This window comes from Streptomyces sp. NPDC002574 (genome assembly GCF_042889545.1).
Taxonomy (GTDB): domain Bacteria; phylum Actinomycetota; class Actinomycetes; order Streptomycetales; family Streptomycetaceae; genus Actinacidiphila.
In genome coordinates, this window is record NZ_JBIARB010000002.1 from 57672 (window position 1) to 158417 (window position 100746).

General features: G+C 72.1%; 89 protein-coding genes and 2 pseudogenes (1 of these 91 cut by a window edge). 47 read left to right on the forward strand and 44 right to left on the reverse strand.

Annotated features, from left to right (window positions below):
- The 3 genes in view from ACFYXS_RS04145 to ACFYXS_RS04155 are tightly spaced (each overlapping or abutting the next) and all read right to left on the reverse strand, a layout consistent with a single transcriptional unit that may run on beyond the window.
- Positions 1-788, reverse strand: the 5' portion of a protein-coding gene (locus ACFYXS_RS04145; RefSeq protein WP_389243639.1) for a ferritin-like domain-containing protein. It extends 448 nt beyond the left edge of the window; 788 of the gene's 1236 nt are visible here — the first part of the coding sequence; the start codon lies at positions 786-788; its stop codon lies beyond the left edge, outside the window.
- On the reverse strand, positions 785-1639 hold the full coding sequence (locus tag ACFYXS_RS04150) for a phosphate/phosphite/phosphonate ABC transporter substrate-binding protein (protein ID WP_389243641.1): 855 nt from the start codon (positions 1637-1639) through the stop codon (positions 785-787). The genes ACFYXS_RS04145 and ACFYXS_RS04150 overlap by 4 nt, the downstream gene beginning before the upstream one ends.
- Positions 1636-2796: an acyl-CoA dehydrogenase family protein gene (locus tag ACFYXS_RS04155; protein ID WP_389243643.1), complete on the reverse strand. Its 1161-nt coding sequence runs from the start codon at positions 2794-2796 to the stop codon at positions 1636-1638. Before ACFYXS_RS04155 ends, ACFYXS_RS04150 begins: the two co-directional genes overlap by 4 nt.
- A gap of 559 nt (positions 2797-3355) precedes the next feature.
- Here ACFYXS_RS04155 and ACFYXS_RS04160 point away from each other — a divergent pair.
- Positions 3356-4432, forward strand: coding sequence for an adenosine deaminase (locus ACFYXS_RS04160; protein WP_389243645.1), 1077 nt, complete (start codon positions 3356-3358; stop codon positions 4430-4432).
- 162 nt (positions 4433-4594) lie between these two features.
- Positions 4595-5089 carry a hypothetical protein gene (locus ACFYXS_RS04165; RefSeq protein WP_389243647.1) on the forward strand — a complete coding sequence of 165 codons (495 nt, stop codon included), beginning with the start codon at positions 4595-4597 and terminating at the stop codon, positions 5087-5089.
- A 53-nt stretch (positions 5090-5142) separates the two neighbouring features.
- Here ACFYXS_RS04165 and ACFYXS_RS04170 read toward each other — a convergent pair whose 3' ends face one another.
- The 3 genes from ACFYXS_RS04170 to ACFYXS_RS04180 all read right to left on the reverse strand — a co-directional run bounded on the left by ACFYXS_RS04170 (position 5143) and on the right by ACFYXS_RS04180 (position 9398).
- Positions 5143-6300, reverse strand: a complete 1158-nt coding sequence (locus ACFYXS_RS04170) for a methyltransferase (RefSeq protein ID WP_389243649.1) — start codon at positions 6298-6300, stop codon at positions 5143-5145.
- 31 nt (positions 6301-6331) lie between these two features.
- Positions 6332-8659 (reverse strand): SpoIIE family protein phosphatase, encoded by a 2328-nt coding sequence (locus ACFYXS_RS04175; RefSeq protein ID WP_389243651.1) that lies wholly within the window; start codon positions 8657-8659, stop codon positions 6332-6334.
- 166 nt (positions 8660-8825) lie between these two features.
- Complete coding sequence (locus ACFYXS_RS04180; protein ID WP_389243653.1) at positions 8826-9398, reverse strand: NADPH-dependent FMN reductase; 573 nt, start codon at positions 9396-9398, stop codon at positions 8826-8828.
- A 454-nt stretch (positions 9399-9852) separates the two neighbouring features.
- Here ACFYXS_RS04180 and ACFYXS_RS04185 point away from each other — a divergent pair, with 454 nt between their 5' ends.
- The 4 genes from ACFYXS_RS04185 (at position 9853) to ACFYXS_RS04200 (ending at position 12999) form a co-directional block, all read left to right on the forward strand.
- A complete protein-coding gene (locus ACFYXS_RS04185) occupies positions 9853-10575 on the forward strand; it encodes an FAD binding domain-containing protein (RefSeq protein WP_389243655.1) in 723 nt (240 codons plus the stop codon).
- Positions 10576-10601: 26 nt separating this feature from the next.
- Entirely contained in the window at positions 10602-11036 is a 435-nt protein-coding gene (locus ACFYXS_RS04190; protein WP_389243657.1) for a protein phosphatase, read from the forward strand.
- Positions 11037-11088: 52 nt separating this feature from the next.
- Entirely contained in the window at positions 11089-11460 is a 372-nt protein-coding gene (locus ACFYXS_RS04195) for a YciI family protein (RefSeq protein WP_389243659.1), read from the forward strand.
- A gap of 324 nt (positions 11461-11784) precedes the next feature.
- Positions 11785-12999, forward strand: coding sequence for a copper resistance D family protein (locus ACFYXS_RS04200; protein WP_389243661.1), 1215 nt, complete (start codon positions 11785-11787; stop codon positions 12997-12999).
- Between the two features lie 164 nt (positions 13000-13163).
- Here the strand turns inward: ACFYXS_RS04200 and ACFYXS_RS04205 are convergent, their stop codons facing one another.
- Together ACFYXS_RS04205 and ACFYXS_RS04210 are read right to left on the reverse strand one after the other, a co-directional pair.
- The gene (locus ACFYXS_RS04205; RefSeq protein WP_389243663.1) at positions 13164-14360 is read right to left on the reverse strand and encodes an alpha/beta hydrolase family protein; all 1197 of its coding nucleotides are present in this window, start codon (positions 14358-14360) and stop codon (positions 13164-13166) included.
- A 282-nt stretch (positions 14361-14642) separates the two neighbouring features.
- The gene (locus ACFYXS_RS04210; RefSeq protein ID WP_389243665.1) at positions 14643-15947 is read right to left on the reverse strand and encodes a M14 family zinc carboxypeptidase; all 1305 of its coding nucleotides are present in this window, start codon (positions 15945-15947) and stop codon (positions 14643-14645) included.
- Positions 15948-16186: 239 nt separating this feature from the next.
- Here ACFYXS_RS04210 and ACFYXS_RS04215 point away from each other — a divergent pair, with 239 nt between their 5' ends.
- On the forward strand, positions 16187-16792 hold the full coding sequence (locus ACFYXS_RS04215) for a hypothetical protein (protein WP_389243667.1): 606 nt from the start codon (positions 16187-16189) through the stop codon (positions 16790-16792).
- Positions 16793-17464: 672 nt separating this feature from the next.
- Here ACFYXS_RS04215 and ACFYXS_RS04220 read toward each other — a convergent pair.
- From ACFYXS_RS04220 to ACFYXS_RS04250, 7 genes are all read right to left on the reverse strand, one after another.
- Positions 17465-18730: an MFS transporter gene (locus ACFYXS_RS04220; protein ID WP_389243669.1), complete on the reverse strand. Its 1266-nt coding sequence runs from the start codon at positions 18728-18730 to the stop codon at positions 17465-17467.
- Between the two features lie 105 nt (positions 18731-18835).
- On the reverse strand, positions 18836-21841 hold the full coding sequence (locus ACFYXS_RS04225; protein ID WP_389243671.1) for a glycoside hydrolase family 2 TIM barrel-domain containing protein: 3006 nt from the start codon (positions 21839-21841) through the stop codon (positions 18836-18838).
- 116 nt (positions 21842-21957) lie between these two features.
- Positions 21958-24696 (reverse strand): alpha-mannosidase, encoded by a 2739-nt coding sequence (locus ACFYXS_RS04230; protein ID WP_389243673.1) that lies wholly within the window; start codon positions 24694-24696, stop codon positions 21958-21960.
- A gap of 67 nt (positions 24697-24763) precedes the next feature.
- Complete coding sequence (locus tag ACFYXS_RS04235; protein ID WP_389243675.1) at positions 24764-25621, reverse strand: carbohydrate ABC transporter permease; 858 nt, start codon at positions 25619-25621, stop codon at positions 24764-24766.
- Positions 25618-26565 (reverse strand): carbohydrate ABC transporter permease, encoded by a 948-nt coding sequence (locus ACFYXS_RS04240; protein ID WP_389243677.1) that lies wholly within the window; start codon positions 26563-26565, stop codon positions 25618-25620. The genes ACFYXS_RS04235 and ACFYXS_RS04240 overlap by 4 nt, the downstream gene beginning before the upstream one ends.
- Positions 26566-26572: 7 nt before the next feature.
- The gene (locus ACFYXS_RS04245; protein WP_389243679.1) at positions 26573-27919 is read right to left on the reverse strand and encodes an ABC transporter substrate-binding protein; all 1347 of its coding nucleotides are present in this window, start codon (positions 27917-27919) and stop codon (positions 26573-26575) included.
- A 275-nt stretch (positions 27920-28194) separates the two neighbouring features.
- Positions 28195-29199: a LacI family DNA-binding transcriptional regulator gene (locus ACFYXS_RS04250; RefSeq protein WP_389243681.1), complete on the reverse strand. Its 1005-nt coding sequence runs from the start codon at positions 29197-29199 to the stop codon at positions 28195-28197.
- 268 nt (positions 29200-29467) lie between these two features.
- Here ACFYXS_RS04250 and ACFYXS_RS04255 point away from each other — a divergent pair, with 268 nt between their 5' ends.
- The gene (locus ACFYXS_RS04255; RefSeq protein WP_389243683.1) at positions 29468-30742 is read left to right on the forward strand and encodes an MFS transporter; all 1275 of its coding nucleotides are present in this window, start codon (positions 29468-29470) and stop codon (positions 30740-30742) included.
- A 57-nt stretch (positions 30743-30799) separates the two neighbouring features.
- Here ACFYXS_RS04255 and ACFYXS_RS04260 read toward each other — a convergent pair whose 3' ends face one another.
- Complete coding sequence (locus tag ACFYXS_RS04260; RefSeq protein WP_389243685.1) at positions 30800-31276, reverse strand: MarR family winged helix-turn-helix transcriptional regulator; 477 nt, start codon at positions 31274-31276, stop codon at positions 30800-30802.
- A gap of 73 nt (positions 31277-31349) precedes the next feature.
- Between ACFYXS_RS04260 and ACFYXS_RS04265 the strand changes: the two genes are divergently transcribed.
- From ACFYXS_RS04265 to ACFYXS_RS04275, 3 genes are all read left to right on the forward strand, one after another.
- Entirely contained in the window at positions 31350-32426 is a 1077-nt protein-coding gene (locus ACFYXS_RS04265; protein ID WP_389243687.1) for a CE1758 family FMN-dependent luciferase-like monooxygenase, read from the forward strand.
- Positions 32423-33037: an FMN reductase gene (locus ACFYXS_RS04270; protein ID WP_389243689.1), complete on the forward strand. Its 615-nt coding sequence runs from the start codon at positions 32423-32425 to the stop codon at positions 33035-33037. The genes ACFYXS_RS04265 and ACFYXS_RS04270 overlap by 4 nt, the downstream gene beginning before the upstream one ends.
- A 63-nt stretch (positions 33038-33100) precedes the next feature.
- Positions 33101-33634, forward strand: a complete 534-nt coding sequence (locus tag ACFYXS_RS04275; protein WP_389244680.1) for an AAA family ATPase — start codon at positions 33101-33103, stop codon at positions 33632-33634.
- 63 nt (positions 33635-33697) lie between these two features.
- Here the strand turns inward: ACFYXS_RS04275 and ACFYXS_RS04280 are convergent, their stop codons facing one another.
- A complete protein-coding gene (locus ACFYXS_RS04280; protein WP_389243691.1) occupies positions 33698-34705 on the reverse strand; it encodes an aldo/keto reductase in 1008 nt (335 codons plus the stop codon).
- A 136-nt stretch (positions 34706-34841) separates the two neighbouring features.
- Between ACFYXS_RS04280 and ACFYXS_RS04285 the strand changes: the two genes are divergently transcribed.
- On the forward strand, positions 34842-35444 hold the full coding sequence (locus tag ACFYXS_RS04285) for a TetR/AcrR family transcriptional regulator (RefSeq protein ID WP_389243693.1): 603 nt from the start codon (positions 34842-34844) through the stop codon (positions 35442-35444).
- Between the two features lie 56 nt (positions 35445-35500).
- Here ACFYXS_RS04285 and ACFYXS_RS04290 read toward each other — a convergent pair whose 3' ends face one another.
- From ACFYXS_RS04290 to ACFYXS_RS04305, 4 genes are all read right to left on the reverse strand, one after another.
- On the reverse strand, positions 35501-36454 hold the full coding sequence (locus ACFYXS_RS04290) for a fatty acid desaturase family protein (protein WP_389243695.1): 954 nt from the start codon (positions 36452-36454) through the stop codon (positions 35501-35503).
- Positions 36444-37367 (reverse strand): pyridoxal-phosphate dependent enzyme, encoded by a 924-nt coding sequence (locus ACFYXS_RS04295; RefSeq protein ID WP_389243698.1) that lies wholly within the window; start codon positions 37365-37367, stop codon positions 36444-36446. The genes ACFYXS_RS04290 and ACFYXS_RS04295 overlap by 11 nt, the downstream gene beginning before the upstream one ends.
- A 79-nt stretch (positions 37368-37446) precedes the next feature.
- On the reverse strand, positions 37447-44673 hold the full coding sequence (locus tag ACFYXS_RS04300; RefSeq protein WP_389243700.1) for an amino acid adenylation domain-containing protein: 7227 nt from the start codon (positions 44671-44673) through the stop codon (positions 37447-37449).
- 456 nt (positions 44674-45129) lie between these two features.
- Positions 45130-45957: an enoyl-CoA hydratase/isomerase family protein gene (locus tag ACFYXS_RS04305; protein ID WP_389243702.1), complete on the reverse strand. Its 828-nt coding sequence runs from the start codon at positions 45955-45957 to the stop codon at positions 45130-45132.
- 167 nt (positions 45958-46124) lie between these two features.
- Between ACFYXS_RS04305 and ACFYXS_RS04310 the strand changes: the two genes are divergently transcribed.
- Positions 46125-47030 carry an alpha/beta hydrolase gene (locus ACFYXS_RS04310; protein WP_389243704.1) on the forward strand — a complete coding sequence of 302 codons (906 nt, stop codon included), beginning with the start codon at positions 46125-46127 and terminating at the stop codon, positions 47028-47030.
- Between the two features lie 119 nt (positions 47031-47149).
- Entirely contained in the window at positions 47150-47674 is a 525-nt protein-coding gene (locus ACFYXS_RS04315) for a winged helix-turn-helix transcriptional regulator (RefSeq protein WP_389243706.1), read from the forward strand.
- Between the two features lie 46 nt (positions 47675-47720).
- Here ACFYXS_RS04315 and ACFYXS_RS04320 read toward each other — a convergent pair whose 3' ends face one another.
- Positions 47721-48641, reverse strand: coding sequence for a LysR family transcriptional regulator (locus tag ACFYXS_RS04320; protein WP_389243708.1), 921 nt, complete (start codon positions 48639-48641; stop codon positions 47721-47723).
- Between the two features lie 309 nt (positions 48642-48950).
- Between ACFYXS_RS04320 and ACFYXS_RS04325 the strand changes: the two genes are divergently transcribed.
- From ACFYXS_RS04325 to ACFYXS_RS04340, 4 genes are all read left to right on the forward strand, one after another.
- Positions 48951-49739 (forward strand): SDR family NAD(P)-dependent oxidoreductase, encoded by a 789-nt coding sequence (locus ACFYXS_RS04325; RefSeq protein ID WP_389243710.1) that lies wholly within the window; start codon positions 48951-48953, stop codon positions 49737-49739.
- 53 nt (positions 49740-49792) lie between these two features.
- Positions 49793-50140 carry a carboxymuconolactone decarboxylase family protein gene (locus ACFYXS_RS04330; RefSeq protein ID WP_389243712.1) on the forward strand — a complete coding sequence of 116 codons (348 nt, stop codon included), beginning with the start codon at positions 49793-49795 and terminating at the stop codon, positions 50138-50140.
- Between the two features lie 81 nt (positions 50141-50221).
- A complete protein-coding gene (locus tag ACFYXS_RS04335; RefSeq protein ID WP_389243714.1) occupies positions 50222-50773 on the forward strand; it encodes an OsmC family protein in 552 nt (183 codons plus the stop codon).
- 65 nt (positions 50774-50838) lie between these two features.
- On the forward strand, positions 50839-51795 hold the full coding sequence (locus ACFYXS_RS04340; protein WP_389243716.1) for a LysR family transcriptional regulator: 957 nt from the start codon (positions 50839-50841) through the stop codon (positions 51793-51795).
- Between the two features lie 5 nt (positions 51796-51800).
- On the opposite strand, the pseudogene ACFYXS_RS04345 reads toward ACFYXS_RS04340, so the two are convergent.
- Positions 51801-52697: pseudogene (locus ACFYXS_RS04345) on the reverse strand (endonuclease/exonuclease/phosphatase family protein); the annotation flags it as partial.
- Positions 52698-53130: 433 nt separating this feature from the next.
- Between ACFYXS_RS04345 and ACFYXS_RS04350 the strand changes: the two are divergent.
- Positions 53131-56202, forward strand: a complete 3072-nt coding sequence (locus ACFYXS_RS04350; RefSeq protein WP_389243718.1) for a helix-turn-helix transcriptional regulator — start codon at positions 53131-53133, stop codon at positions 56200-56202.
- 36 nt (positions 56203-56238) lie between these two features.
- Here the strand turns inward: ACFYXS_RS04350 and ACFYXS_RS04355 are convergent, their stop codons facing one another.
- Positions 56239-57867 (reverse strand): hypothetical protein, encoded by a 1629-nt coding sequence (locus tag ACFYXS_RS04355; RefSeq protein ID WP_389243720.1) that lies wholly within the window; start codon positions 57865-57867, stop codon positions 56239-56241.
- A gap of 133 nt (positions 57868-58000) precedes the next feature.
- Here ACFYXS_RS04355 and ACFYXS_RS04360 point away from each other — a divergent pair, with 133 nt between their 5' ends.
- Together ACFYXS_RS04360 and ACFYXS_RS04365 are read left to right on the forward strand one after the other, a co-directional pair.
- Positions 58001-58795, forward strand: coding sequence for an inositol monophosphatase family protein (locus ACFYXS_RS04360; RefSeq protein ID WP_389243722.1), 795 nt, complete (start codon positions 58001-58003; stop codon positions 58793-58795).
- Positions 58681-59193, forward strand: a complete 513-nt coding sequence (locus ACFYXS_RS04365) for an aldehyde dehydrogenase family protein (RefSeq protein WP_389244682.1) — start codon at positions 58681-58683, stop codon at positions 59191-59193. The genes ACFYXS_RS04360 and ACFYXS_RS04365 overlap by 115 nt, the downstream gene beginning before the upstream one ends.
- On the opposite strand, the gene ACFYXS_RS04370 is transcribed toward ACFYXS_RS04365, so the two are convergent.
- Positions 59177-60025 carry a hypothetical protein gene (locus ACFYXS_RS04370; RefSeq protein WP_389243724.1) on the reverse strand — a complete coding sequence of 283 codons (849 nt, stop codon included), beginning with the start codon at positions 60023-60025 and terminating at the stop codon, positions 59177-59179. The two genes, ACFYXS_RS04365 and ACFYXS_RS04370, sit on opposite strands and share 17 nt — an antisense overlap.
- A 154-nt stretch (positions 60026-60179) precedes the next feature.
- Between ACFYXS_RS04370 and ACFYXS_RS04375 the strand changes: the two genes are divergently transcribed.
- Entirely contained in the window at positions 60180-60896 is a 717-nt protein-coding gene (locus ACFYXS_RS04375; protein ID WP_389243726.1) for a tetratricopeptide repeat protein, read from the forward strand.
- A gap of 52 nt (positions 60897-60948) precedes the next feature.
- On the opposite strand, the gene ACFYXS_RS04380 is transcribed toward ACFYXS_RS04375, so the two are convergent.
- Both ACFYXS_RS04380 and ACFYXS_RS04385 read right to left on the reverse strand, forming a co-directional pair.
- Positions 60949-62985 carry an alpha/beta fold hydrolase gene (locus ACFYXS_RS04380; RefSeq protein WP_389243728.1) on the reverse strand — a complete coding sequence of 679 codons (2037 nt, stop codon included), beginning with the start codon at positions 62983-62985 and terminating at the stop codon, positions 60949-60951.
- Between the two features lie 137 nt (positions 62986-63122).
- On the reverse strand, positions 63123-63689 hold the full coding sequence (locus ACFYXS_RS04385) for a TetR/AcrR family transcriptional regulator (protein WP_389243730.1): 567 nt from the start codon (positions 63687-63689) through the stop codon (positions 63123-63125).
- A gap of 86 nt (positions 63690-63775) precedes the next feature.
- Here ACFYXS_RS04385 and ACFYXS_RS04390 point away from each other — a divergent pair, with 86 nt between their 5' ends.
- Complete coding sequence (locus tag ACFYXS_RS04390) at positions 63776-64699, forward strand: SDR family oxidoreductase (RefSeq protein ID WP_389243732.1); 924 nt, start codon at positions 63776-63778, stop codon at positions 64697-64699.
- A gap of 79 nt (positions 64700-64778) precedes the next feature.
- Here the strand turns inward: ACFYXS_RS04390 and ACFYXS_RS04395 are convergent, their stop codons facing one another.
- From ACFYXS_RS04395 to ACFYXS_RS04405, 3 genes are all read right to left on the reverse strand, one after another.
- Positions 64779-65582 carry a hypothetical protein gene (locus tag ACFYXS_RS04395; RefSeq protein ID WP_389243734.1) on the reverse strand — a complete coding sequence of 268 codons (804 nt, stop codon included), beginning with the start codon at positions 65580-65582 and terminating at the stop codon, positions 64779-64781.
- Between the two features lie 436 nt (positions 65583-66018).
- On the reverse strand, positions 66019-66555 hold the full coding sequence (locus ACFYXS_RS04400) for a phosphotransferase (protein WP_389243736.1): 537 nt from the start codon (positions 66553-66555) through the stop codon (positions 66019-66021).
- On the reverse strand, positions 66512-67009 hold the full coding sequence (locus tag ACFYXS_RS04405) for a phosphotransferase (RefSeq protein WP_389243738.1): 498 nt from the start codon (positions 67007-67009) through the stop codon (positions 66512-66514). The genes ACFYXS_RS04400 and ACFYXS_RS04405 overlap by 44 nt, the downstream gene beginning before the upstream one ends.
- Here ACFYXS_RS04405 and ACFYXS_RS04410 point away from each other — a divergent pair.
- Positions 67008-67598 (forward strand): flavodoxin family protein, encoded by a 591-nt coding sequence (locus ACFYXS_RS04410; RefSeq protein WP_389243740.1) that lies wholly within the window; start codon positions 67008-67010, stop codon positions 67596-67598. The genes ACFYXS_RS04405 and ACFYXS_RS04410 overlap by 2 nt on opposite strands.
- 431 nt (positions 67599-68029) lie before the next feature.
- Here the strand turns inward: ACFYXS_RS04410 and ACFYXS_RS04415 are convergent, their stop codons facing one another.
- Complete coding sequence (locus ACFYXS_RS04415; protein ID WP_389243742.1) at positions 68030-68659, reverse strand: TetR/AcrR family transcriptional regulator; 630 nt, start codon at positions 68657-68659, stop codon at positions 68030-68032.
- Between the two features lie 129 nt (positions 68660-68788).
- Here ACFYXS_RS04415 and ACFYXS_RS04420 point away from each other — a divergent pair, with 129 nt between their 5' ends.
- From ACFYXS_RS04420 to ACFYXS_RS04440, 5 genes are all read left to right on the forward strand, one after another.
- Positions 68789-69778, forward strand: a complete 990-nt coding sequence (locus tag ACFYXS_RS04420; RefSeq protein ID WP_389243744.1) for a zinc-binding alcohol dehydrogenase family protein — start codon at positions 68789-68791, stop codon at positions 69776-69778.
- Between the two features lie 37 nt (positions 69779-69815).
- On the forward strand, positions 69816-70667 hold the full coding sequence (locus ACFYXS_RS04425; RefSeq protein WP_389243746.1) for an MBL fold metallo-hydrolase: 852 nt from the start codon (positions 69816-69818) through the stop codon (positions 70665-70667).
- 251 nt (positions 70668-70918) lie between these two features.
- Positions 70919-72130 carry an alpha/beta fold hydrolase gene (locus ACFYXS_RS04430; RefSeq protein WP_389243748.1) on the forward strand — a complete coding sequence of 404 codons (1212 nt, stop codon included), beginning with the start codon at positions 70919-70921 and terminating at the stop codon, positions 72128-72130.
- Between the two features lie 65 nt (positions 72131-72195).
- Positions 72196-72984 carry an enoyl-CoA hydratase/isomerase family protein gene (locus tag ACFYXS_RS04435; RefSeq protein WP_389243750.1) on the forward strand — a complete coding sequence of 263 codons (789 nt, stop codon included), beginning with the start codon at positions 72196-72198 and terminating at the stop codon, positions 72982-72984.
- 84 nt (positions 72985-73068) lie between these two features.
- Positions 73069-73695, forward strand: a complete 627-nt coding sequence (locus ACFYXS_RS04440; RefSeq protein ID WP_389243752.1) for a CGNR zinc finger domain-containing protein — start codon at positions 73069-73071, stop codon at positions 73693-73695.
- A gap of 48 nt (positions 73696-73743) precedes the next feature.
- On the opposite strand, the gene ACFYXS_RS04445 is transcribed toward ACFYXS_RS04440, so the two are convergent.
- Positions 73744-74598, reverse strand: a complete 855-nt coding sequence (locus ACFYXS_RS04445; protein WP_389243754.1) for an MBL fold metallo-hydrolase — start codon at positions 74596-74598, stop codon at positions 73744-73746.
- A 215-nt stretch (positions 74599-74813) separates the two neighbouring features.
- Between ACFYXS_RS04445 and ACFYXS_RS04450 the strand changes: the two genes are divergently transcribed.
- Both ACFYXS_RS04450 and ACFYXS_RS04455 read left to right on the forward strand, forming a co-directional pair.
- Complete coding sequence (locus ACFYXS_RS04450) at positions 74814-75239, forward strand: organic hydroperoxide resistance protein (protein WP_389243756.1); 426 nt, start codon at positions 74814-74816, stop codon at positions 75237-75239.
- A 71-nt stretch (positions 75240-75310) separates the two neighbouring features.
- Positions 75311-75730 carry a hypothetical protein gene (locus ACFYXS_RS04455; RefSeq protein WP_389243758.1) on the forward strand — a complete coding sequence of 140 codons (420 nt, stop codon included), beginning with the start codon at positions 75311-75313 and terminating at the stop codon, positions 75728-75730.
- On the opposite strand, the gene ACFYXS_RS04460 is transcribed toward ACFYXS_RS04455, so the two are convergent.
- Positions 75731-76120, reverse strand: coding sequence for a hypothetical protein (locus tag ACFYXS_RS04460; RefSeq protein ID WP_389243760.1), 390 nt, complete (start codon positions 76118-76120; stop codon positions 75731-75733).
- A gap of 122 nt (positions 76121-76242) precedes the next feature.
- On the opposite strand from ACFYXS_RS04460, the gene ACFYXS_RS04465 reads away from it, so the two are divergent.
- Positions 76243-76602 carry an ArsR/SmtB family transcription factor gene (locus ACFYXS_RS04465; protein WP_389243762.1) on the forward strand — a complete coding sequence of 120 codons (360 nt, stop codon included), beginning with the start codon at positions 76243-76245 and terminating at the stop codon, positions 76600-76602.
- 32 nt (positions 76603-76634) lie between these two features.
- Here ACFYXS_RS04465 and ACFYXS_RS04470 read toward each other — a convergent pair whose 3' ends face one another.
- Positions 76635-77939, reverse strand: a complete 1305-nt coding sequence (locus tag ACFYXS_RS04470; RefSeq protein ID WP_389243764.1) for an MFS transporter — start codon at positions 77937-77939, stop codon at positions 76635-76637.
- 87 nt (positions 77940-78026) lie between these two features.
- Complete coding sequence (locus ACFYXS_RS04475; RefSeq protein WP_389243766.1) at positions 78027-78485, reverse strand: MarR family winged helix-turn-helix transcriptional regulator; 459 nt, start codon at positions 78483-78485, stop codon at positions 78027-78029.
- A gap of 178 nt (positions 78486-78663) precedes the next feature.
- Here ACFYXS_RS04475 and ACFYXS_RS04480 point away from each other — a divergent pair, with 178 nt between their 5' ends.
- Entirely contained in the window at positions 78664-79677 is a 1014-nt protein-coding gene (locus ACFYXS_RS04480) for an alcohol dehydrogenase (protein WP_389243768.1), read from the forward strand.
- A 33-nt stretch (positions 79678-79710) separates the two neighbouring features.
- On the opposite strand, the gene ACFYXS_RS04485 is transcribed toward ACFYXS_RS04480, so the two are convergent.
- Entirely contained in the window at positions 79711-80049 is a 339-nt protein-coding gene (locus ACFYXS_RS04485) for a hypothetical protein (RefSeq protein WP_389243770.1), read from the reverse strand.
- Positions 80050-80127: 78 nt separating this feature from the next.
- Between ACFYXS_RS04485 and ACFYXS_RS04490 the strand changes: the two are divergent.
- The 3 genes and pseudogenes from ACFYXS_RS04490 to ACFYXS_RS04500 form a co-directional block, all read left to right on the forward strand.
- Positions 80128-80673 (forward strand): annotated as a pseudogene (locus ACFYXS_RS04490) (enoyl-CoA hydratase/isomerase family protein); the annotation flags it as partial.
- A gap of 26 nt (positions 80674-80699) precedes the next feature.
- Positions 80700-80969, forward strand: coding sequence for a hypothetical protein (locus tag ACFYXS_RS04495; protein WP_389244723.1), 270 nt, complete (start codon positions 80700-80702; stop codon positions 80967-80969).
- A 195-nt stretch (positions 80970-81164) separates the two neighbouring features.
- Positions 81165-83135 (forward strand): DUF1996 domain-containing protein, encoded by a 1971-nt coding sequence (locus ACFYXS_RS04500; protein ID WP_389244684.1) that lies wholly within the window; start codon positions 81165-81167, stop codon positions 83133-83135.
- Between the two features lie 113 nt (positions 83136-83248).
- On the opposite strand, the gene ACFYXS_RS04505 is transcribed toward ACFYXS_RS04500, so the two are convergent.
- Together ACFYXS_RS04505 and ACFYXS_RS04510 are read right to left on the reverse strand one after the other, a co-directional pair.
- Positions 83249-83896, reverse strand: coding sequence for an isochorismatase family cysteine hydrolase (locus tag ACFYXS_RS04505; protein ID WP_389243772.1), 648 nt, complete (start codon positions 83894-83896; stop codon positions 83249-83251).
- 99 nt (positions 83897-83995) lie between these two features.
- Positions 83996-84829 carry a class I SAM-dependent methyltransferase gene (locus ACFYXS_RS04510; protein ID WP_389243775.1) on the reverse strand — a complete coding sequence of 278 codons (834 nt, stop codon included), beginning with the start codon at positions 84827-84829 and terminating at the stop codon, positions 83996-83998.
- Positions 84830-84889: 60 nt separating this feature from the next.
- On the opposite strand from ACFYXS_RS04510, the gene ACFYXS_RS04515 reads away from it, so the two are divergent.
- Positions 84890-85168, forward strand: coding sequence for a hypothetical protein (locus ACFYXS_RS04515; RefSeq protein WP_389243777.1), 279 nt, complete (start codon positions 84890-84892; stop codon positions 85166-85168).
- A gap of 150 nt (positions 85169-85318) precedes the next feature.
- Here the strand turns inward: ACFYXS_RS04515 and ACFYXS_RS04520 are convergent, their stop codons facing one another.
- Positions 85319-86962, reverse strand: a complete 1644-nt coding sequence (locus ACFYXS_RS04520; RefSeq protein ID WP_389243779.1) for a PQQ-binding-like beta-propeller repeat protein — start codon at positions 86960-86962, stop codon at positions 85319-85321.
- A gap of 108 nt (positions 86963-87070) precedes the next feature.
- Complete coding sequence (locus ACFYXS_RS04525) at positions 87071-88069, reverse strand: glycoside hydrolase family 26 protein (RefSeq protein ID WP_389243781.1); 999 nt, start codon at positions 88067-88069, stop codon at positions 87071-87073.
- 219 nt (positions 88070-88288) lie between these two features.
- On the opposite strand from ACFYXS_RS04525, the gene ACFYXS_RS04530 reads away from it, so the two are divergent.
- From ACFYXS_RS04530 to ACFYXS_RS04540, 3 genes are read left to right on the forward strand one after another with little or no spacing between them, the layout of a single operon-like run.
- Complete coding sequence (locus tag ACFYXS_RS04530; protein WP_389243783.1) at positions 88289-88612, forward strand: hypothetical protein; 324 nt, start codon at positions 88289-88291, stop codon at positions 88610-88612.
- Between the two features lie 45 nt (positions 88613-88657).
- Positions 88658-90826, forward strand: a complete 2169-nt coding sequence (locus tag ACFYXS_RS04535) for a bifunctional polysaccharide deacetylase/glycosyltransferase family 2 protein (RefSeq protein WP_389243785.1) — start codon at positions 88658-88660, stop codon at positions 90824-90826.
- Positions 90823-92058, forward strand: coding sequence for an acyltransferase (locus tag ACFYXS_RS04540; RefSeq protein WP_389243787.1), 1236 nt, complete (start codon positions 90823-90825; stop codon positions 92056-92058). Before ACFYXS_RS04535 ends, ACFYXS_RS04540 begins: the two co-directional genes overlap by 4 nt.
- A gap of 70 nt (positions 92059-92128) precedes the next feature.
- On the opposite strand, the gene ACFYXS_RS04545 is transcribed toward ACFYXS_RS04540, so the two are convergent.
- Positions 92129-92695, reverse strand: coding sequence for a TetR/AcrR family transcriptional regulator (locus ACFYXS_RS04545; RefSeq protein WP_389243789.1), 567 nt, complete (start codon positions 92693-92695; stop codon positions 92129-92131).
- A 351-nt stretch (positions 92696-93046) separates the two neighbouring features.
- Between ACFYXS_RS04545 and ACFYXS_RS04550 the strand changes: the two genes are divergently transcribed.
- Positions 93047-93511, forward strand: a complete 465-nt coding sequence (locus tag ACFYXS_RS04550; protein WP_389243791.1) for a nitroreductase/quinone reductase family protein — start codon at positions 93047-93049, stop codon at positions 93509-93511.
- A 7-nt stretch (positions 93512-93518) separates the two neighbouring features.
- Here the strand turns inward: ACFYXS_RS04550 and ACFYXS_RS04555 are convergent, their stop codons facing one another.
- The 3 genes from ACFYXS_RS04555 to ACFYXS_RS04565 form a co-directional block, all read right to left on the reverse strand.
- Positions 93519-94079: a TetR/AcrR family transcriptional regulator gene (locus ACFYXS_RS04555; RefSeq protein WP_389243793.1), complete on the reverse strand. Its 561-nt coding sequence runs from the start codon at positions 94077-94079 to the stop codon at positions 93519-93521.
- A gap of 151 nt (positions 94080-94230) precedes the next feature.
- Positions 94231-95241: an SDR family NAD(P)-dependent oxidoreductase gene (locus ACFYXS_RS04560; protein WP_389243795.1), complete on the reverse strand. Its 1011-nt coding sequence runs from the start codon at positions 95239-95241 to the stop codon at positions 94231-94233.
- A gap of 220 nt (positions 95242-95461) precedes the next feature.
- The gene (locus tag ACFYXS_RS04565; protein WP_389243797.1) at positions 95462-95902 is read right to left on the reverse strand and encodes a MarR family winged helix-turn-helix transcriptional regulator; all 441 of its coding nucleotides are present in this window, start codon (positions 95900-95902) and stop codon (positions 95462-95464) included.
- Between the two features lie 169 nt (positions 95903-96071).
- Here ACFYXS_RS04565 and ACFYXS_RS04570 point away from each other — a divergent pair, with 169 nt between their 5' ends.
- The 6 genes from ACFYXS_RS04570 (at position 96072) to ACFYXS_RS04595 (ending at position 100639) form a co-directional block, all read left to right on the forward strand.
- Positions 96072-97526: an MFS transporter gene (locus tag ACFYXS_RS04570; protein WP_389243799.1), complete on the forward strand. Its 1455-nt coding sequence runs from the start codon at positions 96072-96074 to the stop codon at positions 97524-97526.
- A 167-nt stretch (positions 97527-97693) separates the two neighbouring features.
- Positions 97694-97867 (forward strand): hypothetical protein, encoded by a 174-nt coding sequence (locus tag ACFYXS_RS04575; RefSeq protein WP_389243801.1) that lies wholly within the window; start codon positions 97694-97696, stop codon positions 97865-97867.
- A gap of 44 nt (positions 97868-97911) precedes the next feature.
- Positions 97912-98043 (forward strand): hypothetical protein, encoded by a 132-nt coding sequence (locus ACFYXS_RS04580; RefSeq protein WP_389243803.1) that lies wholly within the window; start codon positions 97912-97914, stop codon positions 98041-98043.
- A 154-nt stretch (positions 98044-98197) separates the two neighbouring features.
- Positions 98198-98884, forward strand: coding sequence for a hypothetical protein (locus ACFYXS_RS04585; RefSeq protein WP_389243805.1), 687 nt, complete (start codon positions 98198-98200; stop codon positions 98882-98884).
- Between the two features lie 23 nt (positions 98885-98907).
- A complete protein-coding gene (locus ACFYXS_RS04590) occupies positions 98908-99468 on the forward strand; it encodes a hypothetical protein (RefSeq protein ID WP_389243807.1) in 561 nt (186 codons plus the stop codon).
- Positions 99469-99874: 406 nt separating this feature from the next.
- A complete protein-coding gene (locus tag ACFYXS_RS04595; RefSeq protein WP_389243809.1) occupies positions 99875-100639 on the forward strand; it encodes an alpha/beta hydrolase in 765 nt (254 codons plus the stop codon).
- Positions 100640-100746: the final 107 nt, after the last annotated feature.

Below are 100746 nucleotides of genomic sequence, written 5' to 3' on the forward strand. Positions count from 1 at the left end.
GAGAAGTCCGGCTCGGTGAGCAGTGTGGTCAGCGACGCCCGGCCGCCGACCGTGGACGTTCCCATGGTGCCGCCCTTGAGCAGCGCCCGCCGGGTGAACACCTCGATGTGCCGGGCCTCGTCCGCGGCCTGCACGGCCAGGAGTTGGAGCACTTCACGGAAGTGCGGGTGCACCTGCACGAGCAGGCGGGCGGGCACGATCAGCGCGGCCTGCTCGTTCTCCACCAGGTACGTCATGACCTGTACGACGGCCGCCTCGACCTCGTCCGGCAGGGCGAACGCGGTGTCCCACGGGACGGCGGTCAGCGGGTCCCACTGCGCGGCCGCCGCCTGCCGGTACAGCCGCGGCGCGAGATCCGTCCAGGCGATGTCCTGATCGGTGACCGCGAAGGGCACCTCCGGCCCGCCGGCCTCCACCAGGGCGCCGCGTGCGGCCAGGCCCCAGTGCAGCGGCGGCCGCCTCGCCACCTCCCGCGCGTCCGGGCCCCCGGCCCGCTCGGCGCCCTCCCACCGGGCGACGGCGGCGTCCCCCCGGCGCACATGGGCACGCACCGGGGCCTCGTCCGGCGCCGCGAGGGACACGGTGTGGCCTTCGCGGCGGCACCAGGCGGTGAGGGGGGCGAGGAGCGCTGGGCCCATGCCGGTGAGTGCGACCCGGCCGCCGGTCGCGACCTGGCTCAACGAGCGGCGCAGCAGGAGATGAGCACCCTCGTCGAAGCCCGTCCCGGCCAGGTCCAGCACGAGGTCGGACGGCTCCTCGACCGCCTCGCCCGCCTCGCCCGCGGTCACGGCCGGTAGCCGGCGATCGTGACGGTGCCCTCCGCGTCGTAGAACCCCGTCTCGTCCACGGCGGTCGCCAGGTCGCCGAAGCCGCTGTCGCGTCCCGGGAGCCACTGCCGGAGCCCTTCCAGGTCGAGCAGATGGCGCACGTCGGGGTCGGCGTAGGACATCGACCGCAGCAGCGCCGACAGCCGCTCACCGCGCTCCGTGCCGAGCGAGGGCCCGCTGGCGAGCACGCAGTGGTCGAAGGGGGCGGTGCGCGCCAGCAGACGCGTGGTCCCGGCGGGGAGGGACCCTTCCAGACCGAAGATGAGGTGCGAGGCGTCGCCCATGCAGGCCGCCGCGACCTCTCCGGCCAGGACCGCCCGGGCCGCCTCGCGCTCGCCCCCGATGTGGTCGCCGTGCAGCCCCACGCCGGTGTCGTGGCGCCGGACGCGGAAGTCGGCCCCCGGCACCAGGCCCGCCTCCCTGAGATGGCGCAGGGGCAGGAGCGTCGCCTGAGGTGAGTCGATCGCGCCGACGGCGACGGTCTCGCCCTTGAGGTCGGCGACCGTGACGACCGGCCCGTTCGACCGGACCACGATCACCGAGGTGAGGTCGCGGTCGGTGTCGCGCATGACGAGCGGCCTGACCTCCGCGCCCGCGGCCTCCGCCATGCGGCGGGTGCGCAGCCATGCCAGGGGGGACTGCCACGCCGCGTCGATGCGGCCGCGGACGAGGTCCTCGGTCTGCCGCTCGTAGTGGGCGTAGAGGACGAAGTCCATGTCGAGGCCGTGCTCGCGAAGCCAGGCGCGGAAACCGGACCAGATCGTGACGACCTTCGGGTCGTACGCGACGGCGCCCAGGACGATGTCGGTCATCCGGCCTCCTCGAACAGCGGCAGGCCCAGACCGGCGCGGCCGCAGAAGTCGTACAGCGCCTCGGTGGTCGGCGCCATCACGCGTGCCGCCAGGGCGTCCCGGAAACGACGCTCCACACCCAGGTCCCTGCGGAAGGCCGACCCTCCGCACAGGCGCATGGCACCGTCGGCCACCTCGGCGGCGGCCTCGCCCGCCAGCGCCTTCACCTGCAGCGCCCGCACCGTCGCCTCCGGGCTCCCCGCCGCCATCGCGTCCAGGGTGTCGTCGAGGAAGGCGCGGACGGAGTCCGTGCGCAGGCGCAGTTGTGCGTACTGCCGGCGGGAGACGGGCTGCTGCGCCAGTGTCTCGCCCAGGTGCTCCAGGCGGGCGGTGCGCAGGTGCCGGGCGGTCAGCTCCATGAGCGTCTCCATCACCCCCAGGGAGAAGGCGGCGCTCAGCACGAGAAAGCAGGGCAGCGCCAGTTCCAGTGCCGTCGCCAGGCCCTGTCCGTCGGTCCCGAGCACGGCCCGCTCGGGCAGGGACACGCCTTCTGCGGTGATCGGGCAGGAGGCGTTGCCGCGCAGCCCGAACCCGTCGTAGTCGCCCTGCACGGACAGCCCGGGGAGGTCGCCCGGGACGAGCCACAGCGTCATGGGGCCGTCGGCCCGCAGCGGCCGGCTCGACCAGACATAGCTGTCGGCCTCGCCCGCCGCGGTGACCCAGGACTTCACCGCGTCCAGCCGCACGCCGCCCGCGCCGGCCGGAACGGCGGTGCCCGCGGGTGCCCAGAAGTGGCTGCGCGACCCGCGCTCGGAGAACGCGAGCGTGCTCAGGTGGCGGCCCTCGGCGATCGCCCGCCGTACGTCCTCCGGCCCGTGGCGCTCGATGACGGACACGGCGGAGTAGTGCATGAGCAGGACCATCGCCGTGGAGCCGCAGGCCCCGGCCACCTGCTCGATGACCGCGGCGGCCCGCCGCAGGTCCGCGCCGCCCCCGCCGTGCGCCGGGGAGCTGAGCAGGCCGAGGGCGCCCGCGTCGGCGAGTGCCCGCACGCTCTCGCGGGGGAAGCGGCCGGCGCGGTCGACCCCGTCGGCGAGCGGCCGGACGCGGTCGCGGAGAACGGCGCCGACATCCGGCCGCGCGGTGTCGGGAGGCGTCGCCTCGGTGGTGTGCAGCATGTGTTCCCCATGGAGATGTGGACGGAGACGGTGTGACCGGTCCACACCCAAGCAGTCCGCTCCTGGCACCGGTGGGAGCGCGCGCCGCCCCCTCCGGAAGAGTGATCATCGGGTTGGTCGGGGCCCGGTGCCCGCCGTGCCCGAGGAACACGGTTCTCCATGGCGGGTCCGCACCGTGTTCCGGCATCACCCAGGGTTCGCCTTGCGGAAATGCCGGACGGCATTCGGTGAGGAGAAATGGTGAATTCCACGGCAATGACCGCCCAGGGTCGGCGGGTGCATTGTCGCGACCACGGAGGACAGGGCCCCGCCGTGGTTCCGCTGCCCGGATTTCCCAAGGGATCTCGGCATGTTCCAGCCGCGGACCGAAGTGCTTCAGGAAACGTTTCTGTCCATCAGCGTCGATCTGCGGGTCCACGGGCGCGCGCCCGGCCGCGCGACCGCGACGGAGCACACGGCCGTGTGGCGGGACCGGCCGTCCCGGAATCGTTTCGCCGCCTTATCCTTCGGGCAAGGCCGACGGCCGTGGGGGCAGCGTCGATTCTCCGGGCGGCAGCAAGTGGACGGTACCGAGAAGCGCGATCCCCTCACGGGCGATGCGGGGCCCGGCCGTGACCTGGGCGCGTTCATCGCCGGACTGCCGAAGGCCGAACTGCACGTGCACCACGTCGGCTCCGCCTCCGCCCGCATCGTGTCGGAACTGGCGGCCCGCCATCCCGACGCCGGAGTGCCGGCCGACCCCGAGGCCCTGGCCGGATACTTCACCTTCAGGGACTTCGCCCACTTCATCGACGTGTACGTCGCCGTGGCCGGTCTGGTCCGCACGCCGGAGGACGTCCGCCTCCTGACGTACGAGGCCGCCAGGGACATGGGCCGGCAGAACGTGCGCTATGCGGAGCTGACCGTCACCCCGTACACCTCCATCCGCCGCGGCATCGACGAACGGGCCTTCATGAACGCGATCGAGGACGCCCGTTCGGCCGCGGAGAAGGAGTTCGGGGTGATCCTGCGCTGGTGCTTCGACATTCCGGGCAGGCCCGGGGTGTACGCCGAGGAGACCACGCGGCTGGCCACCGACGACCGCGTCCGCCCCGAGGGCCTGGTCTCCTTCGGGCTCGGCGGACCCGAGACCGGCGTGTCGCGACGCCAGTTCAAGCCCTACTTCGACCGCGCTGTCGCCGCCGGCCTGCGGTCGGTACCGCACGCCGGCGAGACGAGCGGACCGGAGGCGGTCTGGGAGGCGCTGCGCGACCTCGGCGCGGAACGGATCGGCCACGGCACCCACGCCGCCCGCGACCCGGAACTCCTCGCCCACCTCGCCGAGCACCGGATCCCCCTGGAGGTCTGCCCGACGTCCAATCTCGCCACCCGGGCGGTCCGCTCGCTGGACGACCACCCCATCGGGGAGTTCGTCAGGGCCGGGGTCCAGGTCACCGTCAACTCCGACGATCCGCCGATGTTCGGCACCGATCTGAACAACGAGTACGCGGTCGCCGCCCGGCTGCTCGGCCTCGACGAGCCGGGACTCGCCGAACTCGCCAGGAACGCGGTGCGGGCCTCGTTCCTCGACGATGCCGGCAAGCAGCGCATCGTGGAGGAGATCGATGCCTACACGGCGGCGTGGCGCCGGTCCTGACGCCCCGCCCCGACCACCCGAACGTGCGCAATGGCTGGGCCGTCCGGGGCTCCGCCGGCCACCGGTCCAGCCGCGCTACGCTGGCCAACACGCCCCGGACCCCGGCCAGTCACGCTGTCCCCTCGTTGTCGTGGCCGGGCAAGGATTTGGTTGGATGCAGCCATGAGCGCAGATGATCACCAGGATTCAGGTCTTTCGAAGAGTGTGTGGAGCGACGCCGACTTCGACGACATGGGGTGGCACTACGCCACCGTGCACGGCCTCCACGTGCAGCAGACCGACGCCGGCCCGCCACGCCTCCTGCTCGACCTCGACTACATCGTCCGCTGGGTCCAGCCCCTCCCGCCGGAGAAGCACTTCACCTTCTGGGTGTCCCCGGCGACGCTGGTCTTCGACGACGTCCAGGACCTCGAAGGGGGTCTCGGCTTCAAGGGCCGCTCGCCCGACCTGGAGATCGACGCCCTGCACCGGCTGACTCCGGAGGACGACCGGAAGGACCTGCCGCACTGGCATGTCGAGGGCCACGCCTTCGACCTGGCGTTCCGGGCGTCCGGCTACCGGCAGTACTTCCGCCGCACGCCCCTGCTGACGTCCCGTTACGCCCTCCCGCCCGCGGACCGCGGCGGCTGCTCGTTCGACGAGGCCGCCTTCGCGTGAGCGGGCGGCGCCCGGCCACCGCCGATCCACCGGGGAACGAGTGGCTGGGGTGCTCAGCTCTTGACGGCCCGCAGGATCACGAACTTCGGGTCGGACGCGACGACTTCGCTGTTGCCGAACAGCCGCCGCAGCCGCACGTGGTAGCCCAGGTGCCGGTTGCCGATGACCAGCAACTCGCCGCCGGGGCGCAGCGCGTCCTTGGCGGTGTGGAACATACGGCGTGCGGTGGTGTCGGTGACCGATTGATGGGAGTGGAACGGAGGGTTGTTGAGCACCAGGTCGGCGCCGCCGGGCGGGACCGCCGTCAGGACGTCCGCGGCGTCACCGACGAGGAACCGGGCCTTGGCCCCGGGCTCCGCGTTGTCGTGGAAGGTGGCCTCGGCGGACGCCACGGCCTGGTGCGACTCGTCGACGAACAGCACGTCGGCGCCGGGGTTGGCGAGCGCCACCGCGGTACCGACCACGCCGTTGCCGCAGCCCAGGTCGATCACGCTGTCGGGTCCGTTCCGGTCCGGCAGGTGCCGGAGCAGGAACCGGGTGCCGATGTCGAGGTGGTCGGCGCAGAAGACCCCCGCGTGGTTGGTGACGGTGCGGCCCGACAGCACGCCGATGTCCTCGGGCAGCGGGTAGCGCAGCGGCCACGGGTTCGCGCCGCGCCGGGCCGCGGGGTCGGGCGTGCTGAAGATCAGCCGGGCCTTGCGGACGGCCAGTGAGGTGCGGGTCGGTCCGACGATCCGTTCGAAGAGCTTCAGCGTCGAGGTGTGGATCTCGGTGACCATGCCCGTGCCCACCACGACGGTCCCGGCGTGCAGCGCGGGGGCGAGCCGGTACAGCTGGTCCTCCAGCAGGGCCAGGCTCTTCGGCACCCTGATCAGCAGGACGTCGATGCGCGCGGGCGGGTCGTCGCGCGTGGTCAGCATCCGCACCCCGTCCTGTGCCTGCGGCGCGTTGCGCCGCAGGTTGGCCCGGGTGGCCTGCTGCCCGAGGTGGGAGTCCGTGATCTGCGTCGGGCGGTGTGCGGCCAGCGCCGTGACCAGCGCACCCCAGCGGTCCCCGAGCACGGTGACCTCGCCCGTCAGGTCCGTTCCGGTCTCGGCCAGGTGCCGCAGCAGGTAGTCGTCCGCGGCGTCCCACGCCCGCAGGGACTCCCGCGGGTCCGCCGGGAAGCGTGTCAGTTCGAGTGCGCCCGACGGCGTGCTGAAGAGGTTCATCGCCTCCTCAGCGTACGGGCCGCGGGTACCGTCACCCGCCCGTGGGCCCCGCGGCCGGCGTGGACCGCCCGGTCGGCTGCTCCGCCCAGACGGTCTTTCCCCGCGCGTGGTGGCGGGTGCCCCACTGGTCGGCGAGGCTCGCGACGATGAACAGCCCGCGGCCCGTCTCGTCGATGGTGCGGGCGTGCTTCACCCGGGGCGAGCTGGGCGCGCCGTCGCTGACCTCGCAGGTCAGCATCCGGTCCAGGATCAGGCGCAGACGCAGCGGCGGAGCGCCGTGGCGGACCGCGTTGCCCACGAACTCGCTCACGATGAGCTCGGTGGTGAACGCCGTCTCCTCGTCCAGGCCCCACAGCTCCATCTGCCGCTGCGTCGCCGCGCGGGCGACCGGCGCGGCCTCGGCGTCCGCGGGCAGCGGGAGGGTCAGCACCCGTTCCGCGGGCAGCGCCTTCGTACGGGCGAGCAGCATCAGCGTCTCGCCGGGGAGGTGGCCGTCCGCGGCCGCCGACGCGATGGTGTCGCGCAGGTCGGACAGCGGCCGTGCGGGGGCGCGGTCCAGGAGCGGGCGCAGTCGGCCGGCCGGTGCCAGGACCTGGTCCACGAGCCCGCCCGTCGCCATGGCCAGGGTGCTGCCCTGGGGGAGGCTGACGGTGGTCGCCGGGAACGGGGCCCTGCCGGATCCGGTGAGCATCGGGCCCGGAGGGACGGACAGGCCGGCCGAGGTGCCGTCGGGCAGGACCGCGAGGAGTTCCGGCAGGCCGGCGCGGGCGACGGTGCAGGTGAGGTCCACCGGGTCGTAGATCGCGATGACGCAGCCGGCGGTGACGGGGCCGTGGTGCATGGGGTCCATGGGAGGCAGCGCGGCGTCGGCGGCGGAGAGCCGGGACGCGGTGTCGCTCAGGCGGGCCAGCAACTCGTCGGGCTGGAGGTCCAGGGCGGCGAGTGTGTGAACCGCCGTGCGCAGCAGCCCCATCATGATGGGCGTCGTGATGCCCTGCCCGGTCACGTCGCCGACGATCAGCGCGGTCCGGGCGCCGGGCAGCGGGATCGCGTCGAACCACGCGCCGGCGTCCTCCGGATCGGGAAGGTGCAGCGGGGAGATCTCCAGCGTGGCCGGTGCGACGGGTTGCCGGGGAAGGAGCCTGTGCTGGACGGTCGAGGCGATGATCCACTCGCGCATGTACTGGCGGGCGTTGTCGATGCACAGCGCGGCGTGCGCGCACACGGCGGACGCCACCGTGATGTCGTCCTCCTCGAAGGGGTCTTCGTGCCCTTGGCGGTAGAAGCTGACCACGCCGAGAGCCTGGCCGTGCAACTCCAGCGGCGCCACGATGAGTGAGTGGGCGAGGGACCGCCGGATGGCATCGCCCCGGTCCGCGTCGGCGTCCAGCCAGGAGCTGTCCTCGTCGATCGGGACGAGGCGCGGGCGCATGTCCGACAGGACGTGGGAGAACGGCGTGCCGGCCGGCAGGGAGCGCACGTCCCCGACCGGGTGAGCCGAGATGAGACCCTTGAAGGCCGCCCGGCGCAGGGGAATGTCCTCGCGGACGGGGATCGGGGGCGGTTCCTCTCCGCGGACGACGTCGTCGATCACCTCGATGACCGCGATGCCCGCGAAGGCGGGCACCAGGGCCTCGACCACCTCCCAGCAGACGGCGGGCACGCTCAGGCGGTGCCCGACCCGGGTGCGGAACGTCTCCAGGAAGGCGAGGCGATTCTGCGCGTTCTCCCGCTCCGTGACGTCGACCGCCGATGCCACCAGGCCCAGCACCTCGCCGTCGGCGCCCTCCAGCCGGAAGTAGGAGACGGAGTGGATGGGCCGCCGGGAGCCGCGCGACGGTCTGGCGCCGCGCACGAGCCGGTCCACCACGGGCTCCCCGCCGTCCAGCACTCCTTGCGCCACGACGGTCTCGTCACCGGGGGCCTCGAAGGAGCACACGTCGGTGAAATGCCTGCCCACCACGAGCTCCTCGGGCACGGGACGCGGTCCGCGACCGGCGGCGCTCGCGCGCACCACGCACAGCCGGACGTCGAGGACGTGCAGCGCCACCGGTGCGTGCGTGAACAGGGCCTTCAGGACCGCCGCGTCCTGCGCCGGGCCGGCGTCGCCCGCCGAGAACACCTGCCAGGCGACGGACGTGCCGCGCAGCACCGGCTTGACCAGCACCCCGGGCGTGTTCGCGAGCCCTTCGTGCCGCGGCCCTTCGGCGCCGCGCCCGGGGACCGCGTCCACGAGCGCCGTCACGGACCGCCCGACGGCCTCCTCGGCGGACCGTCCGAACCGTTCCTCTGCTGCGGGCCCCCACTCGACCACCCGGCCACCCTCGTCGACGAGGGCGAGCACGTCACCGCTGGGCATCCGAAAGCACCTCCGCCCCCATGCCTGCCCCGCCCCTCCCGGCGGCAGGCCCGCCCGCCCGACAGCTACACCGATCGGCTCAGCCCCGCTCCCACCAGGGCGAAGCGCGGCGGCAGGGGACCACGGGGCGCTGCCCGTGGTCCCCTGCCGGTTCCGCGCGGTGGTGTCAGCGGTCGTGCCGGCCGGCGCGCAGCGGGGCGAGGGCGTTGGCCCACCTGACGACCTGGTCGAAGGTGGTGGCCAGGGTGTCACGCTGCCCGTCGGCGGGCTTGAAGGTGCTGAAGTTCTCGAAGTCGGTGAAGAGCGAGAGGGCGACCTGCGAGCGCACGTCGGCCATCTGCAGCTCACCGGCGATCAGGCGCAGGTGCTCCACGGCACGGGTGCCGCCGGTCGAGCCGTAGCTGACAAAGCCGACGGCCTTGTCGACCCACTCGGCGTGCAGGAAGTCGATGGCGTTCTTGAGCGCGCCGGGCACGGAGTGGTTGTACTCGGGAGTGACGATGACGAAGCCGTCGAAGGACGCGATCTTCTGCGCCCAGGCGTGGGTGTGCGGCTGGGAGTACTGGCCCATCGCCGCCGGGTACGCCTCGTCGAGCAGCGGCAGCTTGTAGTCCACCAGGTCCACGAGCTCGAACTCGGCGTCGGTGCGCCGGGACGCGATCTCGTAGGCCCAGCGGGCCACGGCCTCGCCGTTGCGGCCGGGGCGGGTGCTGCCGAGGATGATGCCGATCCTGGTCATGGGCGTCCCTGTTTCCTTCGTCTTGAACAGCTTGAACATGTACTTGCCTCGTCAAAGATATGCTTGCGAAAGGAAAGTACGGCCATTTTGCTTGACACGTCAAGCATGAGCGTGGCTCGGACAGTGAGACGCCGGTCACGGCGGGTCTCCGGGGTTCCCGGGGGTGATCACTGGGGTGCACGGCGCGGTGCACCAGGTCCATCGCGCGGCCCTCTGTGGTGACTGCGCCGAGCCCCTTACGGCCCGGTCCCGTCGTCGGGCTGGCCGACCACCAACGGCGCCCCCGCGCAGAGGAGTTATGACCGGACTCCCATCGCGGGCCTGCACCGGGCGGCTCAACTCCCGTGCCCTGTACGTGCTCCGGCATGTCGGGGGAGAATGCGCACCGAGGCGATCGGACGGGCGAGACGATCTCCTTGCACCGCCGGCTCTCCAGGAAAGCAGGTCGACTGCCGTGCTCTTGCATCTGCCCACCTCTGTGTCCGAGGCCCAGGAGTGCATGGCCCGGGAGGCGGTGCCCATCGGCGGGGCGACGCTCGTGTGGGCCGGCTGGCAGCGGGACGGCTTCCCCGAACACGCCATGTCACTAAGGGAGTTGCCCGAGGCCAACACCATCGGGCGGGAGGCACTGGGCGCGGCGGTGGTGCTGCACCGGATCGACGACCGCGTGCCGGAGGCACTGCGACGGGCGGCCGCGAGCGTCGGCACGGGAGCGGTTCGCCGCACCGCCACTGTCGGCGGCAATCTCATCGGCAGCGCCCTGCGCTGCCTCCTGCCCGCCGCACTCGTCCTCGATGCCCGCGCCGTCACCCTGGAACCGGACGGGACCTACGAGACCGACCTGTCCGACGCCGTCGCCAAGCGCCACCTGCTGCTCGGCATCCGCTGGCGCGAACCGATCGCCAGCGGTTACCACAAGCAGCCCGCCGAAGCGGGCGGGCCGCCACCCCTCGTCGTGGCCACCGCGGCGCACGCCGACGCCGCCGGGCGAACCCACCTCCGTATCGCCGTCCGCGACGGCTACGACGTCCTCACCGCGACCACCCCGTGCGACACAGACGCCGAACGGGCCCTCCGCGCACTGGAACCCACCGAGGTCGGCTCACTGCCCCCGGCGGCCCGGGACGCCGTCCGCCGACAGGTCTCCGACATCGTCACCCGGCTCGCCGACGGCTGAGGTCGCGACGCCGCTACCGTGCGCACGTGACGGAGAACTGGAGCCCGACCTGCGGCGGGGTCATGAGGTTTCCCTCCGGCGTGCTGGTGCGGGGCCGGGGGCTGCGTCGTCCGTTGCCGTCCGGGCCGGCGCCGGAGTTCGCCGTCCACCTGCTCGGCAGGCGGCCTCCGCCGACCGAATGGGACGCGCGGTGGGTGCGCTGGCCCGACTTCTGGCTGCCCCGGGACCCGGGGGAAGCGCGGGAGGTCCTGCGGGAGGCCCTGACCAGGGCGGCATACGAACGCGTCGAGATCGCCTGCGGCGGTGGGTACGGCCGGACGGGGACCGCCCTGGCGTGCATGGCGGTGCTCGACGGAGTGCCGGCCGGTCGGGCCGTGGCGTACGTCCGTCGGCACTACGACCGCCGCGCGGTGGAGACACCCTGGCAACGCCGGTTCGTACGGCGGTTCCAGGACCTGTGACGGGCCGTCCCCCGTCTGGTGCGACGACTGCGTGCGGTGTCAGGGTGATGGCATGAAGTACATGGTGCTGATGTACGCCGATCCCGCGGCGACCGAAGCGATGTCGGCGGCGCAGCGTGCCGAGGTCTTCCGCCGGCACGAGGCGCTCCACCAGGACCTGGCGGGCTCCGGCGAGATGCTGAACGGAGCCGGGCTGGCCTACCCGAAGGACACCACGACCATCCGGTGGCGAGGGGACGGCTCGGTGTCGGCCACGACGGACGGGCCGTTCGCGGAAGCGGCAGAACAGCTGACCGCCTACTACGTGATCGAGTGCGCGAGCCCGGAGCGGGCGCGGGAGATCGCCGAGCGGGTCGTGGACTTCCATGTGGTGGCCGTCGAAGTACGTGCTGTCCATGACTCGTTCGGCATGGACGCGGGCTGAACCAATCTGGCGTGATCATCGAGAACGCTTTACTCGCGCTTGGTGATGTCCGGAAAGGGTCACCCGGCCCGACTGGCCCTGGTCCGGCTTTCCCGGGGTGATCGCGGCGATATTGCCCTCGGTCGCTTCACGAAAGGTGGAGGCGGTCAACGCCTGTCCGCCCGGCGGTGGTTCGCGCCCGGGGGCGTCCGCGGCTCACGCCGGCAAGCCTGAGCCGCATTGACGGAGTAGTTAGGTGTGCCTAACCTAAGCTCCTCTGGATTTCTCCTTCCCCATGCCCGAGGGTGATCAGTCATGCCGCCGTCCCATCACATGCCTTTCCCCATGCTGTTTTCCGCGGCCCCCGCGCCATCGACCCCGCTCGGCCCGTTCGCCGACAGCGCTGTCGCGTGGTCGGCCTGGGTGACCCTGATGGGATTCGTCGGCGTGACGGCCCTGGCCCTGGTGGCCGCGGGGCCCGCGGCCGGGCGGATCAGTGCCGAGGCGCTTTCCGCGGTGACCGTCCGGCTCGCCCGTGCGGCGGTCGTGCTGGGAGTTCTGGCCGTGCCCGCGGTGCTCACCGGCCTCGCCCACTCCGGGGACGACGGCGGATACGACTACGGCGCGGCGTGGAACTCGCTCTACGACGGCAGCAACGCCGGCCGCCTGTCAGGGCTTGAGGTGACCCTCGTCCTGGTCGGCGCCGTCCTGGTCGCGCCGCTGGCCTTCCGCAAGGGCGTGTCCGGCTCCGCACGGCGCCTGCTGCTCGCGGCCGGGCTCGGCGCGGGGGCCGTCGCGCTCGGCACCACCAAGTTCCCGGACGAGGTCCCCGACGACTGGGGCCGCACCATATTCGAGACCGTCATGTGGATGCTCCACCTGTTCGGCGGGTCCGTCTGGTTGGGCGGCGTGGCCGGTCTGGCACTGCTCGCCCTCCCGGGCGCGGTCGCACCCGCCGACCGCGGCGCCTTCTGGTCCCCGGCGATCCGCCGGTTCTCGTCCGCCGCCATGCTCTGCGTCGCCGCGATCACCCTGTCCGGGCTGTTCCTGTACTGGGAGCACGTCGACGGTCCGTCGCAGCTGTTCAGCACGATGTACGGGCGCGTGCTGGGCGTGAAGATCCTCATCTTCGGCACGCTGCTGCTGCTCGGCGTCTTCAACCAGTTCTGGCTGCACCCGCGGATCGACGCCCTGCGGGCCGCCGGTGACGAGCGCCCGCTGCGCACGCTCCTGGTACGGGAGTTCCCCGTCGTGATCACCCTCGAGACGCTGCTCGCGATGGCACTGCTCTTCGTGGCGCCCTTCCTCCACGGCTCCGCCCGCAACCAGGCCTTCCAGGCCGACGCGGCCGCGCACTCCGCGGTCCCCCTGGCCATGGACGACCTGCCCAAGCTCCCGCCCAAGGAGGCCACCGCGTCCACCTGGGTGCTGGGCGCCACCGAGACCGTCGCGGTCGTCGCCCTCATGATCGCCGGCTACTGGTTCTCGGGGATGCTCGCCCGCCGTCGTGCCGTTGCCGCCTCCGGCGCCGTGCCGGCCGGCGAACTCGTCGAGGCGTGACGCCGCGCTGAACGACACGGAAGCACCTGCCCGATGGAGAACTGAGGATTGCGAACTCGCAGGTTTCCGAGCCGGGCAGGTGCTCCGCGGTCGATACGTCCGCTGTATGCGTTTCGTCGGCGCGTCCCGCCGGTGCGTCCGGTGGTGACGTCCGGCCGCAACGGCTAGCGGAGTGTCCTGGCCAGGTAGTTGAAGACCGTCTGGTGGAGCAGGAACATCGCCCCTTCGTGGCAGTGCTGACCCGCGCCGTCCGCGTCGCGCATCACGACGTGCTCGTGCGGGGCGCGCAACTCCGCGGCGACCTTGTCCGCCTGACCGGCGAAGACTTTGTCGTCCTCGCCCTCGAGGATCAGGACGGGTGTCCGGATCTCGTGGATGTCGTCCGTGCTCAGCGTGTAATCGGCGGTGCTGCGGACGTACTCGGCGAAGTTCTCGACCCCGTTCACCCAGACACCGTTCTGCAGGCCCCAGCGGGCGTTGGTGTCGTCCTTGATCATCGCCTCGAGCCGCGGGATCGCCTCGGCGTCCTTCCCCTCCTCGATGAGCTTCAAGGTGGCCTCGGGGATCGGGGGGTACGACGCGTAGAAGGTCGTCATGCCGTCGTTGCACACGATCGCCGCCGACCGGTGGTCCTTGGCCGCGTACCGCGCCACGAGGTAGCCGCCGAGGCTGTAGCCGAAGTGCACGATCCTGTCGTCGTCGATCTCGGGCACGGTCAGGGCGTAGTCGACCACCGGGCCGAGCACATGCTCCCAGTCCGGCCGGTACGGCACGTTCTTCTCGCGGATCATCCAGCCCTGGCCCGGGCCGTCGTAGGCAAGGAAGTTGTAGCCGCGGCGCAGCGCCGCCGCGCCGATGACGAAGTAGCCCTCCTCGCGGGTGGAGTCGAAGCCGTTGGTGTAGACGACGGTCGGCCGGGGCTCCCCGCTGTCGTCGACCAGGAACAGGTAGCCGGGCATCTCGGTGTCCTGGTACGGGATGGCCACTTCGTGGAAGGGCCCGTCCAGCAGGGCGCCCGCCTTGACGAGGTAGTCCTTGGACAGCCGCGACAGTTCCAGGACCTGGGGATCGTGCAGGGGATCCTTGCGCCGGTAGAACTCGGCCGAGCGGTAGTAGCTCGACGCGCGCAGGAACGCCTCGCGCGCGCTGACCGGGTCGCCCACGTCCAGTGAGATCTCGCCGCGCTCGGCGGTGCGTTCGGCGGTGGCCCTCCAGGCCGCCGTCCAGGCGTCCTCGTCACCCTCGGGAATCTGGGCCGTGGTGACGAGGACCTCACCGATGTCGGCTCCGGCGTCCCCGGCGAACCCGGCGGCACGCAGCGTCTCGAACATGAAGGCTTCGTCCTTGAAAATGAACGCCATGCTCCCGTTCCTCCCTCGGGCGGGCATTGAAGGCCGATCGGCGTCGTCAGCGCTCGCGACGCGGTCGTGACCATCGAGGGAGGCGCCGCGGCGGCGCGCCCCCGGAAAATTCGACTCAATTTGGAGTGAATTCGACTGAAATCGACCTCGCCGTCAAAACCCTATCCCGCACGTATGGCGCCCGCACCCGGGCAACGGGCGAGCACAGTGCGTCAATTTCCCTTCGGTCTCATGGTCCCCTCCCGTACCAGTGGCCCCAGGGGTGTCGGGCGTGCCCGCAGGTCAGGGGCCGACAGCGGCCGCTGTGAGGGCGGCGGCGGTCTGCAGGCCGACGACGGCGTGCAGTGGGTACGGGGCGGGTGCGGTGGCCTGCAGATCCTTGATCCAGTCCTCGAACACCTCGGCCGGCACGGTGCGTTCGACTCCCGGGCGAGAGCTCGCGGGCAGGCTCGCGGTGGCGCGCAGCAGCATGCCGGCGGCACGCAGGGGGAAGCATGCCGCGCCGTCCGCCGCGGCCGCGTACTGGTCGCGGGTGACCGGCCCCGCGGCCATGGTGTGCCACAGTGCCGCGCACGAGGCGGCGGACCTCAGGGTGTCGGCGGCGGCGTCGGTGAACACCTCGGCGTCGCCGGGCAGGTGGGGGAGCACGCGGTCCAGGAACTCCTGGAGGAGTCGGCAGCGCTCGTGCAGCAAGGCGGCGGTCTGCCGCATCAGCTCCGGGTGGCCGGTGGCGCACGGGCCGCTGGACGGGGCGGTCAGGGCGCGGGCCGGCCACAGCGGTACCTCGGGCATGACACCGATCGCACCCGGCGGGAGGTGGTGCAGACTGCTCGCACCATGGGAGGGCCCGTCGGCGCCGGGCCGTGTGACGACGAGCTCGCCGACCGGCGGCATGACATGCACGCCGGGGCCGTCCTTCGCCCAGCCGAGGGTGTCGATCCCTTCGCGGCCCAGCGGGATCCGGTGCCGGGCGGCGGCGTCGCGCAACGCCCCGGACAGGGTCGGGTGCGGGCGGTTCACCACGAAGAACGCGCCGCCGAAGTCCGCGTTGTGCAGGTCGACGTAGACCTCGGGCCGTACCGCGGTCAGCAGTTCGTGCAGGATCGTCGTCTCCGGCAGGGGACGGGAGAAGCCGGGCGCGGGGAACGTCCACTCCGGCTGCGCCGCCAGCGGCGGCCGGTAGAAGTGCCGGTGGTAGGCGCCGAGGTCCAACGGCATTCCGGTCCACGGGTTCAGGGCGGCACCGTCCGGGTCGATGCAGCTCACCAGGTGCCAGGTGCAGCCGATGTCGCCGGTCCACGCGCTGGTGCGGGTGAGGAGGCGGGCCAGCACCAGGACGGTCAGGTGGCCGGCGGGCTCGTTGGGGTGCGGGCCACCGACGACCACCACGTGCCGGGGGCCGCCGGGGACGGTCAGCGTCGTCACGGGTCGGCCGCCGCGCGAGACGCCGAGCCGCTCCAGCCGGCACCGGGGATGGGCGTCGGCGATGCGGGCGAACTCGCGGTCGACGTCCCCCGGCGACGGGAACGTGTGCCGCGCGGCCCACGGCGCGAGCTCGATCTCCTCCGGTCCCGGCAGCGCTCCCATGCGGTCGCTCCTCCTCCAGTGGTATGTCGGGGCCGATATTCGGCCGGGCGAAATTCCTGTGCGAGAAGAATAGGGAGCGGATCATTTCCGCCGCGCATGAAACCGACCGCAGAGTCCTGCGGTCCGGGGCCCGGGTCCGCTGTCGCCGTGGGCTCGCGTCGATCCGGTCGGTAAGCTCCGCCGTGGGGCGCGGCCGTCGGCCGTGCCCGCTCACTCCCAGCGCAGCACAAAAGAGAGCCGTGAAGAAGGTCGTACGTTTCGTTCTGCTCCACTCGACGGTGTATGCCGCCGTTCATGCCCTGCTCATCACGGTGCTCATCATCTGCTTCACCGCCGCGACCGAGGGCTCCATGGGACGGTCCCCGGGGGACGACCTGATGGCGGCGGGCCTGGCCTTCGGCATCATCTTCGCCGGATTGCTCCTGCTCCACGTGGGCGCCGGATTCCTCGTCCAGGTCCGGCGGGTGCGCGATCTCGGTTACGCGGTGACGCCGGGGAACGTCTCACCGCGCCAGGTGCGGACCGTGTCGGTCCGGGGCGGGAGCGCCGGCACGATCGGAGCCGCACACAAGATCATCGAAGGGCTCGGAGGTGTGCGCTTCCTCGCGGAGTTCCCCGAATCGGGGCGGGTCTCAGCAGTGCGCAAGGCACCCGATGGAGAGGGCTATGCGCAGGTGATAAGGGTCACCGTCCGTTCGGCCGGCCCATTGTCGACGGTCGAAGTGCGAAGCCGTCCCCGCTTTCATGGCGCGCCCGTGGATCGCGCGCAGAACCTCGCCAATGTCGAGGAAATCACGAAGCTTCTCGAACAACCGAACAGCCGTGAGGCCTCGCGCCGAGGGTGACCACGACCGGTGGGTGACGATCGTGAATCTGGACGCGGCTCTTTCGGGACGGCGGCCGGTGCGACCCGGCGCTCGGCGTGGGCGGGGCTTCAGCCAGTGAGACCCCGCCGGGACCAGGACTTGACCGGCCGAAGGCTCGCACAGCAGAGTGACCACGGAAACGACCACTCCGAAAGAAGAGCCATGCCCCGCAAGACGGCGGCTGCTCTGCGTCTGGACGCCATCTGCCAGTCCCGCCTTCGGGACCACCGGCGTCGGCCATCACAGTTCTCACCGCACACGCGCCGCGAGGCCGTCCGTTGTGAAGCCGAACGGGGCCTTCATGGCCGGGACCTCGAAGCCGCCATCGAGCGCTGGCAAACCTTCGCGCGCCGTCCGCGCCGGCCAGCATGCGGCCCAGCACCACTTGTGCGGGCGTGAACCCCTCCAGCCCGACCTTGATGACCAGGAAGCTCGCACCCCAGGTCAGCGCCAGCAGAAGGAACCGGCCGAGGACCGCGTGGGAGCCTCCTGCCTTGGGCCGGGTCATCCATCCTCCTGTGTCGCAGGGCGCGTTCGTCCTCCCGGCAGGCCGCGGCGCGCCGACGTCACAGCCTCACAGGCCGGTCAGCGCACTGCCGGCGGCATTCCGACATCACGTTCGGGGCGCCGACGGTCAGGCACCGACGCGGCCTACGGGACAGGGCTCAGGCCGTCTCGGGCAGCGCTCGTGAGGCGGGTGCGCTGCGCCCAAGCGGCCACCGCGGGCCCCGCCGCCCCCAGGGCGGCGAAGAACACGCCGAGCAGCAGCCAGCCCGCGTGCCCGAGTCCGAGGACCGCCGTCGTCAGGACGACCGGGGCCAGGGCCTGTCCCGCGTCGAAGCCGATGCCGAAGAGGCCCTGGTACTGGCCCTGGGCGTGGTCGGGGGCGAGACCGAAGCCGAGCGCGTATCCGGCGGAGGACTCCCACACCTCTCCGAGACTGTGCACGCAGACGGCGAGGACGGCCAGTCCTGGCGCGATCCGGACCGGGACGTCCGCGGTCAGGGCCATCAAGGGGCAACTGACCAGGAAGAGCAGCCCGGCGAGGCGGAACGCCCGGCCTCCCTGGCGCGGTGACTCCACCCGGGAGCCGATCCTGCTCTGGAGCAGCGCGCACACCCCGCTGTTGACCGCGTAGACCGCCGCCACGGTCCAGCGGGGCGCGTCGGTGTGGGCGGAGAGCCAGATCGGCAGCAGCAGGGAGACCGTCTGGTACTGCAGGCCCATCGCGCCGTAGAGCGCGACGAAGGACACGAACGGCCGGTCGGACAGGACGGCCCAGCGATGGTGCTCCTCGGGCCGGGGCAGGGGGCGGTAGTTCGGGACGCCGGCCAGGGCGATCAGGGCGGCGCAGGCGAAGCTGGCGGCGTTGGCGAGGATGAGCGCGGTGTAGGCGGTGCGGGTGTCGGCCGAGACGGCGAAGGCGGCGCCGAGGGTGCCCAGGACCACGCCGAGGTTGACGAAGGTGCGGAGTCTCGCCCTGAACGCGGCCGGGCGTTCCCCGCCGGTCCGGGCGATGAGCGCACCGCCCGCGGCACCGCTCCCCGTCGCCGCCAGCCGGTCCAGGGTGGCGACGAGCGTGAACGTGACCCAGCTGTGGATGAGGACGAAGGCGGCCATCGTGGCGGCCTGCATCGTGAGGGTGGTCAGCCAGACCGTACGCGGTCCGTAGCGGTCGGCCAGGTTTCCCGCCGGGATCCCGGCCAGCAGCCCGGTCAGCCCGGCGATCGTGAGGCCGGCCCCGACCTGTGCGGCGGGCAGGCGCACGACCAGCGTGAAGTAGAGCACCGCGGCGGTGTTGAACAGTCCGTTGCCCACCCGGCTGACGAAGCTCGCGACGATGAGCGCGCGTTGCGGACCGGGACCGTTCGGCACCAGCAAGCCGGATATCCGCAGCTTGGTGTGGACGCCGATCATGCGGACCAGGCTAACAGCGCCCCCACCCGCGTCTTTTGGGGGGCGCGTCGTGGAACGACACGGGGCGCCCGCTTCGCGCGGGCGCCCCGTGTCGTCCAGGCTCGGTCACGCACCTGCCGCGATGCGCAACCTGATCGTGCGGGATTCGGGCCGGAGCGCGAACTCCGGCCATACGTCCGGTCCGCAGGCCCGTGAACCCAGGCCGTGCTGTGCGGCGTCGACGAAGAGGTGACTGGTCGTCGAATCCGGCAGCTCGAAGGGGTGCGCGGCCCGTGCGATCTGCTGCGGGGTGTGCCGGCTGAGCGTGAAGCCGGGCCGGCGGCCGCGCGCGTCCGGGACCGCGGTGATACGCAGTACCCCGGTGCCGCCGCTCGACAGCGTCAGCTCCCGCACCTGGGAACGGTGTCCCGTCTCCTGGGGCCGCGCGTAGTCGACCGCCAGGTCGCGGACGGTGGAGGAGAAGCGTCCGGTGCGTGCCGCGCGCATGCTGTCGGGGTAGGACTCCAGGGGACCGAGACCGAACCAGTCGGCCCCGTCGACGGGAGCCGTGCCGTCGGGCAGGTCGAGACGGATCCCGATCCGCGGCCACACCGTCGACCAGCCGCGGGAGGGCTCGATCTCCACGCGCAGGTCGAGCTCGCCGTCCTCGACCGTCCAGACGGACTCCACCGTCACCGACAGGGCGGAGTCCGCCGCGGAGACCGCGGCGACGGTGCGCAGCGCCCCGTCGGCGTGCTCCACGGACACCAGCCGCGAGGTCAGCCGGTCGAGACCGTCGCGACGCCACAGCGCGGCGTGCGAGATCTCGGCGACACCGCTGTCGCTCTCCTCGTTCTCCCCTGAGGTGCCCTCGTCGTTGTCGGTGGGGGCACGGAACAGCTCCAGCCGCGGGCCCGCCACCGCGCGGCCCGCGAGGCGTACCAGGGACCCGCGCTCGAACTCCGCGATGCCCAGCGTCAGCGTGCCGTCACCCGGCCGCCAGTCGGCCCGCGGCCGGACGGCGGGCGCGGGACGCGGTGCCGAACGGTCCAGCTGGGCGGTCGCGATGACGTGCCCCTCGGGCGCCCAGTCGGTCTTGGCCGCCAGTTCCGCGTCGAGGGTGAGCCAGGTCTCCGCGTCCCGCGCCACCGCGATGGCCGGCAGCGGCACACGCGCCGACTCGCCCGCCGCGACGACCGGCACGTCCAACTCCCCGGAGTCCACGAGCGTCCCGTCGTGCTCGACGCGCCAGCGGAATCGCAGGTCGGAGGTGTCGGCGGAGTGCCGCAGATTGGTGATCGCGACGTGGTCGCTGCCGAGCAGGTCGAAGCTCTCCAGCCCGCCGAAGGTGAAGCGCACCGGCTGCACGACGGCCTTGAACTCGTGGAGGCCGGGCGTCGGGACGTCGTCGCTGAGCAGCATGCCGTCCATGACGAAGTTGCCGTCGTGCACGACCTCGCCGAAGTCGCCGCCGTACGCGTAGTAGGGCGTACCGTCCGGGGTCCTCGTCAGGACGCCGTGGTCGCGCCACTCCCAGACGAAGCCGCCGTGCAGCCGCGGGTGCCGGTGCACCAGCTCCTCGTACTGGTCGAGCGCGCCCGGCCCGTTGCCCATCGCGTGGGCGTACTCGCAGAGCAGGAACGGCTTGGTGCGCTGCCGGGCGCCCTGCGCGGGCGTGCAGTTGAGGAGGGGGGTGTGGGAACCGTCGGTGCCGATCTGTTCGGCCTCGGGCACCGAGGCGTACATGCGCGAGTAGACGTCGGTGTACTCGCCGGCGTGGTCGCCCTCGTAGTGCACGGGCCGCTCGGGGTCGCGGGCGTGGACCCACGCGGACATCGCGGCGAGGTTGGAGCCGGTCCCCGCCTCGTTGCCGAGCGACCACATGACGATGCTGGGGTGGTTCTTGTCCCGTTCGACGGTGCGCTCGATGCGGTCGAGGTAGGCGGCACGCCACTCCGGGTCGTCACTGGGGTTGCCCACCCAGCCGAGCTTGTCGAAGCCGTGGGTCTCCAGGTCGCACTCGAGGACGACCCAGAAGCCGAGTTCGTCGGCGAGGTCGAGCAGCCGCGGGTGCGGCGGGTAGTGGCTGGTGCGGATCGCGTTCACGTTGAACCGCTTCATGCGCGCCAGGTCCTCGCGGGCGTGGGCCTCGTCGAAGACGCGGCCGCGCTCGGGGTGGGTCTCGTGGCGGTTCATCCCGTGGAAGACGACGCGGCGGCCGTTGACCAGGAACCGGTCGCCGCGGATCTCGACGGTGCGGAAGCCCACGCGCAGGGCGATGCTCTCCGCGGCCGTCGACACGGTCACGTCGTACAGGCGCGGCTGCTCGGCCGTCCAGGGCTCCACGTCGTCGATGCCGAACGGGGCGACGTCGGCCGCCGAGGCCCAGACCTTCTCGATGCCGAGTTCGGGGACGCGCAGGGTGACCGGGAACGCCGCCGCCCCGGCGGTGATCTCGGCCTCGACCCGTCCACGTCCGCCGTCGAACCCGGTGCGCAGCCACACGTCCTCGATGCCGCCGGCCGGGCGGGCGAGGACCGTGACGTCACGGAAGATGCCGGGCAGCCACCACTGGTCCTGGTCCTCGACGTAGCTGGCGGCCGACCACTGGTGCACGCGCACGGCGACGACGTTGTCGCCCGGGCGCACGGACGAGGTCACGTCGAATTCGTGGGCCAGGCGGCTGCCGCTCGCGCCACCGATCTCGTGGCCGTTCACCCACACCTTGAAGAGCGACTCGACACCGTCGAAACGCAGGACGACGCGCTCGGCCCGCGACCAGTCGGCGGGCACGTCGAAGTGGCGGCGGTAGTCGCCGGTGGGGTTCTCGTCCGGGACGTGCGGCGGGTCGATCGGGAAGGGGTACTGCACGTTGGTGTAGATCGGCCGGCCGTGGGCGCCGTCGTCCTGGAGCACCCAGTGCGAGGGCACCGGGATGTCGTCCCAGGCGCCGTCGTCGAAGCCTTCGGCCGCGAAGTCCTCTGCCGCCGGCGCCGTCGGCGACAGGTGGAAACGCCAGTTCCCGTTCAGCGAGAGAGAGGGGGCGTCGGAATGCAGCCACGAGCGCGCCGGGCGCAGCGGTCCACGCCCTGGTGCGGTGTCCGTGACGTACGCGGAAATGGGGGAGGGCACGAGGTCACAACTCTTTCTTGCTCACGGAACGATCCGGACGCCGGACGGGGGTGCGCCGACCCCGGGTGGCCGGGGCCCGGTGGCCCCGGTGACCCGGCGTCGTGCGGAGGTGGCCGCTACCGGACCACGACCGTCCGGATCTCCCAGGGGCCGAGGGGGAGTTCGAGCTCGCCCCCGGCCCGCGTCGTGGACAGCGGACGGCCGAGCAGGTCGACCGTGGTGGCTTCGGTGAACGTGCCGGTCACGCGCGCGGTCGCCGCCGAGTCGCTCATGGCCACCAGGCGCACCTCGGTGCCGGTACCGCGCTCGTCGCCGGTGACGCGGCGAATGCTGGAGACGAGGATGTCCGTCCCCTCGACCCGCAGGCCCGTGGCGTCGGGGGGCAGCTGGCCCCCGGCGGGCGCGGTGCCCCGGGTCACCAGCACGTCGTTGCGGAACTCCTCGGCGAGCGCGACCGCGTGGGCGCCCTGCCAGCCGGTCGCCGAGGGCACGACGGCGAAGCGGTTCTCGATGCGCACACCGAGGTCCTGCGCGCCGGGCACCGGGATCTCGCTCGCCGCGGGCTCGTCGCGCAGCGGGTGGATGTTGACGCTGATCGAGCCGATCGCGCGCAGCAGGGTGATGGCGAGTTCGGAGCCGTCGCCGACGAGCTCGTACTCACTGGAGTGGTCGAGCAGGACGTTGGCGGCCCCTGCCGACACGAAGGCGGTCGCGGGGAAGGTCGGGATCGGGTACTCGCCCCAGCCGCCCTCGGAGGTGAGCCCGCGCTCGGTGACGGCGAACTGCCCCGCGGAGGCGGAGGTGGTGGCCGGCCGCGGCAGCGGCACGTGGAAGCGGAGCCGGTGGTCGGCGGACTGGTTCAGGAAGGACGTCGAGACACGCACGAACGGCTCGCCCGCGCGCACCTCCACCAGGGTCTCCACCGGGGTCGGCACGGTCCGCGCGCTGCGGATGTCGCGCTCGGCGGAGAGCTCGGCGGGCCACTCGTAGACGCGGGTGACGCGCATCCTCGAACGCAGCGGGCCGTCCTCGAGGAGTTCGACGGTGATCTCCGCCGGCTCGGAGACGAGCACGTCCTGGGCCGGGGGAGCGTAGTTGTAGCTGTCGCCGCGGTCACCGCCGTCGACGAGGCGGCCGACGCCGTGCAGCACGGTGCCGTCGGCCCCGGTGACGTCCAGGGTGCCGTCGGCGGCGATCGCCACCTCGACGAGGCCGTTCGACAGGGTGCGGTCCGTCGCGGTCGCGGGGGCGTACGCCGTCGACTGCGGCGCGGTGTGCTCGCTCGGTGCGACGCGGAAGCCGGCGAGCCCGGAGGCGGGGACCCGCACCGGCACGAGTGCCGTCGCGCGGGCCTCCTCCAGCGTGAGCACCCGCCACTCACCGGGGTGCGCGGCGGCCGCGGCGGCGACCTCCCGGCGCAGGATCAGCAGATCGAACGGCCCGCTGGTCGGGACCTCGGCGAGGTGGAAGACGAGCGAACCCGCGGTGAGTTCGTAGTGGTCGATCAGCCGGCCGAAGAGCTCGCGGCGGTGGATGCGGCGCAGTACGCGCTCGAGCTGCGAGGCGTCCATGCGCTCGTCGCTGAGCACGGTCGGTGCCTGGGAGATCAGCTGCACGGGGTGCGCCGAGCCGTCGGCGGCGGTCGCGACCAGGTGGGTGCCCTCGGGCGGGGCCACGACATCCACCTCGGCCAGGGCCGTGCGCGGGAACGGCAGCGGGTTGGCCACCAGGTAGCCGTCGCTCGGCATCAGGGCGGCGGGCTCGGCCAGGGCCGCGTCCCGTACCGCGCGCGCGGCCTGCGCGGCCTCGGCCAGCCGGGCCTCGACCTGGTCGGAGGTCTCGTCGGTGCCGGAGCCGACGACCGAGTCGTGCGCGGAGGACTCGATGATCTTGTGCCAGGCGAGCGACAGGAACGGCGAGTCGTCCCGCTGGGACCACAGGGCGTTCACCCGCTCGGCGTGGTCCACGGTGCGCTCGGCGACGGCCATCCGCTGCTTGAGCGCGAGCCGCACGGAGAGCACGCCCGGCAGGATGTTGCCCCGCACGTGGCTGCGCAGCTCACCGGTGACGACGGCGGAGACCTCGTCGCGCACGTGCTCGCGGATGTACTCGTCGAGCGTCGCGATGGTGATGGCGCGCTCGTCGCTGGAGGCGCGTCGCAGCCAGGCCGCCAGCTGCGGGTCGGGCGCGTTGTGGTCGGTGCCGGCCATCGCGAGCACCGGGTCGTTGCCCCAGCGCCCGGCCGTCATCTCCGCGTACTCGCCGAGCGCGCGCCTGATCTGGTCGGGCACCAGCAGGACGTCCAGGCCGTTGTCGTAGCCGTCGAAGAGGAACTCGGTACGCACCTCGGAGCCGTCGGGCGCGCGCCAGCGGAAGGCGTGGCCGTCGACGGAGCCGGGGACACCGCGCCACAGCGCCGCGTGCTCGATTCCGGCGCGCGCCAGGATCTGCGGCATCTGCGCGACGTGGCCGAACATGTCCGGCAGGTAGCCGATCGGCATGGAGCCGCCGAGCTCCGCCGCCGCCGCCCAGCCCATCTGCAGGTTGCGCACGATGGTCTCGCCGGAGCAGAGGAACTCGTCGAGCAGGATCAGCCACGGCCCGATGGCGAGCCGGCCGTCGGCGACCAGGGCCTTGACCCGGTCGCGGTTCTCCGGCCGCATCTCCAGGTAGTCCTCGATCGCGGCCATCTGACCGTCGACGGTGAACCGGAAGTCCGGGTTCGACTCGGCCGTTTCCAGCACGGTGTCGAGAGCGGCGACCAGCCGGTGACGGAACACCTGGAAAGGCTCATACCATTCCCGGTCCCAGTGGAAATGGGGTACGAAAACGGCAGAGTCGGCGGAGTTCTGCATAGCGCGGGGGACCTTCTGTTGCAGGGTGACAGGAAAGGCGGGAACGGCAGCATTCGGTGCTGCGGGACTACTTCAGCGAGCCCGACGCGAGCCCGGTGCGCCAGAACCGCTGGAGCAGGATGAAGACGATGATCACGGGCACGATCGAGACCAGCGAGCCGGTGATCACGGACTCCTGCAGCAGAGGGGCGCGGGCGGTCTGACCGTTCCACTCGTAGAGGCCGAGGGTGATCGGGAAGAGCGACTCCTTCTGCAGCATCACCATCGGCAGGAAGAAGTTGTTCCAGATGGCCACGAACTGGAACAGGAAGATGGTCACCAGCGACGGCGCCATCAGCTTGATCGCCACCGAGAAGAACGTGCGGAACTCTCCCGCGCCGTCCAGGCGCGCCGACTCGAGGATCTCCTCGGGCACGGCGGCGGCGGTGAAGATCCGGGCCAGGTATACGCCGAACGGGCTGACGATGCTGGGCAGGAAGACCGCGAGGTAGGTGTTGACGATCCCGGTCGCCGAGAACAGCAGGAACAGCGGGAGCGCGAGCGCCGTGGTGGGAACGAGGACTCCGCCCAGAATGACGGAGAACAGGAATTCGCGGCCCCGGAACCTGAACTTGGCGAGCGCGTAGCCGCACAGCGCGGAGATCAGGGTGCCGACGGCCGCGCCCAGCACCGCGTAGATCACGCTGTTCAGGGCCCAGCGCCCGAAGATGCCGTCGCTGCGCGTGAACAGGATGTGCAGGTTGCTGAACAGGTCGAAGTGCGAGAACGCCAGTCCGTTGGTGGAGGCGAGGTCGCCCTGCGGCTTGGTCGCCGCGACGATCAGGAAGTAGATCGGCAGCAGGAAGTAGATCGCCAGGAGGAACATCAGCGCCATGACGGCCGTGCGGCTGACGCGGCTCTCGCGGATCAGGGTCTGGTTGCTCACAGTCCCGCCTTCTTCGAGGTGAGTCGCATGAACCCGAAGCTCAAAACGAAGGTGATGACGGCGATGACCACGGAGATCGCCGCAGCCTGCTGGTAGTTGTTCCCGGAGGCCACCGCGTAGGCGAGCATGTTCGGCGTGTACGTGCTGGAGATGTTGGACGAGATCTGGCGCAGTACCGCCGGCTCCGCGTACAGCTGCAGGGTGCCGATGATCGAGAAGACCGTGGTGAGGATGATCGACGGGGCGATGATCGGGACCTTGATCTTCCACGCGATCGCCCAGTTGCTCGCACCGTCGAGCTTGGCGGCCTCGTAGAGCTCCTGCGGGATCGACTGCAGTGCCGAGTACATGATCAGCATGTTGTAGCCGGTCCACAGCCAGGTGGAGACGTTCGCCGCCGACCAGAGCACCGCGCCCGGGCCGAGGAAGTCGGGCTGCAGGCCGATGCCCTTCAGCGCGTCCACGAGCGGGCTGAGCTGCGGGGAGTACAGGTACGACCACATGATCGCGGCGATCACGCCGGGCACCGCGTACGGCATGAACGCCGTGATGCGGAAGAACGACTTGAGCTTCAGCAGCGGGGTGTCGAGCAGCAGCGCCATGATCAGGGCGACGAACAGCATGACCGGCACCTGTACGACGCCGAAGAGCCCGATGCGCCCGATGCTGTTCCAGAACTCCGTGTTCTGGAAGACCTGCACGTACTGCTCGAAACCGCCGAAGGTCGTGTACGACGTGCCGTACTGGCCCCCGGTGCGGCGCACGACCAGGAAGCTCTGCCAGACCGCGTAGCCGACCGGCACCAGGTAGAACAGCACGAAGGGGAGGAAGAACGGGGTGAGGAACGCGATGATGGTGCCTGCCCGGGGGCCGCCGCCGTTGAGACGACGGCGGCCCCCTCTGGCCGCCACCACGCGCGTCGCGCGGGTTGCGATATCAGTCATGCCGCGGTCACTTGCCCGCGACAGCCGGGATCGCCTGATCCTTCATCGACTTCAGCGCGGCCGCCTGGGCTGCCGCGAGCGCGTCGTCGAGCTTGCCGTCACCGGCCGCCGCCTTGGCGAGCGTGTCCTGGAGCGCCAGGTTCACGGTCTTCTGGGTCGGGCCCCACGAGAAGTTGGTGTCGATGTTCTTGGACGACTCGGCGAAGACGTCGAAGATCTTCTCGTTGTTGTAGTACGGCACACCCTCGGAGAGCGCGGGCAGCGACGCGCCGGCGGTGGCCGCCGGGTACAGGCCGCCCAGCTTGTTCTCCAGCGCGAGCGCCTCGGGGTCGGAGTTCAGCCAGTCGTTGAACTTGACCGACTCGTACAGGTGCGTGTTGCCCTTCATGAACGCGACGGTGGAGCCGCCCCAGTCGCCGGAGGCGGCGTTGGTGCCCCAGGTCGGCATCGGGACGATCGACCACTTGCCTGACTGCTTGGGCAGGTTGTCGCGGAACATGCTGTAGCCCCAGGCGGCGCCCACGTAGGTGGCGATCTGGTTCTTCTGGTACGCGGCGTACATCTGCGTCGAGCCGTGCGCGAGGTCGGTGCGGACGACCTTCTCGTCGATCAGCTTCTGCCAGTAGTCGGCGACCTGCTTGCTCTGGTCGGACGCGACGGTGACGTGCCACTTGTCGCCGGCGTACGAGTACATCTCGGCGTTGTTCTGCCAGAGGAGCCCGTTGAACCACTCGGCGTTGTTCGGGTCGAAGAACGTCATGCTGAGGTCGGGGTCCGCCTTGTGCAGCTTCTCCGCGTCCGCGGCGTACTCGTCCCAGGTCTTCGGTATCGCGATGTTGTGCTGCTTGAAGATGTCGCTGCGCACGTAGAGGGCCATCGGACCGGTGTCCTGCGGGAAGGCGAACACGCCGGTGTCACCGAAGCTGGTCTGCGACCAGGTCCACGGCACGAACTTCGACTTCGCGGCCGTGGCGTCCTTGCAGGCCGAGGCGTCCACGAAGGCGTTCTGGGTGCGCAGGAAGGGCAGTTCGTCATAGCCGACCTGGGCCAGCTCCGGCGCCTTGCCCGCCTTGAGGGCGTTGCCGATGGTGCCGTACTGGTCGTTGGAGATGTTCTTCATCTGAACCTGGATGTCCGGGTTCTTCTTGTTCCAGAGGGCGACGACCTGGTCCATGCCCGGAACGGTGTTCCAGTACTGGAGGGTCACCTTGCCCTTCGCCGGCTCACAGGAGCCCGCGGCCGCATCGGCCTTGGTGTCGGGCGACGAAGAACACCCGGCGAGTACGGCGACGCTGGCGGTCGCGGCGACGGCGGCGACGGCCGCGAGGCGGATGCGCGTGACTGTGTTGCTCATTATTTCCTTACCAGAGAACGACTAGCTACGACGCTAGACGGGTCGACGTTGACACCTCAGGCGGGATGCCTTCTGGTCGGAATGGACAGGTCGCAACGGTGCCGGTTCAACTGCCGAGCGCCGTGGCGGAAATCAGCAAGCCAAGCATTCTGTTCTCGTGAGCGCTCCCGTGAGCGTTCACGTGAACGCTCACGGGAGCGTTCTGAATTGTTCGAGAGTGTGCGCTCCGGCGCGGGCGAGTGTCAAGACATTCGGTCACACATGTGTCCGAGAGGTTACGCGGACCCGCCCAGCCGCAGTTCGGCCCGGACCACCAGGGCGTCCGCGTCCAGCGGTTCGACGCCGGTCAGCAGTCGTGCGGCCTGGTCGATGGCGAGCGCGCCGAGCCTGCGTGTGTCGAGCGCGACACTCGACAGCGGGGGCTCCACGAGCGCGCCGAGCTGAAGGCCGTCGAAGCCGATCACGGCGAAGTCGCCCGGCACGCTCCTGCCCAGCCGGCGCGCCTCGCGCAGGGCGCCGATCGCGATGATGTCGTTGAAGGTGAAGACCGCGGTGACGTCCGGATGCGCGGCGAGCAGGGTCCGCAGGGCCGCCCCGCCGCCGTCGGCCGACTGGTCGGCGCCGACCACCGTGCCGGCGTCGACCCCGTACGCCGCCGCGGCCGCGGTGAACCAGTCGCGGCGGATGCTCGGCTCGGCCCGGCCGCCGTGGTCGAGCATGCCGATCCGGGTGTGCCCCTTGGCGACCAGGTGCGCGACCGCGGCGTGGACGCCCTGCTCGCCGTCGATCCGGATCGAGGTGTACCGGGCCGAGTGGTGCGGCCGGCCGATCAGCACCACCGGGACGCCTCGGGTGAACCGCTCCAGGGTGTCCTCGGCGCAGCTGAAGTAGCCGACCACCGCGTCCACCTGCGAGCCGATCACCTGCAGTGTGCCGAGCTCCTCCTCGGGGCGGTCGGCGGTGTCGTAGACCACGACGTGCCAGCCGCGGGCGCGTGCCGCCTCCAGTGCGGCGGCGGCGACCTCGGTGAAGAACGGGTTGAGCAGGTCCGGGATCACCAGGCCGATGGTCGTGGTGTCCTGCCGCACCAGCCCCCGTGCGAACCGGCTCGGCCGGTAGCCGAGCTCACGGGCGGCGTCGAGCACGCGCTGTTTGGTGGAGCCCTCGATCTCGTTCTTGTCGTTCAGCGCCCGCGACACGGTCTGCCGCGACACCCCGGCGGACCGGGCGACGTCATGGATCGTGACCCTCCGCGGCTCCGTCCCCGACGACGACACCATCGCGCACCTCCCGCTGACAGCGGGTGCCGATGCTCCCGCAGGGCCCGAGTATGCCTGTCCCGCGCGCGGCGAGGCGATCCGCGCTCGGGGGCGTGACCTGGGTCTCAGCGCGATTGGGGCACGCGTCCGCCGCGCGCGGCGAATTCGATTGCGCCCGTGCTCGTACCCCCGGTACGGTCCGCGCATGGTCATGCCGCCCCGTGTCTCCTAGCTCGGACACCAGCTTCGACGCCACCCTTGTGTCCTAGAGCTGTTACGGAGCGTAGTAATGATCAACACCCTTCGTGGTCCCGGCCTGCTTCGGAACCGGGACTTCTCACTGCTGCTGAGCGGCCAGCTGATATCCGCCGTCGGCGACCAGGCCCACTTCATGGCGCTGCCGCTGATCGTGCTGGCCCTCACCGGGTCGGCCGCCCAGGCCGGCTTCGTCCTCGGCCTCGGCACCCTCTCCTTCCTGGCGTTCGGGCTGGTCGCGGGCGCCCTCGCCGACCGGTGGGACCGCAGGCTCACGATGATCGTGTGCGAGATCGGCCGGACCGTGCTCACGGCGGGTGTCGCCGTCGCGCTGTGGCTGGACCGGCTGACGATGCCCCAGTTGTACGCGACGGCCCTGCTCACCGGGGTCCTGAGCACGCTGTTCCAGGTCGCGAGCACCGCGGCCCTGCCCAACGTGGTCGATCCCCGGCGGCTGTCCGCGGCACTCGGCCTGCAGCAGTCCGCGGTCGGCGCGGTCGGTGTCTTCGGGGCCCCGCTCGCCGGCGTCCTGTACGCGGCTGGACGGACCGTGCCGTTCGCGGTCAACGCGGTGTCCTTCGCGGTGTCCGCCGCGTCGCTGCGTCTGATGCGGGTCCGCTTCCAGACGGACCGGCAGGACGCGCGGCCGGCGGCCCGGCTCACCTCGGAGATCGGGGAGGGGCTCGGCTGGCTCTGGCACCGGCCGGTCATCCGGTTCCTCACCTTGGTGTCGGCCGCCGACAAGGTGCGGTACGGCGCCGGATACCTGCTGATCATCACCCTGGCCCGGCAGTTGGGCTCCTCGCCGCTGTGGATCGGCGTCGTCTTCGGCGGCGCGGCCGTCGGCGCGATGGCGGGGGCGCTGGTGGCGGACCGGGTGACGCGGCGCTTCCCGCTCGGCCGGATCGCCATCGTGATGCTGTGGCTGGAGGCGCTGATGTTCCCGCTGTACGCGCTGGCCCCGCATCCGATGCTGCTGGCGCTGGTCGCGGCCGCCGAGTCGCTGGTGGCCCCGGTGTACACGGTGGCCATGACGACCCATCAGCTGGCCATCACCCCCGACGAGTTGCGGGGCCGGACGGCCAGTGCGGTCGCGACGCTGAGTACGGGGGCGCTGTCGGTCGGCACGCTCGCGGGCGGCGTGCTGATCGCCGCGCTGGGGGCCAAGCCCCTGGTCTGGCTCTGCGGGGTGTGGCTGCTCGCCCTGGCCGTCCTCACCACGGCCAACCGGGCCGTGCGCCAGGCGCCTCGGGCGGGGTCGATCGCACGGCCCGGACCGGGTGCCGCGGCCGCGGCCGCGACCGGCTGAGGGCGGGGCGCGGGCCGGTGACGGGAGGGGTGCGGACGCGGATCGCACCCCTCCCGCTCACGTGGCGACGTTCTCCAGGGCCGCGGCGAGCACCTTGATGTCCAGACCGTCCAGGTGGTCGAGGAAGTGCCGGCGCACCGAGGCCAGGTTGGTCGGCCAGGCCTCCGTCAGGCGCGTGAAGCCGGAGTCGGTGAGGACCGCGTTCCAGCCGCGGGCGTCCTGCTCGGACCTGATCCGCTGCACGATCCCCTGCTTCTCCAGCCGCTGCACGACGCGTGTCATACCGCTGAGCGACAGCTCGCAGACGGCGGCGAGATCGCTCATCCGCAGCTGCCGGCCGGGAGCCTCGGACAGGTGCATCAAGGTCAGGTACTCGATGAGGGGCATCCGCTGCTCGCGGACCAGGTCCGTGTCCAGGGCGCGCGGCAGGGCGTAGATGACCCGGGCGAGGGACCGTACGAGGGCCTCTTCGTCCGGGGTGAGCGGTTGCTGCCCGTGAGGGGGCGCTGCCGAGGGAGGTGTGACCTGTGACATCACACCATTTTACTTGCCCGGCAAAGGATGCTCTATGCTTGCTTCGCGAAGCAAATAAAATGAGGTGTGAGAGATGCAGTTCGGGATCTTCGGCGTGGGGGACGTGGCCCGCGACCCCGTGTCCGGGCGGACGCCCTCGGAACACGACCGGATCAAGGCCGTGGTCGAGTACGCGAAACTCGCGGAGGACGTGGGGCTGGACGTCTTCGCGATGGGCGAGCACCACAACCCGCCGTTCATCCCGTCCTCGCCCACCACGCTGCTCGGATACGTCGCGGCGCGGACGGAACGCATCGTGCTGTCCACGTCGACCACGCTGATCACCACGAACGACCCGGTGAAGATCGCCGAGGACTACGCGATGCTCCAGCACCTCGCGGACGGCCGGCTCGACCTGATGATGGGCCGCGGCAACACCGGGCCCGTCTACCCCTGGTTCGGGCAGGACATCCGCGACGGCATCGCACTGGCTGTGGAGAACTACGCGCTGCTGCGCCGGCTCTGGCGCGAGGACGTCGTCGACTGGGAGGGCAAGTACCGCACCCCCCTGCAGTCGTTCACCTCGACGCCCCGCCCGCTGGACGGCACCCCGCCGTTCGTCTGGCACGCCTCGATCCGCAGCCCGGAGATCGCCGAGCAGGCCGCGTACTACGGCGACGGCTTCTTCCACAACAACCTCTTCTGGCCCAAGGAGCACGTCCAGCGGCTGGTCGGCCTCTACCGGCGCCGCTTCGAGCACTACGGGCACGGCACGGCCGACCAGGCGGTCGTCGGCCTCGCCGCACACCTGTTCGTGCGGAAGAACTCGCAGGACGCGATCCGCGAGTTCCGGCCCTACTTCGACAACTCGCAGGCGTACGGGCACGGTCCGTCGCTGGAGGACACGACGGCCCAGACCGCCGTCCTCGTCGGGAGCCCGCAGGAGGTGATCGAGCGCGTGCTGGCCTTCCGGGACGTCGCCGTGGGCGACTACCAGCGCCAGCTGTTCGTGGTGGACGGCATCGGCGTCCCCCACAGGACCGTGCTCCAGCAGATCGAGATGCTGGGCGAGATCGTGCCGGTGCTGCGCAAGGAGTTCGCCGTCGGCCGCCCCGCCCGTGTTCCCGACGCCCCGACCCACGCGACCCTCAGCGCCAAGGGGGCACGATGAGACGCAGCCTCGCCGTCGTGTCCGCCGGACTGCGGCTGCCCTCCTCGACCCGGCTGCTGGCCGACCGGCTGGCGGAGGCCGCCCGGCGCGAGCTGGAACGGCTCGGCGCCGAGACCGACATCACCGTCATCGAGGTGCGCGACCACGCGCACGACCTGGTCAACCACCTGCTGGCCGGCTACCCGGCGCCGGAACTGGAGGCGGTGCTCGGCACCGTGGCGCGGGCCGATGGGGTGATCGCCGTGACGCCGACCTTCACCGCCTCGTACAACGGGCTGTTCAAGATGTTCTTCGACTGCCTCGACGACACGGCGCTGAGCGACAAACCGGTCCTGGTCGCCGCCACCGGCGGCACCGGACGGCACTCGCTGGTCCTGGAGCACGCACTGCGCCCGATGTTCGCGTACCTGCACGCGGTGGTCGTGCCCACCGGCGTCTTCGCCGCGCCGGAGGACTGGGGCGGCGGGGACGCCGGGCAGGCGTCGCTGGCGGACCGGATCGCGCGAGCGGCCGGGGAGCTCGCCCGCGAGGTGGACCGGCGGGACGGCCCGGCCGTCACCGACCCGTACGACGACCCGACGCCGTTCGACCGGATGCTCCAGGGAGGGTGAACTCGCCCGGACCGGCGCGCGCTTGCGGTGCGGGCCGGTCCGGCCGGTAGCGTGACCGCCGTGATGGTGGGCACCGACGAGACCCGGCTCGTGATCCTGCGCGGCAACAGCGCCTCGGGGAAGTCGAGCGTCGCGGCCGGCATCCGTGAGAGGTTCGGCCGTGGCGTGGCCCTGGTCGGGCAGGACAATCTGCGCCGGGTCGTGCTGCGCGAACGCGACCGGCCCGGCGCGGCGAACATCGGGCTGATCGATCTGACGGCTCGTTATGCACTGGACGCCGGATACCACGTCGTCCTCGAAGGCATCCTCTACGCCGACCACTACGGCCCGATGCTCGCCCGGCTCCGCGACGACCATCGTGGCCCGACCCACGGCTACTACTTCGACGTGCCCTTCGAGGAGACGCTCGCCCGGCACGCCACCAAGCCGATCGCCGCCGACGTGCCACAGGACATGCTGCGGTCCTGGTACCGGCCGCTCGACCTGCTGCCCGGTGACGTCGAGTCCGTCGTCGACGCCGGCAGCGCGCTCGAAGCCACCGTCGAGCGCATCATGCGCGACAGCGGCCTGGCCGGCCTTCCCGCGCTCGAGCCCTGACGGGCGCGTCCCGGTCCCGGCCGCCGCGCGACGGCCGGGACCCCGGGAGGCGGGGGAGTGGCGTCAGCTCCGGGGAGGGGTGACGCCGTCGAACCAGTTGTGGCCCATCTCGGCCTCGCGGTCGCCGGTGACCGGGAGCGCGTCGAGGCGCGCGATCTCATCCCCGGTGAGGGCGAGTCCGGCGGCGGCGGTGTTCTCCTCCAGCCGGGAGACGTGCAGGGTGCCGGGGATCGGGACCACTCCGGGGGCCTTGGCGAGGAGCCACGCCAGGGCGACCTGGCCGGGGGCGGCGTCGTGGGCCCCGGCGATCTCCCGCACGGTCCCGACGGCCGCGAGATTCGCGTCGAAGGCCTCCTGGGAGAAGCGGGGCATCGTGCGGCGGTAGTCGCCGGCGGGCAGGTCCTCGCGCGAGGTGATCCGTCCGGTGAGCATGCCGCGGCCGAGCGGGCTGTAGGGGACGACGCCGATGCCCAGCTCGCGGCAGAGCGGGAAGACCTCGCGCTCGATGTCGCGCGACCACAGCGACCACTCGGTCTGGACCGCGCTGATCGGGTGCACGGCATGGGCGCGGCGGATCGTGTCGGGGGCGGCCTCGCTCAGTCCGAGGTGGCGGACCTTGCCCTCCGCCACGAGCTCGGCCATGGCGCCGACGGTCTCCTCGATGGGGACGTGCGGGTCGACGCGGTGCTGGTAGTACAGGTCGACGTGGTCGGTGCCGAGCCTGGTCAGGGACCGTTCGATGCGCTCGCGGACGTACTCGGGCCGGCCGCTCACGACCGGCGGCCCCTCGGCGGTCACCGGCCGTACGATGCCGAACTTCGTCGCCAGGGCCACCTGGTCGCGGCGCCCGGCGATCGCCTTGCCGATGATCTCCTCGCTGCCGGCGTAGATGTCGGCGGTGTCGATGAGGGTGACGCCGAGCTCGACGGCCCGGCCGATCAGGGCGTCGGCGATGCCGCCGGTGGCCTGCTCCTCGCTCTGCCCGTAGGGGCGGCCGAAGCTCATCGCTCCGTAGCCGACGGCGCCGACGGTCAGGCCGCCGGAGCCGAGGGGGCGCTGGGGAATGGACATGCGCAACCTTCGCCGTTCGTGTCGGGGTGCGCCGCGGACAGGTATGTCCACGACCGTGGACATCATAAGTCCACAGGTGCGGACATGTGAAGCGTCGGTCCCGCGCGATCCGGGGCGACCTCGTAATCTGGTCACCATGACCTTGGACGACCAGCCCCCCGCCGCCGTCCGCCGCAGGGACGCCACCGCGACCCGGGCGGCGATCCTGCGCGCCGCCCGCGAGGTGTTCACCGAGCGCGGCTACGACGGCGCGGGCGTGCGCGAGATCGCCCGCGAGGCCGATGTCGACACCCGGTTGATCAGCCGCTACTTCGGCTCGAAGGAGGGACTGTTCGCCGAGGTCGTCGACCTGGCCTACGAGAAGTCCCTGATGATGACCCCGGAGCACAACGCGGACGCGGCCCGCGAGCTGCTGACGGGCAGGGACAAGGCCGCGTCCGACGGCCTGCTGCTCACCCTGCGGTCCGCCTCCAACGCCCGGGCGTCGGCCATCATGCGGGAGAGCATCGAGCGCAACTACCAGCGCCGGCTGGCCGCGGCGCTGCCCGGTGACGACGACGCCGTCGGTCGCGCCTCGGTCCTGATCGCCATCTGCTCAGGCGTCCTGCTCAGCCGGCTCGTCCTCGGCCACTCCGCGCTCAACAGCCCTGACGTGGAACGGCTGATCCCCTATCTGCACGCCGCGCTCGACGCGGTGGCGAACGCGCCGGGCCCGGGCGCCGGAGATCCTCCGGCGTAGCCGGCTCGGCGCACCCCGCGGCCGGACCCGGGGACCGGCCGCGGGGTGCGCGCGGTCTACGGGCGGGTGCCCTGGCCGCGCAGGGAACGCCACAGCAGGCGGTAGAAGTCCGCGTAGCCGCGCTCGACGTGGACGGCGAAGGCCTGGGCCTCGGGGTGCCGTTCGCCGAGGCGGTTGATCGGCACGGTCATCGCCGCGTGGTGCTCGATGTGCAGGTTGTTGCCGTTGGTGAACCACGTGCTGAGCCGACTGCCGCGGATCGAACGGGTGTTGCGCAGTACGTCGGTCGTCTCGGTGTCGCAGAGCAGGTGTTCCGGCAGCTCGACCAGGAAGTGCAGGGGGACCGCGAGGATCAGGGGGAGCACCCACAGACGGAGGACGTACGCCCCTTCCCCGGCGGCCACCAGGGCGGCCGCGCCGACCAGGACGCATCCCAGGAGCACGTGCTCGACCACGATCCGCCGCCGCATCGCCGGCGCGACGTGCCCGAACTCGTACCTCCAGCGCCCCGTGGCCGCGCGCACGACGTCGCCCGCGACCGTGCCGAGCCGCGGGTAGTCGAGCAGTCCTCGCAGCAGCGCCCGGAGGGTGAGGGGCCCCCGGGTGTCGAAGCCGAAGAACTCCGTGTCCTGCGGGGTGCCGAGGAAGCGGTGGTGCTGGAGGTGACGCACCCGGTAGTGGCTGTAGACGACAAAGAGCGGTAGGCCCAGCGGGACCCCGATCAGCCGGTGGGGCAGCGCGCGCCGGAACGCGGAGTGGTGCAGGCACTGGTGCTGCAGCTCCACGGCGTGCGTGAACATCGCCGCCAGCACGACGACGCCGAGGGCGGCCGCCCCGTGGTTCTCCTGCAGGGCCAGGATCACCCCGCCAGCGGTGAGGACCGCCAGCAGGGCCAGTTTGGCGACGAAGACCAGCTCGTCGGCGGGCGTGACCTTGAGGCGGGTGAAGAGCGTGGCCGGGCCGGCGGGCGAGGCACGGTCCGGTATCGGGAGGAGCCGCTCAACGGCCACTGAGCACCACCACGTGCAGACCGGGGACCAGGCCCTCGGAGCGGGCGGTCCGGAGCAGGCCGGCCATGGCCACGGCGCCGGCGGCGGTGGGGAACGCGCCGTGCGCGGCGAGCGCGTCGCGCGCGTCGCAGAGCTCCTGGTCGTCCACACCGAGCACGGTGCCGCCGGTGGCCGCGATCGCGGCCATCGCCTCGTCACCCTGCAGCGCGTGCCAGTTGACCAGCGGCTGGTTGTGGTCGGTGGTGGTGACGGACTCCGGGGGCAGGGTGCGGTACGGGCCCGGCCAGCTGGTCAGCACGGGGTTGTTGCCGGCCGATCCGACCGCGTTGATGGCGGTGTCCCAGCCGTACAGGTCGAGCCGGCGGCGTACGGCGATGGCGGTGGTGCCGTTGCCGACGGGCAGCCAGAGCACCGCGGGGGGCTCGTCCAGTTCGGCCCGCAGGGCGGACACGACCACGCCGTGTCCTTCGAACACGGCCTCGGCGTAGGGACCGTCCACGTTGCCGTCGACGCGGTCCCCGGTGGCGGCGAGGCGGCGGGACTCGTCCACGGCGTCCTCGTAGGACCCGTCCACGAGGTGGACCCGGGCCCCGGCGGCGACCATGGCCGCGCCGCCGTCGCTCCAGCCGGTGGGGAGCACCACGGTGCACTCCACCCCGGCGACCTGACAGGCCGTGGCCATGGCGCGGCCGTAGTTGCCGCAGGTCGCGATGGTGACATGCCGGTGGCCGTCGGCGACGGCGCGCGCCACGACGGCGCGGGCGGCGGGCTCCTTGTGGCTTCCCGAGGCGTAGCGCGTCTCGTCCTTGACCAGCACCCGGGCGCCGGGAACGAGGGCGGAGACGTCGATGAGGGGCGTGCCGAAGGCATCCGACGGCACGTGCGCGGACAACGGGGGAGCGGGGGTGGGCATGACGATTCCTTTGGGGGAGGCGGGTGTCGGGCGGCTGCCCGGCATGGCGGTGCCGGGCAGCGGTACAGGAGGCGGACGGTCAGGCGCGGTTCGTCACGAGCAGGGCGTCGGCGTGGCCCTGGAGGTCGTCGAGGTCGCCGATCTCGGCCGGGGGGACGGCGTCGGGGAGACCGTCCTCCAGCAGGCGCAGGCGGGTGTTGGTCCAGCCGCGGGCCGCCCAGCCCAGTTGCAGCAGTCCGCTGACGACCACCAGCAGGGCCAGTCCGCGTCCGGGACCCGTGCCGAGCAGTACGCCGACGGTGCCGGCGAGCGCTCCGTCGGCCTCCAGCAGCGGCTGCACGTAGTGCTCGGCGAGCGGTCCGACGACCAGGTAGCCCAGGGGCATCGTGAGCATCATCAGCGTCATGAAGATGGCCAGCACCCGGCCCTGGAGCTCCAGCCCCACCTTGGCCTGGACGAGGGCGATCCAGTGTCCGTCGGCCAGGGACTCGCCGAAGGCCAGCAGGAACATCCCGGTCACGACGAACGGCGCGCTCGCGACACCGACCATCGCCATCGCGAGGCTGGCCACCGCCATGGATGCGATCATCCCGGTCGCCCTGCGGGTCGTGCCGCCCCACAGACCCATCACCAGGCTGCCGCACAGGCCGCCGGCTCCCGCCGCGCCCAGTGCCGTGCCCAGCATGAGGGGCGACTGCTCTATCAGCAGCATGGGAGTGATCACCGCGAAGCCGAGCGTGTAGAAGGCGTGGTCGATGACGAAGAAGCGCAGGGCCGCGCGGAGTCCGGGACGGCGGGTGATGTAGCGCCAGCCGCCGGTGATCTCCTTGCCGAACGACTCGTCGCGGCGCCGGAAGAGGGTGTCGGGGAAGCGGACCAGCAGCAGGGTGGCGACGCCGGCCGCGAAGCTGCACACGTCGAGCATGATCACGCCGGAGATGCCGATCACGCCGATCAGCCCCGCGCCCATCATGGGCGCGAACACCGTCCCCACTCCGACGCCGAGTTGGCTGATGCCGTTGGCGTGCCCGAGATACCGCTTGGGAACCAGCTGGGCCACCGCCGCGAGGTAGGCGGGCCGTTGGAAGGCCCCCGCGACGGAGGTGACCGACACGGCGAGATAGACCTGCCACATCTCCATGCCGCGGCCGAGGACCAGCAGCCCCAGTGCCCCCATCGACACACCGGCCACCGCGTCGCTGGTGAGCATGATCACGCGACGGTTCCAGCGGTCCGCCACGGCGCCCGCCAGCGGCCCCGCGAGGATGCCGGGCAGCATGCCCACCGCGTTCACGACGGCGAAGTCGGTGAGCGAGCCGGTGCGTTGGTAGACCCAGATGCTCAGGACGAGCGTGCTGAGGCTGCTGCCGATCATCGACAGGAACTGCCCGAGGGCCACGACGGCGAAGCGCGACAGGCTCGGACGGGTGCGGTCCGGGGTCGCGGCAGGGGTTGGTGCGGACGCCCCGACCCCGTGTGACGGAGCGTCATGCCCCGTCGCACGCACCGCAGTTCGCAGAGGCTCCGGTTCCCGCTGCTCGGTGTGCTCGACCAGCGTCCGCGCCAGCGGTTCCGCGTGCGACTTGACGAAGAAGTGGCCGGCCTTGGGCAGCACCGTGAGGGAGACGTCCTCCGCGAAGTGCTCCCACTCGTGGTAGCGCTCCTGGTACAGCTCGGTCACCCGGTCCCGGGAACCCACCACACTGAGGACCGGGGCCTTCAGCTTGGCCGCTCCGGAATCCCGGTACGCCGAGGTGTAGTACTCCTCGGCGTCCCGCGCGTCGTGCCGCACGTTGCGCAGCACGAACTGCTCCTGCTCGGAGTTCTCCAGTTCGGTGAAACCGCCCCGCGCCCGCAGGTACGACAGGTACTCCCGGTCCGAGGTGAGCCAGTCGGTGGGCAGCATCCGGTGCAGCCAGTCGAAGAACCGTCCGGGAAGGCGCGCGGTGGGGAAGCTGGCGCCGAGGCCGACGCCCACCAGGTCGACCCCGGCGGCCTCGGCCCGGCGTGCGATCTCGAGCGTCACGGCCGTGCCCAGGCAGTGCCCGTAGAGGAGGACGGGCCCGGTCACCGACCCGAGTTCGGCGACCACGTGGGCGGCCACCTCGGTGCCCGGCAGCAGCGGGTCGTCCGGCCGGCTCAGGTCGTGGCCCGGCAGTTCTACGGCGTACAGGCCCCAGTGGCCGGGCAGTTGCTCGGCGAGCGGCTGGTACGCGACGGCGCTGCCGCCGGAGAAGGGGACCGCGACGACGGTGACGCCGCCCGCCGCCGGGTCGGCGTCCCGCCGGGTCAGCCGGTGCAGCAGGCGCGCCGGCCCGTCCTCCTGCCCGGCCTCGCGCCGCGTGATCAGCTCGGCGAGCGCGCGCACCGTGGGGGTCCGGTACAACTCCACCAGGGCCAGGCCCGGGTCGATCTGCCGGACGATCCGCAGCGCGGCGAAGGAGTCGCCGCCGAGGGAGAAGAAGCTGTCGTCGATCCCGATCGCGGACTCGTCCACGTCGAGGCCGTTGGCCCAGACGGCGGCGATCCGGCGCTCGGTCCCGTTGCGGGGCGCGGTGCGCGCAGGCCCCTGCGCGGCGTCGGGGGGAGCGGGCAGCGCGCGCCGGTCGAGCTTGCCGTTCGGCGTGAGTGGCAGCCGGGGCAGGAACACCACCCGCGCGGGGACCATGTGCGTGGGCAGCACCGGCGCCAGTGCCTCGCGGACCGCCGCCTCGGTGGGTTCGGCGCCCGGTCCCCCGACGAGGTAGCCGACGAGCTGGGCCGCTCCGGAGGGCAGCGTGTGCACCGCGGCGGCGCACGCCGCGGCTCCGGGCAGGGCGCCGAGGGCGGCCTCGACCTCCCCGAGCTCGACCCGGTAGCCGTTGACCTTGACCTGGTCGTCGAGGCGGCCGAGGAAGTCGACCGTGCCGTCCCGGTGGTGGCGCGCGCTGTCCCCGGTCCGGTACATCGTCGCGCCGGACTCCGGACCCCCGGCGAACGGGTCGGGGACGAACCGTTCCGCGGTGAGCTCGGGGCGCTCGTGGTAGCCCGGCGACACCCCGGCGCCGCCGAGGTAGAGCTCTCCCACCGCACCGGGCGGCACCGGGGACCCGTGGGCGTCCAGCACGTACACGCGGTTGTTGGGGAACGGCCGGCCGATCGGCAGGGGTGCCTCGGCCGGGAAGCCGTCGACGTCGCCGTCGAAGTAGACGTTGTCGACCGTGACCTCGGTGACGCCGTAGGCGTTGACGACGCGGTTCCCGGGACCGACCAGCCGCCGCGCCCGCTGGTACTCCCGCACGTGCCACTTCTCGCCGCCGCCGATCAGCAGCCGGACGAAGTCCAGCCGCTCGCCGGCCTCGTCCGCGTGGGCGAGCAGCGCCCGCAGCACGGCGGGGACCAACTCGGTGCACTCCACCCGCTCGTCCCGCATGAGCGCGTACAGGGCGGCCGGGTCGAGCAGCGTTTCGCGCGGGACGACGACGAGCCGGCCGCCGGTGCACAGCGCCCGCAGCGTCTCGCCCACGAACATGTCGAAGGAGAAGCTGGCGGCCTGCTGGTACGTCCAGTCCGGGTCGAGGTCGTAGGCGCGCTGCCACATGGTCACCGCGTGCACGAGGTTGCGGTGGGTGACGCGCACGCCCTTGGGGCGCCCGGTGGAGCCGGAGGTGTAGATGACGTAGGCCGGATCGTCCGGTCCGGCCGCCGGCAGTGGGTTGCCGTCCGGCGCGGCGTCGACCAGGGCCGCGTCGCGGTCGAGGGCGAGCACCGCCGTGCCCCGCGGCGCCTCCGGCGTGCCGGGCAGGTCGAGCCGGGTGACCAGGGCCACCGGGCGGCTGTCGTCGAGCATGTACCGCAGGCGGTCCCGCGGGTAGGCCGGATCCAGCGGGACGTATGCGCCGCCCGCCTTGAGGACGCCCCACATCGCCGCGAACAGGTCGATCCCGCGGTCCAGGCAGATCGCCACCCGGCCGCCCGGCCGGACACCCTGCCCGCGCAGCAGGTGGGCGATCCGGTTCGCGCGGCGGTTCAGCCAGTCGTAGTCGACCGTCCGCGGTCCCGAGGTGAGGGCGGGCGCGCCGGGCCGCTCGGCGGCACGCCTCTCGAACAGCTCGTGGAGGCCGGTCGCCTCGGGGACGCGGGTGGCGCTGTCGTTCCAGGTGTGGAGGATGGTGTGCCGCTCGGCGGCGGTGAGCACGGGCAGCCGGCCGACCTCGGTGTCCGGTGCCCCGGCTGCGGCGTGCAGCAGGGTGAGCAGGTGGTCGACGAACGCCTCGACGCGCTCGGCGTCGAGGAGTTCGGCGGCGTAGTCCACGGTCAGCACCGGGCCGTCGGCCGGGAAGTCCAGCCCGATGGCGAGGTCCGCCATGGTCGCCACCGGTGCCTCGTCGCCCGCGTAGGTGATCAGGGGATCGCGCGGCGCCGCCGTGTTGTGCACGGTGACGCTCACCCGGCTGAGCGGGCCGGGCCGGCCCTCGCCGGGCCGTCGCGTCGCCGCCGTGATGTCCGGCAGGGGCAGGCCCTGGTGTTCCAGGTCGCGGATGACGCGGTCCCGCACGCGGCCCATCAGTTCGGCGAACGTCGGACCGCCCGTCAGGTCGCCGCGCAGCGGCAGGATGTTGAGGAGGGCGCCGACAACGGAGTCCAGTGCGGGATCGTCGCGTCCCGCGACGGGGGCCAGGACGGTCACGTCGCCGCGGCCGGTGTACCGGCCGAGTACGGCCTGCACGCCGGCCAGGACGACCATGAAGAGGCTGGCCCGGTGGTCCCTGGCACAGGAGTCGAGGAGGTCGAGCGAGCCCGCCTCCAGACGGCGGGTCACGCGTGCCGAGCGATGGGTCCGCAGCGCCGGGCGCGGGCGGTCCGCCGGGAGTTCCATGTCCAGGTCGGCGTCCGCGAAGCGGTCGCGCCAGTACGCGGTGAGGGAAGGGACGGCGGCCGCGGACGTCCGGTCGCGGGACGCGGTCCCGGGGAGCCGGTCCGGGACGGCGGCCCGCACCTCGCGGCCCTCGGACAGGCTCCGGTAGATCTCGGCCAGCTCGTCCCCGACGACCCCGACGGACCAGCCGTCGAACACCAAGTGGTGGACTGCGAGGAACAGTTCGTCGCCGTCCGCGGTCCGCAGCAGGACCGCCCGCGCCGGCGGGCCCTCGGCGAGGTCCACGGGCTCGGCGACGATCCGCCGGCGCTCCTCGGCCGCCCGCGCTTCCGCCTCCTTCGCGGCCGTGTCCCGCAGGTCGATCTCCTCGAAGGGCACGGTGCGGGAGCGGTCGACGACCATCACCGGCTCGTCGCCGCGGTACGGGAAACGGGCCAGCAGGGCGGGGTGCCGCCGGGCGAGCTCGGCCACGCACGCGTCGAGCAGATCGGTCCTGACGGGGGACGCCCACCGGTAGCGGATGCCGAGGGTGTGCACCGGCAGCCCGGTGCTCATCTGCTCGGCCATCCAGAAGTCGCGTTGCAGTCCGGTCAGCGGCAGTGTCCACTCGCCGTCCGCCGTGTCCGCGTCCGGCGCCACGGCATCGGCATCGACGCCGGCCTCCGGCGGTGCGCCCCCGCTCGCCCGGACGGCCCCGGCGACCTCGGCGAGCGTCGGCGCCGCGTAGAGCGCGCTGAGTGAGAGGTCGGTTCCGCAGGTGTGGCGCAGCCTGCTGATCATGCGGATCGCGGAGAGGGAGTCCCCGCCGAGGGAGAAGAAGTCGTCGGAGGCGGCGATGCCGGTGGCGCCGAGCAGTTCGCGCCAGAGCGCGCTCACGACGCCCTCGGGCGTGGAGTCTCCCGCGTCCACCACGTCGGCGGGCGGGGTGACGTGCGCGGCCGGCGAGGCGGCCAGCGCCGCGCGGTCCACCTTGCCCTGCACCGTCAGCGGGAAGGCCGCGTGGACGGAGAAGACGGCCGGTACGAGGTAGTGCGGGAGCCGCGCGGCGAGCCACCGACGGATCTCGTCGGCCGGCGGGCCGCCGTCGGCGGTGACGACGTGCGCGGCGAGCCTCGGCGCCCCTCCGGCGATGTCGACCAGGACGACGGCGTCGGCGACCCCCGGCATCGCGAGCAACGCCGTCTCGACCTCGCCCGGCTCCACCCGGAAGCCGCGGATCTTGACCTGCTGGTCGAGGCGGCCCAGGTACTCCAGGCCGCCGTCCGGCAGCTGCCGCACGCGGTCACCCGTGAGGTACTCGGTCCGCCCGTCGGGACCCTCGCGGAAGCGCTCCCCGGTCAGTTCCGGACGCCCCAGGTATCCCGTGGCGAGGCCCGCGCCCCCGATCCGCAGCTCGCCGGGTTCGCCGGGCGCCGCCTCGGTGCCGTCGGCCGCCACGACCCGGACGGACACGCCGCTCAGCGGCGCGCCGATCGGCAGCGGCCGGTCGGCGGACCACGTCGTCAGGTCGGCGGCCGTGGCCACGACGGTCGTCTCGGTCGGGCCGTAGGTGTTGAGCAGCCGGACCCCGGTGCCGACGTGCTCCTGCCAGCGGGTGACCGCGCCCGCGTGGACGGCCTCCCCGCCGATGATCACCAGGCGGACCGCGGCGGGCAGGACCGCCTCCCCGCGCCCGATCGCGCCGACGAGCTCGTGCCAGTAGGCGGTCGGCAGGTCGAGCACGGTGACGGCCAGCGCCGCGCAGCGGTCCAGGAACAGGTCCGGACGGCTGATCATGTCCTCGTCGCGGACCACGAGCGTGGCGCCGGCAGTGAGCGGGGGGAAGATCTCCTCCACGCTCGCGTCGAAGCTCAGCGAGGCGAACTGGAGCACGCGGTCGGCCGGTGTGAAGCCGTAGGCCTTGACGGCGGCACCGCAGAAGTGGGCCAGCGCCCGGCGGGGGACGACCACGGCCTTGGGCCGCCCGGTGGACCCGGAGGTGAAGATGACGTAGGCGGGGTCCTCCGGCGTGGCGGAAGCGGCAGGCGCCGCGGGCGGGAGCGCCGTGCCGGCACCGGTTCCGGCGACCGCGTCCACGGCGAGTACCGCTGTACCCGCCGGCAGGGACGGCGCGGCCGCGGCGCCGTCCGCGCCCGCGGCCGGCACCAGCACCAGCCGGGGTGCGGCCTCCTCGATCATCAGGGCGAGGCGGGCCGGCGGATATCCGGGGTCGAGCGGTACGTAGCCGGCGCCCAGACGCAGGACGGCCAGCATCGCCGTGACCGCGTCCCGGCCGCGGCCGAGGCACAGTCCGACCAGATCGCCCGGACGGACTCCCCGCGCGGTCAGCGCATCGGCCAAGCGGGCGGCGGCGGCCAGGAGTTCGGCGTAGGTGAGCCGGCCCGCCGCGTCGACCACGGCCGGCGCGCCGGGCGCCCGCGACGCCTGCGCCTCGATCGCGGCGAGCACGCCGTACGGTGCCCCGCCGACCCCGTTCGATCCGGCCGACTCAGCCGACTCAGCCGACTCAGCCGACTCAGCCGAACCAGCCGAACCAGCCGAATTCACGGCTTGTGTACCACGCACACGATCTCCCCGGAGCTGTCGACGCACTATCGGCTGCTGGGCGCGGAACGCCTCGGAGAATGTGTGTGACCCGCGCAACCCGCGTGTGAAGGTCCCGGATCGATTTCCGAGCGATCACGTGAATGGAACGTGGGATACGGCCATTTCCGCGTGGCTGCGGAGGAGAGCTGATGAGTCATCAATTGCCGTCGGATACAAGGAAGTAGACGTTATGACGGCTTTCCCCGAACGCCGCCGGGGGTCTTTTTCGAGGTAACCCCTCGGTCAAGTCGTGGTCATGTAGAGGTAAATGCCGGTGACCGCCCGGCCCCCGCCCCGGACGGCCTCCCGGGGCGCGACTCAGAGCTCCCCGAGGACGGCGCCGAACTCGAGCTCGGTGCGGGAGCGTTCCTGCAGCCCGCGCTCGAAGAGGGTGGCGACCCTGGCCGCGTTCGCCGGGTCGCGGGCCAGGATCTGGAAGAAGCCGGCGTCGACGTGGACGTCCTCCTTGGGGGCGAGCCCCGCCGCGTTGATCCGGCGCTTGGCTATGCGCACGGCCCCCTCGGGGAATGAGGCGATGCGCTCGGCGAGGTGCTCGACGTGGGTCACCAGGTCCTCGTCGGCCAGCGCCTTGTTGACCACGCCGATGCGTTCGGCCTCGCGTGCGTCGATGTCCTCGGACCCCAGGATCATCTGCATGGCCAGGCCGCGCCCAGCGAGCCGCACCAAGTGCTGGACGGCACCCGCGCCGGGGAAGGTGCCCACGCCGACCTCGGGCTGCCCGATCACCGCGCGCTCCAGCGAGGCGAAGCGCATGTCGCACGCGTAGAGGAACTCGGCACCGGCGCCGCGCGCCCGGCCTTCGAGGACCCCGATCGTGACGGGCCGCGCCTCGCTGAGCCGCCGGTAGAGCGCGCCGAGGCTGATGTCGTCGGGGCCGCCGGAGGTCGCCGCCTTCGCCGTGTACTCGGCGATCCGCTTGAGGTCGACGTGCGGGAAGAAGAAGTCGGCGTCCCCGCTGCGGAAGACGACGACCCGTACGTCGCCGTCGGTCTCGGTGTCGTCGAGCAGCGAGATCAGGTCCGCGACGAACCGTTCGTCGATCAGGTTGATCGGCGGGTTGGTGATCGTCGCCCAGAGGACCCCGTTGCGCAGTTCGCCCGTGATCGTCGAGTAGTCCCAGGTCATCGGTCCACGTCTCCTCTGTCGATTGTGCTTGCTTTTTGCAAGTGATATGTCTACCTTGACATCACCGCTTGCTATTTGCAAGTGAGATTCCCCCGGGATTTCGGGATGCCGGGACGCGCACGCCGCTCCCGGCACCGCCGCGCAGCAACCACGTAAGGAGGCTCGACATGGTCGAGCGCACGGAAGAGCTCATCCACCTCCCCGACGGGACGGTGCTCAGCGCCTGGCTGTTCGTGCCCGACGGCTCGGGGCCGCACGCGACCATCACCATGGCGCACGGCTTCGGGGGCACGAAGTACCACGGCATCGAGCCGATCGCGCGCGAGCTCGCGGAGGCAGGTTTCGTCGTCTCGCTCCACGACCACCGCGGTTTCGGCGAGAGCGGCGGCGAGCCGCGCCAGGACATCGACCCGTACCGGCAGATCGAGGACTGGCGGCGGGTCATCGCCCATCTGCAGACCCTCGACGTGGTCGACGCCGACCGCATGGGGCTGTGGGGAACCAGCTACTCCGGCGGGCACGCCCTCGTCCTCGCGGCCACGGACCGGCGGATCAGGGCCGTCTACTCGCAGGTGCCCACCATCAGCGGGTCGCAGAGCAGCCGGCGGCGCGTCCCCCCGCACATGGTCGGCCCCTTGGAGGCGGAGTTCGCCGCGGACGAGCTGGCCCAGGCCCGCGGGGAGGCGCCTGCCTCCGCGCAGTTCGTGAGCGACGACCCGGCCGTGACCGCGTCCTACCGGAACGAGGACGCCATCCGCTTCTACCTGCAGCACGACATGCCCGAGGGCGTCTGGGAGAACCGGGTGACGCTCCAGTCCAACCGGCGCTCCAGGTCGTACGACCCCGGTCACTGGATCGACCAGATATCGCCGACCCCGCTGATGATGGTGGTCGCCACGCACGACGTCGTCGCCCCCACCGACCTGGCCCTGAGCGCGTACGAGCGCGCGCTGGAACCCAAGGAGCTCGTCGTCATGCCCGGCGGCCACTTCGACCCCTACACCGGTGACGGCTTCCGGACGAGCACGACCGCGGCGGCGCGGTTCTTCCGTACGCACCTGCGGGCGGAATGAGACGGCGGGGTGTCCCGCCCGTGCCGCCACCGCGACAACCGGACGGCGGAGGGCACGGGCGGGACACCCCTTGCTCCCCTTGCTCTACAATTGCAAGTGAGCCGTGAGGGGAGTCACCGATGAAGCGTCGAGAGCTGGGGGATTCGGCCTGTCCCATCGACCGGTCGCTGTTCGAGGTCGGTGACACCTGGACGCTGCAGATCCTGCGGGACGCGATGCACGGCGTCACGCGGTTCACGGACTTCAGCAAGAACATCGGGCTGGCCACCAACGTGCTGACCGCCCGGCTGCAGAAGCTGGTGGCGGTGGGGATCTTCGAGATCCGAGAGTCGGGGCTCGGCAACTCCCACGAGTACGTGCTGACCGAGAAGGGCCGGGACTTCCACACCGTGCTCGCGGCGTTGCGGCAGTGGGGCCAGAAGCACCTGTTCGACGACGACGAGCCGATGAACCGCGTCATCGACGCCCGTACCGGACAGCAGCCGGAGCCGTTGACGCTCACCGCTGCGGACGGCAGGGAACTGACCGCCGACGACATGCTCCTGGTCCGCTCGCGTGCCGCCGACCCCATCGAGTCCGCCGTACCCATCGACACGCCCCGCCGCCGCGAGGCACGCGCCAGCCGCCCCCGCCGGCCCGCCTGACGGCAGCGCGTCGCCCGCTCCAGCCGGGCGCCGGCCATTACCTGCGTTAATCACTCCCGCCCCGGGGCGCCGCGCCCCGGGCGATCGGTGTGCCCTCCGCGGCCCGCGCGAGCACCGTGACGAACTCCTCCAGGTCGGCTCCCAGCGGGGTGTCGCAGTCCCAGACCGCCTCGTAGGCGATCTCGACAGGCTCCCCGGCCCGGAGCAGCGGGCGACAACTGGCGTGCTCGTGCGTGATCTTGGATCGGGGCAGGAGCGCCGCGCCCAGGCCCAGCGACGCCCACTCGTCCACCGCCCGGAAGCTGGCCGCCTGACCTGGGTAGGTGTGCAGCGCCATGTCGTTGCTGCGGAAGAGCTCGGTGGTGAACGTGGTCAGCCCGCAGGTGGGGGGCCCGAGGATGTAGGCGGCGCCGGCCGCGGCCGTGAGCTCGACCGGGGTGTCGGTCACGGAGGCGCCGGGATCGATGACGACCACGGGCTCGCGGGCGATGACCTGGTGCCGGAAGGCGGGCATGCCGGGGACGGCGGGGACCAGCACGATGTCCAGGCGGCCTGCCTCGAGGTCGCCGCGCAGCGGTTCGAGGTCCGCCTCCCGCAGCACCAGGTCGCGTGGACGTGTCAGGCCCCGGGCGGCCTCGAAGGCCCGGGCGACGAGGTCGGCCCCGATCAGGGGCGACACCCCCACGCGGACGGTGTCGTCGGCCGGGTGGGCCAGCCGCTGGGCCTCGGCGGCGAGCGTGTCGAGGCCGCCGAGCACGTGGTCGATCAGCGGCAGGATCCGCGCGCCGTGCGCGGTGGGCCTGACCCCGCGCGGCGAGCGTTCGAAGAGTTTGACGCCGAGTTCCTCCTCCAGCCGTGCCACCCCGTTCGACAGGGCCGGTTGCGTCACGCCGTAGGCCCGCGCGGCAGCGCTGAAGGACTTCGTACGGGACACGGCCTGGGCGTAGCGCAACGCCTCGATGTTCACGATTCTCTCCTCGGGGCCATAGCCCCCGGTTATATCCGCATTCCTCAAGATCCTCTACCGGAGCCGCGTGGGGCGCTCTACGGTCGGAGGAGTTCACCGGACACGGTGCAGTCCCTCTTCACAATGGACAAATAACAACTAACTGGACCTTTCGCTTCGTGCGCCGCATCGTGGGAGATGCGAACGAGTCCTCCGGCTCGACGGAGTGATCGCGCCGTCCTGAGGGACGTGAGCACGTGCCGACGTGTGGACACCCCCGTTTCAGCAGCCGCGCCCGCGGCCGTACGCACACCTCTAGGAGCACCTGTCATGACCAGCAACTCCCTTGACTTCACCGGACAGAAGGTCGTCGTCATCGGCGGCACCAGCGGTATGGGGCTGGCCTCCGCGTGCCAGGTCCTGGAGGGCGGCGGCAGTGCCGTCGTCACCGGCCGGTCCGAGAAGAGCGCCGCGGCGGCGGTGGCCGAACTGTCCGCGTTCGGGGACGTCGTCGGCCTGGCCGCCGACCTGTCCGACCCGGCCGCCGTGGACCGTCTGCGCGCCCGGCTCACCGAAGAGCACCCGGACGCCACCCTCCTGGTCAACGCGGCCGGCATCTTCGAGCCTAAGACCTTCCTGGAGCACACCCCGGAGGACTACGACAGTTACCAGGCCATCACCCGGGCCTTCTTCTTCATCACCCAGACCGTCGCCGGCAACATGATCGCCCGCGGCAGCAAGGGTGCCGTCGTCAACATCGGCGGCATGCTGGCCCACCAGGCGATGGCCGCCACCCCGTCCTCCGCGTACTCCGTGGCCAAGGCCGGCCTGCACTCCCTCACCCAGCACCTGGCCATGGAACTCGCCCCGTACGGCATCCGCGTCAACACCGTGGCCCCGGCTGTGGTGCGCACCCCGATCTACGAGGCCTTCGTCCCCAAGGACGAGATCCCCGCCATGCTCGACGCGCTCAACAGCTTCCACCCCCTCGGCCGCGTCGGGACCCCCGAGGACGTGGCTCCCACCGTGGCCTTCCTCCTGTCCGACCGGGCCGACTGGGTCACCGGCGCCACCTGGGACGTCGACGGCGGCGTCAGGGCCGGCCGCAACAAGTACTGACCGGCCGTCAGTCCACTTTCCCGCGAGCCCAGTCGACAGCACAGGAGCGCATCGTGTCCTACCACGAGCACACCGACCACCAGTACGCCAAGCACATACGCGCCGGAGCCCCGGAGGCCTTCAAGGCGTTCATGGCGTGGGACGCCCAGGTCCTGCGCGGCAGCGACAACGTCATCCCGGCCAAGTACACCGAACTCATGGCCGTGGCCGTGGCGCTGACCACCCAGTGCGCGTACTGCATCGAGGCGCACACCAAGGCCGCCCACTCCGCGGGCGCCACCCAGCAGGAACTGGCCGAGACCGTCATGACGGCCGCGGCGCTGCGCGCCGGCGGCAGCTACGCACACGGCTTCATGGCCATGAAGTTCTTCGACCAGGCCGGGAAGAGCGAGACCCACTGACCCGGTGCGCGGGCCGCCGCGATCGACGGCGGCCCGTCGCCCCACCACCACGACACCCCCACTCGACAGAGGACCGCGCTGATGACCGTCATCAATGAAATCGACGTCGACGCCCTGCAGAACAGCGTCGACACCATCCGGGCCCGTCCCGCACTCGGCCGGGCCACCTTCGCCGTCGACGGTTCGTCGCGGGGCGGCTACCGGGTCACGACGCGGACGGGGGCACTGACCCAGGGCGGCGAGCGCGACGGCACGCGCGTCGCGAAGTTCGAGATGCACAGCGACGAACCCGTCGCGGCGCTGGGCACCGACACCGCACCCTCGCCCGCGGAGTACGTGCTGCACGCCCTCGCCGGCTGCTACACCGTCACGATCACCACCCACGCGGCTCTGCGCGGCGTCGACCTCAAGGGCATCCGTCTGGAACTCGAAGGCGACATCGACATGCGGGGGTTCCTCGGTATCGACGCGCAGGTCCGTCCGGGCCTGCAGCAGATCCGGGTCCGTGTCGAGCTGGACGCCCCGGACGCCTCCCGCGAGGAGCTGGAGGAGCTCATCTCCCTCGTCGAACGCCGGTCGGCCATCCGGGACACCCTGGTCCACCCGGTCGACGTCGTCACGACGCTCGCCTGACCGCGGCCCCGGTGCGGGGCAAGGCTATGCTTGATGGTCAAGGTACGAAAAATAAGGACATCGTCATGCTCGACGTCAGACGACTCCGGATCCTGCAGTACCTGGCCACCTACGGAACCGTCGCGGCCGCGGCGCGGGCCCTGCATCTGACCGCTCCGGCCATCTCCCAGCAACTGAGCGCGCTGGAAAGGGAAGTGGGGCTCCCGGTGGTGGAGAAGCAGGGGCGCACCCTGCGGCTGACCGCGGTCGGTGAACTGCTGGTGTCCCATGCCGAGATCGTGCTGAGCGACCTGGCCGCCGCCGAGTCCGATCTCGAGGCCATCCGCGGCGGCGGAGGTCGCGGCGTCGTCCGCATCGCCGCCTTCGCCTCCGCGGCCCGCCGGTTGATCGCTCCGCTCTGGAAGCGGGTGCTCGGCGCGGGGGATCAGTCCGGCGGCGCGTTGACCCTGGAGCTCGTCGAGCAGGAGCCCGACGTGGCCCTGGAGACATTGCGCCGCCGGGACGTCGATCTGGCCGTCGTCCACGGCTACACGGTCCTGCCGAGGGACGTGCCCGCCGGCTGCGAGCAGACCAGGCTCCTGGAGGAGCCCGTCCTGCTCGCGCTCCACCCCGACCGCGCCGTCCGGATGGGGATAGCGCCCGGTGGGACCGTGGACCTGGCGCGGCTCTCGGACACCCCCTGGCTCACGCCGGGCCGGGAGACGTCCTGTTACGAGATGATCCAGCGGGCCTGCGGCGCGGCGGGGTTCGTCCCGTCCATCCGGTCCCGCAGCAGCGACTTCTCCGTGCTGGCGGCGCTGGTCGCGGCGGGGGCGGGAGCCGCGCTGCTGCCCCGCATGACCCTCCCGGACGTGATGCCGGGCCCGATCAGTCTGCACCCCCTGCTCCACCCCGTGTCCCGCACCGTCTGCACCGCCAGCCGCAGCGGCACCTCCGGGCGCCCCGACATCCGCCACGTCGCGGAGCTCCTGCGGCAGACGGCGGCCGGGACCGCGCCGGTGCTGCAGGAGGCCACCGGCTGAGCGAGGGCGACGCGGGCGACGACCGGGAGGTGGTCGCTGCCGGTCGCGGGCAGGGCGCGGATCCGGCCGACGGTTCCGGCGCGGGCCATGACCTGGTCGATCCGGGCCAGCGGGAGTGCGGCGGGATAGCTGAGGGCGAAGCCCCGTTCGGCGACGTTCATCCGGGTCGTCAGCGGGGCGAGCCCGCGGTCGTCGACGGTGCCGTTGAGGTCGCCGAGCAGGACCACCGCCCCGAGTTCCTCGGCGGCGAGTGCCCTGCCCAGCAGGCCCGCACTCTCGTCGCGCCGGGCGGACCCGAGGCCGCCCGGGCCGACACGCACCGAGGGCAGGTGCGCGACGTACACCGCGACACGGCCGCCCGGCGCGTCCACCACCGTCCGCAGGCCGCGGTTCCAGTCCCCGGTGATCCCCCGCGGTTTGATGTCCAGCGCCCGGGTGCCGGTCAGCGGGCGCCTCGACCAGAGCCCGACGGTGCCGCGGACCGCGTGGTGCGGGTAGTCGGCGGCGAGGGCCCGCTCGTACACCGGAAGCGCCGGGTGCGTCAGCTCCTCCAGCGCGATGAGATCGGGCCCGGCGGCGGCCAGGGCCCTGGCGGTGCCCGCCGGGTCGGCGTTCTCGTCGCTGACGTTGTGCTGCACCACGACCAGGTCGTTCGTGCCGGGCTCCGCCGCGGGCAGGAGCAGTCCGCCGAACAGGTACGTCCAGGCGGCCGCCGGCAGGAGGAGGGCCGCCAGAGCGACGGCCGAGCGGCGCAGCAGCGCCAGGCCGAGCAGCACCACGACCACCAGGCCGAGCCACGGCAGGAACGACTCCAGTAAACTGCCCAGCCTCCCCACGGAGTTGGGCACCGCCCGGTGGAGGACCAGCAGGCCGGCCGTCACCACCGCGAGTGCGGCGGCCACCCTCCCCCGCCCCCGTGCCGCCCGGGGCGACGGGGCCGGCCGGGTGCAGGCGTCCCCGTTCGCGTCCCCTGCCGCGCTGACCGTCGACGTCGTGCCGTCGCCCGCCCGTGCCTGTTCCACTGTGATCGTCCGTCCTCGTGATCTCACCCCTCAGGACGAGCCGCCGCCCGCATCAGTTGCCGCGACCGTCTTTCAGCGGGCCAGGAACCGGCGGGCGGACCGCGGTGCGACGCATGTCCGCTGGTCAGGGCCGTGCGGCCGACGGCATGACGGCGCGGGCGGCCGGAGCGGGGCAGCCGGGGCCCGGCCGGGCCATTGGTATCGTGAGGGGGACAGGACGGGAACACCCTTACGACCCCGCGGCACGCACGCACAGGCCCCGCGCAGTTCCCGGGCGCGGAGACGGCACGATCACCACCCTTGCTTGGACCGGATGAACCCCTCTACGGCACGCACCCCCGTCAGCCCCGTCTTCGTCGGCCGGGAGGTCGAACTGGCCGAACTGGTGCGAGCCGCCCGAGCGGCGGAGGGCGGCGACTCCCAGGCCGTGCTGGTGCGCGGCGAGGCAGGGGTGGGCAAGACACGGCTCGTCGAGGAACTGCTGCGGGCACGTGAGCCCGGGGCGGCCGTCGTGGCGGTCGGAGGGTGCATCGAGGTCGGGGGCGATGGCTTCCCGCTGGCGCCGTTCTCCGAGGTCCTGCGGACCCTGTGGCAGCGCTTCCGCGACGAGGTGCGCGCGGCGAGCACCGGCCAGGAGGCGCTGCTCGCGAGGGTCCTGCCGGACGCCGAGCTCCCGGTGCCGGCCGCGCACCGGGAGGGCGACGTGACGCGGCTGTTCGCCCTGATCACCCGCATCCTGGAGCGGCTGGCGTCGCGGCGGCCGGTGGTGCTGGTCATCGAGGACCTGCACTGGGCCGACGCGTCCACCCGCGATCTGCTCGGCTTCCTGTTCCGCACCCGGCGCACCGGCAGGCTCCTGATCGTGGGGACCTACCGGTCCGACGACGTCCGCCGCGGTCACCCGCTGCGCCCGCTGCTGGCGGAGCTCGACCGGCTCCGGTCCGTGCGCCGCGTGGACCTGTCCCGGTTCTCCCGCGGCGAGGTCACCGGGCAGCTCACGGGCATCCTCGGGGCCCCGCCGGACCCGGACGTGGTGGACGACATCTTCGCCCGTTCCGACGGCAACGCGTTCTTCGTGGAGGAGCTTGCCCGGGCCCACCGCGACCACGTCGGCACGGGCCTGGACGACCTGCGCGACGTCCTGCTGACCCGGCTGGAGGCGCTGCCGGAGGCGAGCCAGCGGGTCGTGCGTACGGCCTCCCAGGGCGGGGCCGTGATCGGGTACCCCCTGCTGAAGGCCGTGGCGGGCCTGCCCGAGGACGCGTTGATCGACGCGCTGCGCGCCGCGGTGCTCGCGCAGATCCTCGTTCCCGAACCGAACTGCACGGACTACCGGTTCCGGCACTCGCTGGTGCGGGAGGCGGTCGGCACGACCCTGCTGCCGGGCGAGCAGGCCCTGATCAACCGCCGGTACGGCGAGGCGCTGGAGGCGGACCCGACCCTCGTACGGGCCGAGGAGCTGACCGGCCGCCTGGCCCAGCACTGGCACGCGGCCGAGGACGACGTGAAGGCGCTGCACATGAGCGTCGCGGCGGCCGAGGAGGCGCGCAACCGGTGCGCCTACGCCGACCAGTTGTTCCTGCTGGAGCGCGCCCTGCACCTGTGGGACCGCGTGGCCCAGGAGGACCGCGCGGACCTGCCCGCGCTGCGGTTCCCGGCGACGTACCCGAACGACCGGCCCGGAGAGGCGGGCCCCTGCCACCAGCACCTGCTCGCCACGGCGACCGTCGCGGCCATGCACAGCGGTGACTTCGAGCGAGCGCTGCACCTGGTCGACACCGCGCTGGAGCACCTCTCGACGGTGGAGGCGGAACACCCCCTGTACGTCGCGTGGTTCTGGACCCAGCGTTCGCGCCTGGTCGAGGGGTTGAGCCGCGGGGACGGCTGGCACGAGGTGCAGACCGCCCGGAAGGCGGTCGCGGCCCTGCCGCCGTCGGTCGTCGGGGCGGAGGTGCTGGTGCGCGTCGCCAACTGGGGCGCGATGCACCGTCCAGGACCCGACAGCCGGGCCGACGCCGAGGAGGCCGTGGAGTACGCGACCCGGGCGGGCGCCGAGGAACTGGCCCTGCACGCCCGTCTGACGCGCTGTCTGCTGGACGCCGACACCGACACCGACGGCAGCGTCGTCGAGGAGCTGTACGCGGTCCGGGAGCGGGCCGAGGAACTCGGCGAACTCACCATCGCCGGCCGGGTGAACCAGAATCTGCCGTCGGTCCTGGAGGGAATGGGCCGCTCGGAGGAGGCCCTGGCGGCGGCCGACCACGGCATCGCGCTGTGCCGCTCGCTCGGTCTGACCGACCGCGAGGCATGGGTGCACTCCAACCGGTCGTTCAGCCTCTTCTCGCTCGGCCGCTGGGCCGAGGCCGCCACGGCGCTCGACGAGGCGGCCGCCCTCGCCCGCGCCCGCCTGCCGCGCTGGACGTTCGAGGCACGCCGCGCGGTCCTCCTGCTGATGCGCGGCGAGGTGGACGCCGCCGCGGCGCAACTGGACCTCGCGGAGGAACTGCGCGGTACCGAGAAACTGCAGGCGCAGTTCCTCGTCGCGCTCAGCCACGGCACGCTGGAGATCGCGGCACGGCAGGGCCGGCTCGCCGACGCCCGCGCCGAGTTCCTGCGCGCCGACGACGCGGGACTGACCGTCGGGCCGGTCCGCTGGGCGCTTCCCATGCTCTGCACCGCCGCGGGCGTCGAGGGCGCGGCGCGCCGCTCCGCGCCCGGCGGCGCGTCACCCGAGGTCCTCGCCCGTCTGCACCGCGCGGCCGCGCGCCAGGAGGCCGTCCTGCCGGTCTCGGCCGCCCACGCGCTGCTGCTGCGGGCCGAGTTGCTGCACGCGGAGGGGGACGACGATCCGGGTCCGTGGTCCGCCGCCGTCGCCGCTTTCGCCGGGACCGAACGCGCCTACGAGTCGGCCTGGGCTCTTGTCGGCGAGGGGCGCGCACTGCTCGCCGGCGGGCGGCGCGACGCCGAGGCCCACGACCGGCTGAGCCGCGCGCACGCCATGGCCACCCGGCTCGGCGCGGGCCTTCTCCTCACCGACATCGGGCAGTTGACGGGCACGACCGATGTCGTCGATGTCGCCGATGCGGCCGAATCTGTTGTCCCGGCGTGCGTACCGGAGACCTCGTCCGGCGTGGCGCCCGCGCGCGCCGAGAGCGGCGCCGCGGGCACCGACGGGCTGTCCTCCTTCGGACTCACCCCGCGCGAGTCCGAGGTGCTGGAGCTGGTGGCCCGCGGCTACAGCAACCGCCGCATCGCGGAAGAGCTGTTCATCTCTCAGAAGACCACCAGCACCCACGTGTCCAGCATCCTCGCCAAGCTCGGCGCCTCGGGCCGCACCGAAGCCGCGGCGATCGCCTACCGGCACGGGCTCTCCGCACCCCTGTGACACGGGGCGGAACACTCCGGCGGGGGTGACTGGGCGTCAGAAGCCCAGGGCCTTCGTCGTGTAGGCGCACTCGGTGTAGATGTAGCCGGACGTGAGCTTGGCGGTGTCGGACGCCGGGGTCGTGCCGAGGCCCGCGCTGGACTTGTGCAGGAAGTACGTGGTGCCCACCGGCAGCCTGATGGTCCGCTGGGGGTAGTGCCTGGAGCTGTTCTGGCAGGGCTTGAACCCCAGCAGACTGGGCTCCAGCAGGGAGTACGTGGTGCAGCTGCCGCAGGCGCCGAGCGTGAGGCTCCCGGTGACCGGGCCGGTGTAGTAGACGGTGACCGGGTGCGGGCTGTCGTTCTTGATCGTGACGGAGATGCTTCCGCCGGAGGCCAGGGTGGGCAGGTGCTTGCCCGCCGCGGGCACCTCGCTCGCGACCTCCGCCGCGATGGCGAACTTGCGGGCCAGCGCGCGGCGTCCGTCGCTCTTGTTGCCGGCGACGAACGTGTTCATCGTCTGCGCCGCCGCGTCGAAGTCGCCGTCCTTGTACTGGTCGACGCCGCAGGCGTAGACGCCGGAATCGGCGCTCCTCGTGGCCCGGCCGGCCTGCTTGGCGACGGCCTCGTCCAGGCCCGCCGTGCCTCCCCGCAGTCCCTGCGCCTGGGTGCCGAGGGAGCGCAACCGGTCCACGGCCGCGCAGGGTTCCGAGCCGCCAACGGCCTTGGCGGCCTTGTCGACGGCCGAGCCGATCGCCGGCGCGACCTTGGCCGCCTGCGCCGAGTCGGGGAAGCCGTTGAGCAGATCGCCGAAGATCCCTGTCCAGCCGGTGGCGTTCGTGGCCATGCCCTGCGCCCCGCACTCGTAGAGCGAGGTGGCCAGGCGGTCGTCGGGCCACTCGGCCAGCGTGCCGAGGTCCTTCTTGCCGATGGTCGCCGGGACCGTCCGCAGGTAGGTCAGGCCCGGGATCGCGCCGCAGTAGTCCTTCTGCTCATAGGGGGCGCCGACCGTCGTGTAGTACGTCTTCAGCCGGTCGGGCACCTTGGCGGCGGCCCGGGAGCCGGGGTGGTCGGCCCTGAGGTCGCGGTAGGCGCGCAGGGCCTTGCGGTAGCCGGCCTCCGCCGTGCCGAACTCCCGGCCCTCCCCGGCCCGGACGAGCCGGTCGGCCTGGTCGAGCCGGTCCAGCAGCATCTGCTCGGTGGCCTCGTCGCGCGCGCTGTCGTACAGCACGACGCCCCCGGCGGGCACGGCCAGCAGCACCAGGCCCAGCGCGATCGCCGGCGGCGACCCGGTGGGCCAGGCCAGCCGGGTCCGCAGGCCCGCGAAGGCGCCGTGGACCGCCGCGAGCACGAGGAGGACCAGGTAGCCGACGACCACTGCGGAGGGCACGCCGTCCGGGTCGGCGGGCAGCGCCACCAGCAGCAGCACGCCGGTGACGAGCCAGCACGCGATCATCAGGCCCCAGCGCCGCAGCAGGGCGTAACCGAGTCCGAGGCCTGTGAGGTTGAGCAGCCCGACCGCCGCGGCCCGGAGCCCGTCCGCCGGCGCGGGGGGCGGGGGCGGCGGGGTGGAAGGCATGGGCGGGATCACGAACCCGTACGGATTGCTCGGCGGGTTGTGGTGCGGACCGCTGTAGGGATTGCCGTAGGGGTTGCCGTACGGATTGCCCTGCTGTTCCTCGGACATGGCGGTTCCCCCCGTCGACAATGCCCGAATGCCTTCAACTTGTCAGTGTACGGACGACCGTGTCGCCTCGACAGTGGGTTCGGGGGCGCAATCGGGCCGACGACCGCGCGGCCCGCCCGGTAGCCTGCGGGCCGTGATCGACTCAGCTACGACTCCTGACGATGCCGAGGTCGCGGCCGCCGCGGCGCGTGCCGGCGCTGACGTGGTGCGCGCCATGTACGGCCGCCGGCTCGCCCGGATCGACAAGGGCGCTGGGGACTTCGCCACCGCCGCCGACGTGGCGGCGGAGCGGGCGATCCTCGGCGTCATCCGTGCCGCCCGGCCCGACGACGCGGTCCTCGGCGAGGAGGGCGGACAGCAGGGTGCCGCGGGCGCCGCGCGTCAGTGGCTGGTGGATCCCCTGTGCGGCACGCTCAACTACGCCGTCGGCAGCATGCTGGTGGCCGTGAACGTGGCGCTGCGCGACGGCGCCGCCGCGGTGGCCGACCCGTTCGGCGGCGAGGTCTTCCTCACCGACGGCGAGACGGCCTGGGTGCGGCACGACGGCGCGCGAGAGCGGTTGGCGCCCACCCCCGCCACCCGGCTGGTCGACGTCAACCTGGATCCGCCGTTTCCGGGCGCACCCGCATTCCGGGCCGTGGATCTGCTGGCCCATCCCGTGTTCGCCGAGCGGTTCCGGCCCCGGGTCGTGTCCACGACGCTGGCGCTGGCCTGGGTCGCGGCCGGCAAGCGCGCCGCGTACGTCACCGATGGCGGCGACCTGACCGGGAGTGTGCACTTCGCCGCGGGCATCGCCGTGTGCCGCGCCGCCGGCTGCGTGGTCACCGGGATCGACGGCGCCCCGGTCGGGCGGACGGGGCGCGGACTCCTGGTGGCCGCCGACGCCGGGACGCACGCGTCGCTGCTGGCGATGATCGACGGCCGGTAGGGACCGCCCCGCGGCCCGGCGAGGAGAACGGCTTCTGGCGCCCGGCCCGGATCCTGGCCGACCTCCCCGACGACGACCCGGCGGTGGTCGAGGAGGTCTTCGGACCGCTGCTCACCGTGCAATGGGCCGAGGACCTGGACGCGGCCGTGGCGCTGGCGCACGCCGTACCGCAGGCGCTGGCGGCGAGTGTGTGGACCCGCGACCTGACCGCGGGCCTCGACCTCGCCGGCCGGCTGAACGCGGGCGAGGTCTGGCTCGACTGCCACCTCGTGCAGACCGCCGAGCTCCCGCACGGCGGCCGCGGCGCCTCGGGCCACGGCACCGACCTCAGTACGCTGGCCCTGCACGAGTACCAGCGCCCGAAGACGGTCGCCGCACGGCTCAGCCCTCCATCGTGACCGGTGCGCCGGTGAACGCGTCGAGGAGCAGCCGTCCGCCGAGCGGGCGGTCCAGCCGCACCGTCACAGGGTCGCTGAGCAACTGCAACGTGCACGGACCGCCCTTGGCGCCCCGGACGCCGCCGGCGAGCACCACGCTGTCACTGGTCTCCAGGACGTCGACGGTCGGGCCGTCGTCGCAGGCGCCGTGCCCGGCCCGCACCGTGACGGACCGGCCGTCCTCGGCCACCGACTCGAGTCCGACCAGCGGCGACCCGCTGTCCGTCGCCTGCGACAGCGATGGAACCGGGGCCCGCGGGAGCTTCGACGGGGCGATCGCCATGCGCTTGAGCGGGGTGTCGTAGCCGTCAAGGGTGAACAGCCAGGCGGGGACCTGGGCCGGGCCCCGGCTGGTGTTCAGGGTCATCCGGCCGAGGACGGCCTTCTCCACGATCAGTGGGTCGGCCCCGTCGCCGCCGTCCAGGGTCTCGTACGCCTGACGCGCGGTCATGATCGTGGCCGGCAGGGACCGCCCGTTCGTCCACCGGATCCGTCCGTGCCGGGCGGGGGTTCCGGGCAGTGCGCCGCGCAGGGTGAAGTTGCGGCTCAGGTAGGCGACTTTGTCCGCTCCGCTGTGGAAGGCACCCTCCGGCAGCCGGACGACGTCCTCCAGCGGGTAGAAGCCCTCCCGCCACGCGCGGGCCGCCTCCGAGCCCGTCCACGCCTTCGCCACCTGACGCATACGAGGTGTGATCGTGTGCGCTCCGACGTCGTCGGCCGCCGGTTCCGTGCCGCAGCCGACGGACCCCGCGGTGAGCAGGCAGACCACACCCAGCAGCCTGAACGGTCTCATGACGCCCCCCGGAATGGATGCGGGGATTCCCGCGATGTCCCTGGGACGTATCTCCCCGGGTCCGGGTTCCGCGGGAACATCTCCTCCGCGTGGCTGCCACCCCACGGCTGTACCGGGGTAGCGTGCAGGAGCAGGGGGAGAGGGGGCCGGAGGCATGGTGCTCTGGAACGGGGTCGACTTCACCGCGGACGGACGTGAGCCCACCACGGCCGAGGAGTTCTACCGGATCGGCCGGTACTGCTGGGACAGCGGGCAGTACCGCGCGGCCGCGGGCTTCTTCCTGGAGCCCGCGGCGAACGAGGGCCACGCGCTCGCGGGGGAGTTGCTGGGCCACGTCCGCTTCGCCCAGGGGGACCCGGCCGGGGCCGTCCCCTGGCTGCGTCGCAACCCCGACTCGCCCAGGGCGGCGTACTACCTGGGAGTCCTGTCCTACCAGGGCTGCCCCGAGGCCGGCATCCGGCAGTCCTTCGACACGGCCGCCGAGTGGTACCGGCGCGCCACCGCACTCGGCGAACCCGAGGCGATGCTCGCGCTGGGCGAGATGTACCTGGAACGCCTGGTGCGACTCGACCGGGCCCCCGTGGACCACGCGCTGGAGTGCTTCCTGCCGGCCGCGCGGGCCGGCCACCCGTACGCCCAGTACCGCGTCGCCGACCTCTACCGGACCTCGTACGCCGACCTGCAGCGCGCGGCCCACTTCTACGAAATGTGCCTGGCCAATCCGGCGAGGGAACGGCACACGCTGAACTCCCTGATGACCCTTCAGAGCGCCGCTTTCCTCCGCGAGATCCGCGCGACCCAGGACATGCACCGCTTGGAGCAGCGGCGCAACGCGGTCAACCCCGAGCGGCCGCACGACGCGTCGTACTGACGGGACCGCCTCCGGGGCCCGGTGTCGCCGGGCCCCGGAGGCGTGGCAGGGGTCAGACCAGGTCGGGGCGCTGCCACTCCTCGCCCAGCACATGGTGTGCCAGGAAGCCCAGGACGGTGGCGTACCAGAGGCGGATGTTGTTGGGCTTGGTGATCCAGTGGCCCTCGTCGGGGAAGTACAGGAACTTCGCCGGGACTTCGAAGCGCGCCAGGTCGTTCCAGAGGGCCAGGCCCTCGCCGATCGGCACCCGGTAGTCCTTGTCGCCGTGGATCACCAGCATGGGGGTGGTGATGTTCGCGGCCCTCAGGTGCGGCGACTCGCGCTCGTACCGCTCGGTGTTCTCCAGCGGGTCGCCCTGGCGGCGCATCCAGTAGGCCGGGAAGTCGGTGACCTGCGCGAAGCTGTACATGTTCCACAGACTCGCGTGGGTGACGATCGCCTTGAAGCGGTCGGTGTGGGTGGCGATCCAGTTGGCCATGTAGCCGCCGTACGAGCCGCCCATCATCGCGGTGCGCTCGCTGTCCAGGTCGTCGCGTTGCAGTGCGGCGTCGGTCAGCGCCAGTACGTCCTGGTACGAGGCACCGCCCCAGTGCGCCCAGCCGCGCTCGTGCATCTGCTGCCCGTAGCCGGTGGACAGCGCCGGGTCGGGCAGCAGGACCGCGTAGCCGGCGGCCGCGGCCACCCAGGGGCTCCAGCGCCAGTGCCAGGCGTTCCAGCTGGTCTGCGGGCCGCCGTGCACCCACAGCAGCAGCGGCGCCGGGGTGTCGGGGCGGGCGTCCTGCGGCAGCACCAGCCAGGCGCGCAGCGCCGTGCCGTCCTCGGCGGTGGTGTGCACCTCGGTGAGGCTGCCGGGCAGCGCGGCCAGTCGGCCGGGGCACTGAAGCGTCACCGGCTGCTGCCCGGGCGCCGCGGCGTCGAGGCGCACGGGCGCGGGCGGGCTGTCCACGGCCGAGCGCAGCGCGTACAGGGTGGTCCCGTCGGGGCTCGCCACCACGTCGCTGTAGGCGCCGGACGCGGTGAGCCTGACGAGGTCGCCACTGCCGGTGGAGAGCCGGAAGACGGGTCCGTGCCCGCCCTCGTCGGCGGTGAACCAGACGACCGGCGTGCCGTCCTCGCCGGGCACCGGGGAGACGACCGGGGCACCCGGCCACTGCTCGAAGGCGGGCAGCAGATCGCGGCCGGGGTCCTGGTCGTCGGTCGCGTCGGCGAGCCACAGCGTGACGTCGCCGGGGCTGTCCCAGGTGATCCGGCGCTCGCGGACGCAGACCAGTCGGCGGCTGTCCGGGGTGAAGGCCGCGGCGCCGAACTCGGTGTCGGGGGCCTCCAGGACCCGCAGCTGCTTGCCCGTGGCGGCGTCCACGACCACGACGGTGTCGCGGATCTCGTCGGGGAGGGTGCCCACGGCCGCTGTGTAGGCGATCAGCGAGCCGTCGGGAGAGACCGCGATGTGCCCGGAGTCGCCGATCCGGCGGGCGCCGCAGTCCACCACGACGGACGGCTCGGCGCCGGCGTCAGGGACGCCGAACACGTGGGGGACGGCGGGACCCAGGTCGTGGTCCCAGTACCGCACCGGCACCGACTCGTGCAGGATCGCCGAGACCTTGGCCTTCTGACGGGCCTCGCGCAGCCGCTCGTCCTGCTCGGCGTCCGCCGCGCCGGGGAGCAGACCGGCCGCCAGGGCGATCCGGGCCGCCCCGGTGGCCGTCGCGAAGCCGTCGATCCCGCCGGGCCTGGCGAGCAGCTGCGACGCCTCGCCGCCCTCCGCCGGCAGGCTCCACAGTGCCGCCTCCCGCTTGTCGTCCTCGCCCTCACCGGGGTCGGCGGCCGGGCGGGAGGACAGGAAGAGCAGAGTGCCGTCGGGCAGGAACCCGGGGGCGGACTCGCCGCGGCCGGACCGGGTGAGCCGCCGGGCCGGTCGCTCCCCGGAGGGGTCGACCTCCCACAGCGCGCCGATGAAGCGGGTGCGGTCGCCGGACAGTTCCTGAACCGCCGTCACCAGACGGGTTCCGTCCGGTGACAGGGCCAGCGAGGAGACCCGGGGCAGCGCGATGAACGCCGCCAGGTCGTGGAATGGAGTGGATTCAGGCATGGGGATCATCCTGCGTCCCCCGGCGGACCCGCACCAGTCCTTTGTCGGTCGCGGAACAAAGCACGGCGGCCGGGGCGGGCCCGGCATGTGAGGCCGCCTGCGCCGCCGGTGGTGTCCCGGTGACGACGGCGTCCGCCTCAGCCGCCCGCGGTCACGGCCTTGAGCTCGTCCAGCGAGTCCCGCATCACCTGCGGCATCCCGCGCTCCTCGGCCGCCGCGATCCAGCGCTCGAAGCCGACCTTGAAGACGGCGATCCCCGCCTCGGCGGTGAGGCTCGCGGTCGAGCGCGCGACGCCGCGCCGGTGCAGGGCGTCGGCGAGCGCGGCCGCCATCGACGCGAGCTTGATCAGCTCGCGCTCCTGGAGCTCGGGGTTGGCCACGATGGCGGCCTGCCGCAGCCGTGCGTGCTCCCGGCGGCCGTCGAACATCTCGGAGACCGCGTCGAGGCCCGCCGCCACCGCGTCGATGGGGGCCGCCGACTCCGGAGCGCCCACGACCGCGTCCACGAACAGCTCCTGCAGCATGCCGGACCCGTCGAACAGCACCTCGCGCTTGTCGGCGTAGTGCCGGAAGAAGGTCCGTTCCGTCAGGCCGGCCCGCTTGGCGATCTCAGCCACGGTGGTCTGCTCGTACCCACGCTCGCTGTAGAGCTCCAATGCCGCCTGCGCCAGGCGTCCGCGCGCGTCCGGCTCCCATCTACCCATGCGCAGATCCTACGTGATGACAGCACCTGACATCACATGTTAGCGTCGATGACAGTAACTGACATCAACAGTCTGGGGTTCCTCCCATGCGCATTTTCGTGACCGGCGCGTCCGGCTGGATCGGCTCCGCCGTCGTTCCCGAGCTCATCGACGCGGGGCACCAGGTCGTCGGACTCGCCCGCTCCGACGCCTCCGCCGCCGTCCTCACCGCCGCCGGGGCGGACGTCCTCCGCGGCACCATCGACGACCTCGACGTCCTGCGAGAGGCGGCCGCCGCGTCGGACGGGGTGATCCACCTCGCCTTCAAGCACGACATCGCCTTCAGCGGCGGCTTCCAGGACGCGGGCGAGGCCGATCGCCGCGCCGTCGACACCTTCGGCGACGCGCTGGCCGGCACCGACCGCCCCTTCGTCCTCGCCTCCGGCGTGGCCGGCCTCGCGCCGGGGCACGTGGCGACCGAGCGGGACATGCCCACGATCGACGGCTCGCCGGTGTCGATCCGGGCGACCACGGCCCAGGCCGCGCTGGCACTCGCCTCGCGCGGCGTGCGCTCATCCGTGGTGCGGCTGTCCCCGACCTGCCACGGCGACGGCGACAACGGATTCATGACGACCCTGGTCGCCACCGCCCGGGCCAAGGGCGTCTCCGGATACATCGGCGACGGCGCCAACCGCTGGCCGGCCGTCCACCGCCTCGACGCCGCACGCCTGTTCCGCCTGGCGGTCGAGAAGGCCCCGGCCGGTTCGGTGCTGCACGGCGTCGCTGAGGAGGGCGTCCCGATCCGTGACGTCGCCGAGGTGATCGGCCGTCACCTCGACATCCCGGTGCGCTCCGTGGCCCCGGAGGCCGCGGCCGAGCACTTCGCCTGGCTGGGCGCCTTCCTGGCCTTCGACGTCCCGGCCTCCAACACCCTGACCCGTGAACTGCTCGGCTGGCAGCCGACCCACCCCGGCCTCCTCGAAGACCTCGACAAGGGCCACTACTTCCACTCGCCCGTCACCACCGCCTGACCGGCCGGACCGGCCCGACCGGTGGCCGAGGACCCCGGAGCCGCCCGCTCCGGGGTCCTTTCCCCGCCCCACGTCGCTCTCAGGCGGTCGCCGCGGCCGGCTCCGCGGCCTCTTCGTGCTTCGCCGCCCCGGTGCCGCCGCCGTTCGCGCCCGTGGTGCTCCCGGCCGGGGCGACAGGGGTGTAGAACACCGAGCCCTGCTTCCGCGCCCGTTCGGCGACACCCTTGGCGACCAGCGCCTCCAGCGTGTTCCGCACCACCTGGGTCTTGGCCGCGCGATCGGGGTGCTGTTCGGTCAGGATGTTGACGACCTCGCTGACCATGCGGGGTTCCCGGCTCGTGGACAGGATCTCCTCGAGGATGCTGACCAACGTCGTCCCGGACTCCGGCTTGCGGGCCCGTGCCGCGCTCTTCCCGCGTTCCCGTGCGGCGGTCTGGGCGGGGGCCTTCTTGCGGCCTCCGCGCGGACGGGGGACCGCGGGCTCGGTGACCGTCTCCGTCGCGGTCGCGGTGGTCCCCGCGGCCTTCGTCGCCGTCTTCGGGGGTGCCTTCTTCGCCTTCGGTGCCACGACATCAACGGCGGCCACGGCGGCCACGGGTGCTGCGGGTGCCACGGGTGCCGCGGGCGTCTCCTCCGCCGTGCCGGCCGCCTCCCGCTGCGGGGCCGCCGCGCCGCTCTCGGCGGGCTCGATGCTCTGCAACTGGGTCAGCCACTTGTGCTCACGGCCCAGCTTGGCCAAGTGGTCCTGCAGCTCGGTGATCTGGGCGCGGACGCCTTCCTGCTCGCGGGCGTTGCTGTCCAGGTCGGCCGCGATGCGCGCCGCGCGCGCCGCCGCCCGGTCCTGGATCGTGGTGATGCCCGGCTCGTTGGATTCTTTGGACACGTCAGCCCGCTCTCCTTGTTCCGGTGTTGTTGCCGGATGGTACCCATTCGTTCCTCGAAATGGCGGGTGTTGTCCCACAGCGACCCCGAACGTGTGCGTGTGAGGCCCGTGGTGTGCCCGCGGGTGGCACACTGCATGTGCCCACCGCACTCGCTGGTGTCCCGCCCACGGCAGTGCCCGCTGCGGCGACGTCTGCCCCGGTTCCTCGCTGTGCAGTCCTCACGGTGACACCACTCGGTCGGGTTACCCTCGCGGCACCTGTCGATGATGACAACACCGCCCGGACCGGCGGGTTCGCCCCAGTACGGACCACGCACGTCCGGCGCGAAGGCCACCCGGCTCCTGGTGACCCACCTTCTGGACTGCTCGGGTCCACGCGGAAGTACATCGCGGGGTGTGGGGGAGGCCATGGTGTGCTTCCGCAAGGTCCCACACGTCAGGGCCGGTTCTCCGCACCGGGGCCGTGTGTCTCCTCCCCGCGCCCCGGGACGACGAGTTGAGCGAGTCGCTGACGCGCGTACGCAGGCTCGACGAGCCACCCGTTCGCGGCCTCCCAGGCGTGGACGGCCGCCCGCGCGGGGGCGAGTCGGTGCCGCGGCAGGGCTTCGACGGGGAGATCGGCGAGATCGAGGTCGACGTGGTCGACACGGGCCTCGTCCCAGTCCAGGAATCCCACACCGTCGCCGGTCACACGGATGTTCGCGGCGGCCGGATCGCCGTGCACGACGGCCCGCGGGGTGCCTGCCAACTGCCGCCAGGCCTCGCGGCAGGCCGTGACGACCCCGGCGGGCATCAGGGACAGATCGATGTCACCGCCGTGTTCACGCCGGAGCAGATCCGTGGCCGAACAGAAACCGGGTCGCTGGGGCCAGTCGTGGGTGAGGGTGTGCAGTCGTCGCAGTTCGGCCGCGACGACGGGCCAGTCCCGGTCAGTGGGGGGCTTCGCCCTCGACCCACGTCTGGACCACGACACCGTCGATGTGACGGCGGTCGTCCGCGGCGGGCACCACGCCCGGGACGGTGAACCCGTGGGCGCCCAGGTACTCCAGGAGGTCGAGTTCCCACTCCGGGCCGCCGGGCCGCCGCCTGCTGCGCCGCGCCACCATTCTCCGGCGGCCGCGTCGCACCTCAAGGACCTCGTTGCGGTGACCGCCGGACAGTGGCCCGACGACCCCGGATCCCGTCCCACGCCCGCAGCAGATCGCGCATCCGCGCATTGTCGCGCGGGTCGACTCCGAGCGCCGGGGGGCTGCACAGTGGTGGGTGCTCATTCTCACAAGGCGTTCCTTCGGTGTCACAACGTCGGAGGCTGCGCGGTCCAGGCAGGTACGAGGTCGGCGGATCGAGCCGTCACACCGGACGGTCGTCGGCCTCCCGGCTCCCCGAGGGAGAGCCGGCAAGTCCCCCTGCCTTGAGGAGAACTTCATGACCAGCCCCGTCGTAGCGATCGCATACCACTCCGGCTACGGCCACACCACCGTCCTGGCCGAGGCCGTGCGTGACGGTGTGGTCGGGGCAGGTGGCGTCGTCCACCTGATCAAGGTCGATGAGATCACCGACGAGCAGTGGGCGCTGCTCGACGCCTCCGACGCGATCGTCTTCGGTTCGCCGACCTACATGGGCACGGCCTCCGGTGCCTTCCACCAGTTCGCCGAGGCCACGTCCAAGCGCTGGTTCGTCCACTCGTGGAGGAACAAGCTCGCTGCCGGGTTCAGCAACTCCGGCGCCAAGAGCGGCGACAAGCTCCACACGTTGCAGTACTTCACCGTCCTGGCGGCCCAGCACGGCATGACCTGGGTCAACCTCGGCCTGCACCCGGGCTGGAACAGCTCCACCGCCTCCGAGCACGACCTCAACCGGCTCGGTTTCTACCTCGGCGCGGGCGCCCAGACCGACACCGACCAGGGTCCCGAGGAAGTCCACAAGGCCGACATCGCCACCGCCCAGCACCTCGGCCGCCGTGTCGCCGAGCAGGCCCGCGTCTACGCGGCCGGACGTGCGGCGGTCGGCGTCTGAGCCACCACCACCCCGGGTGGTCGTCGGGCCCGGCCCGTCCGTGACCTCCCAGGAGGGAAACGTCGTTGAGCTCATGGCTGCAGCCGGGAAGACTGCCGCCATGAGCTCTCGGCGCTTCGTCTGCCTCGATCCCGACGGAATCGCCCGCGACGCCTGACCGTACGTGGTGATCGGGGCGAGGACCGGGGTCTACCACCGCTGTACGGCCCCGATGAACTGGGCGCGCTGTGGGAGCTGTTCACGAGGGACCTCCGCGACGCCGGTGCCTGGGGCCACACATGGACGGACGCAGAGCGGGGCACACTGCGCGCGGGCATCGGCGCCATCCGCTCCCGGACGGCCCAGGCGTGCTGCTGTGGTCCGACTCCGACTGAGCCGCGCCGTTCTGGCCCCCGGCGTCACCCGAACAGGCCCAGCCCCGTGCAGTGCCGTCAGCCCGCGGCCTGCGCCGCGGGCAGGGCGTGATCGACCAGTACGCGGGCGGCTTCCAGGGCGTCATGGCGGGGGCGGGGGTTGTCGAGGGAGGTCGACAGCGCGGTGGCGCCCTCGAGGAGCACGGCCAGATGGCGGCCCAACTGCTCCGGGTCCGCGGCACCGGCGCGGGCGGCGATGCCCGTGAGCTGCCGCGTGATGCCCTGCTTGTTGTGCCGGACCAGTTCCCGTATCTCGGGCATGGTGTCCGCCGCCTCGACGGAGGCGTTGTGGAGCGGGCAGCCGCGCGTGCTCACGCCTCCCGAGGGCCCCTGGGGGGCGTCGGCGATCATGGTGAACAGGGCCAGCAACTGGTCCCTGGGAGTGAGTCCCGCCCGGGTCAGGTGCTGCTCGATCCGCTGCGTCAGCCCGCTCTCGTAGCCGCGCAGGTACTCCTGCACCAGCGCAGCCTTGGTGGGAAAGTGCTGGTAGAAGGTGCGCGTGGAGACCTCGGCGGTCTCCACCAGGCGCGCGACGCCGGTGGCGTGGATGCCCTCCTCGTAGAACAGCCGCGCGGCCGCCCGCAGGATGCGCTCGCGCGCCCCCCGGCCGCCGCGGCGCCGGGTACCGGATGTGCTCTCGGTCTCCACGGCGGAAGTATAACAGTCGCTTTACTTCGATGGCCGACCGTATTAGCGTCGAGGAAAGCGATCGCTTTACCTGCCTGAGGCGGGGCGGCGTTCGACCCGCCACGATCGGACATTCGAGAGGCCATCACGATGCGAGCTGTCCAGTACGACCGGTTCGGTGACTACGACGTGTTGCACCTGGCCGACATCCCCAGGCCCGTGCCCCAGGACGGGCAGGTTCTGGTGCGGCTGGCGGTGGCCGGCATCCACCCGCTCGACAACACCGTGCGCTGGGGGAGGACGCCTCCCGGTACGGTCAAGCCCTTCCCGCTCACGGCGGGAGGCATCGGCGTGGGCACGGTCGAGGAGCCCGGCGCGCTCGGTCCCGCGGCGGGGACCCGCGTGATGATCAGCGGCGGCCGCTACGGCATCGCGGCCGACGGCACCTGGGCCGAATACGTGGCGGTCGACCCGGCCCACCTGGTGCCCGTTCCCGACGCGATCGACGACACCAGCGCCGTGGCGCTGTCCGCGGGCGCCGGTTACCTCACCGCCTATCTGGCGCTCACCGAACTCGCCGGGTTCCAGCCGGGCGCCACCGTGCTCGCCCCCGGAAGCGGTGGCGCGGTGGGCCAGGGCGGCGTCGAGATCGCCCGGCAGCTCGGCGCGTCCCTCGCGATCACCACCGCCACCACCACGGCCAGGGCCGAGCTCGGCCGGGCGGCGGGATACGAGGTCATCGACCTCACCGGCGAATCGCTGCGCGACGGTGTCGCGCGACTCACCGGCGGCAAGGGCGTCGACATCGTCCTCGACGGCGTGGCCGGGCCGATCACCGGTCAGGCCCTGGGCGCGCTCGCCAGGGGCGGAACCCTGGTCAGCATCGGTTACTCGGGCGGAATGCAGGCGGAGATCAACGTCACCGACCTCATCTGGAAGGCGGCCCGTGTGCGCGGCTTCCAGTTCGCCATGTTCACCCAGGAGCAGATCAACGCGGGCAACGTGAAGCTGCTGGACATACTCGCCCGCAAGGAGATCAATCCCCTTGTCGACCGGGTCTTCCCCCTGGAGCGGGCTGCCGAGGCCCAGCGCCACCTCATCGAGGGGGGACCCTTCGGGCGGGTGCTCCTCGCCCTGTGATGCCGCGCAGTACCCCCCGAACGCAGGAGGAAAGCTCGTGAACACCCCGAAGCCCCTGGCCTACAGCACCCTCGTCGTGGCAGGCGCGCCGCGCGCCGGAGCGCAGCGCCTGCCGGACGGCGGCCCGATCGTCTCCTCGCCCATCACCACGACGCTGATCCATGGGGAGACGGACGCTGTTCTCGTCGACGTTCCGTTCACCCACGACCAGATCAAGGAGACCGGCGACTGGATCGAGGCGTCCGGGAAACGCCTGCGCCACGTCTACATCACCCACGGCCACGGTGATCACTGGCTCGGCACCGCCGAACTGCTCAAGCGCTTCCCCGGGGTCACGGTGTACGCCACCGAGGGCACCATCGAGCTCATGCGTCAGCAGGCCGGCGAGGGCCGCGAGCAGATGTGGGACGTGTTGTGGCCGGGCCTGATCCCCGAGAGCCCCGTCCTGGCCGAGCCGGTCCCCGCGGGCGGTTTCGCACTGGAGGGCCGGGCGCTGCACGTGGTGGAGGTGGGTCACACCGACACCGACTCGACCACCGTCCTGCACGTGCCGTCCATCGGCTTGGTGGTGGCCGGGGACGTCGCCTACAACGGCGTCCACCAGTACTTCGTCGAAGGCGGGGACGGCGGTCTGCAGGAGTGGCTGAAGGCACTCGACCAGGTGGAGGCCCTGAATCCGACCGCCGTCGTGGCCGGTCACAAGAACAAGGACCTGCCGGACTCGCCGGCCGTCATCGGCCGGACGCGGCAGTACCTGCACGACGTGGCCGAGTTGCTGCGGACGGCTTCCGGCGCGCGCGACTTCTACGACGAGATGCTGCGCCGCCATCCGGACCGGATCAACACCGGCCCGGTCTGGTACGGAGCCGTCGCGCTCCTGGGCGAGTGATCCCGGTCGGCGCCGCCGCTCGCTGTGACGGGGCGGTGCGGGACGGCGCGATGTCGGTCACCCAGGTGAGTGGGGCTGGCCGGTAATACGTATTCGGATTATGCTCCTGTACGAGTGAGGCTGACAGGCTCCTCCGGCCCTGCCGGTCCCGGTGTCCGTCCGAAGCGGGGCGCGGCACGTCGGCTCATGCTTTCAAAGGAGAACGGCATGATCATCACCCCCGGGTCCGGATCGACGACGGCGGGCCGGACATGACCACTGAGATCCTTCCCCAGGGCATTCCGGTCCGCCGGGACGGCGAGGCGTCACCGACGCTGCTGCTCGTCCACGGATTCCTCGATGACTCCACCGTCTGGGACGGCCTCGTCAAGGCCGTCGGGAACGCGGTGTCCACAGTCCGCCTCGACCTGCCGGGGTCCGGCGGCCGGGCATCCGGGCAGCGGGAGGCGGACGAGCTGAGCCTGACCCGGTTCGCCGACGAGGTCGCGTCCGTCGTCGACGCGATCGACGGACCGGTGATCATGGTGGGCCAGAGCATGGGCACCCAGGTCGTCGAACTCGCGGCGGCCGCCCGGGCCGACCGGGTCGCCGGGATCGTCCTGCTCACCCCCGTTCCGCTCGGTGGGACACGCCTGCCCGACGAGGCCATCGCGCCGTTCCGGGCGCTCGGCGGCAACCCGCAGGCCGAACGCGCCGTCCGCCGGCATCTGTCTCCCGCCCTGGACGGCGAGGCACTGGACCGGCTGGGCCGCAGCGCCGTGCTGGTGCCCGCCGTGGTGGTGGCCCGCTATGCCGACCTCTGGAACAAAGGGGCCGAGGAGGCGCCGCAGACGAGCGCGTACGGCGGCCCCGTCCTCATCGTCCGCGGAGCCGAGGACGGATTCGTCACGCAGGAGATGATCGCCGGCGCGATCGCCCCGCGCTTCCCCGGCGCGCGCGTCGCGACGGTCCCCGGCGGCGGCCACTGGCTGCACGTGGAGTTCCCCGGCGTCGTGGCCGACGAGATCCGCGCCTTCCTGCGGACACTGGACGCCGGTGACACGGCCTCGGGCTGGCGCGGCGGCTTCTCCGCGCAGTCCGCGAGCGCCTTCGCCGAACGCTTCACCGAGGACGTCGTGCTGGAGGCCAGTGTCCTCGTCCTTCCGATCGCGGGCCGCGACCTCGTCGCCCCGGCCCTCGCCGCCGCGAGCGCGATCTACGAGTCACTGGAGTTCACCGCCGAGGCCACCCAGGACTCCACCACCTACCTGCAATGGCGGGCGACCGCTTTCGGCGGGCTGCCGATCTCCGGTGTCACCGTCCTGGAGAAGAACGCGGACGGCAAGATCGTTCACGCGGCGATCCACCATCGGCCCCTCGGGGCGGCGCTGCGGTTCTCCGCCGAGCTCCGCGCGCGCCTGGCGGGGACCATTCCGTCCGCTCATTTCTTCGCGGGAAGCGCCGAGGCCGTCACGGGGCAGTGACCGGGGCGGCCACGGACCGGCCGCGGAGAAGGAGAGCACACCATGTTCGAAGGGCTGGAGCACCCATGAGTCATCTGCACGTCGTCATCGACGATCGGATCGCCGAGATCGTCCTGGACAACCCGCCGCAGAACCGCGTCGACGAACTCATGGCGGACGAGCTGCTCGCCGGGGTCGAGAAGGCGGAGTCGGCCGGCGCGCGGGCGATCCTGCTGCGCGCGGAGGGGGCCGACTTCAGTTTCGGCGGCGACATCGTGACGTGGCCCGATCTCGACACACGGCAGCTGCGGACGCTGTTCGAGCGCTACATGTTCGCGTTCAACCGCCTGGAGCAGATCCCCGTGCCGGTGGTCGCGGCCGTCAACGGCCTGTGCTTCGGGGGCGGCTTCGAGCTGGCCCTGCGCGCCGACGCCATCTTCGCCGGGGAAGGGGCCCGCTTCGGGCACCCGGAGCAGACCCTCGGCATCGTCACGCTCCTCGGCGGGATCTACCGGTCGGCCGCCCGCGCCGGCCGGGCCCGCGCCTTCGAGTGGGCGCTCACCTCGGAGCAGGTGCCCGCCGCCACCATGGCCGCGGCCGGGGTGGTCAACCGCGTGGTACCCGACGACGAGGTCCTGGAGACCGCCCGGGCGTTCGTCCGCAAGGTGGCCGCGGGACCGACGCGCGCGCACGCCGCGCACAAGGCGCTGCTGCGCCTGTGGGACGCCGGGGGCGTGAAGGCCGCGGACGACGCGATGTTCGACATCGCCATGCCGCTCTTCGAGTCCAAGGACGTGACGGCCGGACTCCCGTCGGCCGTCGCCGCCTTCACGGCCGGCCGGCCCCGCCCGGTCGTGGACTTCCAGGGCGAGTGACCGGCCCACGCGTCCGGTGACCCCGCCGCGTTGTCAGGAGTGAAGGCGATAGGCTCTTACCGCCGAGGCGAGAAGGAGGACGGGATGAGCACACCGGTCGTATGGCCTGCCTCCGCTCGCTACGAGGAAGTGGAGAGCAGCGCTCCGGGCGGTCTGGGATTCGTCCAGGACCTGCTGAACACGGCGAGCCTGGGCAAGCCCCGGCAGGCGGACCTCCTGGAGTCGCCCGAGTCGGCGCGGCAGTGGCTCGACTCGTCCTTCGCCGTCCTCCACCGTGTCGACCCCGGCGCCCCCGCGGCGCCGCACGGTCTTGGCCCCGACGGCCTGCGGCGCGTCCTGTCGCTCCGCGACGACCTGCGCACCGTGCTGTCCTCCGGCCCCGCCGACGAGTCCTCGGAGACCGTGGCGGTCCCCTCCATCGAGACGACGGCCGCGGTCACCCTGGGCGCGGGAGGCGCGCGGCTGAGTCCCCACGGGGACGCCGTCGAGGCCGTGCGCTCGTACGTCCTGATCCAGCTGGTGGCCGCCTCCTACGGGGGGACGCTGCGCCGGCTGAAGGTGTGCGCGAACCCCCGCTGCCGCGGCGCGTTCTACGACCGCTCCAAGAACTGCTCACGCGTCTGGCATGACGTCTCCACCTGCGGCAACACGCAGAACGTACGGGCCTACCGGGCCCGGCGGAAGGAGCGCGGGCCGGCCTCGGCGCAGTGAGGCACTGAGGCGGGCGCCCCCGTCCCGCCCCTCCCGCGCCCACCGCGCTCACTGCGCGGGGAAGAGGGTGATGGCCGCCCCCCACAGTGCGCCGGGGTTGATGCGGTCCGGGTGCAGCGCGAGCATCGCGTCGTAGAAGTCCTGGGCGCCGCTCGCCGCGGGCAGCAGCCGGCGGGCGTCCTGGAGGTACCGGCGGGTCTCCTCGATCTGCCGCGGCGCGTCCGGCGACCGCGGGTCCTTGTGGCCGGCCACCACCGCCCGAGGGGCGAGCCGTTCGGCGATGTCCAGGGCGGCCAGCCAGCTGTCGATGCCGGGGAGTCCGCCGGACTCGGTGAGATAGAGGTGGACGCCGTTGTAGACGGTGTCGCCGGCCACGAGCAGATCGAGATCCGGCACGTGCAGCATGGTCGTCGCGTCGGTGTCGGTGTGGCCGGTCTCGATCGGCACCAGGCGGTGGCCCTCGACCTCGAAGCCCTCCGGCCCGACCGGCACCGCCTCCACGGTCCCCTGCGGGATCTGCCCGGGGAACACCAGGTCCCAGAACGACGCGCGGTACGACGGCGCCGCCTGCGCGGCCATGAGGCCGATGGTGCCGGGCGTCGCCCGTACCTCGGCGCCGGGGAAGCGCTCCGCGAGGGGGATGGCGCCGAACCAGTGGTCCCCGTGCCCGTGGGTGACGTAGATCGCCACGAGCCGCTTGCCCGACGCGGCGATCCGGTCGCCGACGGCCGCGGCCTGCTCGCTCGTCATGGGCGGGTCGACGAGCACCGCGTCACGCTCGCCGCTGATGAGCGTGGAGGAGATCGGGGACCACATCCGGCGGCTGCCGTCGGGCAGCGGCCCGCGCCCCGACTGGGGGATCTGCGGCGTGACCGACACCTCGTAGGACAGAGCCCTGTTCATCCGTACCTCTCCTCCGCGCCGAGCGGCGCCGCGACCACCCATGTCACAAGTATTCGTCTTTTGATTATGTCGCAGGACGGCCTGCAGTGCACCGCCGTCGCGGCGATCGCCGCGAATCGTCACCTGTTTGACAGGTGGCGCGGGGGGCTGCAATGATCACGTCACTGCCTGAACGGGTGACGTTCAGGCTTCCGGCGAGGAGATGGGGACAGATCATGGCGATCCACTACACCGCTGCGGTGACCGTGACCGGTGAGGGCCGCAACGGCGGCCGCGTCCAGTCCGACGACGGCCTGCTGCAGACGACGCTGTCCCTGCCGAAGGAGCTGGGCGGCGCCGGTGACGCCACCAACCCCGAGCAGCTCTTCGCCGCCGGGTGGGGCTCGTGCTTCCTCGGTGCGCTCCGCCTTGTCGCCGGTCAGCGCGGGATCAGGCTGACCAGCACCGCCATCGGCACCGAGGTCACCCTCGCCCAGGACGACACCGGCGCGTTCGGCCTCGCCGCCGTCCTCAACCTCGAGATCGGCGGCGTCGACCAGGAGACCGCCACCGCCCTCGCCGAGGCCGCCCACCAGACCTGCCCCTACTCCAAGGCGACCCGGGGCAACATCCCCGTCACCATCAACGCCACCGCGGCCTGACCGGCCCGCAGCGAGCGGCCCGAACAGTTCCATCAGTCCGAGCAGTTGTCCTTCAAGAAAGGGAAAACCCCATGTCAGTCGTGCGTTTCCACCTCGACTCCTCGCTCAGCCCCGCGGACGCCCTGGCGGTGCTGACCGACTTCGGCCCCTCGCGCGCCGAGAACTGGCCCACGATCGACGCCGTCACCGTTCACTCGATCGGCGACACCTGGGCCGAAGTGACCGAAGGGACCACCTCCGCCTGGGAACGCGCGCGCTACGAGTGGGACGCCGCGAGAGGGAGAGTCACCATCACCACGCACGAGTCGAAGGTCTTCGGCCTCGGCGGCGGCTGGGTCTTCCAGTTGACCCCCGAAGGCGCCGGCACCCGGATCGACGTCGAGCTCACCCGGGAACCGCGCACACTCAAGGGCAAGTTGCTCGCCGGGCTGCTCCCCGTCGCCGCCTCGTCCCTGCGCAAGTCCTACCGGCAGCCGCTGAAGGCCGCGTAGTCATCCGTGCGGGACGACCACGATCTGATGGTCGTCCTCGTGGACGACGCGCCCCGGGCACGACGACTCGAGCCGCTCGCACCCCACTTGGTGCCGCGCGAGCAGCTCCAGGTAGCCGGTCGTGCGATCGAGCAGCTCGCCCGCCGTGTGCTTGAACCAGGCCGCCGCTCCCGGGTTGACCGCCCGGTCGTACACCGTCGGGTCCACGGTGCTCGGATTCGTGCAATGGGCCTCGTACCAGGCGTTGTTCTCCCGCCAGAACAGGTCGTCCTCCGCGCTGAGGACGCCGCTGCGCCCCAGCCCGTTCGCCAGGGCGAAGAGTCCGGGATACCGGCCGTGCCGGTTCGGCACCGTCGCCTGGAACCTCACGTACACGGTGTCCTGCGTCATGGCTCCGCCTTCCCGGCTCCGTCCGTCAGCGGGGCAGGCTGGCATGCGCCGGGCGGGCACGCAAGGCGGCAGACCCTATGTTTGCCGTTCGTCGAACGTCGCATGCGAGGTACGATGAAGCCGTGAGAAGGAAGCATGAGCACCCCGACCTCGCCGACGTCCAACTCACCGACGTGACGGCCGCGTTGAGCGACCCGATCCGTGTCGGGCTCATGCGCGTCCTGTCGGACGGCGTCGAGCGGGGGTGGAGCGCGCTCCAGGTCCCCGTCGGCAAGTCCACCCAGAGCCACCACCTCTCGGTGCTGCGTGCCGCCGGTCTGATCCGCACCCGCGAGGAGGGCACCCGCTGCTACGTCGTGGCGCGGTCCGCGGAGATGGAGCAGCGCTTTCCCGCGCTGCTCGGGTCCGTACTCGCCGCGGCGGGCCGCGACGACGTCGGCGCGGACGTCTCGATCAAGGAGACAGCGACCCGCTCGGGGTGAGCGCCCTCCTCGGGCGCGGGGGAGGGGAGCGCTCAGGCCCCGGAAGGGGTACGCAGCGCGCGGTCGGTGAGCGTCACGGCCATCAGGGCGAGGCTCGCACCGATCATGATCCAGGCGATGAGGTGCAGGCCGCGGTCGGTGACCTCGGTGCGGAAGACGGTGCCGGTGACGGCGGAGGCGGCGATCGATCCGGCGTAGCCGAAGGTGCGCAGCAGCCCGGAGGCGGTGCCGAGTCGTTCGGCGGGGGCCTGGGCGTAGAGGGCCGTCTGGTTGCCGGCGCCCGCGGTGCCCATCGCGATGCCGAAGACGGCGGGGATGGCGACGATCCAGCCGATCCAGGCCGTGGAGCTGAGCAGCAGCACGCCGGCCGAGGCGATCAGGCAGGTCACGGCGGCCGCGACGACCGGTGCGCGGACCAGGTTGCGCCGCGAGACCGGTGCGATGACCAGGCCGGAGATCAGGGTCATGGGCAGGAGCAGCAGGCCGGCCGCGGTCTCGGACAGCCCGCGGACGGCCTCGACCCACTGGGTGATGCCGTAGAGCACGACGTAGACGCAGAGCAGCACGAGCCCGAAGCGCACATAGGTACGCGTCAGGGCGCGGTCGGTGATCAGCAGGCGGACGTCGATGAACGGGGTGCGGGCGCGCAGCTCCCAGACGACGAGCGCGGCACCCAGCGCGATCGACGCGACCAGCAGGTACCAGTGGGCGCTGGGCAGGTCGAAGAGGAACAGCAGCAGTGCGACGACCGCGGCGGTGAAGCCGCCGATGCCCGTGACGTCGAGGCGGGACGCGATCTCGCGTGCGCTACGGGAACGGTCCACCGGGCCGTCGTGAGGGACCCAGGCCACCGTCGCGAGCAGGGCGATCAGCGCCACGGGCACATTGACGAAGAAGACCGAGCGCCATCCCAGCGCACCGACCAGGACACCGCCGAGGGGCAGTCCGAGTGAGGCGGTGGCGGTGCCCGCGATCTGCAGCCCGCCGAGCACCCCGCCCGGCGGCTGCTCCAGGCCGGCGTCGCGGGCACGGATGCGGATGATCAGCATGGCGGTCGGATAGGCGCACGACGTTCCCAGTCCGATCAGCACACGGCTCAGCAGCAGCGTGATCAGGTCCTGGGCGAATCCACCGACGAGACCGCCGACGGCGACGAGCACGATCCCGGCCAGGAACACCCGCCGCGGGCCGAACACCTCCGCGGCCTTGCCCGCGGTGGGCTGGGCGACGGCACTGGCCAGGTACAGCGCGGTGACCAGCGCCGCGGTCCGCCCGATCGGTACACCCAGGCCATGGGCGATCGGGTGAAGGTCGGCGAGAACGGACGGCCGCGCCACGGTGCGGCGTCCGCGGGTGGTATCTCTCGGCTGGACTCGGGTCCGGCGGCGGTCATTCGGCTGCTCCAGGCGGGTGTGAGCGGGTGGTCAGAGCCGCTCGGCGACGCGCTGGATCAAGGGCGCGGCGGCGTCGAGGACCGCGATCTCGTCGGGGGTGAACGACTCGGCCAGGGCGGCGGCGATCCGGTCCACGATGGCGCTGCGGCCCTCACCGAGCGCGGTGCGTCCGGCCTCGGTGAGCGCGACGACCGAGCGGCGGCCGTCGGTGGCGTCCGGAGTCCGCGCGACCAGTCCGCCACGCTCCAGGCTGCCGATGGTGGCCCCCATCGCCTGCGCGGTGATCTGCTCCCACCGGGCCAGATCCGCGGTCGTGCCGGGCCCCGACCGGTCCAGCCGCGAGAGCGCCGCCATCTCCGGTCCTGTCAGATCGCCTTCGGCGGCGGCGTCGCGCGTGCGGCGCATGAACGCGCTCATGCTGACGCGCAGCCGGGTCGCGGTCGTGCGGACCGCGATCTCCCCGTGGGCGGAGCTGCTGATGTCCCTCACATTGGGAAGGCTAGACTTGCCAACCTGGCTTTGCAAAGTCGGCCTTCCGCTCTCCGGCGCCACCGTCGGCCGAGCCCGTTCAGACGGCCCGTTCCCGACGCGCGCGGGCGTGCCCCCCGTGCCACGATGAGCGGGAAGGACGCCTTGCGTGCCGTACCACTCACACACCGGATGTGCGATGAACTCCATGCGGGTGGCCCAGGTCTCCGAACCGGGCGGACCATTCGACATCGTCGAGCGCGAACTCCCCGAGCCCGGCCCCGGCCACGTCCGGATCGCCGTCGAGGCGTCGGGCGTCTGCCACTCCGACGTGGGCTTCGTCAACAACGCCTACCCCGGCGTCTCCTTCCCGCTCGTCGCGGGCCACGAGGTGGCCGGGCGCATCGACGCCCTCGGTGAGGGCGTGCGGCACTGGACGGTCGGCGACCGTGTGGAGGTCGGCTGGTTCGGCGGCCACTGCGGACACTGCGTACCGTGCCGCGAGGGCGACTTCATCGACTGCCGGTATCTCCAGGTGCCCGGCTGGGCGTACGACGGTGGCTACGCCACCCATATGGTGGCGCCGGTCAACGCGCTGGCCCGGATCCCCGAGGGTCTGACGGCCGTCGACGCCGCGCCGCTCGGCTGCGCGGGCGTCACCACGTACAACGCCTTCAGGAAGAGCGTCGCCCGGCCCGGCGACGTGGTCGCCGTGATCGGCATCGGAGGGCTCGGCCATCTGGCGGTCCAGTACGCGGCGAAGTCGGGATTCGAGACGGTGGCCGTCGCGCGTGGCGAGGGCAAGCGGGACCTGGCCGTGCAACTCGGCGCGCACCACTACGTCGACAGCACCTCCACCGACACGGCCAAGGCCCTGCAGGCGCTCGGCGGCGCGACCGTCGTTCTCGCCACGGCCTCCAACTCGCAGGCGATGGTGGCGGGGGTCGACGGGCTCCGGCCCGGCGGGGAGCTGATCGTCATCGGCATCGCCCCGGAGCCGATGCCGATCACCCCTGCCCAGCTGATCCTGACGTCCCGTTCGGTCGTCGGGCACCCGTCCGGCACCTCGCGCGACGTCGAGCACGCCATGAACTTCAGCGCGCTCGCCGGGATCCGCCCGATGACCGAGACGGTGCCGCTGGAGGGCATCAACGAGGCGTACGCCCGCATGACGTCGGGCGCCGCGCGCTTCCGCATGGTCGTCGTCCCCTGAGCCACCGCCCGGGTGCGGGAGCCGGCGCCACCCTCAGCGGTACGGCCGGTCCGGGGCGCCGTCGACCCGCTGGACGCCTTGGGCGTCGTCCATCCAGCTCGGCCGGGTCCGCAGGAACGACAGGTCCTCACCGGACGGGTCGGTGCTGTCCCGGAGCCGTTCGCCCTCCGCGGCGGTGAGCGGGCTGTACCAGCTCGTCAGGTCGTCGTTCCCGCCGGACCAGTCGGTGTACTCGTGGAAGCGGTGGAACCAGTAGACCAGGCATGCGGTGCACCGCAGCAGGGATTCCTGGTCGTGCGCCGACTGGTACAGCGTCCGCACCCAGTCGAGTTCGGGTTCGGCGCAGCAGTCGAGGTAGCTCGGGGTCGCCATGGTGCCGATCCTCGCATCCCCTCCCGGGCGTTCTGTGTCACTGCCTGAGGCGCGGCCAGGGTGGCCAACCTGCCCGGTATGACCGATTGGGCAGCACCTGTACGCATCACCGAGGAGGCACCTGCCCGCTGGCGGGTCTCCTTCGGCAACCCGCCCCTCAACGTGGTGGACCAGTCCGTGTTCGAGGGGCTGCAGGACCTGCTCGCGCGGATGGACGCGAGTCCGGACCTGCGTGTCGTGGTCTTCGAGAGCGCGAACCCCGACTTCTGGCTCGCCCACTTCGACATGACCGGACAGTCGGCAGGTGTCAGCAGGAGCGCCGCCGCCTCCGGGATGCCCGTCATCATGGACACATTCGTCCGCCTCACCACGTCCCCCGTGGTGAGCATCGCGAAGATCCGTGGCCGCGTCCGCGGCGTGGGCAGCGAGTTCGCTCTCGCCTGCGACATGCGCTTCGCCTCCCGGGGGAACGCCGTCCTGGGCCAGCCCGAGGTGGGCGCGGGTGTCATCCCCGGCGGTGGCGGCACCGAGCGGCTGCCGCACCTGACCGGCCGAGGGCGCGCGCCGGAGATCATCCTCGGCGCGGACGACTTCGACGCCGACACCGCCGAACGCTACGGCTGGATCAACCGAGCCTTCCGGATGCCGAGTTGGACGCCTTCGTCGACACCCTCGCCCGCCGCCTCGCCTCCTTCGACCGCCGCCCGATCGAGGCCGCCACGAACCTGGTCAACCAGGTCTCCCTGCCCACCGTCGACCGGCTCTTCGACGGTCGCAACGCCTTCGCGGCCAGTATCGCCTGGCCCGAGACCCGGCGGCGGGTCGCCGCCCTGTTCGAGCGCGAGATGCAGCGCGAGGGCGACCTGGAGGACCGCTGCGGCGCGCACCTGCCCAGTCTGCTCGACGGTGACGGCGACTGACCGCGTCGGGTGGGATCCGAGGCAACTCCTGTGTATTTCCGGGACGGTTGAACGCTCCGGAGGTCGCGTGCGTATGTGGCGGTGGCTTGCTGTGTCAGGCCGTCACCCATCGGGCGCAGGAGGGTTTCCTTGGTACGCAACACGCGCAGACGCGCTACCGGTACACGGAGCGGCACATTCGTGGCCGTCGCCCTGATGCTGGGAGGCGGGGTGCTGGTCACGGCGAATGTCTTCGCCTCCGCGACCGAGGGTGACGCGAGCGGCGATCCGGGCATGCAGATGTCCTCACCGGCCGCACAGGCCATGACGGTCGACTGCCCGGACGTGGGCAACGCACTGACCTCCGTACCGGAGGCCGCGAGGGAGGACGTCGACAAGGAACTCGCGGCTCTGGACGGACAGATCGCCGAGGCCTACCAGCGGCTGAAGGAGTCCTCGGCGGCGCAGCAGCAGGATGCCGCGTTCGCCGGCAACGCCATCCTGGGCCCGCTGAAGGACAAGCGCGCCGCGACGATCGCCCGGATCCTGGACGCCATCGACCGGGCGGGGGACCGCCCGCAGGGCGTCGACGGCCTCGCGGAGTGCAGTCTGCGCGCGGTGGAGACCCAGAGCCCGCCGGCCGCCGAGCAGCCGACGGCGCCGGCCGACGGCCAGAACAGCCAAGGGGCCCCGGGCAATCAGGGCGGTGGCGGCCAGGGCGGCAACGGCCCGGTCGCGGCGGACTACGCCGACATCATGAGCGTGCCCTCCGACGCACCGCGCTCACCGCGGCCGACGGACGCCTCGCCGGGCACGTTCACCACCGACTGCGGTGTGAACGCGGGCGGCCTGTTCAACTCCGACAACATCATCGTGGCGCCCGGAGTGACCAACGGCGCCCACCACTTCCACGACTACGTCGGCAACCAGGCCAACAACGGCCTGGCCACCATCGACGACCTGGCGAAGGCCGAGACCAGTTGCAAGGACCAGGGCGACAGGTCGTCGTACTACTGGCCCGTGCTGCGGCTGCAGAACGGCACCGTGGAGCGCGACGCCGAGGCCCCGGGCGGCGGAACCGAGGGCAACGCCGGCCAGATCGTCACGCCCAAGCAGGTCACGCTGACGTTCGTCGGCAACCCGCTCACCAAGGTCACCCCGATGCCGCGCCTGCTGCGCATCATCACCGGTGATGCCAAGGCGTTCGTCAACGGCCCGGCCAACGCCAACGCGTCGTGGAGTTGCACGGGTCACGAGGACCGGCAGCTGAAGGACAAGTACCCGCTGTGCCCCAGCGGCAGTGACGTGGTGCGGACCTTCCGGTTCCAGAGCTGCTGGGACGGTCGGAACGTCGACAGCGCCAACCACCGCACGCACGTGGCCTTCGCCGACCCGGCGGGCAACTGCCCCCAGGGGTTCGTGGCCATCCCGCAGTTGGTCCAGCGCATCGTCTACGACGTGGACGCGCCGAGCCTGGCGGACGGCGGGCGCAGTGTCCCCTTGTTCGCGGTCGACTCGTTCCCGGAGAACCTGCACAAGCCGATCACCGACCACGGCGACTTCATCAACATCTTCGACGAGAAGCTGATGCAGGAGGCGGCCGACTGCATCAACGAGGGCCGCACCTGCGGTGCCGGTGAGCAGCCGTCGCAGGAGCCCTCGGACGAGCCGCCGGCCTCGGAGCAGCCTCCGGCCTCGGACGAGCCCCCGGCGTCTCAGGAACCGACGGACCAGCCCCCGGCGTCGGACGAGCCGACGTCCGGAGCCGGAGACGTGCCCGGCGGTGACGGCGGGCAGGAGCCCGGTGACAACGGGAACGACGGATACGGCACGGACTCCTCGGCGGGCGCACCGCAGGACGGGCAGCCCGGCGACGACGCACCCGCCGTGCCCGGCACCGTGACGCCCAAGGCGGACCCGGCGCAGCCGGCGACCCAGGACGCGAACGACGACCCGGCGGCCGTGGTCCCCGAGGAGCACCACCACGAGCACCAGTCGGCCGCGGCCACGGCCGGGGAGACTCCCGCCGCCCTGCCGGCCCCGAGCCCGGCCGGACAGGCAGGCCGGCAGGAGATCGGCGGCGGCCTGGCGGACACCGGGGCCAACCTGTGGCCGGCGGCGCTCGGAGCGGTACTCGCGATCGCGGGATTCGTCCTGCTCCGCAGCGTCAAGCGCGGTTCCCGCTGACCCCACGCCGCGGAGCCGCGATGAAGGTCCTCCTGGCGAACCGGCGATACGCCGGTTCGCCCGGGGGACCGCCGACGCGGCGAGGGCGGGCAGGATGACGGCGACCCGCCCGCTCAGGAGCGGGACGGTGACGGTGACGACGCGTCGCCGAGCGCGGTGACGAGCTCTGCCGTGGTGACGATGGCGTGGGCGTAGGTGGGGCCGTTGAGCTCGTGCGCGGCGTGCATCATCTCGGCGCTCAGGGCCGCGGTGGCGTCGCGGACGAGCGTGACGTGGTAGCCGAGTTCCATGGCGTAGCGGCCGGTGGCCTCGATGCAGGTGTTCGCCAGCAGGCCGATGAGCGCCACATGGGTGATGCCGTGCTGCTTGAGCTGGAAGTCCAGGTTGGTGTTGGCGAAGCCGCTCGATCCCCAGTGCTCCGCGGCGACGACCTCGCCCGCCTGCGGCTGGAAGTCGGGGTGGAACTCCCCGCCCCAGGAGCCGCGGGCGAAGTGGTGGAGCTTCTGGATCTTGCGCTGCGAGGGGCTCGGGTGGTCCCAGGTGTCGTAGTCGCCCGGCTCCCAGCGGCGGTGCGGGACGAACATCACCCGCACGCCGGTCCCGCGAGCGGTGGCCACCACCGACCGCAGGTTGTCGAGCAGTCCGACCTCCCTCGCGATCGGCTCCAGCCGCGGCCACACCTTGCCGCCCTCGGCGATGAAGTCGTTGAACGGGTCGACGAGCAGCACGGCGGTGCGGCGGATGTCGTAGCTCTCGGGCACGGTCGTTCCTCCGAAGTCTGGATGATGCGAATCATCTCAACATCAGGATGATGCGAGTCATCCTCAAAGTCAAAGGGGCACCTCGGGCCGCGTGTCGCCCTACCGCCAGACGAGGACCTCGGTGCTCGGCAGCCGCTCGCTGAACCGGCCCGAGGCGGAGGCCTCCCGCAGCAGCCGGCGCAGGTCGTCCTCGAAGTCGCCCTGGCGCGGGCCGAACAGGTGCGGCGCGGAGAACGACATGGAGAACGCCCACGCGACCACGTCGTCGCAGGTGCGTTCCAGCGCCTGCCCGCCCGGAACGAGGTGGCGTCGCGGTCCGGAGAATCCCGCGCGGGCGAGGATTGCGGCCTCGCCGCCCGGTGTCCCCTGCGGCAGCGTCCCCCGGCCGGCGCGCCGGACCGGACCGAGGTAGTGCCGGACCAGCTCCTCGATGGCGGCGTACGGCACGGCCGGATGCGGGAGGCCGTCGACCGGCCAGGACTCCGCCTTCGCGTCGGAGACGTGCACCAGCGCCCCGCCCGGCCGGAGCATGTCCCGGACGGTCGCCGCCACCAGGTCCCGGTCCATCCAGTGGAAGGACTGGCCGAAGGTCGCGACGGTGAACGTGCCCAGTCCCGCGGGCAGTTCCTCGGCCCGGGCGCGAACCCACCGCGTCCTGTCACTCACGCCGATGTCGGCCGCACCCCGCGCCGCCTCGGCGATCATCCCGCGGTCCGGGTCGACACCGACCGTCTCGGCGAACAGCTGCGCCAGGCTCAGGGCGAGGGTGCCCGGCCCGCACCCCACGTCGATGAGGCGGCCGCGTCCGTCGGGCGCGAGTTCCCCGGTGAGGGTTCCCACCAGCCCCGGAGCGTAGGGAAGCCGCCCGCGCCGGTAGTACGGGGCCGCGCCCGAGAACAGCGTGTCGTCCCACTCCCAGTCGGTCGCCGCCACGTTCGTCCACCGCCTTCGGCCGGGAACCGGAACCGCTCGCCTGTCGATGATTCCACTGGTGTGCCCGATTCCGCGGTCGCGTCGCCGCACCGGGACCCCCTTGACAGGCCCGCGTCCGGCGCCCGGGCGACCGCCGAGTGGACCTTCCGCTCCGCCCACGTGGCGGGCGACACCAAGAAGTGGCTGCCGCTGTCGGCGGTGCGGTTCACGCCCGCGCTGGGGACCGCCGGTACGGTGTCCTACGACGACGGCAGCACCTGGAGGCCGGTCAAGGCCGTCGGCGGCAGGCGACTGGTACTGCGTCACCCGCGCGTCCCGGCACCGTCTCGCTGCGCGTGACGCTCACGGACTCCGGCGGCAACACGGTGAAGCGGACGATCCACCGGGCCTACCGCACCGTCAAGTAGACGCGGGGGCGATCCGCTTCACGGGCGAGCCCCGGGCCTGCGGCCCGGGGCTCGCCCGTTGTGCGCGTCGTGCGGTCCGGGGTCACCGGTACATCCGGGCCCCGCCGTTCTTGCCCTGCGCGCCGAGTTCCAGCACTCCACCGGCGTCCGGCATCACGTACACGCTGCCCGTGTGCAGCGCGTCGGAACCGACGACCCCGGACGGCAGCGCCGCGACGGGCGTGAGATCGCCGGTGCGCGGCTCCACCTCGACCAGTTGCGGGGGTCCGGCGGAGGACACCGCGTACACGGAGGCGTCCCCCGCCACCGCCGTGGCGAGCGCGGCCGAGTGCAGGGTCCAGAGCTTGACGCCGGTGGTGACGTCGAAGGCGTCGACCTCCAGGTGGTCCGCGCCCAGCGCCGGGGTGATCAGGACGTCCCCGACGAGCCGGGCGGAGTGGTCGGCGTCGGTGTCGTTCCCCGAGAGCGTCTGGGAGTTGCCCACGGCCAGCTTGCGACTGCCGCCCGCAGTGGTGAAGACCCGGGTGCTGTCCTCGTCCGGCGTGTGCAGCGACGCGATGAGGGGGGATCCGGAGAAGGCCTGGAGCACATCGGTGTGGGTGCGCTGCGGAAGGGCCCAGAGCAGTTTTCCGGTCCTGCCGTCGTAGGCGCGCAGGGTGAACTTGTCGGTGCGGTCGGCGCAGTAGTCGTCCACCAGCACGACGCCCGCGCTGCCCGAGGCGCGGACGTTGCAGTAGTGGCCCCGGGCGCGGTAGCCCCAGACGGCGCGACCGGTGCGCACGTCGAGGCCGCCGAGGAAGTTCCCGCTGACGATCGTGGCGACCTCGCCCTGGAGGTACGTCCGGGCGGCTGTCGCTGTGCGGTGCTCGCGGTCGACGAGGGGGCTGGTCCACCGGACCCGGCCGGTGGCCGCGTCGATGCCTGCCAGCGCGGTGCAGGAGTTGCCGTCCGTGCCGAGCCCGATCGTCCCGATCCCGTCCGCGGAGAGCGTCGGTGACATCGCGCAGGGCACGCCGGCCGCCGACTTGGCAAGGGCGGCCTTCCACGCCTCGCTGCCGTCGGACAGGTGGTAGGCCCTGACGCCGCCGCGGGTGCTCGCCCGGATCAGGAGTTCGCGGGTGACCCAGCTCCCGATCAGGGCGTCATCGGCGGCCGGTGCGGGCACCCGCCACGCCTGGGTGAGCTGGCGGGACGCGACCGGGGGAGCGTCCTCGCGGTCCAGGGCGACGGCGGTGGCACCGCCGGCCACGAGGACGGCGAGCGTGAGGGCGCCGCCGGCCACGCGCCTGCCCTTGCGGGGACCGCGCGTCGGCTGGGTGCGTACGGGCACGGGCACGGGCAGCGGCGCGGCCTGCGGGGCCGGGGCAGTGGCAGCCGGCGCGCCCGCCGACCGGGGAGCGACGACGCCGGGGGAGGGCTCTTCCCACTCAGGGGGCAGCGCCCACTCCCGGGCCCACCGCTCCGCCCGCGCGCCGGACTCGGCTGCGGGGTCCGGGTCGGCCCAGGGGTGGTCCGGGACGGGCGGGACGGCGGCGGGCTCCACGCCGTGGCCGTGCGCATCCGCGGGCAGGTGGGGGGAGTTGCGGGACCGCGGTTCGCCGGTCCAGGCCGGCCATGCCTCCCACGATTCCGGCTCCGGCTGCGGCCCGCCCTGCCCGGACGACCAGGAACCCTGGTCCGGGTACTCCCGCGGAACACCCCGTCCCGGCGGCCCTTCCGTCGTCATCCGTGTACTTCCACTCTGCTCGGTCCTGTGTCGTGGCCTCGGCCGGCCCGACGCGTCATCGCGGGGCGCACCGGCCGGGCCTGCGTCCGGCGGGTCCGCCCCTTCGGTTCAGTCGTCCTTGAGGGGGTGGCCGAAGCCGGCCCGCTCCGACTCCACGCGGAAAGCGGCCTGCGCGCCCACCGATGTGTCGATCCGCCAGTCCATCGGCAGGGAGCTGCCGGGCCAGTTCTTGCGCTGGTCGTACCAGACCAGTCCGATGACGTCCGCTTTCGCGGCTCCCGCGAACAGGTCGCGGATCTGCGCCTCTTTGCGGCCGCTCTCCGCCACGCCGGTCTCCGTGATCAGCACCGGACGGTCCGCGAAGCGCGCGATCTCGCGGAGCGTCGGCGTGAAGAGGCTGGAGAACGCCGCGCCGTCGATGGGCCCGTAGTAGCCGATGACGCCGACCCAGTCGACGTAGGCGTCGCCCGGATAGTAGGGGCGCAGCCGTGCCCGGGTGCCGGAGTCCACCACGTGCGGGCTCCACACCCAGATCACGTTGTCCGCGCCGGCACCGCGGACGACGTCGTGGACGTGCCGCCAGGCCGCGACGAAGTCGGCGGAGGTGGCGTGGCCGGGGCCCCAGGAGTTCCAGGGGCCGTTCATCTCACCGGCGAAGGAGAGCGCGAGGGGGCCGTCGTAGGCCGCGATCTGGCGGGCGAGACGACGGATCCAGGCGTCGTCCGTGCCCTTGGCGATGTCGGACAGCGAGGTGTCGGAGGGGACCAACTCCAGCATCGGGAGCTGTCCGTGCCGCCACAGGAAGGCGTTGCCCTCCGTGTCGAAGTCGTCTCCCCAGGAGCCGTAGTACTCGCGGATGTCGGGGGCGCGTCCCGCCTGCCGCGTGAAGGTGGTGACGATGCCGTACTGCCACGGGGACTTGTCGTCGACGACCCCCAGCATGCGGCCCGTCGGGTGGCGCAGGGACGCGACGTCGAAGGGCTTCGCGGGGGCGCTGGAGGAGGCTCCGCCGGAGGCCTGGCCGTCGCACGCGCTCGCGAGGACCGCGGCACCGGCCACGAGCGCCACGGCGGCTGCCAGACGGCCGAAGCGGTGGGGGCTGGGCATACGAGGCGTTCCGATCCGGCAGGCGGCAAAGGACGTGACCTCGGGGAGTGTAGGAGACCCGAGTAAGTTCTACACACTTTCATTTCAGTAAGATCACATAGTTGGCCGCGGGATCCGGCAAATCGAACATATAGTCCGCTATTCGCCCCGGGGTTGCACTAAGTTCGGCATCCGACCCATCGCGCGGCGACGCGTTCACCGAAAGCCCGAGGTCCCTCGTTGACCAGCACGCTCACCAAGGCGGAGACCTCGCCCGTCTTCGTGGACCGGACGGGGCGCCGCGGCCGGCGTCTGCGCGGCTTCGGCTGGCTGCTGGGCCTCGTCCTCGTCGGTTTCGTACTGGCCATGATCTCCGGTCTGGTCGGGACCCAGTCGCACGCCCCGGCCTTCTCGATCCCGTCCACCGCGGACACCGCGGAACCCGGGCAGTACGTCAACGCACCGCTCCCGTCGGCGCCGCTGGGAGCCGCGCCTGTCGCCGGCGCCCCGGCCGCCTCCGGCGAGGCGGTCACTCCCACCGGGGTCCCCACCCCGACTCCGTGACAGCCACGACGTCCCCGCCGCAGCACGCGACACACCAGGAAATCCATGTCACGCCACCAGCGCCACCGGCAGTCCCTCCTGCGGCCACGCCGGCTCGCCGCACCGCCGCTGCGCTTCTTCCTGCCGGTGACCGTCCTGGCGACCCTGCTGGCGCTGCTGGTGCTCCGCGGCATGGCCGGCAACGAGGTCTTCCACGACGAGCGCATCGCGGTCTCCGTGGACAAGGACGCGGTGCCCCGCAGCGTGCTGGTGGGCGGGCCGCTCGTCGACGCGCGCGGCGCGAGGAACGACAAGCCGGTCAGCTACTCGATCCCCGACAAGACCGTCGTGCTCAGCTTCGACGACGGCCCGTCCACCCAGTGGACGCCCAAGATCCTCGCCGTGCTCAAGCAGCACGACGTCCGCGCGGACTTCTTCGTCACCGGGTCGATGACCACCCACAACCCCGCGCTGATCCGCGAGATTGTCGCCGGCGGCCACGAGATCGGTCTGCACACGTTCACCCACCCCGACCTCGCGCTGCACTCCGGGACCCGGCTCACCTGGGAGCTCGGTGAGACCCAGCTCGCCCTGGCGGGCGTCGCGGGCATCCACTCCAGCCTCTTCCGGCCGCCCTACTCATCCACCGCTGATGCCCTCGACGACTGGTCCTGGCCGGTCACCAAGGACGTCGGCGCGCACGGGTACCTGACGGCCTTCATCGACAAGGACACCGACGACTGGAAGCGTCCCGGTGTGGACGCCATCGTCAAGGCGGCCCTGCCCGACCTCGCCGGGCAGGGCGAGATGATCCTGCTGCACGACGCCGGCGGCGACCGGGCGCAGACGCTGGCCGCGCTCCCGATCATCATCGACAAACTCAAGGCCGAGGGCTACCGGTTCAAGACCATCAGCGAGGCGCTCGGCACGGCCCCCGCGAACACCCCGGTCACCGGTTACGACCTGTGGGCCGGCAAGGCGTTCCTGTGGTGCACCGCCTTCTCGATGCGGGTGATGCCCTTCCTGGTCGTCCTGCTCGCCGTCGTGGGGGTCCTGGTCTTCGCCCGCTTCGCGCTGATGCTGGTGCTCTCGCTCATCCACGTGCGGCGGACCCGGAAGCCCGGCTTCTCCTGGGGTCCGGCCGTGACCGAGCGGGTGACCGTGATCGTCCCCGCGTACAACGAGCAGGAGTGCATCACCAACACCCTGCTCTCGCTTGCCAGGAGCGACCATCCGCTCGAGGTGGTCGTCGTCGACGACGGGTCGACGGACGACACCGCGGCCATCGTGGAGAGCATGGACCTGCCGATGGTCCGGCTGATCCGCCAGCCGAACAGCGGCAAGCCCGCGGCCCTCAACACGGGTGTGGCCGCGGCGTCGAACGACCTCGTCGTGATGATGGACGGCGACACCGTCTTCGAACCCGGGACCGTCCGCGAACTGGTGCAGCCCTTCGCCGACCCCCGGATCGGCGCGGTGGCCGGCAACGCCAAGGTCGGCAACCGGGACACCCTGATCGGCGCCTGGCAGCACATCGAGTACGTCATGGGCTTCAACCTCGACCGGCGCATGTACGACGTGCTCGGCTGCATGCCCACCATCCCCGGGGCGGTCGGCGCCTTCCGCCGCAGCGCCCTGGACGAGGTGGGCGGCATGAGCGACGACACGCTCGCCGAGGACACCGACGTCACCATGGCCCTGCACCGGGGCGGATGGAAGATCGTCTACGTCGAGAACGCCCGTGCGTGGACCGAGGCGCCCGGCAGCATGAGCCAGCTGTGGTCCCAGCGCTACCGCTGGAGCTACGGCACCATGCAGGCGATGTGGAAGCACCGCCACGCCGTCCTCGAACGCGGCGCCGCCGGACGCTTCGGGCGCGTCGGCCTTCCCTTCGTCGCCCTGTTCATGGTGCTCACCCCGCTGCTGGCACCGGCCATCGACATCGCGATGGTGTACGGGGTGTTCTTCGTCGACCCGTACAAGAGCCTCGGCGCCTGGCTCGCGGTGCTGACCCTCCAGGGGTTCTGCGCCTGGTGGTCCTTCCACCTGGACCGCGAGAAGGCCTGGCACCTGATCACCCTGCCCGTACAGCAGGTGGTCTATCGCGTGCTCATGTACATGGTCCTGCTCCAATCCTGGATAACCGCCCTGACCGGAGGCCGGCTGCGCTGGCAGAAGCTGCGGCGCACCGGCGAGGTCGGCCTTGACGTCACCACCTCGGAGATGCCGACATGAGCACGGTCGACCTCGGCGCCGCGGACGTCGGCGACTCCTCGAAGACCCTGACGCTCCGCGTCCCCCACCTTCCCGAACTCGCGCAATCGGCCCCGAAGCCGGGCCGTGACCGCTACCTCGACCTGCTGCGCGCGCTGGCCCTGGTCCGCGTCGTGATCTACCACAACTTCAGCTGGACCTGGCTGCCGCTGGTCTTCCCGTCCATGGGCGTGATGTTCGCGCTGGCGGGCTCGTTGATGGCGCGGTCGCTCAGCCGCCCGGCATGGAGCGTCATCCGCAGCCGGGTGCGGCGTCTGCTGCCCCCGATGTGGCTGTTCGGCGCGGTCGTGCTGACCGCCATGATCATCGACGGCTGGGGCCCGCACGCGACCGGCCACCCCCACCGGTGGTGGGGCGAACTGGCCTTCTGGATCCTGCCGCTGAGCACCCCGCCCTACGCGGACTCCCTGCACGGCTTCGGCGGCCACCTGCCCGCGACCTGGGCCGAGCAGGTCACCGTCCCGCTGTGGTACCTGCGCGCCTACCTCTGGTTCGTGCTGCTGTCCCCGCTCATGCTCAAGGCGATGCGCCGGCTGCCCTGGGTCACCCTGCTGGCGCCCCTGGCGCTGTCGGCCCTCCTCAACTCCGGCCTGGTCGACCAGTCCGGCCGCGTCATGGAGACCGCCACCGACTTCACCACCTTCGGCGCGTGCTGGCTGCTCGGCATGGCCCACCACGAGGGACTCCTGCGCCGCATCCCGCAGTACGTCGTGCCGTCGCTCGCCCCGTTCGTCCTCGTCGCCGGCTACTGGTGGCTGCAGCAACAGCCGGTGGAGGACCCCCGGATCGGCGCCGACCTCGAAGCCGTACCGCTGGCACAGGCGATCTGGTCCTTCGGCTGCGTGCTGCTGCTGCTCCACCTCAGCCCCTCGTGGGAGCAGTGGCCGAAGCCCCTGGAGCGGTTCAACGGGGTGATCAGCCTGCTCAACTCGCGAGCCGTCACCGTCTACCTGTGGCACTGTGTCGCGCTGGTGCTCTGCGAGCCGCTGATCGACCCGCTGTGGAGCAACGGCTTCTTCTACGCCCACCTGCAGTGGCTGCTGCGGAGCCAGTGGTTCCCGCTGATCGTCGCCGTCCCCCTGATCGCTCTCGCGATCGTTCTCTTCGGATGGATCGAGGACGTCGCCGCCCGGCGCAGCCCGCGTCTGTTCCCGTACCCCCGCAAGGCCAGGGGCCGGCGGCGCCGGGGATAAGGGCCGCGCGGACCGGTCCGGTCCGGTCCGGTCCGGGATGGTGTTCACCCGTTGACGGGTGGGGAACGCCTCACGGTCGCCACTCGCCCAGGCTGTCGATGAGCTGCTCGATCAGCTGCGGGGACACGGATCCGGCCCGCATGGTGGCGTGGTAGAGGATGGGGCCGACCAGCAACGCCGAGAGGTCGTGCGGGTCGGCCGACATCTCGATCTCATGGTCGGCCACGGCCAGCGCCAGCGCCTTCCGGAGGTTTTCGCTGATGTCCCGGTAGCACTCGTCGCGCTGCGCGGCGATACCGGGATCCCACAGAGCCCCCTGCATCAAGGTGAGCAGGACGCCGGCGATCTGGGGCGTGGCCAGTGCGTCGGCGAGCCGTTGGAGCCGGGTCCGCAGCCACGGGCGCACGGGCGTCTCAGGCTCCCGGAAGAAGGGCATCTCGATGCCGGTCATGGCGTCGTGGAGCAGGTGCCCGGGCTGCGACCAGTGCCGGTACACCGTGGCGCGGCCGACGCCGGCCTTCTGGGCCACGCGTTGATGGGTGATCGCGGCGGGACCCTCGTCGAGCAGCAATGAGCGGGCGGCGACCAGGATTGCGGCCCGGCTGCGCGCGGCGCGGGGGTCGGTCGGGGTGCTCACCTCCTCATTCTATGAGCGCGATGTGCGAGACAGCTTGACTCATAGATGGAGCGCTGTAGTAGCGTGTGAGCTCAGTGAGACAAGGTGTCTCATATCGCGCCTCGCACGGCGAGATCCGGCGGCCACCGAACGCCCCCGCCCGCATCGGACACCGAGGAACGCCGCATGAGTGCCCCGTCTTCCTCCGTCGGCATGACCGGCATGACCGGCGAGGTCGGTCGGGTCGCCGGCGCCGCCGGATCCGCACCACCCGGCACGGCAGCGGAGCCAAGGGGTAGGCGGTCCGGGTCGGCACCCTGCGTCCGTCCCGGCAGCCCATCACGACGTACGTGGCTACCAAGAGGAGACTCCATGAGCTTCGAGCCCACCCCCGCCGGTACCTACGGTGCCCGCCAACCCGGCTCGCTGGTACGCATGGTGAACAGGTTCACCATGCGCCTCATTGTCCGCAAGGGCGGCGGCACGCTGGGAAAGGCCGACGCCCTTGTGCTGACCACCATCGGCCGCAAGAGCGGCGAACCGCGCAAGTCGCCGGTCGCCTGGTTCCCCGGGGAGAACGGCTCATGGCTGATCGTGGCGTCCGCCAACGGTGCGGCGAGACACCCCGCTTGGTACCTCAACCTGGCCGCCCGCCCCGACGAGGCCACCATTGAGACGGGTGGCCTGAAGACCGAGGTCGCCGCCGAGCAGCTCCAGGGCGCGGAACGTGAAACGGCCTGGCGGCGGATCGTCGCCGCGCGGTCCCGGTACGCCGACTACGCGACCAGGACCGACCGCGAAATGCCCGTCATCCGGCTGACATCCCGAGCGAACTGATCGGCCGTCACCTCGCGGCCGGGGTGCGCAGGCCGTCGACGATGAGGTCGAGGATGCGTGACGCCCGTTCCTCGGTGTTCTTGGCGGGGGTGATCTTCCACAGCACACTGAGCTGGAACAGCACGTCCTCGGGGTCCAGACCGGGCTTGAGGGTTCCCTCGGCCGCCCCGGCGTCGAGCAGGGTGCTGATGGCGTGGACGAAGGGGTCGTAGAAGGGGTCTTCGAGGCCCCCGTCGGTCACGGCGTGGATGACCTCGGCGATGCCGTACTTCAACCGGCCGTAGCGGGCGACCTCCTCGAACCAGGCGCGCAGCGCCTCCAGCGGTGGGAGGCTCGCGAGCAGGGCCGGGGCGCGGTCGATGACCTGCTGGATGTCGCGCCGGTACAGCTCGATGATGAGCGCTTCGCGGGTCGGGAAGTGCCGGTAGAGCGTGCCGATCCCGATCCCGGCCTGCTTGGCGATCGCCGTGAGCGAGGTGTCGTGGGCGTCCGCGAACGCCTCCCGCGCGACGGTGAGGATGCGGTCCCGGTTGGCGACGGCGTCGGAGCGGGTCTGTCTCGGGGTCACGGCGGGGGAGATCCGTTCTGTGCGGGTCGCTCGGCGGGGCTGCGGGGCGCTCCGGCCAGGGCCGGAAGGCGGCAACCGGAGGCTCCTCCGCTTCATTTTCGCACAGGCCCTCGCGCCACGCGGTCGGCGTCGCCGGGCACCGCCCGGTCGGTCAGCGGGCCGGATCGGTCCCGGTGAGGTCGCGGCTGAGGTGCCACAGCCGGACCGCGGCCTCCGGGTCGACGGCGTGCGGGGACACCCCGGTGGGTGGCACCGGCCGGGCCCCGTGCTGCCGCGGGTCGTGCTCGACCGGTGCGGCGATGGGGGCGATGTTGTTGTCGAGGCAGTAGACGCCGCCCATGCCGTCCAGTTGGGGGCTGACGGCGCACCATACGGTGGTCGAGGCGCCCTGCCGGACGTTCTTCTTGCCGGTGTAGGGGTCGATGACCGGGTTGCCCTCGCCGTCGACGAGACCCAGCCCGCGAAGTGTCTCGGGCGTGGCGTAGCCGCTGAGGTTGGTGCCCAGGATCGAGCCCGGGTGGACGGAGAAGGCGCGCACGCCGTCGTCGCCGCCGAGTTCGTCGAGCCGGTGGGCGAAGAGGATGTTGGCGGTCTTGGACTGGCCGTAGCCGAGCATCGGGTGGTATGCGCGGCGTTCGAAGTGGGGGTCGGCGAAGTCGACGGGAGAGTAGCGGTGGGCCGCGGCGGACAGGGCGACCACGCGTGCGCCCACCGCCCGGACCAGGGCGGGCCACAGCCGGGCGGTCAGCCGGTAGTGGCCCAAGTGGTTGGTGGCGAAGTGCAGTTCGTGGCCGCGGGCGTCACGCGACAGCGGTATGCCCATGATCCCGGCGCTGTTGACCAGGATGTGCAAAGGCCGTCCGAGTCCGAGGAACGCCTCGGCGAAGGCGTCGACGGAGCCGGGGTCGGCGAGGTCCAGCCGCTCGATCCTCACGCCCGGGATTCCGCGCAGCGCGGCGGCGGCCTTTTCGGGGGAGCGGACCGGTACGACGACCTCGGCGCCGGCCAGGCTGAGGACGCGCGTGGTCTCCAGCCCGATGCCGGAGTGGCCGCCGGTGACGACGGCGGTCCTGCCCGTCAGGTCGATGCCCTTGGCGACGTCCTCGGCAGTGGAAGCGGCATCGAACGGATGGCCGGTGAGGGGGACTTGGGGTGTGGACATGGTCGGCACTCCGGATGCGGGGGGTGGGCGCGGACGCGGACCCCTTTTCCGGAGGGGCCTCCGCTTCGTGGTCCCCAACGTACCGGAGGGCCCTCCGGTTGGCAATCGGGCATGCCGGGGGAGCCGGGCGTGATGGGCGCGGCGGTGCTGTTCGTCCGGGTGGGGACCGCTGTCGGCGGGTGTCCGGGCGGCCCTCAGGACCGCCGGTCTCCCGCCCGGCTCACGGGCGCGGCCAGGGCCGCCCGTCGAGGCGTTCGATGTCGGTGTTGAAGCGCCTCAGGTAGGCGGCGAAGGCGGCGATGTCCTCGTCGGGCCAGTCGGCCATGACCTTGTCCAGGCCGCCGATGCTGCTGTCGCGTTCCTCGTCGAGCATCTGGGCGCCCTTGTCCGTGATGCGGAACTTCCGGGCCATCCCGCCTTCCGGGTCCGCGATGCGCTCCACGAGGCCGGCGCGCATCGCGGCGGCCGTCTGCCGGTTGAGGGTGGACGCGTCGAGCGCGAAGGCGTCGCTCAGCTCACCGATCGACATGGGTCCCTGGACGCGGATCCGGCTGAGCAGGATATAGGCGCTGCGCTCCAGCGAGCTGTCCCTGTGGCGCAGGAGTTCGTACCGGCTGAGCAGCATCTGCTCGTACTCGACCTCGTGGGTGGCCCTGCCCATGTGCTTCAGCCTCCTGCCGTTCACCGGGCCGCCGGTGTGCCTGTTCGGGACCCGGAACCATCCTCTCACAGCGTATGCACCAGCCATATCATGTGCGTGATGCACTTCCTATGTACGATGCACATCGAGATACCGAGAGCGTCCGACAGTTCGTGCGAGGAGTGCCGTCATGAATGCCCCACAACCCACAGCCCGCGCGGGCGGCGTGGTCGCCACGCTGGCACTGGCCGGCATCACGGCCGCGATCATGCAGACCCTGGTCACCCCGCTCCTCGCCGAGCTGCCGCAGATCCTGCACACCTCGGGCTCGAACGCCGCTTGGGTGATCACCGTCACCCTGCTCGTGGCGGCCGTGTGCGTGCCGGTCTTCGGGCGCCTCGGCGACCTGGTCGGCAAGCGGCCCATGCTGCTGGTGTGCTCGGTGCCGCTGGTGGCGGGGTCGGTGGTGTGCGCCCTGTCCTCCTCCGTCGTCCCCATGATCGTCGGGCGCGGTCTGCAGGGCATGGGCATGGGCATGGTGCCGCTGGGCATCGCCCTGCTCCGTGACGTCGTCCCCGCGGAGAAGCTCAGCTCGTCCATCGCCCTGGTCAGCGCCTCCATGGGCATCGGCGGTGGACTCGGTCTGCCGATCGCCGCCGCGATCGCCCAGTACGCCGACTGGCGCGTGCTCTTCTGGGGCTCCGCGGGCCTGGCGGTCGTCGTCGCGGTGCTGATCTGGTTCTTCATCCCGGACGTCCCCGCCGGCGCCAAGGGCCAGCGCTTCGACGTCCCCGGTGCCATCGGCCTCGGCGCCGGCCTGGTCTGCCTGCTGCTGGCGGTCTCCAAGGGCGCCGACTGGGGATGGGGTTCGGCCACCACCCTCGGCCTGCTCGCCGCCGCCGTCATCGTGCTGATCACCTGGGGCTGGTGGGAGCTGCGCACCCGCGACCCGCTGGTCGACCTGCGGACCACGGCGCGCCCCCGCGTGCTGCTGACGAACGTCGCCTCGGTCTTCGTCGGCTTCGGCATGTACGCCGGCATGCTGGTCGTCCCGCAGCTGCTGCAGTTCCCCAAGGCGACCGGCTACGGCCTCGGCCAGTCGATGCTCGCGGCGGGCCTGTGGCTGCTGCCCGGCGGCATCATGATGATGATCGTCTCCCCGCTGGGCGGCAAGCTGACCAACGCCCGCGGCCCCAAGTTCACCCTGATCAGCGGCGCGTTGGTCCTCGCCGCCGGCTACGGGCTGTCCCTGGTGCTGACCGGCACCGCGTGGGGGCTCATGCTCGCCATCATGGTCGTCAACAGCGGCGTCGGCCTCGCCTACGGATCGATGCCCGCGCTGATCATGAGCTCCGTCCCGGTCTCCGAGACCGCGGCCGCCAACGGCTTCAACGCCCTGATGCGCTCCCTCGGCACCTCGGTGGGCGCGGCGGTGATCGGCGTGGTCCTCTCGCACCTGACCACGACCGCGGGCGGCTACACCTTCACCTCCGAGAGCGGCTTCCGCACCGGACTGGTGATCGGCTGCGGCATCGCCCTGCTCTCCGCCCTCATCGCCGTCGCCATCCCGGCCGCCCGCGCCGTGTCCGGCGGCGGGGGGACCGCGTCGGCCCCGGCGCCGCAGCAGGCGGCCGTCGAGTCCTGAACCGCCCTACGGCCCGGCCCGGTACGGCTCCGCCCGCCACGCGCATCCCCGCGCGGGCGGGCGGTTCCGCGGTGTCCGTCGCCACGGGGATCCTCTGGAACCTGACCTGTGGTTTTACCGCCCCTTCTACGGGCACGGGGCCAGTGAGAGTGCGCGGAGGTACCGAGATGAGCGCGCAGGAGAAGGTCAAGGCCCAGGCCGAGCAGGTCGTCGGAAAGCTCGTGCGGAAGGGGGCCCACGCGATGCACAAGAACACCCTCGCGGCGAAGGGCGCGGCCCTCGAAGCGCGGGGCAGGATGCGGAGCGCGAAGGAGAGCACCAAGGACTCGTTCAGGCACTGACAGCGTGATGACACGAGTGACAGTGTGAAAACAGCGAGATCTGAATGAAGGCCCAGGGACGTGTGGTGCGCTTCGAGCGCCGCGTCGCCGTGGCCGGCAGGCCCCCGCCGCGCAATGTCGTCACGCTCTCCCGCTTCGGTGGGCCCGAACCGGCCGCCGCTCCGGCGAGTGACTGACGTACTGTGAACGCGCCCTGGGGGGCGAATCAAGATCCGTTGTACATCGCTGACGCCGCGCGACCGGCGCGCGGCGCCGGCACGTCATGAGAACTGGGTGGGGAACGTGGGTACAGGGATGTCGCGGGCTGCGGCAGCGGCGTGCGTACTGGCCGTGGCCGCTGTCGGCTGCGGGAACGGGGGCGTTACGGAAGCCTCACCCGTCGGGAAGCGGACGGCGGGACCGGCGAAGGCGTGGGGAGAGAAGGAGCTGGAGCGGATCGCACTGGCGCCGGGGGATCTCGACGGATTCAGCGTCTCGCCCATGGTGGGCGAAGTCGGGGCCGGGCAACCCAAGGTGAACCCGATCGCTCCGGACCCCGCGCAGTGCAAGCCGCTCAACGACATGATCGGGTACGTCGGCAGGTACCAGCCGGTGTGGCAGGTCGCGAAGACCGTCGGTGAAACGCCGGGTGGTCACCGGGACACGGTCGTGGCGTTGAATTCCTACAGGCAGCAGGAATCGGTCAAGGTCATGACGGAACTGCGCAGTGCGCTGGGCATCTGCACGAAGTTCGCGTTGCCCTACACCACGCTTGGCTGGACCTACTCGGACATCCAGAAGCTGCCGGATCCTTCCCTGGGGGACGACTCCCTCTCGTACCGCATCACGCTGAACATGCCCGCGGACGACATCGGCCCGGCACAGTCCGTGGTCTTCTCCTACCTGGTGGTCCGGAACGGAACCACGGTCACGACGTTCACCTCGAACCCTGTCGGGGTGACGAACAAGCCCACCGAGGTGCCCCGGCAGGTCGTCGATGCCCAGTTGGAGAAGGTGACCGAGGCTCTGGCGGGCTGAGGGACGGATGAGGAGGCACTCCCGTGTGCACGGTTGATCGCGAGGCGGCGGCCGCGGCTGCGATCGCGGCGTTGGTGACCGCGTTTCCGCACCTGGCACAGGGACCCTCCGCGCACCCCGCGCTGGCAGGGTGCGAGGACGTGACGTGGTTGGCGATCCCCGGCTGCCCGGAGGACGTCCCGGTCGTGCTGCGCGGCCTGACCGATCCCGGGTCGGCCGAGGCGGCCGAACGGGCCCTCGGATGGGTGGTGATGGCCGGGCCCCTGCGCATCAGCGGCGCGATGCCGGCGATCGTGCCGTTCCTGCTGCGCCTCGCGGCCGACGCGTCGGTGCCCCGCCGGGACACGTTGTTCGAGCTGGTACTCGTGGCCGCTGCTCTGTCCGAGCCGACCGACCCGAGCAGTGCCTGGGACCTCGCGGTCGGCGGCCCCGAGGAGGATCATCCGGAACGGGCTCTGTGCCGGGCGTCTTTCGCCGCCCATGCGGCATGGGTGCGGCAGCTGCTGGAGGACAAAGGACTGCCGGCCGGCGCTCCGCTGCGCGATGACGAACGCGCGTGCCTGCTCGGTGCCGCCGGGCTGTGAGGTGTCGGCGTCCTGTGCCGCCACGCCGATCCCGCACTCCTCTGAACACTGTCGGAGGGGGCCGTCGGCTCCGGGCGAGTGCGGAGTCGGGAAAGGCGGGGGACGAGCCGTGCATGAGGCGCCGAGAGCTCGGAGCCTACGCGGCATTGCAGATCCTGGGCCGCAACGTGTGGTCCTTCTGGTGGGACTAGGGCCTGTGCGGGTCATGATGAGGTGTCAGGAACAAAGCCGGGCCACGCTGGTGGCCGGTCTGATAGTTTTCGGTTGCCCGTGACGTAGCCCGAGGAGGTGAGACCCATGAACGCGGTATCTGTGTGGGTGCTCCCTTTGCCGTCACGGTCCGGCGATTGACGTAGGTGTCGCTGGGAGCGCCTCGACAACAAGGCACTCCCGAAAGGCACTACTGATGCACTCTCTGCAGTTCACCACCGAGTCGTTGTCGAACGGCGTGGTCGAGCGCGACTTCACCGTGGACGGGGTCCCCGGTGTTCTCTGGTCACCGGCTCCCGTTGCCGGGCGCGCGCCCCTGGTCCTGATGGGGCACGGTGGCGGCACCCACAAGAAGCACCCGGCGATGTCCGGCCGGGCCCAGCGCCTGGTGGCCGGGTGCGGCTTCCACGTCGCCGTCCTGGACGCGCCCGGTCACGGCGACCGCCCGCGCACGGCGCACGACGAGGCGGAGATCGCCGAGTTGTTCCGGGCGAGGGCGGCGGGCGAACCCGAAGGCCCGATCGTCGTCCGGTACAACGACCACTTGGCGCAGCTCGCCGTGCCCGAGTACGTGGCGCTCCTGGACGCCTTGCAGGAGCTTCCGGAGATCGGCGCCGACGGGCCGGTCGGCTACTGGGGCATCAACATGGGCACCGCGATCGGTGTGCCCTTCGTGGCGGCCGAGCCCCGGATCGGGGCCGCCGTCTTCGGCCAGCACTGGCCGGACGTCCTGGCCGAGAAGGCACGGCGGATCACCGTGCCGATCGAGTTCGATCTGCAGTGGGACGACGAGCACATCTCCCGCGAGGAGGGTCTCGCGCTGTTCGACGCCTTCGGGTCGACGGAGAAGTCGTTGCACGTGAACTCGGGCGGCCACAAGGAGCTGCCCCGGTTCGAGGCCGACAGCGCGGTCCGGTTCTTCGCCCGGCACTTCGGCGGGGCGGTCACCGAGCGGGCCTGACCTGCGCGGTCGCGGCGGGCCGCCCGGAGGGCCGGGGCCCCGCCCCCGAACCCGCCCGGGGTGAGGCCCGCGGGGGGTTGCCGCCCGGGCCCGCGGGGGGTGTGCGG

Excerpts from the sequence above, each read along its gene's own strand:
- ACFYXS_RS04150 (WP_389243641.1), bottom strand. The coding sequence starts at position 1,639 with ATGACCGACATCGTCCTGGGCGCCGTCGCGTACGACCCGAAGGTCGTC.
- ACFYXS_RS04155 (WP_389243643.1), bottom strand. The coding sequence starts at position 2,796 with ATGCTGCACACCACCGAGGCGACGCCTCCCGACACCGCGCGGCCGGAT.
- ACFYXS_RS04165 (WP_389243647.1), top strand. The coding sequence starts at position 4,595 with ATGAGCGCAGATGATCACCAGGATTCAGGTCTTTCGAAGAGTGTGTGG.
- ACFYXS_RS04170 (WP_389243649.1), bottom strand. The coding sequence starts at position 6,300 with ATGAACCTCTTCAGCACGCCGTCGGGCGCACTCGAACTGACACGCTTC.
- ACFYXS_RS04175 (WP_389243651.1), bottom strand. The coding sequence starts at position 8,659 with ATGCCCAGCGGTGACGTGCTCGCCCTCGTCGACGAGGGTGGCCGGGTG.
- ACFYXS_RS04180 (WP_389243653.1), bottom strand. The coding sequence starts at position 9,398 with ATGACCAGGATCGGCATCATCCTCGGCAGCACCCGCCCCGGCCGCAAC.
- ACFYXS_RS04195 (WP_389243659.1), top strand. The coding sequence starts at position 11,089 with ATGAAGTACATGGTGCTGATGTACGCCGATCCCGCGGCGACCGAAGCG.
- ACFYXS_RS04200 (WP_389243661.1), top strand. The coding sequence starts at position 11,785 with ATGCTGTTTTCCGCGGCCCCCGCGCCATCGACCCCGCTCGGCCCGTTC.
- ACFYXS_RS04205 (WP_389243663.1), bottom strand. The coding sequence starts at position 14,360 with ATGGCGTTCATTTTCAAGGACGAAGCCTTCATGTTCGAGACGCTGCGT.
- ACFYXS_RS04210 (WP_389243665.1), bottom strand. The coding sequence starts at position 15,947 with ATGGGAGCGCTGCCGGGACCGGAGGAGATCGAGCTCGCGCCGTGGGCC.
- ACFYXS_RS04220 (WP_389243669.1), bottom strand. The coding sequence starts at position 18,730 with ATGATCGGCGTCCACACCAAGCTGCGGATATCCGGCTTGCTGGTGCCG.
- ACFYXS_RS04230 (WP_389243673.1), bottom strand. The coding sequence starts at position 24,696 with ATGCAGAACTCCGCCGACTCTGCCGTTTTCGTACCCCATTTCCACTGG.
- ACFYXS_RS04240 (WP_389243677.1), bottom strand. The coding sequence starts at position 26,565 with ATGACTGATATCGCAACCCGCGCGACGCGCGTGGTGGCGGCCAGAGGG.
- ACFYXS_RS04245 (WP_389243679.1), bottom strand. The coding sequence starts at position 27,919 with ATGAGCAACACAGTCACGCGCATCCGCCTCGCGGCCGTCGCCGCCGTC.
- ACFYXS_RS04250 (WP_389243681.1), bottom strand. The coding sequence starts at position 29,199 with ATGGTGTCGTCGTCGGGGACGGAGCCGCGGAGGGTCACGATCCATGAC.
- ACFYXS_RS04255 (WP_389243683.1), top strand. The coding sequence starts at position 29,468 with ATGATCAACACCCTTCGTGGTCCCGGCCTGCTTCGGAACCGGGACTTC.
- ACFYXS_RS04260 (WP_389243685.1), bottom strand. The coding sequence starts at position 31,276 with ATGTCACAGGTCACACCTCCCTCGGCAGCGCCCCCTCACGGGCAGCAA.
- ACFYXS_RS04265 (WP_389243687.1), top strand. The coding sequence starts at position 31,350 with ATGCAGTTCGGGATCTTCGGCGTGGGGGACGTGGCCCGCGACCCCGTG.
- ACFYXS_RS04270 (WP_389243689.1), top strand. The coding sequence starts at position 32,423 with ATGAGACGCAGCCTCGCCGTCGTGTCCGCCGGACTGCGGCTGCCCTCC.
- ACFYXS_RS04275 (WP_389244680.1), top strand. The coding sequence starts at position 33,101 with ATGGTGGGCACCGACGAGACCCGGCTCGTGATCCTGCGCGGCAACAGC.
- ACFYXS_RS04280 (WP_389243691.1), bottom strand. The coding sequence starts at position 34,705 with ATGTCCATTCCCCAGCGCCCCCTCGGCTCCGGCGGCCTGACCGTCGGC.
- ACFYXS_RS04285 (WP_389243693.1), top strand. The coding sequence starts at position 34,842 with ATGACCTTGGACGACCAGCCCCCCGCCGCCGTCCGCCGCAGGGACGCC.
- ACFYXS_RS04295 (WP_389243698.1), bottom strand. The coding sequence starts at position 37,367 with ATGCCCACCCCCGCTCCCCCGTTGTCCGCGCACGTGCCGTCGGATGCC.
- ACFYXS_RS04305 (WP_389243702.1), bottom strand. The coding sequence starts at position 45,957 with ATGACCTGGGACTACTCGACGATCACGGGCGAACTGCGCAACGGGGTC.
- ACFYXS_RS04310 (WP_389243704.1), top strand. The coding sequence starts at position 46,125 with ATGGTCGAGCGCACGGAAGAGCTCATCCACCTCCCCGACGGGACGGTG.
- ACFYXS_RS04315 (WP_389243706.1), top strand. The coding sequence starts at position 47,150 with ATGAAGCGTCGAGAGCTGGGGGATTCGGCCTGTCCCATCGACCGGTCG.
- ACFYXS_RS04325 (WP_389243710.1), top strand. The coding sequence starts at position 48,951 with ATGACCAGCAACTCCCTTGACTTCACCGGACAGAAGGTCGTCGTCATC.
- ACFYXS_RS04335 (WP_389243714.1), top strand. The coding sequence starts at position 50,222 with ATGACCGTCATCAATGAAATCGACGTCGACGCCCTGCAGAACAGCGTC.
- ACFYXS_RS04340 (WP_389243716.1), top strand. The coding sequence starts at position 50,839 with ATGCTCGACGTCAGACGACTCCGGATCCTGCAGTACCTGGCCACCTAC.
- ACFYXS_RS04350 (WP_389243718.1), top strand. The coding sequence starts at position 53,131 with ATGAACCCCTCTACGGCACGCACCCCCGTCAGCCCCGTCTTCGTCGGC.
- ACFYXS_RS04355 (WP_389243720.1), bottom strand. The coding sequence starts at position 57,867 with ATGTCCGAGGAACAGCAGGGCAATCCGTACGGCAACCCCTACGGCAAT.
- ACFYXS_RS04370 (WP_389243724.1), bottom strand. The coding sequence starts at position 60,025 with ATGAGACCGTTCAGGCTGCTGGGTGTGGTCTGCCTGCTCACCGCGGGG.
- ACFYXS_RS04375 (WP_389243726.1), top strand. The coding sequence starts at position 60,180 with ATGGTGCTCTGGAACGGGGTCGACTTCACCGCGGACGGACGTGAGCCC.
- ACFYXS_RS04380 (WP_389243728.1), bottom strand. The coding sequence starts at position 62,985 with ATGCCTGAATCCACTCCATTCCACGACCTGGCGGCGTTCATCGCGCTG.
- ACFYXS_RS04385 (WP_389243730.1), bottom strand. The coding sequence starts at position 63,689 with ATGGGTAGATGGGAGCCGGACGCGCGCGGACGCCTGGCGCAGGCGGCA.
- ACFYXS_RS04390 (WP_389243732.1), top strand. The coding sequence starts at position 63,776 with ATGCGCATTTTCGTGACCGGCGCGTCCGGCTGGATCGGCTCCGCCGTC.
- ACFYXS_RS04410 (WP_389243740.1), top strand. The coding sequence starts at position 67,008 with ATGACCAGCCCCGTCGTAGCGATCGCATACCACTCCGGCTACGGCCAC.
- ACFYXS_RS04405 (WP_389243738.1), bottom strand. The coding sequence starts at position 67,009 with ATGAAGTTCTCCTCAAGGCAGGGGGACTTGCCGGCTCTCCCTCGGGGA.
- ACFYXS_RS04420 (WP_389243744.1), top strand. The coding sequence starts at position 68,789 with ATGCGAGCTGTCCAGTACGACCGGTTCGGTGACTACGACGTGTTGCAC.
- ACFYXS_RS04430 (WP_389243748.1), top strand. The coding sequence starts at position 70,919 with ATGACCACTGAGATCCTTCCCCAGGGCATTCCGGTCCGCCGGGACGGC.
- ACFYXS_RS04435 (WP_389243750.1), top strand. The coding sequence starts at position 72,196 with ATGAGTCATCTGCACGTCGTCATCGACGATCGGATCGCCGAGATCGTC.
- ACFYXS_RS04440 (WP_389243752.1), top strand. The coding sequence starts at position 73,069 with ATGAGCACACCGGTCGTATGGCCTGCCTCCGCTCGCTACGAGGAAGTG.
- ACFYXS_RS04445 (WP_389243754.1), bottom strand. The coding sequence starts at position 74,598 with ATGAACAGGGCTCTGTCCTACGAGGTGTCGGTCACGCCGCAGATCCCC.
- ACFYXS_RS04450 (WP_389243756.1), top strand. The coding sequence starts at position 74,814 with ATGGCGATCCACTACACCGCTGCGGTGACCGTGACCGGTGAGGGCCGC.
- ACFYXS_RS04455 (WP_389243758.1), top strand. The coding sequence starts at position 75,311 with ATGTCAGTCGTGCGTTTCCACCTCGACTCCTCGCTCAGCCCCGCGGAC.
- ACFYXS_RS04460 (WP_389243760.1), bottom strand. The coding sequence starts at position 76,120 with ATGACGCAGGACACCGTGTACGTGAGGTTCCAGGCGACGGTGCCGAAC.
- ACFYXS_RS04480 (WP_389243768.1), top strand. The coding sequence starts at position 78,664 with ATGAACTCCATGCGGGTGGCCCAGGTCTCCGAACCGGGCGGACCATTC.
- ACFYXS_RS04485 (WP_389243770.1), bottom strand. The coding sequence starts at position 80,049 with ATGGCGACCCCGAGCTACCTCGACTGCTGCGCCGAACCCGAACTCGAC.
- ACFYXS_RS04500 (WP_389244684.1), top strand. The coding sequence starts at position 81,165 with ATGCTGGGAGGCGGGGTGCTGGTCACGGCGAATGTCTTCGCCTCCGCG.
- ACFYXS_RS04520 (WP_389243779.1), bottom strand. The coding sequence starts at position 86,962 with ATGACGACGGAAGGGCCGCCGGGACGGGGTGTTCCGCGGGAGTACCCG.
- ACFYXS_RS04525 (WP_389243781.1), bottom strand. The coding sequence starts at position 88,069 with ATGCCCAGCCCCCACCGCTTCGGCCGTCTGGCAGCCGCCGTGGCGCTC.
- ACFYXS_RS04535 (WP_389243785.1), top strand. The coding sequence starts at position 88,658 with ATGTCACGCCACCAGCGCCACCGGCAGTCCCTCCTGCGGCCACGCCGG.
- ACFYXS_RS04540 (WP_389243787.1), top strand. The coding sequence starts at position 90,823 with ATGAGCACGGTCGACCTCGGCGCCGCGGACGTCGGCGACTCCTCGAAG.
- ACFYXS_RS04550 (WP_389243791.1), top strand. The coding sequence starts at position 93,047 with ATGAGCTTCGAGCCCACCCCCGCCGGTACCTACGGTGCCCGCCAACCC.
- ACFYXS_RS04560 (WP_389243795.1), bottom strand. The coding sequence starts at position 95,241 with ATGTCCACACCCCAAGTCCCCCTCACCGGCCATCCGTTCGATGCCGCT.
- ACFYXS_RS04565 (WP_389243797.1), bottom strand. The coding sequence starts at position 95,902 with ATGGGCAGGGCCACCCACGAGGTCGAGTACGAGCAGATGCTGCTCAGC.
- ACFYXS_RS04570 (WP_389243799.1), top strand. The coding sequence starts at position 96,072 with ATGAATGCCCCACAACCCACAGCCCGCGCGGGCGGCGTGGTCGCCACG.
- ACFYXS_RS04575 (WP_389243801.1), top strand. The coding sequence starts at position 97,694 with ATGAGCGCGCAGGAGAAGGTCAAGGCCCAGGCCGAGCAGGTCGTCGGA.
- ACFYXS_RS04580 (WP_389243803.1), top strand. The coding sequence starts at position 97,912 with ATGAAGGCCCAGGGACGTGTGGTGCGCTTCGAGCGCCGCGTCGCCGTG.
- ACFYXS_RS04595 (WP_389243809.1), top strand. The coding sequence starts at position 99,875 with ATGCACTCTCTGCAGTTCACCACCGAGTCGTTGTCGAACGGCGTGGTC.